The sequence below is a fragment of the Bryobacter aggregatus MPL3 genome (assembly GCF_000702445.1).
Taxonomy (GTDB): domain Bacteria; phylum Acidobacteriota; class Terriglobia; order Bryobacterales; family Bryobacteraceae; genus Bryobacter; species Bryobacter aggregatus.
This window is the reverse complement of the sequence record NZ_JNIF01000003.1, coordinates 2,817,586-2,932,032: the sequence shown is the minus strand read 5'-3', so window position 1 is coordinate 2,932,032 and position 114,447 is coordinate 2,817,586. Positions and strand designations below refer to the sequence as shown.

110 protein-coding genes and 1 tRNA gene (1 of these 111 only partly in view) are annotated in these 114,447 nt (G+C 57.9%); 40 read left to right on the top strand and 71 right to left on the bottom strand.

Annotated features, from left to right (window positions below):
- Positions 1-156: 156 nt before the first annotated feature.
- Together M017_RS0113720 and M017_RS0113715 are read right to left on the bottom strand one after the other, a co-directional pair.
- Positions 157-1,092, bottom strand: coding sequence for an aldo/keto reductase (locus M017_RS0113720; protein WP_031498613.1), 936 nt, complete (start codon positions 1,090-1,092; stop codon positions 157-159).
- Between the two features lie 2 nt (positions 1,093-1,094).
- Positions 1,095-1,514 (bottom strand): secondary thiamine-phosphate synthase enzyme YjbQ, encoded by a 420-nt coding sequence (locus M017_RS0113715; RefSeq protein ID WP_031498612.1) that lies wholly within the window; start codon positions 1,512-1,514, stop codon positions 1,095-1,097.
- A 22-nt stretch (positions 1,515-1,536) separates the two neighbouring features.
- Here M017_RS0113715 and M017_RS0113710 point away from each other — a divergent pair, with 22 nt between their 5' ends.
- Entirely contained in the window at positions 1,537-2,955 is a 1,419-nt protein-coding gene (locus tag M017_RS0113710) for a M28 family peptidase (protein ID WP_051670055.1), read from the top strand.
- Here M017_RS0113710 and M017_RS0113705 read toward each other — a convergent pair.
- From M017_RS0113705 to uvrC, 3 genes are read right to left on the bottom strand one after another with little or no spacing between them, the layout of a single operon-like run.
- Positions 2,916-4,127 carry a hypothetical protein gene (locus M017_RS0113705; protein WP_051670053.1) on the bottom strand — a complete coding sequence of 404 codons (1,212 nt, stop codon included), beginning with the start codon at positions 4,125-4,127 and terminating at the stop codon, positions 2,916-2,918. The two genes, M017_RS0113710 and M017_RS0113705, sit on opposite strands and share 40 nt — an antisense overlap.
- A 44-nt stretch (positions 4,128-4,171) precedes the next feature.
- Positions 4,172-4,756, bottom strand: coding sequence for a tetratricopeptide repeat protein (locus M017_RS0113700; RefSeq protein ID WP_031498608.1), 585 nt, complete (start codon positions 4,754-4,756; stop codon positions 4,172-4,174).
- 30 nt (positions 4,757-4,786) lie between these two features.
- A complete protein-coding gene (uvrC, locus tag M017_RS0113695) occupies positions 4,787-6,598 on the bottom strand; it encodes an excinuclease ABC subunit UvrC (RefSeq protein ID WP_051670051.1) in 1,812 nt (603 codons plus the stop codon).
- Positions 6,599-6,617: 19 nt separating this feature from the next.
- Between uvrC and M017_RS0113690 the strand changes: the two genes are divergently transcribed.
- Positions 6,618-7,013 carry an outer membrane protein assembly factor BamD gene (locus M017_RS0113690; protein WP_155121406.1) on the top strand — a complete coding sequence of 132 codons (396 nt, stop codon included), beginning with the start codon at positions 6,618-6,620 and terminating at the stop codon, positions 7,011-7,013.
- Positions 7,014-7,144: 131 nt separating this feature from the next.
- Positions 7,145-7,294, top strand: coding sequence for a hypothetical protein (locus M017_RS29345; protein ID WP_155121405.1), 150 nt, complete (start codon positions 7,145-7,147; stop codon positions 7,292-7,294).
- Between the two features lie 75 nt (positions 7,295-7,369).
- Here the strand turns inward: M017_RS29345 and M017_RS0113680 are convergent, their stop codons facing one another.
- From M017_RS0113680 to ffh, 12 genes are read right to left on the bottom strand one after another with little or no spacing between them, the layout of a single operon-like run.
- Positions 7,370-8,389 (bottom strand): oxidoreductase, encoded by a 1,020-nt coding sequence (locus tag M017_RS0113680; protein WP_031498604.1) that lies wholly within the window; start codon positions 8,387-8,389, stop codon positions 7,370-7,372.
- A 5-nt stretch (positions 8,390-8,394) separates the two neighbouring features.
- Positions 8,395-9,486: a mannose-1-phosphate guanylyltransferase gene (locus M017_RS0113675; RefSeq protein WP_031498603.1), complete on the bottom strand. Its 1,092-nt coding sequence runs from the start codon at positions 9,484-9,486 to the stop codon at positions 8,395-8,397.
- 8 nt (positions 9,487-9,494) lie between these two features.
- Positions 9,495-10,307, bottom strand: a complete 813-nt coding sequence (gene lepB, locus M017_RS0113670; RefSeq protein ID WP_238325886.1) for a signal peptidase I — start codon at positions 10,305-10,307, stop codon at positions 9,495-9,497.
- A 33-nt stretch (positions 10,308-10,340) separates the two neighbouring features.
- Entirely contained in the window at positions 10,341-11,132 is a 792-nt protein-coding gene (lepB, locus tag M017_RS0113665) for a signal peptidase I (protein ID WP_080507741.1), read from the bottom strand.
- On the bottom strand, positions 11,129-11,416 hold the full coding sequence (locus M017_RS0113660; RefSeq protein ID WP_031498600.1) for a hypothetical protein: 288 nt from the start codon (positions 11,414-11,416) through the stop codon (positions 11,129-11,131). Before M017_RS0113660 ends, lepB (M017_RS0113665) begins: the two co-directional genes overlap by 4 nt.
- Positions 11,416-12,048, bottom strand: coding sequence for a ribonuclease HII (locus M017_RS0113655; RefSeq protein WP_080507740.1), 633 nt, complete (start codon positions 12,046-12,048; stop codon positions 11,416-11,418). Before M017_RS0113655 ends, M017_RS0113660 begins: the two co-directional genes overlap by 1 nt.
- Before the next feature lie 12 nt (positions 12,049-12,060).
- Complete coding sequence (gene rplS / locus M017_RS0113650) at positions 12,061-12,411, bottom strand: 50S ribosomal protein L19 (protein ID WP_031498598.1); 351 nt, start codon at positions 12,409-12,411, stop codon at positions 12,061-12,063.
- A gap of 1 nt (position 12,412) precedes the next feature.
- Entirely contained in the window at positions 12,413-13,156 is a 744-nt protein-coding gene (trmD, locus tag M017_RS0113645; protein ID WP_031498597.1) for a tRNA (guanosine(37)-N1)-methyltransferase TrmD, read from the bottom strand.
- Positions 13,153-13,677: a ribosome maturation factor RimM gene (gene rimM, locus M017_RS0113640; protein WP_031498596.1), complete on the bottom strand. Its 525-nt coding sequence runs from the start codon at positions 13,675-13,677 to the stop codon at positions 13,153-13,155. Before rimM ends, trmD begins: the two co-directional genes overlap by 4 nt.
- 13 nt (positions 13,678-13,690) lie before the next feature.
- Positions 13,691-13,921: a KH domain-containing protein gene (locus M017_RS0113635; RefSeq protein WP_031498595.1), complete on the bottom strand. Its 231-nt coding sequence runs from the start codon at positions 13,919-13,921 to the stop codon at positions 13,691-13,693.
- 27 nt (positions 13,922-13,948) lie between these two features.
- Complete coding sequence (rpsP, locus tag M017_RS0113630; protein WP_031498594.1) at positions 13,949-14,206, bottom strand: 30S ribosomal protein S16; 258 nt, start codon at positions 14,204-14,206, stop codon at positions 13,949-13,951.
- Positions 14,207-14,261: 55 nt separating this feature from the next.
- A complete protein-coding gene (gene ffh / locus M017_RS0113625) occupies positions 14,262-15,653 on the bottom strand; it encodes a signal recognition particle protein (RefSeq protein ID WP_031498592.1) in 1,392 nt (463 codons plus the stop codon).
- A gap of 230 nt (positions 15,654-15,883) precedes the next feature.
- Here ffh and M017_RS0113620 point away from each other — a divergent pair, with 230 nt between their 5' ends.
- Positions 15,884-17,407, top strand: a complete 1,524-nt coding sequence (locus tag M017_RS0113620) for a Gfo/Idh/MocA family protein (protein ID WP_238325885.1) — start codon at positions 15,884-15,886, stop codon at positions 17,405-17,407.
- Between the two features lie 519 nt (positions 17,408-17,926).
- Here M017_RS0113620 and M017_RS0113610 read toward each other — a convergent pair.
- The 14 genes from M017_RS0113610 to M017_RS0113545 all read right to left on the bottom strand — a co-directional run bounded on the left by M017_RS0113610 (position 17,927) and on the right by M017_RS0113545 (position 32,027).
- The gene (locus tag M017_RS0113610) at positions 17,927-19,090 is read right to left on the bottom strand and encodes a M24 family metallopeptidase (protein WP_031498588.1); all 1,164 of its coding nucleotides are present in this window, start codon (positions 19,088-19,090) and stop codon (positions 17,927-17,929) included.
- Positions 19,087-20,247: an ABC transporter ATP-binding protein gene (locus M017_RS0113605; protein WP_051670048.1), complete on the bottom strand. Its 1,161-nt coding sequence runs from the start codon at positions 20,245-20,247 to the stop codon at positions 19,087-19,089. Before M017_RS0113605 ends, M017_RS0113610 begins: the two co-directional genes overlap by 4 nt.
- A 15-nt stretch (positions 20,248-20,262) precedes the next feature.
- Positions 20,263-24,174, bottom strand: coding sequence for a phage tail protein (locus M017_RS0113600; protein WP_031498584.1), 3,912 nt, complete (start codon positions 24,172-24,174; stop codon positions 20,263-20,265).
- Positions 24,171-24,971 carry a hypothetical protein gene (locus M017_RS0113595; protein WP_031498582.1) on the bottom strand — a complete coding sequence of 267 codons (801 nt, stop codon included), beginning with the start codon at positions 24,969-24,971 and terminating at the stop codon, positions 24,171-24,173. The genes M017_RS0113600 and M017_RS0113595 overlap by 4 nt, the downstream gene beginning before the upstream one ends.
- Positions 24,961-25,311 (bottom strand): hypothetical protein, encoded by a 351-nt coding sequence (locus M017_RS0113590; RefSeq protein ID WP_031498581.1) that lies wholly within the window; start codon positions 25,309-25,311, stop codon positions 24,961-24,963. The genes M017_RS0113595 and M017_RS0113590 overlap by 11 nt, the downstream gene beginning before the upstream one ends.
- A 2-nt stretch (positions 25,312-25,313) precedes the next feature.
- Complete coding sequence (locus M017_RS0113585; protein WP_031498580.1) at positions 25,314-25,916, bottom strand: hypothetical protein; 603 nt, start codon at positions 25,914-25,916, stop codon at positions 25,314-25,316.
- Positions 25,906-26,223: a hypothetical protein gene (locus M017_RS29340; RefSeq protein WP_155121404.1), complete on the bottom strand. Its 318-nt coding sequence runs from the start codon at positions 26,221-26,223 to the stop codon at positions 25,906-25,908. The genes M017_RS0113585 and M017_RS29340 overlap by 11 nt, the downstream gene beginning before the upstream one ends.
- Positions 26,220-26,597: a hypothetical protein gene (locus M017_RS0113575; protein WP_031498578.1), complete on the bottom strand. Its 378-nt coding sequence runs from the start codon at positions 26,595-26,597 to the stop codon at positions 26,220-26,222. Before M017_RS0113575 ends, M017_RS29340 begins: the two co-directional genes overlap by 4 nt.
- A gap of 3 nt (positions 26,598-26,600) precedes the next feature.
- Positions 26,601-27,764, bottom strand: coding sequence for a phage tail tube protein (locus tag M017_RS0113570; protein ID WP_031498577.1), 1,164 nt, complete (start codon positions 27,762-27,764; stop codon positions 26,601-26,603).
- Between the two features lie 2 nt (positions 27,765-27,766).
- Entirely contained in the window at positions 27,767-28,258 is a 492-nt protein-coding gene (locus M017_RS0113565) for a hypothetical protein (protein ID WP_031498575.1), read from the bottom strand.
- Between the two features lie 3 nt (positions 28,259-28,261).
- Positions 28,262-29,017 (bottom strand): hypothetical protein, encoded by a 756-nt coding sequence (locus M017_RS0113560; RefSeq protein ID WP_031498574.1) that lies wholly within the window; start codon positions 29,015-29,017, stop codon positions 28,262-28,264.
- Between the two features lie 90 nt (positions 29,018-29,107).
- A complete protein-coding gene (locus M017_RS0113555; protein WP_031498573.1) occupies positions 29,108-30,016 on the bottom strand; it encodes a major capsid protein in 909 nt (302 codons plus the stop codon).
- A gap of 28 nt (positions 30,017-30,044) precedes the next feature.
- On the bottom strand, positions 30,045-30,620 hold the full coding sequence (locus M017_RS0113550; protein ID WP_051670045.1) for a hypothetical protein: 576 nt from the start codon (positions 30,618-30,620) through the stop codon (positions 30,045-30,047).
- A gap of 9 nt (positions 30,621-30,629) precedes the next feature.
- Positions 30,630-32,027: a hypothetical protein gene (locus M017_RS0113545; protein ID WP_051670043.1), complete on the bottom strand. Its 1,398-nt coding sequence runs from the start codon at positions 32,025-32,027 to the stop codon at positions 30,630-30,632.
- 215 nt (positions 32,028-32,242) lie between these two features.
- Between M017_RS0113545 and ribB the strand changes: the two genes are divergently transcribed.
- Positions 32,243-33,367: a 3,4-dihydroxy-2-butanone-4-phosphate synthase gene (ribB, locus tag M017_RS0113540; protein WP_031498570.1), complete on the top strand. Its 1,125-nt coding sequence runs from the start codon at positions 32,243-32,245 to the stop codon at positions 33,365-33,367.
- Between the two features lie 14 nt (positions 33,368-33,381).
- On the opposite strand, the gene M017_RS0113535 is transcribed toward ribB, so the two are convergent.
- The 8 genes from M017_RS0113535 to M017_RS0113495 all read right to left on the bottom strand — a co-directional run bounded on the left by M017_RS0113535 (position 33,382) and on the right by M017_RS0113495 (position 43,134).
- Positions 33,382-33,471: transfer RNA gene (locus M017_RS0113535), tRNA-Ser, on the bottom strand.
- Positions 33,472-33,507: 36 nt separating this feature from the next.
- Complete coding sequence (locus tag M017_RS0113530) at positions 33,508-34,269, bottom strand: hypothetical protein (protein WP_031498569.1); 762 nt, start codon at positions 34,267-34,269, stop codon at positions 33,508-33,510.
- Positions 34,270-34,279: 10 nt separating this feature from the next.
- Positions 34,280-37,078: an Rne/Rng family ribonuclease gene (locus M017_RS0113525; RefSeq protein ID WP_031498568.1), complete on the bottom strand. Its 2,799-nt coding sequence runs from the start codon at positions 37,076-37,078 to the stop codon at positions 34,280-34,282.
- A 273-nt stretch (positions 37,079-37,351) separates the two neighbouring features.
- A complete protein-coding gene (rodA, locus tag M017_RS0113515; RefSeq protein WP_031498565.1) occupies positions 37,352-38,443 on the bottom strand; it encodes a rod shape-determining protein RodA in 1,092 nt (363 codons plus the stop codon).
- A complete protein-coding gene (mrdA, locus tag M017_RS0113510; protein WP_051670042.1) occupies positions 38,443-40,299 on the bottom strand; it encodes a penicillin-binding protein 2 in 1,857 nt (618 codons plus the stop codon). Before mrdA ends, rodA begins: the two co-directional genes overlap by 1 nt.
- A 72-nt stretch (positions 40,300-40,371) precedes the next feature.
- Positions 40,372-40,917 (bottom strand): rod shape-determining protein MreD, encoded by a 546-nt coding sequence (gene mreD / locus M017_RS0113505; RefSeq protein ID WP_031498563.1) that lies wholly within the window; start codon positions 40,915-40,917, stop codon positions 40,372-40,374.
- Positions 40,918-40,920: 3 nt separating this feature from the next.
- Entirely contained in the window at positions 40,921-42,084 is a 1,164-nt protein-coding gene (gene mreC / locus M017_RS0113500) for a rod shape-determining protein MreC (RefSeq protein WP_031498562.1), read from the bottom strand.
- Between the two features lie 24 nt (positions 42,085-42,108).
- On the bottom strand, positions 42,109-43,134 hold the full coding sequence (locus tag M017_RS0113495) for a rod shape-determining protein (RefSeq protein WP_031498561.1): 1,026 nt from the start codon (positions 43,132-43,134) through the stop codon (positions 42,109-42,111).
- Positions 43,135-43,414: 280 nt separating this feature from the next.
- Between M017_RS0113495 and M017_RS0113490 the strand changes: the two genes are divergently transcribed.
- Complete coding sequence (locus M017_RS0113490) at positions 43,415-43,681, top strand: hypothetical protein (RefSeq protein ID WP_031498560.1); 267 nt, start codon at positions 43,415-43,417, stop codon at positions 43,679-43,681.
- Here the strand turns inward: M017_RS0113490 and M017_RS0113485 are convergent.
- The 4 genes from M017_RS0113485 to M017_RS0113470 are packed head-to-tail and all read right to left on the bottom strand — an operon-like array spanning position 43,678 to position 48,203.
- Positions 43,678-44,988 (bottom strand): M24 family metallopeptidase, encoded by a 1,311-nt coding sequence (locus tag M017_RS0113485; RefSeq protein WP_155121403.1) that lies wholly within the window; start codon positions 44,986-44,988, stop codon positions 43,678-43,680. The two genes, M017_RS0113490 and M017_RS0113485, sit on opposite strands and share 4 nt — an antisense overlap.
- A 1-nt stretch (position 44,989) precedes the next feature.
- Entirely contained in the window at positions 44,990-47,071 is a 2,082-nt protein-coding gene (locus M017_RS0113480) for a carbon starvation CstA family protein (protein WP_031498557.1), read from the bottom strand.
- 15 nt (positions 47,072-47,086) lie between these two features.
- Entirely contained in the window at positions 47,087-47,863 is a 777-nt protein-coding gene (locus M017_RS0113475) for a hypothetical protein (RefSeq protein WP_031498556.1), read from the bottom strand.
- Position 47,864: 1 nt separating this feature from the next.
- On the bottom strand, positions 47,865-48,203 hold the full coding sequence (locus tag M017_RS0113470) for a hypothetical protein (RefSeq protein ID WP_031498555.1): 339 nt from the start codon (positions 48,201-48,203) through the stop codon (positions 47,865-47,867).
- Positions 48,204-48,232: 29 nt separating this feature from the next.
- On the opposite strand from M017_RS0113470, the gene M017_RS0113465 reads away from it, so the two are divergent.
- Complete coding sequence (locus tag M017_RS0113465; RefSeq protein ID WP_031498554.1) at positions 48,233-49,003, top strand: WD40/YVTN/BNR-like repeat-containing protein; 771 nt, start codon at positions 48,233-48,235, stop codon at positions 49,001-49,003.
- Here the strand turns inward: M017_RS0113465 and M017_RS27715 are convergent.
- Together M017_RS27715 and M017_RS0113455 are read right to left on the bottom strand one after the other, a co-directional pair.
- Positions 48,963-50,249: a tRNA nucleotidyltransferase/poly(A) polymerase family protein gene (locus M017_RS27715; protein ID WP_051670040.1), complete on the bottom strand. Its 1,287-nt coding sequence runs from the start codon at positions 50,247-50,249 to the stop codon at positions 48,963-48,965. The two genes, M017_RS0113465 and M017_RS27715, sit on opposite strands and share 41 nt — an antisense overlap.
- Positions 50,246-51,157, bottom strand: coding sequence for a tyrosine recombinase (locus tag M017_RS0113455; protein WP_031498552.1), 912 nt, complete (start codon positions 51,155-51,157; stop codon positions 50,246-50,248). The genes M017_RS27715 and M017_RS0113455 overlap by 4 nt, the downstream gene beginning before the upstream one ends.
- 116 nt (positions 51,158-51,273) lie before the next feature.
- Here M017_RS0113455 and M017_RS0113450 point away from each other — a divergent pair, with 116 nt between their 5' ends.
- Positions 51,274-51,720, top strand: a complete 447-nt coding sequence (locus tag M017_RS0113450; RefSeq protein ID WP_155121401.1) for a DUF6982 domain-containing protein — start codon at positions 51,274-51,276, stop codon at positions 51,718-51,720.
- On the opposite strand, the gene M017_RS0113445 is transcribed toward M017_RS0113450, so the two are convergent.
- Both M017_RS0113445 and M017_RS0113440 read right to left on the bottom strand, forming a co-directional pair.
- Positions 51,704-52,303, bottom strand: a complete 600-nt coding sequence (locus M017_RS0113445) for a 2'-5' RNA ligase family protein (RefSeq protein WP_080507737.1) — start codon at positions 52,301-52,303, stop codon at positions 51,704-51,706. The genes M017_RS0113450 and M017_RS0113445 overlap by 17 nt on opposite strands.
- Positions 52,304-52,376: 73 nt before the next feature.
- A complete protein-coding gene (locus M017_RS0113440; RefSeq protein WP_031498547.1) occupies positions 52,377-52,691 on the bottom strand; it encodes a hypothetical protein in 315 nt (104 codons plus the stop codon).
- 74 nt (positions 52,692-52,765) lie between these two features.
- On the opposite strand from M017_RS0113440, the gene M017_RS28740 reads away from it, so the two are divergent.
- The 3 genes from M017_RS28740 to M017_RS0113425 are packed head-to-tail and all read left to right on the top strand — an operon-like array spanning position 52,766 to position 54,634.
- Positions 52,766-52,939: a YgiT-type zinc finger protein gene (locus M017_RS28740; protein ID WP_162179919.1), complete on the top strand. Its 174-nt coding sequence runs from the start codon at positions 52,766-52,768 to the stop codon at positions 52,937-52,939.
- A complete protein-coding gene (locus tag M017_RS0113430) occupies positions 52,911-53,435 on the top strand; it encodes a hypothetical protein (protein ID WP_051670037.1) in 525 nt (174 codons plus the stop codon). The genes M017_RS28740 and M017_RS0113430 overlap by 29 nt, the downstream gene beginning before the upstream one ends.
- Positions 53,432-54,634, top strand: coding sequence for an efflux RND transporter periplasmic adaptor subunit (locus M017_RS0113425; protein WP_031498544.1), 1,203 nt, complete (start codon positions 53,432-53,434; stop codon positions 54,632-54,634). Before M017_RS0113430 ends, M017_RS0113425 begins: the two co-directional genes overlap by 4 nt.
- A gap of 18 nt (positions 54,635-54,652) precedes the next feature.
- Here the strand turns inward: M017_RS0113425 and M017_RS0113420 are convergent, their stop codons facing one another.
- Positions 54,653-55,351, bottom strand: a complete 699-nt coding sequence (locus M017_RS0113420) for a pirin family protein (RefSeq protein WP_031498543.1) — start codon at positions 55,349-55,351, stop codon at positions 54,653-54,655.
- A 104-nt stretch (positions 55,352-55,455) separates the two neighbouring features.
- On the opposite strand from M017_RS0113420, the gene M017_RS0113415 reads away from it, so the two are divergent.
- From M017_RS0113415 to M017_RS0113405, 3 genes are read left to right on the top strand one after another with little or no spacing between them, the layout of a single operon-like run.
- Complete coding sequence (locus M017_RS0113415; protein WP_031498542.1) at positions 55,456-58,710, top strand: S8 family serine peptidase; 3,255 nt, start codon at positions 55,456-55,458, stop codon at positions 58,708-58,710.
- Positions 58,711-58,742: 32 nt separating this feature from the next.
- Entirely contained in the window at positions 58,743-59,219 is a 477-nt protein-coding gene (locus tag M017_RS0113410) for a GreA/GreB family elongation factor (protein ID WP_031498541.1), read from the top strand.
- Between the two features lie 22 nt (positions 59,220-59,241).
- The gene (locus M017_RS0113405) at positions 59,242-59,898 is read left to right on the top strand and encodes a CDP-alcohol phosphatidyltransferase family protein (protein ID WP_051670035.1); all 657 of its coding nucleotides are present in this window, start codon (positions 59,242-59,244) and stop codon (positions 59,896-59,898) included.
- Here M017_RS0113405 and acpS read toward each other — a convergent pair.
- A complete protein-coding gene (acpS, locus tag M017_RS0113400) occupies positions 59,887-60,384 on the bottom strand; it encodes a holo-ACP synthase (protein ID WP_202901652.1) in 498 nt (165 codons plus the stop codon). The genes M017_RS0113405 and acpS overlap by 12 nt on opposite strands.
- Between acpS and M017_RS0113395 the strand changes: the two genes are divergently transcribed.
- From M017_RS0113395 to M017_RS0113375, 5 genes are read left to right on the top strand one after another with little or no spacing between them, the layout of a single operon-like run.
- Positions 60,383-61,573 (top strand): molybdopterin molybdotransferase MoeA, encoded by a 1,191-nt coding sequence (locus tag M017_RS0113395; protein WP_031498537.1) that lies wholly within the window; start codon positions 60,383-60,385, stop codon positions 61,571-61,573. The genes acpS and M017_RS0113395 overlap by 2 nt on opposite strands.
- On the top strand, positions 61,570-62,043 hold the full coding sequence (gene moaC, locus M017_RS0113390; RefSeq protein WP_031498536.1) for a cyclic pyranopterin monophosphate synthase MoaC: 474 nt from the start codon (positions 61,570-61,572) through the stop codon (positions 62,041-62,043). The genes M017_RS0113395 and moaC overlap by 4 nt, the downstream gene beginning before the upstream one ends.
- Positions 62,036-63,103 (top strand): VWA domain-containing protein, encoded by a 1,068-nt coding sequence (locus M017_RS0113385; protein ID WP_031498535.1) that lies wholly within the window; start codon positions 62,036-62,038, stop codon positions 63,101-63,103. Before moaC ends, M017_RS0113385 begins: the two co-directional genes overlap by 8 nt.
- Positions 63,104-63,116: 13 nt before the next feature.
- A complete protein-coding gene (locus M017_RS0113380; protein ID WP_031498534.1) occupies positions 63,117-64,433 on the top strand; it encodes a bifunctional metallophosphatase/5'-nucleotidase in 1,317 nt (438 codons plus the stop codon).
- On the top strand, positions 64,403-65,575 hold the full coding sequence (locus M017_RS0113375; protein ID WP_051670033.1) for a pyridoxal phosphate-dependent aminotransferase: 1,173 nt from the start codon (positions 64,403-64,405) through the stop codon (positions 65,573-65,575). Before M017_RS0113380 ends, M017_RS0113375 begins: the two co-directional genes overlap by 31 nt.
- On the opposite strand, the gene M017_RS0113370 is transcribed toward M017_RS0113375, so the two are convergent.
- Positions 65,559-66,119, bottom strand: a complete 561-nt coding sequence (locus M017_RS0113370; RefSeq protein WP_238325884.1) for a class I SAM-dependent methyltransferase — start codon at positions 66,117-66,119, stop codon at positions 65,559-65,561. The genes M017_RS0113375 and M017_RS0113370 overlap by 17 nt on opposite strands.
- A 157-nt stretch (positions 66,120-66,276) precedes the next feature.
- Here M017_RS0113370 and M017_RS0113365 point away from each other — a divergent pair, with 157 nt between their 5' ends.
- Positions 66,277-66,867 carry a DUF4352 domain-containing protein gene (locus M017_RS0113365; protein WP_031498530.1) on the top strand — a complete coding sequence of 197 codons (591 nt, stop codon included), beginning with the start codon at positions 66,277-66,279 and terminating at the stop codon, positions 66,865-66,867.
- Here the strand turns inward: M017_RS0113365 and rsmD are convergent.
- Entirely contained in the window at positions 66,831-67,379 is a 549-nt protein-coding gene (gene rsmD, locus M017_RS0113360; RefSeq protein WP_031498529.1) for a 16S rRNA (guanine(966)-N(2))-methyltransferase RsmD, read from the bottom strand. The genes M017_RS0113365 and rsmD overlap by 37 nt on opposite strands.
- Positions 67,380-67,385: 6 nt before the next feature.
- Positions 67,386-69,488 (bottom strand): ATP-dependent DNA helicase RecG, encoded by a 2,103-nt coding sequence (gene recG, locus M017_RS0113355; RefSeq protein ID WP_035958332.1) that lies wholly within the window; start codon positions 69,486-69,488, stop codon positions 67,386-67,388.
- Between the two features lie 23 nt (positions 69,489-69,511).
- Between recG and M017_RS0113350 the strand changes: the two genes are divergently transcribed.
- Positions 69,512-70,465 (top strand): Gfo/Idh/MocA family protein, encoded by a 954-nt coding sequence (locus M017_RS0113350; RefSeq protein ID WP_031498527.1) that lies wholly within the window; start codon positions 69,512-69,514, stop codon positions 70,463-70,465.
- Positions 70,466-70,474: 9 nt separating this feature from the next.
- On the opposite strand, the gene gatA is transcribed toward M017_RS0113350, so the two are convergent.
- From gatA to M017_RS0113330, 4 genes are read right to left on the bottom strand one after another with little or no spacing between them, the layout of a single operon-like run.
- Positions 70,475-71,914 (bottom strand): Asp-tRNA(Asn)/Glu-tRNA(Gln) amidotransferase subunit GatA, encoded by a 1,440-nt coding sequence (gene gatA / locus M017_RS0113345; protein ID WP_031498526.1) that lies wholly within the window; start codon positions 71,912-71,914, stop codon positions 70,475-70,477.
- Positions 71,915-71,926: 12 nt separating this feature from the next.
- The gene (gatC, locus tag M017_RS0113340; protein ID WP_031498524.1) at positions 71,927-72,232 is read right to left on the bottom strand and encodes an Asp-tRNA(Asn)/Glu-tRNA(Gln) amidotransferase subunit GatC; all 306 of its coding nucleotides are present in this window, start codon (positions 72,230-72,232) and stop codon (positions 71,927-71,929) included.
- A gap of 42 nt (positions 72,233-72,274) precedes the next feature.
- Positions 72,275-72,691 (bottom strand): DciA family protein, encoded by a 417-nt coding sequence (locus M017_RS0113335; protein WP_155121399.1) that lies wholly within the window; start codon positions 72,689-72,691, stop codon positions 72,275-72,277.
- A gap of 3 nt (positions 72,692-72,694) precedes the next feature.
- Positions 72,695-73,726, bottom strand: coding sequence for a trypsin-like serine protease (locus tag M017_RS0113330; protein WP_162179918.1), 1,032 nt, complete (start codon positions 73,724-73,726; stop codon positions 72,695-72,697).
- 49 nt (positions 73,727-73,775) lie between these two features.
- On the opposite strand from M017_RS0113330, the gene M017_RS0113325 reads away from it, so the two are divergent.
- Positions 73,776-74,390, top strand: a complete 615-nt coding sequence (locus M017_RS0113325) for a Maf family protein (RefSeq protein WP_051670030.1) — start codon at positions 73,776-73,778, stop codon at positions 74,388-74,390.
- On the opposite strand, the gene M017_RS0113320 is transcribed toward M017_RS0113325, so the two are convergent.
- Entirely contained in the window at positions 74,380-74,790 is a 411-nt protein-coding gene (locus tag M017_RS0113320) for an EVE domain-containing protein (RefSeq protein ID WP_031498518.1), read from the bottom strand. The two genes, M017_RS0113325 and M017_RS0113320, sit on opposite strands and share 11 nt — an antisense overlap.
- Before the next feature lie 228 nt (positions 74,791-75,018).
- Here M017_RS0113320 and M017_RS0113315 point away from each other — a divergent pair, with 228 nt between their 5' ends.
- The 3 genes from M017_RS0113315 to M017_RS0113305 are packed head-to-tail and all read left to right on the top strand — an operon-like array spanning position 75,019 to position 78,191.
- Positions 75,019-75,597 (top strand): polysaccharide biosynthesis/export family protein, encoded by a 579-nt coding sequence (locus M017_RS0113315; RefSeq protein WP_162179917.1) that lies wholly within the window; start codon positions 75,019-75,021, stop codon positions 75,595-75,597.
- A 26-nt stretch (positions 75,598-75,623) separates the two neighbouring features.
- On the top strand, positions 75,624-77,291 hold the full coding sequence (locus M017_RS0113310) for a GumC family protein (protein WP_031498516.1): 1,668 nt from the start codon (positions 75,624-75,626) through the stop codon (positions 77,289-77,291).
- Between the two features lie 36 nt (positions 77,292-77,327).
- On the top strand, positions 77,328-78,191 hold the full coding sequence (locus tag M017_RS0113305; RefSeq protein WP_155121398.1) for a CpsD/CapB family tyrosine-protein kinase: 864 nt from the start codon (positions 77,328-77,330) through the stop codon (positions 78,189-78,191).
- Here the strand turns inward: M017_RS0113305 and M017_RS0113300 are convergent.
- Positions 78,188-79,453, bottom strand: a complete 1,266-nt coding sequence (locus M017_RS0113300; RefSeq protein ID WP_035957796.1) for a beta-ketoacyl-[acyl-carrier-protein] synthase family protein — start codon at positions 79,451-79,453, stop codon at positions 78,188-78,190. The genes M017_RS0113305 and M017_RS0113300 overlap by 4 nt on opposite strands.
- A gap of 20 nt (positions 79,454-79,473) precedes the next feature.
- Here M017_RS0113300 and M017_RS0113295 point away from each other — a divergent pair, with 20 nt between their 5' ends.
- The 3 genes from M017_RS0113295 (at position 79,474) to M017_RS0113285 (ending at position 83,736) form a co-directional block, all read left to right on the top strand.
- The gene (locus M017_RS0113295; protein WP_238325882.1) at positions 79,474-79,986 is read left to right on the top strand and encodes a hypothetical protein; all 513 of its coding nucleotides are present in this window, start codon (positions 79,474-79,476) and stop codon (positions 79,984-79,986) included.
- A gap of 111 nt (positions 79,987-80,097) precedes the next feature.
- Positions 80,098-83,085: an outer membrane protein assembly factor BamA gene (bamA, locus tag M017_RS0113290; RefSeq protein ID WP_238325881.1), complete on the top strand. Its 2,988-nt coding sequence runs from the start codon at positions 80,098-80,100 to the stop codon at positions 83,083-83,085.
- A 42-nt stretch (positions 83,086-83,127) separates the two neighbouring features.
- A complete protein-coding gene (locus tag M017_RS0113285) occupies positions 83,128-83,736 on the top strand; it encodes an OmpH/Skp family outer membrane protein (RefSeq protein ID WP_031498510.1) in 609 nt (202 codons plus the stop codon).
- A gap of 12 nt (positions 83,737-83,748) precedes the next feature.
- Here the strand turns inward: M017_RS0113285 and M017_RS0113280 are convergent, their stop codons facing one another.
- A complete protein-coding gene (locus tag M017_RS0113280) occupies positions 83,749-84,666 on the bottom strand; it encodes an aldose 1-epimerase (RefSeq protein WP_162179916.1) in 918 nt (305 codons plus the stop codon).
- Between the two features lie 159 nt (positions 84,667-84,825).
- Between M017_RS0113280 and M017_RS0113275 the strand changes: the two genes are divergently transcribed.
- On the top strand, positions 84,826-86,418 hold the full coding sequence (locus M017_RS0113275; protein ID WP_031498508.1) for a hypothetical protein: 1,593 nt from the start codon (positions 84,826-84,828) through the stop codon (positions 86,416-86,418).
- Here the strand turns inward: M017_RS0113275 and M017_RS0113270 are convergent.
- Positions 86,415-88,067: a GMC family oxidoreductase gene (locus M017_RS0113270; RefSeq protein ID WP_031498507.1), complete on the bottom strand. Its 1,653-nt coding sequence runs from the start codon at positions 88,065-88,067 to the stop codon at positions 86,415-86,417. The two genes, M017_RS0113275 and M017_RS0113270, sit on opposite strands and share 4 nt — an antisense overlap.
- Before the next feature lie 25 nt (positions 88,068-88,092).
- Between M017_RS0113270 and M017_RS0113265 the strand changes: the two genes are divergently transcribed.
- From M017_RS0113265 to M017_RS0113240, 6 genes are all read left to right on the top strand, one after another.
- A complete protein-coding gene (locus tag M017_RS0113265) occupies positions 88,093-88,293 on the top strand; it encodes an AtpZ/AtpI family protein (protein WP_031498506.1) in 201 nt (66 codons plus the stop codon).
- Positions 88,286-88,654, top strand: a complete 369-nt coding sequence (locus M017_RS0113260) for an ATP synthase subunit I (RefSeq protein ID WP_031498505.1) — start codon at positions 88,286-88,288, stop codon at positions 88,652-88,654. The genes M017_RS0113265 and M017_RS0113260 overlap by 8 nt, the downstream gene beginning before the upstream one ends.
- Positions 88,641-89,381 carry a F0F1 ATP synthase subunit A gene (gene atpB / locus M017_RS0113255; RefSeq protein WP_031498504.1) on the top strand — a complete coding sequence of 247 codons (741 nt, stop codon included), beginning with the start codon at positions 88,641-88,643 and terminating at the stop codon, positions 89,379-89,381. Before M017_RS0113260 ends, atpB begins: the two co-directional genes overlap by 14 nt.
- 101 nt (positions 89,382-89,482) lie before the next feature.
- Complete coding sequence (locus tag M017_RS0113250; protein WP_031498503.1) at positions 89,483-89,770, top strand: ATP synthase F0 subunit C; 288 nt, start codon at positions 89,483-89,485, stop codon at positions 89,768-89,770.
- 23 nt (positions 89,771-89,793) lie between these two features.
- A complete protein-coding gene (locus tag M017_RS0113245; RefSeq protein ID WP_031498502.1) occupies positions 89,794-90,630 on the top strand; it encodes a dihydrodipicolinate synthase family protein in 837 nt (278 codons plus the stop codon).
- A 3-nt stretch (positions 90,631-90,633) separates the two neighbouring features.
- Entirely contained in the window at positions 90,634-91,260 is a 627-nt protein-coding gene (locus tag M017_RS0113240; protein WP_031498501.1) for a YceH family protein, read from the top strand.
- Here M017_RS0113240 and rseP read toward each other — a convergent pair.
- From rseP to M017_RS0113210, 6 genes are all read right to left on the bottom strand, one after another.
- On the bottom strand, positions 91,257-92,579 hold the full coding sequence (gene rseP, locus M017_RS0113235) for an RIP metalloprotease RseP (protein ID WP_031498500.1): 1,323 nt from the start codon (positions 92,577-92,579) through the stop codon (positions 91,257-91,259). The genes M017_RS0113240 and rseP overlap by 4 nt on opposite strands.
- Positions 92,580-92,605: 26 nt before the next feature.
- Positions 92,606-93,790, bottom strand: coding sequence for a 1-deoxy-D-xylulose-5-phosphate reductoisomerase (gene dxr / locus M017_RS0113230; protein ID WP_031498499.1), 1,185 nt, complete (start codon positions 93,788-93,790; stop codon positions 92,606-92,608).
- A 24-nt stretch (positions 93,791-93,814) separates the two neighbouring features.
- A complete protein-coding gene (locus M017_RS0113225; RefSeq protein ID WP_051670023.1) occupies positions 93,815-94,663 on the bottom strand; it encodes an alkaline phosphatase family protein in 849 nt (282 codons plus the stop codon).
- A 217-nt stretch (positions 94,664-94,880) separates the two neighbouring features.
- A complete protein-coding gene (locus M017_RS0113220) occupies positions 94,881-95,828 on the bottom strand; it encodes an NAD(P)-dependent oxidoreductase (protein ID WP_272945403.1) in 948 nt (315 codons plus the stop codon).
- Complete coding sequence (locus tag M017_RS0113215) at positions 95,825-96,040, bottom strand: MerR family transcriptional regulator (RefSeq protein WP_031498496.1); 216 nt, start codon at positions 96,038-96,040, stop codon at positions 95,825-95,827. The genes M017_RS0113220 and M017_RS0113215 overlap by 4 nt, the downstream gene beginning before the upstream one ends.
- A gap of 109 nt (positions 96,041-96,149) precedes the next feature.
- Entirely contained in the window at positions 96,150-97,166 is a 1,017-nt protein-coding gene (locus tag M017_RS0113210; RefSeq protein ID WP_155121394.1) for a ThiF family adenylyltransferase, read from the bottom strand.
- 50 nt (positions 97,167-97,216) lie between these two features.
- On the opposite strand from M017_RS0113210, the gene M017_RS0113205 reads away from it, so the two are divergent.
- The 4 genes from M017_RS0113205 to M017_RS0113190 are packed head-to-tail and all read left to right on the top strand — an operon-like array spanning position 97,217 to position 105,289.
- Positions 97,217-100,168: a BamA/OMP85 family outer membrane protein gene (locus M017_RS0113205; protein ID WP_337588910.1), complete on the top strand. Its 2,952-nt coding sequence runs from the start codon at positions 97,217-97,219 to the stop codon at positions 100,166-100,168.
- Positions 100,168-100,818, top strand: a complete 651-nt coding sequence (locus M017_RS0113200) for a peptidylprolyl isomerase (protein WP_031498493.1) — start codon at positions 100,168-100,170, stop codon at positions 100,816-100,818. The genes M017_RS0113205 and M017_RS0113200 overlap by 1 nt, the downstream gene beginning before the upstream one ends.
- Positions 100,815-104,804, top strand: a complete 3,990-nt coding sequence (locus M017_RS0113195) for a translocation/assembly module TamB domain-containing protein (RefSeq protein WP_031498492.1) — start codon at positions 100,815-100,817, stop codon at positions 104,802-104,804. Before M017_RS0113200 ends, M017_RS0113195 begins: the two co-directional genes overlap by 4 nt.
- A complete protein-coding gene (locus tag M017_RS0113190; RefSeq protein WP_031498490.1) occupies positions 104,801-105,289 on the top strand; it encodes a hypothetical protein in 489 nt (162 codons plus the stop codon). The genes M017_RS0113195 and M017_RS0113190 overlap by 4 nt, the downstream gene beginning before the upstream one ends.
- A gap of 718 nt (positions 105,290-106,007) precedes the next feature.
- On the opposite strand, the gene M017_RS0113180 is transcribed toward M017_RS0113190, so the two are convergent.
- Complete coding sequence (locus M017_RS0113180; protein ID WP_202901651.1) at positions 106,008-106,322, bottom strand: cupin domain-containing protein; 315 nt, start codon at positions 106,320-106,322, stop codon at positions 106,008-106,010.
- Positions 106,323-106,416: 94 nt separating this feature from the next.
- Here M017_RS0113180 and M017_RS0113175 point away from each other — a divergent pair, with 94 nt between their 5' ends.
- Positions 106,417-106,722 (top strand): DUF2103 domain-containing protein, encoded by a 306-nt coding sequence (locus M017_RS0113175; protein ID WP_031498485.1) that lies wholly within the window; start codon positions 106,417-106,419, stop codon positions 106,720-106,722.
- Positions 106,723-106,736: 14 nt separating this feature from the next.
- Here M017_RS0113175 and M017_RS0113170 read toward each other — a convergent pair whose 3' ends face one another.
- The 4 genes from M017_RS0113170 to M017_RS0113155 all read right to left on the bottom strand — a co-directional run.
- Complete coding sequence (locus M017_RS0113170) at positions 106,737-108,362, bottom strand: tetratricopeptide repeat protein (RefSeq protein WP_031498484.1); 1,626 nt, start codon at positions 108,360-108,362, stop codon at positions 106,737-106,739.
- Positions 108,359-110,809 carry a hypothetical protein gene (locus M017_RS0113165; protein WP_031498483.1) on the bottom strand — a complete coding sequence of 817 codons (2,451 nt, stop codon included), beginning with the start codon at positions 110,807-110,809 and terminating at the stop codon, positions 108,359-108,361. The genes M017_RS0113170 and M017_RS0113165 overlap by 4 nt, the downstream gene beginning before the upstream one ends.
- A gap of 117 nt (positions 110,810-110,926) precedes the next feature.
- On the bottom strand, positions 110,927-111,436 hold the full coding sequence (locus M017_RS0113160; protein WP_031498482.1) for a CarD family transcriptional regulator: 510 nt from the start codon (positions 111,434-111,436) through the stop codon (positions 110,927-110,929).
- Between the two features lie 330 nt (positions 111,437-111,766).
- Positions 111,767-114,447 carry the 3' portion of a TonB-dependent receptor gene (locus M017_RS0113155; protein ID WP_031498481.1) on the bottom strand. The gene runs 898 nt beyond the window's last position, so the window shows 2,681 of its 3,579 coding nt (coding positions 899-3,579); its start codon lies beyond the right edge, outside the window; it ends in the stop codon at positions 111,767-111,769.

Genomic DNA, 114,447 nt, shown 5'->3' with positions numbered 1-114,447 from the left:
TGTCCTTTTCGCAAGTTGGCCCCAGCTGGCTTGGTGGATCGCAGTTCTCGCCCGCGCCGATGGCCAATCCGAACACTTTATTCAGCCAGCGCCACCAATACAACAGGCCCAGACTACATTCGAGTCTGGGCCCCAGCAGTAGAAGAACCGATGAAGCTAGGCGTCGACGTGATCGTGGAAATAGTGATCGATCGATGCCTTGTACTGAGAGAGCTGCCCGTTCAGATCGCCCATCTCCTCGTGTGACATCGGCGAGTAGGTCTTGGCTATCGTGGCATTCTGCTCCAGCATCTCGATGGTAGGCATGCCCACCACCACTGCGCTCACCGGCAGCGACAGCGAATACTGGATGAGCTTCGCGGCCGGCGCCTTGCCTTTCAGCTTGTCCTGCGCAAAGATCTTCATCGCCGTAACGCCCATCTTCTTGCGTACCGCTACCGGCAGCGCCAGTGCTTCAAAGCTATCCCGCGACGGGTCGCCATCATTGAGTGCCTGGCCGACGCGCGCGGCATTCAACGCAAACTGTGTGACATTGAAGTCGTTGCGCTCGAGCGCCGTCTTCAACACATGCGGGTCTGTGTGGCAGGTGATCCCAATGTTGCGTGCCACCTTCTGGTCGCGCATCTTGTACATCACGTTCAGCACGCCGTCCTTCGCCTCAATCGCGGCCAGATCCTCTTTCGTGGTCAGAGAGTGGATATGGAGCGTATCGAAGTGATCCGTCTGGCAGCGCTTCAGCGAGCCTTCGATGATCCGCATCGCCGCATCGCCATTCCGGGCTGGAATCTTAGTGACCAGATACACATCCTTGCGCCGCGCGCCCAAAGCCTTGCCCACCCGGGTCTCGCTCAAGCCGGCGCCGTAATCATAGGCTGTATCAAAGTAATTGATCCCAAGGTCCAATGCCTTATGGATGACTGCCGTTGCTTCGTCCTCATCCTTGTAGGACAAAAAGCGGCTGCCGCACCCGAAAGCAAGGATCGAGATCTTCTGGCCCGTGTGGCTAAAGGACCGCGTCGGCATGGCCGGAGCAGCATGCAGAGCGGCAAGAGCAGCAGAACTTCCAAGAAAGGCGCGACGAGTTTGGCTCATATTTAGTCTTCTGCGAGCAAGTGTATCACCACGTTTCTTTGGTGGGCAGCGCGCCGGTGCTCAAACAAATAGATGCCTTGCCAGGTGCCGAGAGTCAGCTTGCCGCGATCCACCGGAATGCTCAGATTCACACCCGTGAGCACCGTGCGAATGTGCGCCGGCATGTCGTCCGGACCTTCCAGCGTATGCGTATAGAGGCGCGGATTCTCAGGCACCAGATGCTCAAAGAAAGTCTGGATGTCGGCAATCACATCCGGATCGTAGTTCTCCTGAACCGTGAGCGACGCCGAGGTATGACGGCAAAACAGAGTCAGGAGCGCCGTTCCATCTGTTCGCTCCGCCACCCAGCGCGCCACCTGCGCGGTGATATCGTAAAGTCCCTTGCCTCGAGTCGGGACATTCAGTTGACCAATGTGCTGCAAGGCATCAGAATACACTGTTGAAATGAGTTCTAAGTGGTTCCTTGGCCTGCTCTGTCTGAGCTTGGGCGCAGCAGAAGTCGTAAAAGAAGCAGACCCCAAGGCCTTGGCAGCCATCGTCTCATTTTTAGCGAGCGATGCCCTCGAAGGCCGCGACACTCCGTCCCCCGGACTCACCATCGCCGGCGAGTTCATCGCCAGTGAATTCCGGCGCATTGGCATCAAGCCCGGCGCCAACGGCTTCTACTTCCAGGACGCCAAGGCGATCGCCAGGCACGTCCAGCGTCATGGCTTCGAGCTCAGCTTCAGTGACGGCAGCAAGACCGTGAAGGTGCCGCTCGAGACGGCGCAATGGAATGTCGGCTCGAAGCTCGACTTGAGCGATGCCTCCGTGCAGAAGCTCTCCTATAGCGAACTCAAAGACCTCAGCGCGGAAACCGTTGCTCCCGTTATTGTCCTCTCCGGCCCCGTCACCGGACCGGGCGCGATGATGGCCATGAACCGCCTTGCCACCAAGGGCGCCAAGCTGATCGTACTGCTCGGCATCCCTGCCCCGCTCCCGCAAGTCAGCCTGGAGTTCGATGGCAGAAGCAATGCAGGCGCCGTACTGCTGCGCAGCACCGACGCCGCCACCGAGGACTTCCTCAAGGCATCCACACAGTTAACGGCCACCGTAAAGCTCAGTGAGGCCAGCCGCAAGCCGGAACTCGTCCGCAATGTCGTCGGCCTGCTGCCCGGCAGCGATGCCAGCCTGAAGGACGAGTACCTCGTCATCAGCGCTCACTACGACCACATCGGCATCCGTCCCAATCAGCCCGGCGACAACATCTATAACGGCGCCAACGACGATGCCAGCGGCACAGCCAGCATGCTCGAAAGCGCCAGGCTTCTAGTGGACAGGAAGCCCAAGCGCAGTATTCTCTTTGTGGCCTTCTTCGGCGAAGAAAAGGGACTCCTCGGCAGCCGTTACTTTGCTGACCATCCGATTGTGCCGCTCCGGCAGATCGTTGCCGATCTGAATCTCGAGCAGACCGGCCGCACGGATTCCAGTGAAGGCCCCAATGTCGGCATGGCCAACCTCACCGGCTACCACTTCACCAACATCCACACCTTTCTCGAAGAGGCCGGCCAGGAAACCGGGGTGAAACTCGTCAAGCACGAGAAGTTCAACGAGCCTTACTTCATGGCCAGCGACAATGCGGCGCTGGCAGCCGCCGGAATCCCCTCCACCACCCTCAGCGTTACCTATGCCTTCCCCGACTATCACGAGCGTGGCGACCACTGGGATAAGCTCGACTACGACAACATGGCCAAGATCACCCGCACCATCGCGCAAGGCGCGCTGCTGATGGCAAACGCGCCGGAGCGAGTCCGTTGGAACGCCGATGAGGTCAAGGTAAAGGCTTATCGTGACGCGGCAGAGAAGCTGCGCCAGATGAAATAGCCGCCAATCAGAATCGGCAAGAAGCCGAGCGCGAGCCAGGGTGAAAAGCCACGCGGAGCCACATCCGGCGCGCTGCGCACAATCAGCAGGTCAGACCGCAAACTCGCGATCGGAATTTGCTTCAGGTCATCCACCGGCATCGAGGCGATCACGCGCGCCTTGTCAGTGGACACTTCATCCTGCGGCAGTTGGTTCACAATCTCGGTCACCTCGCCCTGTCCGGCAAAGTACTTGCGGTCCAGCGTCAGCGGGTAAAGCGTCGTCTTGCCGGTCATCTTCATCTCGACAATCGCCCCCGGGTCGTTGCAAACACCAAGCACGTAATACCCGCCGAAAGGCAGATCGGGATTCGCCTTCTGGATCGCAGCATAGACGCGGATCACTTCCCCGATCATCCGCATCGCCTCCAAGGCCTGCGCGCCCTGGTAGACATGCGCCACATGTCCCATCACCCAACCCTGGTCCTTCGTATCGATCGGCCGGACGATGGCGCGTCCATCGATCCCAAAATAGAAACAGAGTGCCGCCTGGTACTTGGGGCCATTCACTAGAATGGCGTGTTGCGAGTGCGGCGCGGGCACCAGAAGATTCCGCTTCTGCCCCGGAATCGGAATCCCGGTATCGAGCCAGAAGGGCGTCAGCACATCCCTGCCCTTGTACTTCAGATCGCCAAAATTCGAAAAATAGCGGGCATCGCGAATCTCCACGGTATGGCCGCTCTGCTGTAACTCTGCCAGCAGTTTTTCAGGATGCGGCTCATTCAGCCGCGTGGCAAGCTCCACGCTGTCTTTGTGCAGCGGCGCCAGCTTGGGGTCCACTTCATCGCCAAAGGCCAAGCCATAACCGAGGTCTTTCAGCGGCGGCACGGTAAAGTCGATCGTCTCGGAGTGCTCCGGCTTCGGCTTCGGCAGAAGCTTCCCCGCCAGGCGAATGCTGCGGCCCAACTCTTTCACGGTTAGGCCAGGAAAAGAGTCCACCATCTTCCATTGCTTGTCTCGAATGTAGCCTCGAAGCTTCGTCACCTGCTCCGCATCGAGCACTCCAAACCGGTCCACCAAAGTATTGATGAACTCGGGCTTGTCCGAAACCTCCTTCAGGACATCGGAGAGGAGGAGATAATCTTGCGCGCTGGCGAGAAGACTGAAGCTAACAAGGCAGAAGAGGAGTTTCATGAGAGATGTAAGAACCAATCCATTCCCCTTCATTGTCGCCTTGATCAGCCCAGCCCCAGCTTCTTCATGAGGGCGAGGAAGTCCGCATCCCGAAGGTAGCGCTGAAACGAAGAATCTTTCAGTGGCTCTGGCATCTGCTCTCCCTTCAGAATGTTCTTCTTCCGGGCAAACGCGAGTTCGAGGTTCGTCAAAGCTTTCTGCTTCTCCCCGGCTTCGGCAAACGCACAGGCGCGATTGTAGTAGTTCAGAGGGTACTCAGGGTCCCGTTGGATTGCCTCGTCGAGCAGTCGATGCACCTTGGCCAGATTCCCGGTGAGTCCATAAGACATGACCAGTTGATCGATCAGAATCCGATGCTCCTGCATCACCAGCTTCTTCGTCTTGCCCTCCAGGGCAAGCGCCTTCTCGTAAGGTGCAATGGCCTCTTGATACTTCTCCTGACGAAACAGCGCATGCCCCAGATAACTCTGCGCATCAAAATTAGAGGGCTCCATCTGCACCACAGCGCGTAAGTCCCGCTCGGCCGCAACAAAATCGTCAGCAGCGAAGGCTTTCCCAGCCCTTGTCATGAGTTCGCTTGACGTAGGGTTCTGGGCGACAAGAAGTAACACCAGAATCGCAGGAAACATAAGCCCGAGACTAACAGAAGGAACTCACTTCTATCCCGGCTGCGACTGATAGAAGTCCAGCACCCGCCGCGCCGCCGCAGGCCCAATCGCCGCCGACAGCGCCTCGAGCGAAGTCCCCTTCACCTGCTCCGGCGACCCAAACTGCGTCAGCAGCTTGCGCATTGTAATTTTCCCAATGCCCGGAATCGCTTCCAGCTCGCTCGTCAGGCGGCTCGCATTGCGGCGGGTGCGGTGGAAGGTGACTGCAAAGCGATGTGCCTCATCGCGAATCGTCTGGATCAGATGCAGCACCGGATTGTGCCGGTCGAGCATCGCCGGATCATCCTCCTGTCCAAAGACATAGATGATCTCCTCGCGCTTGGCGATCGAGGCGAGCGGCTGATTGATAATCCCAATCGCCTCCAGCGCCTCAGCCGCAGCATGCAACTGTCCCAGGCCACCATCGATCAACACCAGCCCCGGCATCGGCAACCCTTCGTCCTTCAAACGGCTATAGCGCCGCGTCACCACCTCGCGCATCGAGGCGAAGTCATCGTTGCCGATCACCGTCTTGATGATGAACTTGCGGTAGTCCGCCTTCTTCATCTTGCCGTCTTCCCACACCACCATCGAAGCCACCTTGTCGGTGCCCTGGATGTGCGAGATGTCAAAGCACTCAATGCGCCGTGGTGCGTCTTCGAGATTCAAGGCATCCTTCAGCGCTTCTTTGATCGCATCCGACGAAGGCCGCAGCACCCGGAATCGCTGCTCGAAACTATGCCGCGCATTCGTCTCCACCAGCCCCAGCATCGCCTTCTTGCCGCCTCGCTGCGGCGTGTGGATCTCGCACTTGCGCCCGCGCTTCTCCGTCAGCAATTCCTCCAGGACATCGCGATCCTCAAAGTCGATCGGCACATGGATAGAGCCGGGGATGTGCTGCTGGTTCAGATAGACCTGGACGAGTAACTGTTGAAAGAAGTCGCTCGGATCGAAGTGGGGAATGTCTTCCCAGAAGAACTCGCGGCGATCGACGATCCGCCCCCGGCGCAGGTGGAACAGGTTCACCGCCACCAGCGGAGGCTCGGCGTAGAACGCAAAGATATCCGTGTCGTCCCCTTCGGCCGCAGCCACCTTCTGGCGCTGCTCCATCTCCTCCACCGTCGTAATCAGATCGCGTAGCGAAGCCGCCCGTTCAAACTCCAGATTCTCCGCAGCCTCGTCCCGGCGCGCCTCCAGATTCTTCGTCAGATCTTTCAACTTGCCTTCGAGAAAGCGCCGGACATCGTTCACCGAAGCCTGATACGCGCCGTCATCGGCCAGCCCTTTCACACACGGACCATGGCAGCGATGGATGTGGAACTCGAGGCAAGGGTGCGTATGATTCCGGTTGAGATCCACCTTGCAACTCGGAATTTTGAAGTGACGATGAATGAAGTTCACCAGGCGATACGCGAGGTTCGCCGGAAAGTAAGGCCCGTAGTAAGTGCCGTCCTTGCGCACCCGGCGCGTGACATAAACCCGCGGATACTTCTCGTTTGTGATCTTGATGTACGGGTACGTTTTGTCGTCGCGCAACAGGATGTTGAAACGCGGCTTGTGCTGCTTGATGAGATTGTTCTCAAGACCAAGCGCTTCCTTCTCGTTGTCCACCAGGATGTAGCTGACGTCGCGGGCCTCGTGAACCAGCGTGCCGGTCTTCGCTTCGATCAGCCGGTCGTCGTTGAAGTAACTGCGCACGCGGGCCCGCAGATTCTTCGCCTTGCCAACGTAGAGGACCGTCTGCTTTGCGTCGGTCCAAAGGTACACGCCAGGCCCAGTTGGGAATTGGGTGACTTTTTCCTTGAGGATATCGATCCAATTCATGGGGGACTACAATTTAATTGTGGCACGACGTTTGAAATTCGCTTCGTTCTGTCTCTTCGCGGGACTTCTTTCCGGTCAGCAACAGCCGCCCGCACCAGTCGAACCGCCCGAAGAAGACGAAACGCTCATGAAGGAAAAGAAAGAATACGAATTCAACCCGCTGCAGGCGCAGAAAGAGATCAAGATCGGGCTTTACTACATGAAAAAAGGGAGTTACCGGGCAGCCTCGGGCCGCTTCCTCGAAGCCACCTATTGGGACCCCACCAGCGCCGACGCTCTCTATGAATTAGGCAAGGCCCGCGAGCGCGCCGGCAACCAAAAAGGCAAGAAAGAGGCCTGGACCAAGTTCCTCGAACTCGCGCCCGACGACAAGCGGGCTGCAGAAGTCCGCAAGAAACTGGACCCCACAAAGTAGGGCGCTCACAGCAAAATCAACTCACGTGTTGAAAAACTTTAATTGAAACTTAAGGACAAACGGCTCAGGGACTGGGTAATATTCGTACAGCGAGTTCACAACCGCTGATTCAAGTAGGAGAAAAAGTACCAATGAAGAAGTTTGCGTCTGTTCTGCTGGCTATGTCCCTGATGTTGGGTGTCGCGACCGTGTCGTTTGGCAAGGACGAACCCAAGAAGGAAGAAAAGAAGAAGAAGAAGAAGGGCGAAGGCAAGATGGAAGAGAAGAAGAAGCCTGCTTAGTCTGGGCTTTTCGCTCTCCCTTTCGCTTTTTTGAAATGACAAAGCCGTCCGCAGGGATTCCCGCGGACGGCTTTGTTAGTTTTCGGGGATCTCTGGCCGGCCTGTCACCAGCGACCGGGCGCCCGCCTCGAGCACAGCCATATTCGTGACCGCGCGGGAAGGCGGTACCGGATTAGCCGCTCCATGCACAAGCGCGTCACGAACCGCGCGATAGTAGCCCGCATGATCGCCCGTGGGAACAGGAATCGGCTCGGCAACGCGGGTCGAGGACGGCGTAAAGAATCCTGGCCGCGGATCTACGCCAAAAGCAGCATCGGAACGAAGCATGCCCGCCTTCGCCTGATCCTCCTGAACATCAGCACCGTACTTGATCCAGGAACCCTCGATGCCATGGACCGCAAAGCGCGGCGTATCGCCAGGCACCAGCGCACTGGCATGAAGGCTGACACAAACCTTTGGGTAGTGCAGGATCGCATGGAACCAGTCCTCGACGGAGGCAGTGGGACGCACAGTCGCGGTGAAGAGGCTGACGGCCTCGGGCACGCCGAATAACTCGATCGCCTGATCGGCCAGATGGGCTCCAAGATCGAACCAGAAGGCAGGTGCGTCGGGGTTTCCCTCCCGCCAAGTCCCCTGGCGGACCTCCGGACGATAACGATCGATGCGCGATTCAAACTGGGTGATCTGCCCCAGCCGTCCACTGGCAACAATCTCCTGCAGCCCGAGGAAGTCGCTATCCCAGCGGCGATTCTGGTAGACCGAGAGCAATCGTCCTTGCTCTTCTGCGAGCCGTGCCAGGCGCTTTGCTTCGTCGAGATTCAGGGTGAAGGGTTTGTCCACCACGACGTGTTGGCCAGCTTCCAGTGCGGCGGCGGCCAGCGGGTAATGAGTGGCATCGGGGGTGCTGATGACCACCAGGTCTGCGCCCTCCGTGCGATCGCCCATCACACGGCCCGGAAAATCGGCAGCGATCTGCTCCCTGCGGGAGGAGACAATGGCGGTCAGTTCAAATTCCGGAATAGAAGCAATCAGCGGGGCATGGAAAACTTTCCCACCCAGGCCATAGCCAACGAGGGCAACGCGAATTCGATTCATCGCAACTAGAGTAAGCTGTCGCGGCGTTGTTTTTCGAGCAGTTTCACAATCTGGCCCACATTTTGGGCCTGGCTGCGATCGAGCACAAGCAGCGCATCGGGGGTATCGACCACAACGAGATTCTCGCAGCCAAGCAGCGCCACCAGTTTGCCAGGGGCATCCACATAATTGCCCTTGCTCGCCTCAAAAATCGCTTCGCCACGGCTCGCATTGCCTTCTGCATCATGCTTCTGCAAGTCGTAAACAGCGCTCCAGCTTCCGACGTCGTTCCAGCCGAATTCGGGCGCCGGAACCCCAAGGATGCCAGGCTCTTTCTCAAGCACTGCGTAGTCGATCGAGATGTTCTCGCATAACGGGAAAACGCGACTCAGTTCCGGAAAGAAGTCCGGGCTCAGGAAGGGCGGCAGGCTCTTGATCAGCTTTGCCGTCTTGGGCAGATGCGTCTCCAGTGCTTCGAGCAGCCGCGAAGCCTGCCAGAAGAACATGCCCGCATTCCAGTAATAGTTACCGCTCTTGAAGAACTTCTTGGCCGTCGGCAGATCGGGCTTCTCGCGGAAGCGGGAGATCGCCACCGGCTCGAGGTTGCCGAAGCTCGTCTTCTTGGGAAATTCGATGTAGCCGAACCCGGTTTCGGGATAACGTGGCTTGATACCCAGCACCACCATCTCGCCCTGCGAGGCAGCGCGGAAGGCGGGCCTGACAGCGCGCAGATAGACCGCCGGACGGGAGATGATCTGATCGGCCGGGAAAATGCCCAGCACGGCCCCAGGATCGAGGCTCTGCAGCATCTGACAGGCGAGCGCGATGGCAGGCGCCGTATTGCGCGCCGCGGGCTCCGCGATGATCTGGCGCTTCGGCACTTCGGGCAACTGCCGCGCAATCTCATCCTTCAAATGCTCATTGGTCAGGATCCAGATGCGCTCTGGAGGAAGCAGCGGCCGCAGCCGGTCCACGGTCTGCTGGATGAGGCTGCGCTCGCCAAAGAAATTGAGCACCTGCTTCGCTTTCGCCTTGCGGCTGCGGGGCCAGAAACGGGTGCCCCGGCCTCCGGCCAGGATCAAGCCGTAGTAGTTAGTTCGCGGAGTGGAAATGGCCATGTCGATTGTTATTGGAGGGGGTAGCCGCGCACCAGTTGGAAGGTGCGCTTCCAGCGGGTCTTCGAGAAGAAGTTCAAAGCCAGATCTTTCAGATGTTCCGGATTGAGCGGGCTGCCCGCCAGACGGTCGGTCGAGGACTCGTAGGACCAGTAAATGATCAGTGGCTTGCCAATGATGTTCTCGCGCGGGACAAAGCCCCAGTAACGGCTATCCAGCGACGAATCGCGATTGTCTCCCATGGCAAAGATGCAGTTCTCGGGAACGATGATCTCGTTGTTCTTGACGTGCTTGTTCAGCATCTCCTCGGCGCCAGGATATACACGCATGTTCGGCTCGGAGGGGAAGTTGTCGCGATAGGAATCAAAGTAATCCGTCTTATGGAACTTGTAGGGCTCCTGCACCGGACGGCCATTGAGGATGAGTTGCTTGTTCTCGATGCGAATGCGGTCGCCAGCCACGCCAATGGCGCGCTTGACGAAGGTCTGCTTGATGTCCTCGGGGTAACGGAAGACAATGATGTCACCGCGCTTCACGTCCTGGTAGGGGAGCAAATACTTGGAGATGCTGCCCTTCGGGGAATAGGTCAGCTTGTCCACCAGCAGATGGTCGCCAATCAGCAGAGTATCTTCCATCGAACCGGTGGGAATGACAAAGGCCTGCACCAGCGTTGTGGTGGCGAAGAGGAGCAGGAGAATCGTCACCGTCCACTCTCCGATGGTGCCGCGTTGGGTCTCTGCCAGTTGGAGCCGCGCGGCGTTCCAACGCTCGAATGCGCTACGCTGCGGGACGGGTTGCGAAGGGGACGTAGTTGTAGTGCTCACTGAATCTGCTCTCTTGTCATTATCGTGGATCCCCTATTGAAGTGGATAGCCGCGCACCAGTTGGAAGCTACGATCCCAGCGGGTTTTCGTGAAGAAATTCAGCGCCAGATCTTTCAGATGGTCGGGATTGATGGGACTGCCCGAAAGATTCTCCCGGGTGGATTCATAGGACCAGTAAATGATCAGCGGCTTACCAACGATGTTTTCGCGCGGGACAAAACCCCAATAGCGGCTGTCTTCGGATTCGTCGCGATTGTCCCCCAACGCAAAAATGGCCCCGGCAGGAACGACAAGTTCACCACCTTGCACATTCTCGCGCAGCATCCGTCTGCCACCTGGGAAAAGCGGCATCAGCGGCTCGGAGGGGAAATTGTCGCGATACGAATCGATGTAGCCAGTCTTGTGCACCTTATAGGGCTCGGCGACTTGCTTGCCGTTTAAAACGAGTTGCTTGTTTTCAATGCGAATGTGATCCCCGGGCAGGCCGATCGCACGCTTCACATAGGTCTGTTTGATGTCTTCAGGGTAACGGAAGACGATGATATCGCCGCGCTGCACATCCTGATACGGCAGCAAGTGCTTGGTGAAAGAACCAGCGGGTGAATAGCTGAGCTTGTCCACGAGCAGATGGTCACCCACCAGCAGCGTGTCTTCCATCGAACCGGTAGGAATCACGAAGGCCTGAGCCAGCGTGGTGGTGGCAAAGAGCAGGATCAGCACTGTGACGGTCCACTCGGCAATCATGCCGCGCTGCGTCTCAGCAAGCTGCAGCCTGGCGCGATTCCAACGCTCGAGCATGCCAATTTGTAAGTTCGGCTGTTTCATTCCGGTCTCCTCTCAATCTCATCGTCTGACTCCGGCAAAACCGCAAAGCGCCGCAGGCGAAACGCCTCGACAACGCTGAAATAGATGTTGATCAGTCCAATGCCGCTGACCGCGCCACGGAAGAAGGGATTCATCCAGAACATGCCCCATTCCGGGCTGAAATTAGAAAGCATGTTCGGCTTCCAGTATTCGCTCCAGGGGAAAAAGATGAGAAAGATCCCGATCTCAAAGCAGAGCACGACGTAGAGCACGCCGGATAGCTTGTGGTACCAGCGGTACTCCATCACAGCTCCAGTTCCTGCTGCTGCAGCAGATACATCACTTCGCGAACCGGCGCAAAATCATGACGATGTTCGGGCGTGGGCCCATACTTTCTTAACGCGGCCAGATGATCGGGTGTTCCATAGCCTTTGTTGGAGGCTAGTCCGTAATGCGGAAAGCGCTGGTGAAGCTCCTCGAGCAACAGATCCCGTTCCACCTTGGCCAGGATGGAGGCTGCGGCAATCGATTTGGAAATCGAATCGCCTTTGACGATGTTGTCCTGGGGGATGTGCGTGTCGAGCGTGACGAAATCGACGAGGAGGAAATCGGGCTGGGGCTGGAGGGCTTGTACGGCCCGGAGCATGGCGAGGCGGCTGGCCTGGAGAATGTTGATCTCGCGGATCTCCTCAACACTGGCAAAAGCGACGCTGTAGGCGATGGCTTCGGCGCGGATCTGTTGGGCTAGGGTCAGACGTTCCTCGTAGGGGACGGTTTTCGAATCGCGAATGCCGGCAATGCGGCAACGCTGGGGAAGAATGACTGCGGCTGCGGAAACGGGTCCAAATAAACAACCCCGGCCGGCTTCATCGACGCCGGCCGGAGAGACATATCCGTTCGCCCGCAAGCGGGCTTCTTTGCGCAAAGAGCAGAGCAAAGAATTCGGCTTTTATTTTCTGCGTTCCTTGAGACGGGCAGCCTTGCCCTTGAGTGCGCGCAAGTAGTACAGCTTGCTCTTGCGAACCTGGCCGGTGCGGACGATTTCGATGCGGTCGACAACAGGAGCGTGGATCGGGAAGATACGCTCGACGCCGGTGCCGAAGGTCATCTTGCGCACGACGATATTCTCGCCCATGCCGGTGTTCTTGCGGGCGATCAGCACGCCTTCAAACAGCTGGGTACGTTCCTTGTCGCCTTCTTTGATGCGGACAAAAACTTTGATGGTGTCACCGATGCGGAAGTTCGGGTGATCGGTGCGTTTGTATTTTTCTAAGACCTTGGCCAGAGCCGGGTGTTGCATTTCAATTGCCTCTTTCCTTTGCGCCGACGCTTAAGTCGGGCCGATTTTTTTCGCGCTTGGCGAGCGATGCTTCATGCCGCCACCGCTTGATTGCGGCGTGATTGCCACCGAGGAGCACCTCGGGAACACGCCAACTGTTGAAGTCCGCCGGTCTTGTATAGTGCGGACAATCCAGTAGAAGAGAACCGTCCCGGTCTGTCTCCGAGAACGATTCGAATTGCGAGCTTGCCTGATTGCCGAGAACCCCCGGAACCAGTCTCGCGACCGCGTCGACAATCAAGGCAGCGCCCAGTTCCCCGCCCGACAACACAAAGTCGCCGATTGAGAACTCGTCGTCCACCAGATGGTCGGTGATCCGCTCGTCAACGCCTTCATAGCGTCCACAGAGGAGCAGGATCTCATCGTACCGTCGGCAATCGCGGGCAGCAGCTTGATCAAAGCGCTTGCCCTGCGCCGAGAGCAGCACGACACGTGAGGAGAAACTTTTGCCTTCTTCGTTCGCGGCGGCAAAACGCTGGGGAAGAATCGACTGGATCGCCCGGTAGACCGGTTCGACCTTCAGCACCATGCCCTCGCCGCCGCCAAAGGGACGGTCGTCAACGGTCTGGTGCCGGTCCGTGGTCCAATCGCGAAGATTGTGCACCCGGACATCGATCAATCCCGCCTGGATTGCATTCGCGACCACGCCATACTTCAGCGTGCTTTCGAAGAAAGACGGAAAAATCGTCAAGATGTGAAAGATCATTGCTGATTCACTTCGAGCAGCCCATCGGGCAACTCGGCGACCAGCCTTTTCTTCGGAATATCCTGTACCGGGAAGAAAGCAGGAATCCACGGAATCAGCACCTCGTCCGGCCCCATCGAGAGCCAAACTTGAGAGCCTTCCTCGTAGACATCTGCCACAGTCCCAAGCAAGACATCCGCCCGATCAAAGATCTGGCAACCAATGAGGTCGCTCAAAAACACTTCCCCTTCGCGCAGCTCCCGCCGCTCGCCGAGTGGAATGCAGAGATCGAGTCCGCGTAAGGTATCGGCATCGTTGATCGAATCGATTCCGGCCAACTTGACGATCGCCTTATCCTGGTGCATCCAGGCTTCTTCCACTTCAAAGACTTTCGGCTCTTTGCCGTTGCCTTCAAAGCAGCTCACAGACTCCACCTCGAGCAATCGCTCAATGTCATCCGTCAGCAGATTGACCAGCACTTCCCCCTTGTTGCCTCGCGGCTTCAGGATGGTGGCGAGTGTTAACCAGCCTTCGGGAATCATTGTCCGCTCAAATCTATTCCTGGATGGAAAGATCGTAGCGACGATCGAGCTTTGCTCCACCCGCACTCAAAAGAGTGCGAATGCAACGAGCCGTGCGGCCTTGCTTTCCGATGATCTTTCCAATGTCCTCAGGAGCCACGTGCAATTCCAGCACTGTGCCGCGATCGCTTTCCACTTCTTTGACAACTACCGCAGCGGGAGTATCGACAAGCGCCTTAGCAATCTCTTCCACAAGTTCTTTCATGCGGTGGGTCTCCTTTAGGGAACAAGCTTAAGCAGCAGCTACAACTTCCGGAACCGGGTACTTGCGGATCAGGCGAGCCACAGTGTCCGAAGGCTGTGCGCCATTCTTCACCCAATGATTGATACGGTCGAGCTTCAGGACCACTTCCTGGGGCTGCGAGACCGGATTGTAGTGGCCAACAATTTCAACGGCGCGGCCATTGCGGGCGCGTTCTTTTTCGATCACAACGACGCGGTAGGTCGGCTTCTTCTTTGAGCCAAAACGCGCCAAACGAATCATCAACATCCTTCTATTCTCCTCTACAAAAGCTTTTCGTGTGCGGGGATGATTGCGGAGCAGACTAGCGCCGCATCAGGTCGTCCATTCCAGGCAAGCCCATCTTGGCGAGGCGCTTTGCCATCGAGCCTCCAAGCTTGCCGCCCATCCCGCCGAATGAATCCGTTAAGGACTTCATCATCTTCCGGGCCTGGGTGTACTGCTTCAAAAGATTGTTCACATCCTGGACTTCCGTACCGCTGCCCTTGGCAATGCGGCGACGGCGAGCTCCATTGATGATCATGTGATTGGTCCGCTCGAGCGGCGTCATCGAATCGATGATGGCGACGATTTTGGTGAGCTCGCTCTCGTCCATCTTCGCTTCCTTCAGTTGCTTGGACATCTGGCCCATGCCAGGAATCATGCCCATGAGGGAATCGAGAGGACCGAGCTTGCGGAGCTGCTTGAGCTGGTCGCGGAAGTCTTCGAGCGAGAAATCGTTCTCGATGAGCTTGCGCTGCATCTTCTCGGCTTCCTTCACATCGATGGCGGATTCGACCTTCTCAATCAGGCTGAGAACATCGCCCATGCCGAGGATGCGTTGCGCGACGCGGTCGGGGTGAAAGGCTTCAAAGGCGTCCGGCTTTTCGCCGACGCCGACAAACTTGAGCGGCTGGCCAGTGATCTGGCGCACCGAAAGCGCAGCGCCGCCGCGGGCGTCGCCATCCATCTTGGTGAGGATGATGCCCGTGATGCCGAGGCGCTTATTGAATTCGTCGGCGGAACGCACGGCGTCCTGACCGGTCATCGCGTCGGCGACGAAGAGGATTTCAGTGGGGTTGAGGTATTCCTTCAACTCCTGCAGTTCCTGCATCAGCGCGTCGTCGATATGCAGACGGCCGGCGGTATCGACGAGGATGACATCGCGCCCTTCGCGCACGGCAGCCATCTTGGCGCCACGCACGAGTTCGAGCGGCTTGTCGTCGACGTTGCCGTCGTAGATCGGAATATTCAGTTGCTTCGCCAATACGCCGAGCTGCTGGCGCGCCGCGGGACGATAGACGTCGACCGAGACGAGCTGCGGGCGCTTGTTTTCCTTGTGGATCAGGTACTTGGCGAGCTTGGAGGTGGAGGTGGTCTTACCGGAGCCCTGCAGCCCAACGATCATGATGACGGTGGGAGGCTCGTTCGCAAATCGCAAGCGCGACTGATGCGTGCCGAGCAGGCGAACCAGCTCATCCTTGATGATCTTGACGACCTGCTGCGAAGGAGAGAGGGAACTCAGCACTTCTTCGCCGAGCGCCTTCACCTTCACCGACTCAATCAGCTCTTTGACGACCTTGAAGTGAACGTCCGCTTCGAGCAAAGCGACACGGATCTCCTTCAGGGCCATTTCCATGTTGGCCTCGGTGAGTTTTCCTTCTCCGCGCAGGTTTTTGAAGACGCGCTGGAGTTTGTCGCTTAAGCTATCGAACATTTAACATCTGACTGTATCGGGATTCTGGGCAGGAATCGACCAAAACTGTGATTTTAGCAGAGATTGGTATGTACCGCAGCTCCTGGTATCGAAATCGATAAATACCGCAACTCTCGGTACAGAGAGCGAAAAATATCACATTTTTCGGGGCTAGGGTCTTTCGATACCACTGTCTTGTGGTATCGAGGTACCTCGATACCACATCTTCGCTGGTATATGGGTATAGACTGATGGGCGGAAACCCTATGTCCTCCTCCATCTCCCGTCGCTACTTCTTCTATGGCAGCGTCCTTGCGGGTGCCGTCCCTGCTGCTGGCTTTGGCTCCATCGCCTCGCTCAAGGCGCTGGGCTACAAACCCTACTACAACAAGTTGAACATTGCCGCGGTAGGCTGTGGCGGCCAAGGCGGCGTGATCCTGAACGAGGCAGCCAAGACCGAAAACATTGTTGCGATGGTGGACGTTGACGAGGCGCGCTCGGCGGCGAATTTCGCCAAGTACCCGAAGGCGAACAAGTACAAGGACTTCCGCGTGATGCTGGAAAAGGAAGGCTCCAACATCGACGCCTGCACAATTGGGATTCCCGATCACATGCACGCGACCGTCGCCCTGGCGGCGATGCAGCGCGGCAAGCATGTCTATGTCGAAAAGCCGCTGACGCGCACGCCCTGGGAGGCGCGGCTGCTAGCCGATGCCGCCGTCAAGTACAAGGTGGCGACGCAGATGGGCAATCAGGGCTATTCGCATGAGAGCATCCGGGTGGCCTCCGAGATTCTGTGGTCGGGCGAGATCGGCGATGTGAAGGAAGTGCATGTGTCCTGCACGCCAGGGACACATCCGACCGGCCTGCAAGCGCCGCTGCCCGAGAAGAGCGTGCCCGACACCTTGAACTACGATCTTTGGCTGGGCGGCGCGCCGATGCAAAGTTTTCATGAGGCGCTGGCGCCTTACAACTGGCGCGGTTTCTTTGATTTTGGGACTGGACAGATCGGCAACTGGGGCATCCATTCGATGGGGCCGGTGAACATGGCGTTGATGCTGGGCGCGCCGGAGAGTGTCGAGTGCATCCAGATCGAGAAGAGCAGCAAGTATGGCTTCCCAGTGCGCGCGGTGCTGCGCTTCAACTTCCCGGCTCGCGGCGAGATGCCGCCGGTTTCGATCTTCTGGCATGATTCGACGCAGCCGACCGATCCTGAGGCTTATCATGTGCCAGGAATGCAGAGCGAGATGATCCTGCCGCCGAGCGACAATCTTGGCAACAAAGGCCGCGGGCGCGTGGCGGCAGCAGCCGGGCCGCCGCGTCCTCGCGATCCGAATGCGCCGCGCATGGGAGCGGGAGGGCCGGGAGTGAAAGTTTATGGGGAGCCCTCGGCGCCCATGCAGCCGGGAATCCTCACCGGCAATGGCGCCGTGTTTGTGGGCAGCAAAGGCATGATGGCGACCGTCAGCCGTGGTGAGGGCGTCCATCTGCTTCCGGCCGATCGCTGGAAGGATTACACGCTTCCGGCTCCACTGCTGACGCGTTCGCCTGGCCACATGACCGACTGGGCTCGCGCTTGCAAGGGCGGAGACCCGAGTTGCTCAAACTTCAGTGTTTCCGGGCCTTACGCCGAATGGATGCTGCTCGGCGTGATCGCTTTCCGCGTCCCCGGCAAGCTCGACTGGGACAGCAAAAATCTGCGCTTCACCAATAGCGCCGAGGCCAACAAGTACGTGAAGCCGAACTTCCGCAAAGGCTGGGAGTTGAAGCTCTAGCGTGGATCAGGCATCAAGGCGCTTTCGACAGGATCATTTGCAGCTCGGACTTCACCTGCTCTAAAGTCTGACCTTGATAGCGAAGACGAAAGGGGTCCGGTTGCCGCGCCTTCACTTGAATTTTGTCATTCTCGACGCAGAGCATTCCCGACCACGCTCCGGTGACAAAAAACCTTTTCCGCTCTCCCATCGGAGGGTGCATCCGTCCGCTGATCTTCTGTCAAAAACCACAGGCATCTTGTCCCACTCTCTACGAGAGAATACTGAACCGGGCTGACGGTAACGCCATCATTAGTTCCTCCACGCTGAGAGATCACAATCTCCTCTGAGAGGTTTGATCCCTTGAGTACTTTTGAGATGCCAATCACTGCGTCCGTCTCGAAGGCGCGAGGACTTGTCTCTCGTGAGGGGTAGGTCTTCCGGACTGTGCCTTCCACAATCAGGATCGAGCGACCCACCAGATCAGCCAGCGTTTTCGGGATATCCAGCGGATTCGGCGTAACGAATGCGCCGTCTCTCTTAGATTCGCAAGAGCGCCTGCTGGATCGCGCCGGTGACGCGCGCGCTGCGCTCCTCGGCCAGCACGTCGAACTCGGAACGGATGCCGAAGTGGTCGAGATAGATTCCGGGTTCGATCGAGAAGATGGTATGCGGCAGAATGAGCCGCGTGTCGTGCGTTTCGAGGTTGTCCATGTTCGCCCCGGTGCCGTGGATGTCGGTGGTGATCGAGTGTCCGGTGCGATGGACGAACTGATTGCCGTAACCGGCTTGGGTGATGGATTCGCGAGCCGCATCGTCGACTTCAAAGCCGTGCAGCTTGCCGTTGTTTGCACGCGCGCGCTTCACACGCTCGAAGGCGGCATCGCGGGCGGTTTTTACGATCTCGAACACGTTGTCGATCTCGCTCGGAACATTCGTGCCGCAATAGCCGGTCCAGGTGATGTCGTAGTAGACCGAGCCCGGCGCATTGAGCTTGGCCCACATGTCGATCAGTAGAAAATCATTGGGCTGGATGAGCGAGGCCGTGGTGGCCGAGGGGCTGTAGTGCGGATCGGCCGCATGAGCATTGACCGCAACGATGGGGCCGTGATCGGCGAAGAGGCCTTCGCGCTCGAAGCTTTCGAGCAGCCAGCCTTGGAGCTCGTACTCATTGAGCGGCCGGCGATTGCGATGGGATTCCGTCACTTGTGCAAAAGCAGCCGCGCGGATGAGGTCCATCTTCTGGCCCGCCTCAAGGTGCGATTCAATCTGCTGCGCGCTAAGCGTCGCATGGAAGGTCTGCACCAGATCGGCGGAAGAAACCACTTCGACACCCAGGCTGCGCACCAGTTCGAGAGTGCCGCCATCGACCATCGAGACATAGGGGATGGCACAATTTGGCGAGTATTGCATCGCGATGCGCTTGCTGCCTGCGAGCAACTTGGCTAGACCTTCTGCGTGTTCGCGCCAGCCGGAATAAACTTGCTTGTCACCATCCAGAGTGTCGAGAATCTTCGACTCGATACGGTGCACCAGCTTCTGCGGTGTGCCTTGGCGGGGGATCAGGTAATACCAGCGGCGGCTGGCCATTTGAGTCGTGGGGAGACCCAGGATCTGATAGGCGATGAGGTCACGCTGGTGGTGATCAAAGAAGAGCCAGGCGTCGAGGTCCAGTTCTTCGAGGGCTTGCTGGATGCTGCTCATAGGATTGTGTATTCAAACTTAGCATCGAGCCAGAGGTTGCCGGCGTAGTCGCGACGGTCGTGGACTTGGAACTCGAGGAAGTCATCGCGCCAATCGTGGCGGGCTCCGTCCGGAGATTGTGTGGCGAGAGTGACGGTGTAGTCGCCTCGCGTCAGGTGGCAGGGGAAGCTCACCCGAACCTGAACACGGGCCGGTCCATCGACACGGAGCGGCGTGTTTTCAATTTGCGTATTGGTGCCTGCGATGTCGATGCCCTGGCGGTTGCGGATGAGAATGCCGAGCTGGAATTCGGTACCAGGCTGGGCGACGGCAACCTCGGTCTCGAGAACGATGGTGTCGCCGATTTCAAACTGGGTGCGAGGTTCGGAACCTGGCAGGTGCAGCGAGGCGGATAGGATGCGCGTACCCGTAGCGCTTATCGGATCGCTCGCCGAAACGGGCAACAGCCCTTGTTGGACGCGGCGCGAGTACTCATCGGCGATTTCTTTCGGGGTGCCCAGGATCGCGATCTCACCATGCCACAGTAGCGCGGCACTGGTGCAGAGCCGCTTGACGATACCGAGATCGTGCGAGACAAACAGGATCGTCGCGCCGCTCTGCTTGAGTTCATCGAGACGGCGAATGCACTTGTTCGCAAAGCGGGCGTCACCGACGGCCAGTGCTTCATCAACGATCAGCGTTTCCGGCTGTTGGTGGATTGCGGCGGAGAAAGCGAGGCGGACGTACATGCCGGTGGAGTATTCGCGAACGGGCCGATCAAAGAAGTGGCCGAGTTCAGCAAAGTCTTCGACGGCGGGGAGTGCGGCTTCGATTTCGCGGCGGGAGAGGCCAAGCAGTTCAGCATTGAGACGGACGTTTTCGCGGCCCGTGAATTCGAGATTGAAACCAGCGCCGAGTTCGAGCAGCGCGCTGATGCGTCCTTGCGTGAGGACGCGGCCTTCAGTGGGCTGCAGGATGCCGGCCACCACCTGGAGCAGGGTCGACTTCCCTGCTCCATTCGGTCCCACCAGGCCAAAGACTTCGCCTTTCGGCACGTCGAAAGACACGTGGCGCAGGGCCCAGAATTCATTCCGGGCCTCCGCCTTATGCGCCTTGCGGCCGCGCCAAAATCCAGGCTGAGTGATGTATCGCTTCGATACATTCTGAACAGAGATCACGTTCTCTAGTATCAGTTAGGTTTGCAGGATTACCGTCAGATCCTTGCCTGGGGTGCCGCTTTCGGCAGGCGGAACGTTCACGATATCGAAGGAAATGGTCGCACCCGAACGCAGCGCCGGGTAGTTGAAGCGATTAACTGCATCGGACACGCGGACACCAGCGCCAATCGTCAGTTCGCAGTAGGCTTCGCCATCGACAAGAACCACAATCTCAATCGGCGCGCCCACCGGCGGCTCCTGCACATAGGCATAGACATCGCGAACCACGGTGTCGCGATCGATGACATAGGACGGCCCGGCGTTTGCTTCAATCGCCAGGTAGCCTTGGGTGCTCATCGCGATCTGCCCGCCAGCCATCGTGCGGACGCCGTTGTCTGAAAGGATCGTATAGCTCTCCTCATCCCTTTCGCTGCCGCCGACGCGATTGAAGAGCGTGAGATCGGCGCCGGCAACACGGACATTCGGCAAACGGAAGTTGTAGCGGAAGCCCACCGCCGAAGTCGAGTTGAAATAGCCCGGCACAAAGGGGATCGTCATGTCGCGGCGTGTCAGCACAAAGACCGGCGGCGCGCTCTCGTGCGCAACTGCGGTTGTCTGGTAGCGGCCACGAATCACGGGATAGGTGCTGTCCTCATCCGGGTCGTCTGAGATCTCGATCAGTTCCTTTGCAATCTGAATCATTGTCCCTTTGGGCAGAGTACTGTCCAGACCCGCGATGGTCAGGAGCTCTGAATCGGCATCGATGTCCGCCCCAAGGCTGAAGGGCGTCGGAGCGGTCAGCTCATCCCAGAACAGAAGGCCGAGTTGGCCAATGTAGACCGAGCTCAGATTGTCGAGCGAATCAAAACCAATGCCGCCAATCGAAATCGTTCCCTCTTCAATCATCGCGAAGCCGAAGGCCGGCTTGGGCGGCACATCGGCATCGATACCGCCCGTCAACCCCACACCAATCTGCCAGCGCAGCGAGGGCGACTCGAGCGCATCCAGCTCCGAGCCGTCCTTGCCTACCGAGCGCAGGCTTATCTCAAAGCTGGCCGCCGTAAAAAGCGGCAGCATGACCGTGACAAGATCCGTATCGCTCTCCGCTGCCAACACCCATCCCGGCTCGACAATCACAAACTTAGTGGTGGCATCCGGCAATACATCCCAGCGCCCCGCCAGTTGGATCACCTCTTCCGTGTTCGAAAGAATCGCCCGTTCCTGCCCCTTGCCGGCACCGGCAAGGAGGACCACCTTCTTGCCGATCCAGCGGTCCACGCGCAAGTTCATTCCGGTACGGCCAATGGTATCGGCTGTCCAGGAGGTCGCGTTCTGATCGAGCAGATAGATCTGCCGAAACCAGGCGCGGAGGCTACTGTAGTTGGGGTCGGGAGGCAAATCGTTGCTGGGTTCCGCACCCGCGTCCCAGATGGTATCGGAGACAGCGAGGCCGCTCGCGATGCGCAGCATGTGATACGGCGAATCGCCACGATAGAGATTCATCGTCTCGGTAGCGGCGGCGGAGCTGATGCCTTTGAGCTGGATCTTGTTGGTGGCCGAGAGTCCGGAGATGGTAACCGGAATCAGGCTCGACAGTCCGCTCTCCTCGCCCTCGCTATCCACCGTAGTCACACCGTAAAAGTACGAGCCCTGCGCGAGCGTCCCGCCGGTGGATTGCACCTCGTAATCAAAGCTCACCAGCGGAATGCCACTGGCCGCTCCACTCTCCGGCTTTGGCCTGCGAAACGGGATGCGCAGCGCACACTTTTGCACGCCATCGGAATCGACAGCCAAGCTCTCGGACGCATCGAACCCATACTTGCCGTCCACCAGCTTGGTACCGGAGACCGCGCGCGCAGCCCCGATGCGCCAGGCATAGCGGCGGGAGCTGTCATAGCGAATCTGCGCGTTGTCGGAATACCAATGATCCTGATGCAACTGGCAGATCACCTTCATCACGGCGAGAGCCGGCGACAGTTGGAACTCGAGCACGCGAAACAAGGTGCGCTCAAAACCATAGCGCTCGTAGGTCATCGCGATGAGATCGCCAGGACGAATGTGAAAGCCGCGGATCGAGGTTCGGAACTCGAGATAGACATTGCCAGCAATCGACTTGTTCAACCAGGTCTGGCAGATGCGCTGCGCCTGCGGAAAGTTGGGAACCCCAGTGACAGGCAGCGACTGCGTGATGTCCTGACGGCGCATCTGGATGTCGTCCGTATCGGCAATCGAAACGCTGTCCTGCTGGTACTCGTTCAGCGCATCCTGAATCTCAAAGTTGACGCGATTCGGCGAGTCCTGACTGAGTTTCGAATAGACCCGGAACTCGGGCTCCCGCTTGGCGTTCAACAGAATTCCCGTGGTGCCATTCAGCCCATCGCCAAATTCATAAGTGGGCCACCCACCCGCCACAGAACTGACCGCATTGCTGCCGAGCGACTTGGTGGGCTGTTGCCCAGCGATCGTTGTCTCCGGACGAATCGCCAAACGCCCATCGGGTTGGAAGTACAAAAAGAGCAGCGACGACAGGCGAACAGATCGCAACAGTTCGCCAACGCTGTAGCGGCGCTTGAGGACAAGATTGGTTTCAAATCGCGGGACGATGCGCAGCACGCCGTTGGCGTCATGCGCCTCCACCGTCTCCGCACAAAAGGCAGCCGCGCTACCAAAGCTTGCCAAATCTAGCTCGTCCAATTTCCAGCCCGTGCGGCGTAGGATGTCGCAGATGATCCAGGCGGGGTTCGCCGAGAACTCGTAAGAGACAAGAGTGCCTTCGGCATCCAGCACCGGCACCTTCATGCCCTTGATCAGGATGTCGACCTTAGGGCTGCTCTTACCGTCACTGATTCGATTTGGCACCACCAGATTCAGATAGGCCATGCTCCCGTAAGGGTCGCCAACCGGGTTCTGATTCGAGTCCGTCAGGCCCATATTGAGAACACCGGTGCGATTGCCCTTGCTCACAAAGTTGTACCAGCCGGTGCCGGTCATGTTCTGGCCGGTGATGCCCTCGGGAATCTCGTAGCCGTTGGCGATCACCTTGACCACGCCTTCAATCTCGCCCAGCCCCAACAGCACTTCGCAGCGTGTCAGATTGCCATCGTTACGCGAGAACACCACCGGCGCTTGAAGCCAGCCGGTGCCATACACGGCCGGCACCACATCGTTGAAGCGAGTGTCGAGTGAGGTCAGGTTTGAGATGCGCCCGGTCGACTCCCCGTGTCCGCGCACGATGATGCTGGGAGGAACAAACTCGATGCCGCTGAAGCGCTGCGTCGTGCGGCCCGAGGCGTCCTTCGCAAACATGCCGCGCTGCTCGCAACTCGTCCGCGAGTAGTCACAAGTGGTGAAGGCTTCGCTCCCGTTCATCGTCCCAACGCCGCCAGGAAGATCGGGCGAATACCCACAGCGAAAGAGCGGCGAATAGCGGCCATCTTCGCCAGAACTCAGCGCTGCCCCACGCTCGTCCGCATTTGCAGGAAACATCCACGAACATTGCTTCTGGATGCGCATTGGCGGGAAGCTGCTGCGAATGGAACTCAGCCGGCTCAGCACATTGATGCGTGCCGACTGGCCATCGAGATCAGACACAGAATCGAGCATGCCGCTCAACATCACGGTTGACGATTCGACATCGCGCTCATTCAGAACAGCAGCGCGGAACACAACCCGGGCGCCGCGCAAACGTCCGGCCTTGAAGAGCTGTGCGACGGTTCCATCGGCATCGGCAATCGTCAGGGAGATGAAGCTGGCGCTTTCGCTAGTAACATCGCTCGTCAGCTTCCAGCTTCCGGCCTGATCGGGATGAATCCGGGCCTGATAAGTCTGGCCACCATCCTGGCAACGGGCCGTAGCCCAGTAGAGCCGTGTTCCTTCCACCAGACTTAGTTCGCAAAGCAGCGCCGTCGCCGGAACCGCATTCTGTTCTTTTGCTTCGTAGAGGCTCATGATTGGCGCAGGCTTTCTATCTGGAGAGTGATGGAGTGCCCACCGGGCGTGGGGCTTTGCAGCTCAAGTTTCTTCTGCCCGATCCATGCTTGCGGAAAGACGCCGCCGTGCCCTCCCGTTTCGGAATAAGCGTTGGGAGCAGCGGCAATCTCCAACTGCGGCGCGGCGATGATCAGTTGGGTTGTGGGCAGCACGACAATCTCTGCGCTGCGGCTGGCTGAAGAAGTAACGCCCTTCATCGCAACAAAATGGCGCGTCCATCCGGTGGCCTGGAAGTGCTGCTCCAAGCGCTGTGCACCATCCGATTGGGCCAGCGCAAAGGGCATGCCGCCAGCCCAGCGCACCAGCAGACTGAAGCTGGTCTGGAACCCGCCAGCCACATTGACTGCCTGCGACAGCACCAGCGGCGCGCTGGTCGGGTTGGTCACGATGTAGGCCTTGTCTACGTCAGGATCGGAGAAAGACTGGAGGGCCAGGCCCGCGGGCCGAATCCATGAGGAAGACTCCAAGTTGCCCGTGTCTGCCAGGAGGTTGCCGAGCGGATCGTAGAAGGTGAAGGCTTCGCTCCCTGTGGCGATTGCCGCAAAGAAGTCCGTGAAGCGCTGCCACTCGGCTTCACTTAGATCGTCGTAGCGCAAGGTCCAGTTGTATTGCAACTTGGCGTCCGAGGCCGCATACAGAATACTGCCATCGAGAAAGCGATTGGCGGGCGCAATGCGATTCAGTTCCAGACGAACCGGCATCTGCGACAACATCCCGTTGTCGAGATAGGGGAAGTGGATGGGATCAGTCGGCATTCTCAATCTCCAGGTCAACGGTGTAGCGCCCATGCGCATCGCAACTCATCACCATGCGCCCATCGCGGATCCGGCAGTGCGGATAGTCTGTGCCGGTCCAAGGGTCCTGAAAGTGAAACAGGCCTTGGAGAGGAATCGATTCGTAGAAGGCGCGGAGGCGCATCGCCTCGTCGCCGTTCAAGGCCCTGTAGCTGAGCCGCCAGGAGCGGCGGTCGGAATTGGTCCAGCGCTGGGTCTGGCGTCCAAGGCCCGCAAAGAGGTGTTCCCAATGTTGGATCGGCTGGGAACGCACGGTGCTCGATTGCACCAACTGTCCGGAAATCAGCGTTGGGAATGTCATCGTTAGAACTCGCTCAAGCTGTCATTGACTTCGTGATTGGAGAGCATGGCCTGCCGCAGCGCGTTTGCGATGTCATCACTCCGGTCGAGAATCGACCGCGCATCAAGAGCCTGGATGGAGACCTGAATCGAGGCAGGGCTATTGGGCGCCGATCGCGTCACACCAAAGGCATCGCTACGCGTGAGAGCAGGGCTGCCGTCCGGTGCACTGGCCGCAACGTTGGTGGCCGTCGCGTCTGGAAACTGATACTTCGTCAGCACGGGAGCAGGATCGTCGCCGCCTCCGGTGAAGAGGCCGAACAGACCCTTCCAGATCGGGCCGAGAAAGAGGCTAGTTAGGACGTTGGTCATCGTCGATCCCCCGTTGTTCATCGGATTGACGAGATTGACGATCTCTTTCCCCATGGAACCCACTGCGCCCGTCTGTGCCGCAATGGTAGTGCCCTGGGTCACCGCGCTGATGGCCGTGGAGGCTGCGTTCGTGATGCTTTGCAACTGTCCGCTCACGCCTGCATTGCCAGAATCGAGCCGTGCGATCAGATTATTGAGGACATCGCTCAGACTGCGGTCCCCGGTATTGCTGCTGTTCGTGTTGCTATCGCTCATGTCGTCTTTCTCTTTCCATTGCCTGAATGGCAGTCATCGCATCGCAATCGATCGCCGGAAACTCCAGCACCTTGGCGGCTTCCATCACACGGCACCAACGCTCCAGCGCAATCCAGTAACTGACGCTTCCATCGAGCACGCTTTCGGGACACTGAAAATAAACCGCGCTGGTCCCGGCCCACACCGGTGTCTGCGACGGCTGGCATTGCAAGAAGGCACAAGCACGAGATTGCTCCAGCTTCCGTTCCCTGCATTGGCCGCACTCCCACCGGACTCCACCGGACAGGTATTGGAAGGCGGCAATCAATTTTTTCGTCTAGGGTCGCTCAGCACCATCTCGTCGCCGATGTGCGCAAGCACCTCGACGCTCAGCTCCGTCGGAGCCTCCTCCAACAACCACTGGATGAGGCTCTCGTCGGCGGGCCTGGTGCACCCGGCTTCGGTTGTCGAGATCAGAGCAGCTTCAAGCAGCCGGCGGCTCAAATCGATCTCGAGTTCAGCCGCCGCACTTCGCTCTTGCGGCTCCTGGCCGACGCCCGCGTTGAGGAACTTCAGCCGTTGCATCAGGCCATAGTTCTCCGCCAGAAAACGCAGGCGTTGGGCCAGGGAGATGCGGCGAATCTGAAAAGCAATTCCTGGCATCGCCGCCGAAGCAATGTTCTTTTCGTATTGGAGTTTCACGGCCTACCTCATCGCCAGAAAGACTTCGTCATTCTGCATCCCCAGCGCCACCGCATTGCGGAACTGCCAGAGCAATCGCGATTGCCCGTCGTTGAAAGCAGGCACTGGAAACAGCACCGCGGGCAGATAGATTGCAAACATCGATCCGGGCTGGTTGCCAATCTGCAACATCACTGACACGGGCTCGTTGTTCACCGCTCTCGTATAGAGCGCCTGGCTCAGTTCGTCATTCCGTTCAAAGACAGTCAGATCGAGACTGACCTTCCGGCGTCCCAGCACAAAACCCTTCGTGCTGAAACAGCCGAACTCGTCCGTACGCGGCTGGATGTCGTTATCGATATGAATCGTCGCCTGGGTGAGGGTGCAAAGGCGAGCAGTGGCAACGCCAAGGAAAGCCTGTCCAAGATAGCCTGCAATTGGAGTACTCGTCAAAGCGGCAGGCGGAGCAGCCGGGAAAGTGGAATCGGCACCCACTGAACCGCTCACACTATCCACCAGGTTCCGAGCAAAGCCCTTGGTCGAGATCTCGAGAAAATCGTTGTTGATCTTCAAGCTGAGCTTGTCGGAGATCGCCCCCGTCAAAAAACGCTGCACGGCCTGATTGGGCGCCCAGGTGTCGAGAACCGACATTGTACTCGGCGTATCGCCGAGCGAGAGATTCACGCAGCCTGCCAGTTCTGCGCCCGCCGTCAGGTCCACACTGAAGGCAGTATTCAAAGTGAAATCGCGCGGCCCGGAGATCGATTCGACAAAGCGAAGCTCCGAACCAAAGGCAAGCCCCATCCCGACACTCAACATCCCGTCGGCGGCAAGTGTAACAGACTTACCAGAGCTAGACTGCACTATATAGGATGTACCAAGAGAAGCGCTTTGGCAAAGAGCACTTTCGAGAAGAGGAGCAATCGCCGGCTTCTCCGTGCCTCCGGTCCAGCCGGTACCATAGGCGTCCATGCTGAACTCGATCAGTTCTCGCTGCGGCCCCACCACAGGATTGTCCGATCGATAACCCGTCTTGTCCCGGCGGAAGATGCGCTTGCGATTGCTATTCACCTGGAAGGCAGTGACTGGGGCCAGTTGCGCTGCTTCCATGTTGCCGACCTCGGGGTCATCGACCTCCGATTTGATGAAGATGCGATTCGAGAGTGTCGCGATGTATTCGTTTGCCATGATTAGTCCTGCCAGAGATGAATTTCAAAGGTGATGGTTGCGTTTTGCACATAGTTGAGACCGCCTTTGGAGACGGGCTGGATTTCGACGGTGAAGCCTCCGGCGTAGAACACGCCCTGGCTCCAAAGCCCTGAGTTGCGATTGAGAACGTCACAGATCGCATCAACAAAGTCGCTGAGTTGCGATTGCAGTAAATCCGCCCTCTCGAGCGTATTGATCACTTCGATTTGCAAGGTCGCCAGCGCGCTGCTGTCGGTCAGTTTTTCCTGTTGGCCGCGCTTGAGTTTCACCAGCGACACCGAGATTTTCGGGAAACGATTGGCAGGAACTCGCTCCGTGACCTTGCTGTGCCAATAGTCGGTATTCACCTCGAATCGTGTTTCCGCCTCGAGATTGCCACGAAGCTCCTGGATCGCCTCTACACTGACCTTCAGCCCTGCCTCCCCGCTCAGCATGCTCTTTGCGGCTTCCACCGCTCGACTGGAAAGGTTCATCGCTTATCTCCAGAGTTCCGTGGAGTAACGGATGAAACGGTCCGCGGCTTGCGAGGCAAGATCGAGACGCTCCGTCTGCTGGTTCAGCATTTCTGCGGTAAGCGTCACCGAGCTGGTCACAGGCGATGCCGTCGCCAGATAAAACAGATTCGATTCGTCTCCCACATAGAGGAGCCAACCAATCACCCGGTCCGGCAAGGAATCCAGAGCAAGCGTGAGTTGCTGCCCATTCGACATGTCCAGAAGAAAGTCCGAGCTCGGCGCCCCCATCGCCCCATTGCCGTCGAGATAGCGAATCCGTCCCCGCAAAATGCGAAGTGGATTGGTCCCTGGCTGCGACGTGATCAAGGGCACAGGAGCCTTGGAGATTGGAAAGTTCACAATGCCCAGTCCTGTATCGAACAACTGATCCTGAGCCGCATCGGCCTTTGTTTCGTAATAGCGGGATTGTTCTCGATGCAGGGCGCTGTTCTGCAGCGAGGCCAGATCTGCGTAGAACAGGCTCAGTGTCAGCATGCTATGCCAGCGATGGAGCGCTTCTGTCACCGTCACCTTCGAGAGCAGTTGGCGCGCAGCAAGCTCACCAAGTCCGCTATGGCGCAGCAGGAAGCTGGTCACCTGTGTTTCAATTTCATTTTGCGCAAGGCACGACTTTGCCTCGATCGAAGTCGTTTCTTGCGCGGAGAGAATGGAAAGCTTGGAGTCATAAGCCATCCATTCGGTCAGACAACTGATGGGTTGATCTTTCAGTAAGGCCATGGGATTCACGCTTTCTGAGCTTTTCCTGGAAAAGAAAAGGCCGGTTCTTCTTGTGAAGAACCGGCCCATACCTTAGGTCGTTCGGTGCAGTTAGCTGCGCACCTGCACGCCGTGGTTGTTGCGAAGGATCCCGGTACCGTAGAGGATGTCGACCGTAAACTGCTGCGACAGCGTATCGGGTTGATAGCTCATCACAACACGTACGCCGAAGTTGCCCAGTTCAGCATACTCAGCGATGGCGCCCGTCCCCGGAAGCGGCTGCGGCAGGCGGCGAATCGCCAGCCCCAGTGCATTTTTCGCAAAGGCGAGATTGTAGGTCGTCGCCGGACTGCCACTCTTCTTGATGAATTGCGAACGGAAGACATAGAAGTCCTTCAAGCGGCCGATGTGGCCATCGATCAAGGCCTGCAATCCAGCGTCGCCCGCCTTTGAATACTCGCTGAAGCGCGGGTTGGTGCGCAGCGCCGAGTACCCTGCAGCATCGACCACCATGTACTTCTGCATGCTGGCAGCCACTTTTGCATTGAACAACGCCGTTTCCGCGTCATCCACCACCTGTTCGGTGAGCGGCGTGCCGGTGGTCCCGAGAGGAGTGTTCGTGGTGAAGCTCGTGGCCAAACCCAACAGATCGGTCTCCACCCGCTCGGCCAACGCGATGATCGCCGGTTCCATATACAGCTTGAGAAGATCAGGAACCGCCACCACCTTAGTGACATCGGGGATCTGGAAGGTCGCTTCCGCATGCGTATTCAGGACAATCTGCGCATTGCCGAGGCTCGGATTCTGCGGCGTAACAGTACCGCCTTCCGCAATATTGTTGGCCACCAGCGACGGAGGCACCGGAACGTTCACCGTGTCGCCGGCTTTGGCCAGTGTCGGTTCAAAGTCACGATTGACCAGATTGCCCATGACCAAGTTGCCCATCAGGGCCGGCAGCGCATCAGCGGCAACCAGCTTGACGATGGCGTTCGCGAGATTGGAAGAAGTGATAGAAGGCATGTTTTGTTTTCCTTAGAAGTAATTTGAGTTAGTCCACCAGCAGGCCAGCAACGCGCGCAATTTCTCTGCGTACGCGGGCCAGATCATCTTTGTTCATCCCGGGCCGAATCGAGTCGATATCGATCCCAGGTGCGTTTTGGGAGCCACGGCCACTGGTTAACGTGCCGCTGCCTCCCAGATTCCGGGCCGGAAGCAGTTCCGGATTCTCATCCACAAACTTCCGCAGAAACTCTGGCACAGGCACTGGCCCCTCTGAGCTGCGCGCGTGCAGAGTTCCATCCGTCTCCCGTTGGATTTCGTCTTTGACAGCTTTGAAGGCCAGGTCGATTTTCGCGACGCCGAGCCGCTGGAGTTCGCTCTTGATCAGAGTTTCGCGTTCCATCGTTTCGGCCCGGACCTTCGTGCGTCGGTTCTCCTCAACCAACTCGTTCAGCCGCTTCTCCATGGATTCGCGCTTGCGGCGCTCTTCCTCGAGTTCGGCCTTATAAGCTGGTTCCGTCCGCTTCGTCTGGACGTTGTGATATTCCTCGAACACCTCGTGAACCAACTTTTTCAGGTCATTCACGGTGGGTTCTTGCGAATTCGATTCTTCGCTGGAATCCATTGCAGTCTCCTAACTGGTTTTGTCGATTTGCTCCTCGATCTCCGACGCAATCCTCTCTTTGGTGGTCTCGTTGATATCCGCCAGGAACTTGAAGGCAAGCTTCTTGTACGCCTGTTTGCGGAAGGTCTTGGAATTGAGCCCCATGTTGAAAAGCTTCTGCGCTTCATCGAGTTCTTCGTTAAACTCTCCGACCTCGAATTCGTCCAATCCGGACACTGAGATTCGGAGATCATCCTTGCGCACCCGGATGAGAGTTTGGAGCAGGCGCTTCAGCATGTCCTTGACGGAATCGCCATAAGCACGAAGCACTTCCTGCGTGATCTGATAGTCAGCACGCTTGCTGCTTCCGCTCACTTGCGCCGCTCCGGAGAGCCAACTCCGGGACTGCCCCATCACATAACAGGTGCGGTAGATTTCTTCCTGCAGACGGTTCAGGTTCTCGATCGCAATGCGGTAGACATTTCCTTCCGGCTCCGTCCAGCCGAATTTGTCTTCGGGATCGAGATGAATGTAATAGGACTCGCCGAGTGTCTCGCGCCAATCGCGCTTGCTATAGATCACCGGCGTCGCATACAACGCCATCCCGAGCGACCAAGCCAGCGAGTTTGACTTGTTGTAGTGCTCCAACTGCAGATGCGCAGCCTTGTTCATTAGCCAGAGGCCATCGCTCAGCGTGATGTCAAAGACAGGCAACCGCTCTTCAGAGGCGCAGGCGTGTGGCCCACGCTCTTTTACCTGGAGCTTCTCGTCTGTCCCATCCAGTTCAACGATGATGTACTCGGTCTCGGTATAGATGAGGTAACGGGAAGACTCATTGGTGGGCTGAAAGATGCTTGCATAGCTGGGTCCCTGCAAGCGCACCGTCAGCAGCGTCAACTTGCCTTCTGTGTTGTAACTCCAGTTCACGACGTCCGAAGGATGGATGGCGGTCAGATAGCCACGATCCGCTCCAATGGCCTCTTCTTCCAGCCGCGAGCTGAAGCTGGTCTCCCTTTTGGGAAATTCAAGCGCCGTAAAGGAGCGCCCGAAGATCAAAGCATCCGTAAAACGCCGACGAAGAAAATCCGTAATACCAACGCCATTCCGATCGCAATCTTCAAAAAATTCAAAATAGTATTTACTGGATCTCCGGCTCGTATCTTCCACCGTAAGAATGGGTTCGTGACGAAACAGAGTCGAGGCATACCAGTCAATGATCGAACCGAGGTAGTTTTCATAAAAGGCGCGGCTCACTCTCTCGTGGTAGATTTCGGCAGGCTCCCGATGCCGTCGATACAGGTAGTTCGAAGCCTTAGCCTTCATTTGAGCGCCGCCCGAGTAGAGATCTTTGTACATCTCCAAGCTGGTCTGCCAGCTTCTGTAGTGAGGATGCATCTGGATCGCATCCGCGATTTCCGTGTAAGTCATTTCACCTCGAATACGAAACAGATCTTTCGTAACTTTCAATATGTGGCTTTCGCTCGGGACCCACGCCCCACAAAAATCCTACCCATTGACTTTCACGCAATTTCATGAAAATCAAAATTCATATTGAAAACAAACAAGATATAAATTTCAAAATCATGTGACCGGCTTTTTCGCATCCCCGTCAGACTCCGCTCTCAGCGACAATGAAAGGACACATGTCGTTCGATTCCATTGAGTCCGCAATCGAAGATTTCCGGGCTGGCAGGATGGTCGTCATCGTTGACGACGAAGACCGCGAGAATGAGGGCGACCTGGCATTGCCCGCCGACGCGGTCACCCCAGACCTGATTAATTTCATGGCGGTCCATGGCCGCGGTTTGATTTGCCTCGCCCTATCTGGAGAAAGTTGCGACCGTCTGCATCTGCCACTGATGTCCCGGATCAACACCTCCAATTTCGGCACTGCGTTTACCGAATCGATCGACGCGAAGCTAGGCGTCACCACCGGGATCAGCGCCGCCGACCGCGCCCACACCATTCAACTCGCGGTCACCGACGATTGCCGTCCGGAAGATCTTGCTCGCCCCGGCCACGTCTTTCCGCTCCGGGCACAGGAAGGCGGTGTGCTCGTGCGCGCCGGCCAAACCGAAGCCTCCGTCGATTTGTCACGGCTCGCCGGGCGCAAGCCCGCCGGCGTCATTTGCGAAATCATGAATGAAGACGGCACGATGGCCCGCGTGCCGGAGCTCCGCGAATACTGCCGCACCCACGATCTCAAGCTGATCTCAGTCGCCGACCTCATCCGCTATCGCCTGAAGAATGAGAGCTATGTGCGGCGCTTTAGCCAAGGCCCACTTGAAACGGCGCATGGCCCCATGCAGCTCTATGTTTACGAGAATTCGCTCGATCAGGACATGCACACCGCACTGGTCTGCGGCGACATCAGCGGCCAGGATCCGGTGCTCGTTCGCATGCATTCTCACTGTCCCTTCGGTGACCTGTTCGGAAGTCGAGCTTGCGATTGCCGTGCCCTACTCGATGAGTCGATGCGTGTCATTGCGGCCCAAGGCCGCGGCGTGCTTGTCTACCTGCACCACGGCAATGAGGATCGCTTGCGGAACCGCGAAGAGGGCACAGGAAAGCTTTTGCCGCATACACGGCAAATACAAAGCCACGATGGCGGTAAAAAGATGCAGCACCAGGTCGGCATTGGTGCACAGATCCTGCGCGATTTGAACTTACAGAGGATTGAGTTGCTGACGAATTCGCCGTTACGGGCGGTAGGGCTGGAAGGTTTTGGGCTGGAGATTACGGGGAGACGGGAGCTTCGGATCTCTTAGCATTCTGGGAAGAATGGCGGAGAAGGTGGGATTCGAACCCACGGTACGATTTCTCGTACACACGCTTTCCAAGCGTGCGCCTTAAACCGCTCGGCCACCTCTCCGAAAGCTCCTCTAAGAGGATACCAAAGGATCGGCGATTATTGGCTTCGATCCCGTCTTCTTCGTAGAGAAAGTATTTTTTCTACCGGGACACTCCCCGGATTCCCAGTCCCACAAGATTCCTTCGCCGGCACGCGGGAGAGGTCTTGCATCAGGTTCCGGGCCGCAAGCGACTCCAGACTGTCGATCGCACCAGCGCTACAGAGCGCTGCAATGGGGCGGCAAGCCATCGCAACCGCATGGACAAGGCTTGGCAGCCGTCCCGCAATTCCGTCCTCACAGCGAAGCAGTGTGGGCGCAACCTCCGGCAAGACCCGCACCTCCATCGGATGGCGCTGCCAGTATTGTTCCGTCTCCAGCCACAAAGCAGGCTCCAACTTCACACGTTCCGGACTCAGATCCCCGCGCACCCAGGCATCCAGCAGAAAGATCGCGCAACTCTGCCCCTCCGCCACCCGGCCCCGGAACGCCAGCGGCGTCTCCACCAACCCGCGCGCCGGTTCCACGTCAGGAAAGTAACGGTACAACCGCAAAGCGAAGGCATCGCGCGGATTCTGTCCGGCATCGAGCGAAAACATCTCACCCGGTTTTTGCTTCACGATCAACAAGAGCGAGAAGAATGCATTCCGGTCCACGGCCGGAGAAATCGCCTCCAATCCCTGCATGGCCGCCATCGACGCACAACCCAGCTTGCTCCAGTCCCTTTCCGTGAACAGTGCGGCGTCCGGAAATACGAAAAGCTCCTGAGCGGAGCTTTTCGTATGCAACATCAACATCACCAGAAGTGCGGTGAGTTTCATGAGGCGGTCTCTAGGCCAAGTCGAACTTTTCCTGATGGATCAGCCCGTCGGAAACAACCATCACAGGACGTCCCACAATCTCCTCGAGTTCTTCGAGATATTGATTGTCGGCAGACTTGAACACCTTCGCCACTTCCGGATTCACCCGCAGCATGACATCCTTGGCATCCGCAAGCGCCTTCGCCAGCTTCTTCGCTTCGTTCAGTATCTCGCCCACCACCGTCTGGACGCTCTTCACATAAGCAGAGCCTTCGCAATACGGGCAAGGGGCACACAGAGTCCGTTCCAGCGACTGCTTGACACGCTTGCGAGTGATCGCAACCAGGCCAAAGTCATTGAACTGAAGAATCTTGTACGGCGCCCGATCGGCACGCATCGCCTCTTCCAAGGCCTGCATGACACGCATCCGGTTCTTGCGCTCATCCATATCGATAAAGTCGATCACGATGATGCCGCCCAGATCGCGCAGGCGCACCTGGCGCACAATCTCGCGAATCGCCTCGATGTTCGTCTTGACGATCGTGTCTTCCAACCGGTTCGACTTGCCGACAAACTTGCCGGTATTGATGTCGATGGCGACCAGAGCCTCGGTCTGGTTGATCACGATGTAGCCGCCGGACTTCAGCCAAACCTTCGGCCGCAGCGCCTTCTCAAGTTCCTGCGTAATGCCGAAATTGTCGAAGATTGAAGCCTGGCGCGTGTACATCTTCACACGGGAAACCATCGCCGGCTGGAAGCGCTCGAGGAAGCGCAGAATGCTCTCGTAGATCTCCTCGTTGTCCACCCAGATTGACTTGAAGTCCGGTCCGAGTTGGTCGCGCAGCACGCGCTCCACAATTTCGAGATCGTGATAGATCAGCGCCGGAGCCGGCTTGCTCTCGGCCTTCCGTTTGATGTCATTCCACAGGTTATGGAGGAAGTTGATATCGTTCTGAATCTCTTCTTCCGTCCGGCCTTCCCCGGCGGTACGGATGATGAAGCCGCCAGGCATTCCTTCCTTGCCGGCCTGGAGAATCTTCTTCAGGCGCATGCGTTCTTCGTCGGAAGCGATCTTGCGGGACACGCCCGTGTGATCCACCGTCGGCATGTAGACGCAATAGCGGCCCGGGAGCGCAATATGCGAAGTGATGCGCGCGCCCTTCTGCCCCAGCGGCTCCTTCGCGATCTGGACCAGAATCTCCTGACCCTCTTTCAGCAACTCGGTAATCGAAGGCTGCGGGCGGCGTTCCCCGCGCTCCGGACGCTCGGTCCGTTCGCTCGTTTCACTGGTCCGCTCACTACGTTCACCGCGTTCTCCATTGCGCTCGCCACCCCGCTCCCGGCGGCCACGGCCTTCGCGACGCGACTCCTCGCGCGGCGTCTGCTCCGTGCGCGCCGATTGGTCGGTGCGGACAACAGCCGCCGACTCGGGCGGACGCAATTCGCCGGCTTCGATCAATAATTCAGGAACGGCCTCTCCCGTAGGAGCCGCCGATGCGGCGGCACGGTCCGCGCGATCACGCCCGCGGCCACGACGGCGGCGGCGGCCACTGCGCTCGCCCCCTTCTTGCGGCGCACGCTGCTGCAAAAAGCGCTGGTCGTTCTGCCGCAAGTGCGCAGAATAACCCATGGAAGGCAGTGCGCCCTCCTCATCCCCATCCACCATATCGGCGCTGTCCGTCGCTGTCTCTTCCGTGGTCAGGTCATTGGCAGCTTCGGACGATTCATCGATCGCCCCATCCTCTGATTCGTCGTCTTCGTCAGAGTCGGCAGCATCCTGAGCATCCTGCGCTTCCAGTTCCGAGGCACTAGCGGTCGCTTCCTGGTCTTCGTAAACCAGTCGCTCGGCTTCTTCGAAGTCGCGCTGTTCTTCGTTCTCTTTCGCGATCTCCGCCAGGTGTTCCTTCACTTCTTCGAGAACTTCTTCTTCGAGCTGAGCAGCAAGCACTTCCTGCGTGGCTGGCTTCAGCGGCGTGATCGTGCCGGTTGCTTCTTCTTCCTGCGTCTCGGCGGCAACGGACGACACTTCGTCGACATCATCAAAGTCTCCGCTACGATCCTCTTCGACAACCGCAGCGACCAGTTCTGGAGCGCGTCCCCGATACTTCGAAAGCGTTTCGCCAGGAAGAAGGATGGGAGCACTGAACTCCTCCACAACCTCCACTTCTTCCTCTTCAACTTCCACTTCCGGCTCAACCGCGGCGGCTACGATTTCCTGTTCTTCGTTTGGCCCCGCATACTTGGAATCAGGGAAGTTGCCTCCCCGGTTTCCACGTCCCCGGCGACGGCGATTGCCACGGCGCACTTCACCGCCCTCAGCACTCTCTCCGGCAGCAACAGGCGCCGCAACTGGAGCCTCTCCCGTTTCAATCGGCACCTCAATGGCGCTCGTCTGCACCGGCGGTCTGCCCTCGCGGCGGTCCCGTCCACGGCCTCGGCCACCATCGCGCCCACCACTCTCGCGCCCACCGCCCTCGCGGGGAGCAGCTTCACGATTGGCAGTCTCACGCGCACCAGCCTCGCGATTACCTTCCCGGCTCCGTCCGCCACGATCCCGATCGTTGCGCTCACGGCCTTCCGGCATCTTCTCGAACTCTTCGTTTTCCTCGAAGAAGTCCGAAACATACAGGAAGGTATCCCGTTCCAGGCCCAAATCGACGAAGGCGGACTGCATGCCCGGTAGGACGCGGGTCACTCGTCCTTTGTGAATCGACCCGGCAAGCGAATACTCATTCGCCCGTTGAAAATAAATCTCGACCAACTGGTCGTCTTCCAGAATCGCGACACGCGTTTCGTGCCGCCCTGTGGAAATTACTAGCTCTTTTGCCATCAGGCATCTCCTTGGAGACACTGCGGAGAACCTTGGGCTCGTTGTACATGATCGGAGTTCAGTTCGGCTCGAAACAAGACGCGAATGGCACGGCGCCCTCGGCGCCATGCGTAGTAAGAAGCGTTTGGTGACTGGAGCATGCGACGGCAAGATCGTACATCATGATCTCGATGCGGCGAGGCATTCCAGCGGTAGCGTCCCGGCAAATTATTCCCAAATCAGTGTAGGCCCAAGCAACCATAGGTTCGGCCCCGGCAGTTATCTCAATCTTTGTCATTGCAGGAATCGGCGGAGGCGGACATTATTGACCAGCCCCAGCATGAGGAAAAACGAGAGAATGCTCGATCCACCGTAGCTCATCAGCGGTAAAGGGATCCCGGCCACTGGCATCAGCCCGGCGACCATTCCGGCATTCTCCAAAACATGGAAAAGCAGCAACGCTCCAACTCCCATACAGATGGCGGTTCCAGCCCTGTCGGAAGCGGTCTGAGCGTTCTGCAAAATTTGCATCAATAGAAGGAAATATAACCCAAGTACGGTGACCACGCCGACGAAGCCATGTTCTTCGGCAAATGCGGCAAAGATAAAGTCCGTATGGGCAAAGGGTAGAAAGCGAAGTTGAATCTGCATTCCACGCGTCACGCCGAGGCCCCACATCCCTCCGGAGCCGACAGCGATCTTGGATTGCATCACCTGGTAGCCAGACCCCTGCGGGTCCAACGCCGGGTCCATAAAGCTCGTCAGGCGAGCCTTCTGATAGTCCTTGAGCGCAAACCACCCGATCGGCACTACCAGTGCAAGAATCATCACAATTGCGAGGGCCTGCTGCCGGCTCAAACCGGCAAGCAGAATTCCCACCGCAAGAATTGGCAAATAGCACAACGAAGTGCCCAGATCCGGCTGGAGGCAGACCAGACCAAAAGGAAAAAGTACCAGCAAACACAACTTCAAGAGCTCTCGCAAGCTCAACGAGTCCGACTTCAACTCAGAAATGTAGCGCGCGACAAATAGAATCAGCACAAGCTTCATGAATTCACTCGGCTGCAACTTGAAACCTGCCCCGAGCGAGACCCATCGCTTGGCCCCCAGCACCACGCGGCTGAGAATCAACAGACCAAACAAAATCACCGTAAAGATGATGTACATCACCGGCGATTGCCCCACCAGCGTGTGATAGTCAATCTGGCTGATGAGATAAAACACCACCAACCCGGCGCCGATATAGAGCACCTGCTTCCACCAGTGGTTCGACTGCTCGCTCGCCTGGGTTGCCGAGTAGATCTGCAGCACGCCGACGGCGCAGATGATCAAGGTAAGAATCAACAGGGTCCAATCGAGATCGCGGAACGAACGAAGCGTAAACATCAGTTCGCCACTCTCGCGGGTGCATTGGCAGCGTCTGCCGGAGCACTCGCCGTCACAGCCGGGACACCGGTCTGCGAAACTTCTTTGCGCACCTTCTTATCGAAGTAGGCCTTCACAATATCGCGAGCGATCGTGCCCGCTTGCGGTCCGTGTTCGCCCTCTTCAAACAACACTGCGACGACAATCTCAGGGTTCACCCGCGGGGCAAATGCGATAAACCAGGCGTTGTCCTTGAGGTGAATTCCCTTTGCCTTCTGATACTCATTTGAGGCGGTCTGCGCCGTACCGGTCTTGCCGCACATCTCGCCTCCGGGCAAACGTGCACTTCCCGCCGTACCGCCTCCGTTCACCACATCGCACATCCCGTCCATCACGGTACGAACATGATCGAGATTCAATTCGGCCTGATGGGCTGGCTTCTTCGGAGCATCTCCATTGCGCAACAGATGCGGCGTATGCCAGACTCCCCCCATGACAATGCCACCAATGCCATAAGCCAGTTGGATCGGCGTCATAGTCAGATAGCCCTGCCCGATCGCGACGTTCACTGTATCGCCTTCATGCCACTTCTCGCGCAGATTCCGGATCTTCCACCGGCTCGAAGGCAGCATCGCCTCGGCCTCGGCGGGTAAATCAATGCCTGTTTTCTGGCCAAGACCCGCAATCTCGCCCAACGCGGAAATCCGATCAATCCCCAATCGCGCTCCAACGTTATAAAAGTACACGTCGCAAGACTGCGCCAACGCCTTCTTCAAACTCGTCGGCCCGTGACCATGCCGGTTATGGCAACGGAAGTAGCGTCCGGCGAAGGTCATGCCGCCGGTACAAGTAAAGGATGTATGCTCGTCAACCGTTCCGGCTTCAAGTGCAGCCAGAGCCACAAAGGGCTTGAAGGTCGACCCCGGAGACAACTGCGCCTGAATCGCCCGGTTCAGCAGCGGCTTATCAGGATTTGAAAAAATATCGCGCCACTCCTTGGTCCGCTCTCGGGAGGAGAGTTTCGACAAATCAAAGCTCGGCTTGGACGTCATTGCCAGCACTTCCCCATTTCTGGGGTCCAATGCGATTGCGCCGCCCCGGCGCCCGTCCATTGCCAATTCCATGACCGTCTGGACATCCAGATCCACCGTCAACTCGATGTTCTGCCCTGCCACCGCAGGCTTCATGCCCAGAATGCGGCGTTCATTCCCGATGTTGTCCACCAGCACTTGCCGCTGCCCATCCACGCCCGTCAAGAGATCGTTGTACTGCCGTTCGAGCCCGGTCTTGCCCACCATGTCGCCTTGCTGGTACTTCGCAAAATCGGCTTGATTCAATTCCGCTTCCGAGACTTCGCCAACATAGCCGATCATGTGCGCCGCAAAGCCACTGGCCGGGTACACACGTTTCTCGGTGTGAATGAGTTCCATTTCCGGATAGGTATCCGGGTCGCGGTGCGATTCGACAAAAGCAATGTCAGACGGGGTCAGTTCTTCCTTAATAATTACGGCTTGGTATTTGGGCCGTGCGCGAAAACGTTTCAGTCGCGCCACCAGTTCTTCGTAGTCCAGCCCCAATCCCTCGGCAATCGGCTGGAGGTGTTCGTCACGCAAAGTTTCGCGAGAGAGCAAAACCGAGAAACTCGAGTGGTTGTCCACAATCACCCGCTTGTCCCGGTCGAGAATCTTCCCCCGGGGTGCAGGCATCGGCAGAGACTTGATCCGGTTTCGCTCCGCCTTGGAGCTGTAGAGTTCTTCGTTGCGGATTTGCAGATTCCAGTAACCGCCGAGAATGAACACGAAAACGGCAACGGTAAAGTACTGCAGAACGGCGATTTTCCCCTGGGCAAACTTCGATTCGTCGCGCAGGAAGCGCATCCGATCTTGGAAGTCTTCTTGTCGCGCTCGTCCAGGGATAAGAAACACGAAATGCTGTACCGCCGAGAGACGCTAGCTCTCGTCCTCTCTCAGTTTATCCAACAGGAGAAAGAGCGGTAGGGCAATCGCAGAATTTAGGATGGCCTTCACCACCTCGTCCAGCACATTAATACTCGGCACCTGCCCCAGCAGCGCTCGCACCATCACCCAGTAGAAGAACTGGTGAAACCCAAAGAAGAAGGCCACCAGCATGAAGCGCAACGCTGGATTGTTCACATCAAAACGCAGACTGACCGAAGCCGCAAAGTAGCCCACCAGCGTCTTCACAATGCCAAACATTCCCAGCGGCTGCTGCGCCAGGGAATCCTGCATCAGGCCAATCGTCGCGCCAATGATCACACCGGCAATCGGCTGCCGCTTCATCAGCGAAAAGTAAATCGTCACCAGTAGCGGAAACTCCAGCGCCCGGGCCGACTCGATAAAGCGAGGCAGAAAGATATCGAGCAACACCGAAAACAACGGAACGAGGAAGAAAACGATCGGCCGGAACGTCGACGACGAACTTTTCCGCCGCCGGCCCTCGACGAAATTCGCTTCGCTATATTCTGGAGACGCCATGGCCTAGAACTCCCCTGGCGGCACGGTTGGTGCAGGTGTCTGTGGCTGCGTCGGAGGCACCGTCACGGGTTCTTCCCCGGGCGGGGTGGTCGGCGCCGTCTTTGGCGCCACGCGAGGGGCGACAGGCGCATTGAAATTCGGCACCCGCCCTCCGTTTCCATAACTGAGTCCCTGTTGCTCTCCAATCGCCTTATAACGATCGAGGATGCGATCGGCATCCGTCGAGAACTTCTGATTCGAACCCTGCGGAGCGATGCCGTTCACCGGATGCGGCGCCGCGTCTGGTGGGGGCGGCGGCAGCTGCTTTGCCTCCGGGCCTACATTCGTCATCTGGGCGGGATCGGGAATCTGCTGGTGCACGCTCTCTAGTACCACTAGTACTTCTTCGAGCCCTTTTTCAAAAGCGGTTGGAGCCACATAGATTTCTTTAAATAACTTGCCCTGCCGGGCTACGCGCACCGGCCCAACCGGCAAACCTTTCGGAAAAATACGATCGTCGCCCGAGGTGAAAAAGATCTCTCCCACTTCCACCAATTGTTCATTCTGGATGTAATCCACCAGCAACTGATTGTTCCCCTGGCCGCGCGCCGTTCCATGGATGCGGGTCTTATCCGAAACCACACCGCAGGCAAAGGTAGGATCCGTGATGAGCATCACTTGAGAGCCGGTCGGATAAGACGCCGTCACCTTGCCGACAATGCCATCCGGAGTAATCACCGGCATCCCCTTCAACACGCCTGCGGTCGAACCCCGATCGATAAACACAACTTTCGAGTTCATCCCCGCGCCGGCGCCGATAATGCGCGCACCGATGGTTTTATTGGGGTTACGCTGCACGAAGGAGGCCATGGCCTCCACACGCTTCGCCGTCGCCAGCTCTTCTTTCAGAAATTGATTCTCGAGCTTCAGCCGGTCCAGATCGGCCTTCAACTCGCTATTCTGCGAGCGGATACGAATCAATTGCCAATACTCGCCGGCCAAACCAAAGGTATTCGCCCGAACCCCTTCGAGCACGCGCGCCAGCGGCGTAATCGCCGTCACCGCCCACACGCGAATGAGGCGGACGTCCTGGTTGTTCTTCACCTGTACGGCAAGCAACACCAGTTGAGCCATGATGACAATCACCAGGACCGATAAGTTGCGGTATCTGCCAAGAAAGCCATCCATATCGGCCGGAAAAACGCTCCTTGCCTACTCGATAGCAATCCGGCGCAGGAGCTTGAAATCCGATAGCATCTTACCGATTCCCAACGCAACGCACGCCAGCGGCTCTTCCGCGATCGACACCGGAAGTCCGGTTTCCTGCCGGATCCGCTTATCGAGATTCTTGATCAGCCCGCCGCCGCCGGTCAGCACAATGCCCCGGTCCGAAATGTCCGCCGAGAGTTCAGGAGGAGTCCGTTCGAGCGCCACACGGATTGCGTTCATGATGGTGGAAATTCCTTCCGCCAGCGCATCGCGAATCTCTTCGTCTCCAATGGTCAAAGTCTTCGGCACACCCTCGATCAGGTTCCGGCCCTTGATCTCCATCGTCAGCGGCTTATCGAGTTCCGAGGCCGAACCCACCGTCATCTTGATCTGTTCCGCCGTGCGCTCGCCCACCAGCAGGTTGTACTTGCGCTTCAGGTACTGAATAATGGCCTCATCCAACTCGTTGCCCGCCACTCGCACCGAGCGCGAATAGACGATACCGGCCAACGAGATCACCGCAACATCGGTCGTACCACCGCCGATGTCCACCACCATGTTGCCGCCCGGTTCCGTGATCGGCAGCCCCGCGCCGATTGCGGCCACCATCGCCTGCTCCACTAAGTGCACTTCGCTCGCCTTCGCCCGGTAGGCGGAGTCAATCACCGCACGCTTTTCCACCTGAGTAATTTCAGAAGGAACGCCAATCACAATGCGAGGATGCACGAGCATCTTGCGGCCATGAGCTTTCTGAATAAAGTAATTCAGCATCCGCTCTGTTACCTTGAAGTCCGCGATCACCCCGTCTTTCATGGGGCGAATCGCCACGATATTGCCCGGCGTGCGGCCGAGCATCTCTTTGGCTTCTTTCCCAACGGCCTCTACTTCACCGTTATTTTTATTGATCGCAACGATCGACGGTTCGTTCACGACGATGCCTTTTCCTTTGGCATAGACGAGTGTGTTGGCCGTACCTAAATCGATGGCAAGGTCTGAGGAGAAAAGGCTAAACAGCGAGCGGATATTCATGAATGCGGAAGACGATTGTCTCTCTCGGATTTTTGGGGCGAGTACTGTGTTTCAAAAAAAATCCACAGGACTCTCTTTGAGCGTAGCAATAGCGTTTGTCTTTTGCACCTGTTTGCCTCTCCCCAGATCAGAAAACTAAAATTGCAATCCCCTCAGGTGCGGGTATCCCGCGTGGGCATTCCTACCCTCACAGAAGTTTGAGAAAGTCCGCCTTCGCTGACTAGGTACGGGGTCGGGTTAGGGGGTACTAATAGGAAGCACCCGAGGAGGGGAGTCCCAAATGTTGGTCGAAGTGGAAGACAACCTAAGCAGCGCCATCAGTTCCGAGCTTTGCAAATCCCTCGGCAAGGATTGCCGCGAGTGCGTCTGTTCCAGTGCAAACGTTGTCGCCAGCTTGTGTCCCACCCTGGATGCCGCCGGAGCACAAGTGGCATTCTTCCAGATGTACCGCCACCAGAGCTGCGTTGGCATGGCCCGCCGCTTCGTACGCGACTACCTCAGCGCCGTCGAACCCCAATTGGAACTCTTCGATACCGCCGCAGCCTAACGAATCAGGTGGAATTTCTCCTGGCGGCGCAACACCCAGCGAATTTTGCCGTCCGGGCCCACCATCGCATCCTCTTCCATTCCCACAAAGAGCTCGGCATTCTCCCAATCCGGAATCTTCGTCCGGCTCGAAAGCTCGATCGAGAACCAGGTGTTCGGCACCACTTTCACATCGCCTCGCCCCGGCACGCCCTGTTGACGATCCCATAACCCAATCAGCGGTCCCGCTCCGTGCCCATGATCTCCAATCGGATGCGAATACACGGTTCCGTTGATCCCCAGCGCCCGAATCTCCTGCAAAGCTGCCGCCAACACTTCATTACCGGTCTTTCCCACCTGCATATGGGCCATGACGATGTCCTGCATCTTTTTCGAGTTCTCGAGTGCCTTTTGAATCGCCACCGGGGCGACATCTTCGCCCTCTCGCAGAACATAACCCATATGTTGGGTATCGGTGGCCAGACGCATTGCCGTCAAGCCGTAATCCACCCACAACACATCTCCCCGCTCAATCACCGTAGGCTGATCTTCCTGCAGCAACTGTAAAGAACGGCCATTCTTGCGCTGGATCCGGAGCGACGGCTGGAACCAGGTTCCAAATCCATGCTTCTGATTCTCTTGCCGCAGCCACCAGATCACATCCTGATCGGTCGTCTTGCCTGGCTCGATCACCTCTCTTGAAAACGCGCGGCTGAGGATCGAATGGACGTTCTCCATCAGCCGCTGGTAATGCGGCACCATCTCAGGCGGTCGGAGCGCGACATACTCGAGCGGCAATTCTTCGGCCCGCACCAGCTTCTTGCGGTTCTCCTCCCCGATCGCCTCCTCCAGTTGCTCGCGCTCGCCAGCCGACAGACCGTCCGAAAAAGCGTGGGTCTGTGAGACATCGATCGCGATTTTCTTCGGTTTCCGCGCGTCGATCAGCTTTTTCAGCAGCATCCACTGCTGGTCGCCCCAGAGTTCAATCCCTGAATCCGGGTCACGGTAGACCTCGTAGAGTCCGCCTTGCGATCCGCCTCCCAGCGCCAGCCGCTCGACGCCCTTCTCCGGACCTCGATCGAAAAAGACGTAGATTGTACGCCGCCGCGCGGCAAACATCGTTGGAGAAACGAGCGAAAAAAAGACCGGATCCTCGTTGTACTCCCGGCTCGAAACTACCCACATATCGACGCCATGCTTCCGCAGCAGTGCAGGCAGATTCTTTTCCAGCCGGTACTGCAGCCAGGATTGTTGGATGCTCGCCTGCTCCCGCAGCGAAGGCAACGGTTCTGCGCCGAACGCCAGCAACGGCAACAGGAGCCACCACATCTTAGATTTCGCCCGGATTCAATTGCGTCGCGACAAAAGGAGTTTCATGGAGGAGAGCCGAACTGGTGCCCCGCAAAACGCTATACCAGCGCCGTGCCGACTCCAGGAAAATCACCGTCGTCAGAATCAGGAAGATCGAGCAGATCGCGGCGTCCATCCGTTCATTGAAAATCAGTTGTTGCAATTGAGAAACCTTGGCCGCCGTCAGATTTCCGGCGGCAATCTGCCCCTCCAACTGCTCGGCGCGCGACAGAAAGCCCAACCGTGGATTGGCGGAAAAGATCTTCTCCAGCCCGGCGGTAAAGGTAACGCTGAGCATCCAGGCGAGCGGAAGCCCGGTGACCCACATATACTTCGCCCGGAACATCTTCACCAGAATCGTGGTAGCCAGACAAAGCGCGATGGTCCCCAGCAACTGATTCGCAATTCCAAACAGCGGCCACAGCGAATTGATGCCGCCAAGCGGGTCCAGAACGCCCTGGTAGAGAAACCAGCCCCAGCCCGACACCACCAAGGCACTGGCGATCACCACACCCGGCAGCCAGCTTGTCCGGCCAAAGGGCTTGTAAACCTGGCCCAGCAGATCCTGCAACAGGAAGCGGCCCACGCGGGTGCCGGCATCGATGGTGGTGAGAATGAACAGTGCCTCGAACATGATCGCGAAGTGATACCAGAAGCTGAGAATCGTCTTGCCGCCATCGGAGGTCAGCGACAGTGCTTGCGAGAAGATATGCGACATTCCGAGCGCCAGCGACGGCGCACCTCCAGTGCGGGCAAACAGAGTGCTTTCGCCGACACTCTTCGCCAACTCTTCCATATGAGCGACCGTCACCGGATAGCCCCAGCTGCTGATCGTCTCCACCGCGGCAGCCGGCAAGGTGCCCACCACTCCGCCAGGAGAATTGATCGCAAAATAAACGCCCGGCTCCATAGCGCAGGCGGCAATCAGAGCCATGATCGCCACCATTCCCTCCACCAGCATGCCGCCATAGGCCACCGGCAGGGCATGGCTTTCCCGGGCCAGCAGCTTCGAGGTGGTTCCTGAAGAGATCAGTGAGTGGAAGCCCGACAGCGCCCCGCAACCAATCGTGATGAAACAGAAGGGGAAGACGCTGCCCGCGAAAATCGGGCCGGAGCCATCCACAAAGCGGGTCATCGCGGGCAGATTCAACTCAGGCCGCACCAGCAAAACCCCTACGCCCAACATCGCAGCCACGCCCAGCTTCACGAAAGTGCTGAGGTAGTCACGCGGAGCAAGCAAAAGCCAGACAGGAAGCGCACTGGCGAAGAAGCCATAGGCCACTAGCATCAGCGCCAGCGTCGTCGCGCTGTAGGTAAACCAGGGAGCGAGCGTTGCCGACTCAGCAATCCACTTGCCTCCGAAAATACTCAGCACCACCAGGCCAAAGCCCAGGATCGAGATCTCCACCACTTTCCCGGGACGCAGGAACCGGAGATACAGGCCCATGAAAATCGCGATCGGCATGGTCGCGGCGATGGTGAACGTGCCCCAGGGGCTACCCTTCAGGGCATTCACGATGACCAACCCGATCACCGCCATCAGGATGATCATGATCAGCAGCACAGTAACCATCGCGGTAAAACCACCCAGATTGCTGATCTCTTCCTTCACCATCTGGCCAAGGCTCTTGCCGTCGCGGCGGATCGAGAAGGCAAGAATCATCAGGTCATGTACAGATCCGGCCAGCGCCGCGCCCAGGATGATCCAGAGGGTGCCGGGAAGATATCCAAACTGCGCCGCAAGTGTGGGCCCCACCAGCGGCCCCGGACCGGCAATCGCCGCAAAATGATGGCCGAAGACGATCCATTTGTTAGTGGGCTCAAAATCGTGACCATTGCGCAGCAGTTCGGCCGGAGTCGCCCGGTCTGCTTTCATCGAGAGAATCTTGGTGGCAATGAATTTGCCGTAGAAACGATAGGAAACCAGGTAAACGCAGGCTGCTGCCACCACAATCCACATCGAGTTGATCGGCTCACCGCGATGGAAGGCAACTGTTGCGAGACACCCCGCTCCCAGAAGGGAAATCACAATCCAAAGCAGGGTACGGCCAGCAGCATGCATATGCGGCAATTGTATCTAGAAGCGGGGTAGTCTAGCCAGAACGTCGTAGGTATTCGACCCGCCACGCTGCGTGACGCTATCGACCACCTTCCACTCGCGATCCATGGCTCCCACATAGTGGATGTCGTTTGGCTCCCGCCCGGCGAGAATCACGTTCAGGTTGCGTTTGGGGTAAGCCAGCAGCCGGTAGCGAATGCTTTCCCCATCTGCCTTCCAACGATCGGCTTCCGGCTCACCCAGTTTGCGCACCACGGCAAAGTAGTCGTCATCCGCGCCCAGACCCAGACTCTCCTGCACCACCGCCTTATAGGCGATGAGATCTCCTGACTTTGCGCCGCGGAAGGTGGCGACAACGATGGCCACCAGCGCCAAGGCCCCAACCAGCACCCCGAGAATTAACTTGCCAAGCTGCTTTTCGGACGCATCCAGGCGCAGCGGAAGCGGTTCGGACTGCACCGGAATGGCTTCGTTCTGTTCCCCCGCCGGCACTCGCGGCATCTCGATGACGCGTTTCATCACCGGCCACACTTGCCCGGCCTTATACTCGAGCACCTTGTTCAGGCCAACAATCATGACGGGTTGGTCCGATTCAGAAAGCTCCCCGAGAAAGCGCCGGGGAATCCAGACTTGGGTCTGATCGGCAACATTTTCCACCAGAAACTCCGACCAATTGGCTTCGTTCAGACGCCACAGATTGGTCGCCACATTCCCGATCGAGGGGTGGAACGAGAATTCGCGCCCGGCGAGCTGGTCGAGAGGCGGTGCGTATTCGGAATTGGGTTCGATTGTCACACTAGCCCAGGTTCAATGCAGTCATGTGCAGGAGTAACTCTTCACTGTCCGGACGAATCTCTTTCACCAGAACTTCGCGATCAAAGGCAGCAAAGAGGCAGAGTTTTGCCAGAGCATACTCCTCATTCCAGCGCAGCGCGGACCCCATCCGTTCGGCACAAGGAGCGAGCGCTTCCGGTGTCAGATCCACAGCAACCTGAAAGGGGGATTGCCGGTCAGCGGTGACATCGAACACATGTTTCCGTCCGGCGAGACCGGCAAAGATGTATTGATAAACGACACCCGTCTCAGCCGAGTAAGATTTCTCTCGCTGTGAGAGCGGCAACGATTTCAGCATCATGAAGCAGACTCCAGTCTAGTATGAGGGTAGTGAATCTCTTTCTTGCCATCTGGCTTCTCGCCCAGACGCCGCCGGAACTTCCAACGGTATACCAGAATACTGAAGGATCCATCCGGCTCCCGAACCGTTGCGCGGAGTTAGACCTGGCCGTTCTTGGACTCACTTGCAGTGAAAGCGAACCCTGCCCCACTTATCTGGAGATCTCGAGCGTCGAGTCCACCGGACAACTGATTCTAATTGCCGGCAATTTACATACTCAGTCCTCGACCTTGCAATCGATCCTGCTCCTCAGCGACGACGGAGGCAGCACCTGGCGCGAGGCGCATCCCCGGCTGAAGGCCAGCACGCTCGAATCGATGCAGTTCAGCGATTTCTCCAATGGGTGGGCCGTAGGGCACGTTTCGCTGGCATTGCCGCGAGACCCCTTCGTGCTCGTAACCTCAGATGGCGGACGCAGTTGGCGCAAAGTCGATCTCTATGCCGACAGCAGAGTGGGCGTCATCGAAGACTTTGCCTTTCAAAATGCCAAGCGGGGATGGCTGCTGATCGACAACAAAGGCAGCGGCGAGGGTGGCCGATATGAATTCTATGAATCGCAGACCGGCGGCACCAGTTGGGAGCTGCGCGAGATCGCGAGCAAAATCCCCAAAACAACACCACACAGCCCTTCCAACTCCGCGCGCGTCAAGGCCGATGAGAAAAAAGGACTGCTGCGCATCGAGGTGCGCAGTGGGAACACCTGGCGGGAAGTGAGCGCCTTTAAGTTGAAGCTTGAGGACTGTAAGCCGCCTCAACAGTAGGCACCTTGCGTGGCCGGGCATCGAGCTTTGCCGCAATAAACTTACTGCGCTGGAGCAGCCCTTTCGGGGTTGACGTGTCGATCCCCGCTTCCACCAGATCTTCCTCAGTCACCTCAAGCGCCATCGGCAGATACTTCTGCAGATAATTCTTGATCCGGTCCTGCACAATCCGCAATGGCGATTTACTGAGCAGGACAAAGATATGTTCGGCCGGAGCATCGATCAGCGCGGCGTAGATCAAGGAGGGCCGTTGGAGTTTCGCCGACTTCAGCGCATTCTGCAAGGTCTTGGACTTCGCATCCAGATTCTTCCAGGCATCCACCTGGAGCTTTGAAAGTTTGCAGTTTTGAATGAAAGTGGCCTTCTCTTTCGGCGTCCATTTCTCACTGATGGTGTACAGAAAGAGCGAGAAGCGATCTTCCTTCATCTGCGCACCAAACGGAACCATGCCGCGCAGCTTCAACATCTTTCCAAAACCGACGGCGTTCAGCTTGGCGCCGGAGAAGCCGGGAAAATAGAGTTCGAGAAAGCCTTCCTTCTCGAGAGTTTCGAGAATCGGGAGCGGATGAAACTCTTCGCCAATCTTCATAATCTCGCGGCGCAAGGCCTCGGGGCTGATGTACTTCTCCAGCTTCGCTTCCCGGGCCGCCGCATACTGCGCTTTCGTACGCTCGTCGAGCTGAAAGCCGAGCCGGGCCTGCAAGGTGACCAGCTTCAAAATCCGCGAGGGATCATCCATCAAGGTATGGCTCGATACGGTGCGTAGTTCACGCAGAGAAAAGTCGGAGAGGCCATTGGTGGGATCAAGCAATAACCCGCGAGACCCTTTGGCCAGAGAGATCGCCAGACAGTTGATCGAGAAATCGCGGCCGCGGAGATCTTCGTGGATCGTCGCCGGCACCACCTTCGGCTTCGCTCCCGGCTTGGCGTAGCGTTCCGTCCGGGCCATGGAGATCTCGGCGAGAACCCCATTGGGGAAAATCAATTCGTAACTCTTGCGCACATCATCGGCGTTGAGGACGCGAATGCCTGCATCCTTCTCCAAGGCTTTGACAAGCTTCTGGGGAGAACCCTCCAGCGTAAAGTTCAGGTCACGGACAGGCAACCCGGCAAGCATGTCGCGCAGCGCTCCGCCTGTCAAGAAAACGTTGATCTGGAGCTTCGTCATCATGCGCTGCACTTCCGCAATGACGAGATTTTGCGCCTGGCTCAAATGGCTCTCCAGCATGAACATGTAATCGCTCATTCTTTGTTCGCGTCCCTTGGATGAAATTGGTCAATGATCCCCCGCAAGCGGTCCCGCTCCACATGGGTGTAGATCTGGGTGGTGGATATGTCAGCATGCCCAAGCATCGCCTGTACGCTGCGCAAATCTGCCCCACCTTCCAAAAGATGAGTGGCAAAGGAATGTCGCAACATATGGGGGTGGAGAGGCTTGGTGCTACCGGCGGCGAGACGGAGCTGGCGCAGGACGAGCCAGTAAGAACGCCGATCGAGCTTGGGGCCTCGGGAACTGACAAAGAGATAAGGTGAAACTCGGGAGCCCAACAACCTGGGCCTCGATTCCGCTAAGTAAAGAGCGATTGCCTGAGAAGCTTCTGAACCCACAGGGAGCAGTCTTTGCCGGCTCCCTTTCCCATTGACCCGCAGACGCTCGCCCATGGCATTGTAATCGGACAATTGAACGCCCACCAATTCACTGGCGCGCAACCCGGAGGAGTAACAAAGTTCAAACATCGCCCAGTCCCGAATTCCTTTGGGCGTTGTCCGGTCGAAAGCGGCGGTGCACTCTGCAATACTCGCGCCGGTCATCGCCTTGGGGAGCTTACGCGGGAGGTTCGGGCTTTTCAGAAACTCGGAAGGATCTTCCTCCAACTTTCCTTCCGCAGCCAGATAGTGCAGGAGACCTCGAAGAGAGGAAAGTTTTCGCGCAATGGAGCGGGAACTGAGCTTGAGTTCGACCAGATAAGACTGGAAAGCCTGCAGCGTTGCGACGCGCGAGAATGCGGCTTCCCGTGACCGCTCAAGCCAACGCGAGTAAGCACTGAAGTCACTCTCGTAAGCGGCTAGCGTCGATGCGGAAAGACCTTTTTCGACTCTGCAGTAAGTCAAATACGACCTTACGGCAGCCCCAAAGGATGCCTGGCCGAACATTGTGTCAATGATACAATATTGTAATTCTGTTTGAACCGAATTCCATCGAATTCGGGAATTTGGATGCCAGGAAGGCGGAAATTCAGTCCTTGACCAGCGGCCCAACGAAAAAAGCGATGGTTTACCGTTTTGATCGCGAAGCCGTGCCCGGTTTCGTTGATTCAAACAGTCCCTTCCAGGGAAGCGAGGTCCAGCTCCTCAATCGGGACGGCTCGGTCCAGAGTTTTCCGATGAAGCAAATCAAGTCACTCTGCTTCGTCCGCGACTGGATTGACGGCCCTCCCTGGACCCGCAGCCAATATGCCGTGCGGCCAAGGCAGCAGGGGCTCTGGATCCGGCTTCAGTTCCGGGACGGCGACTGGCTGGAGGCCATCATGCAGAATAACGTAAGTGTTCTTGACCCCAATGCGCTGCTCATCACACCGCCCGACCCCTCGGCCGGCGTGCAACGAGTGCTTATCCCGCGAATGGCGATCGAAGGGTTTGAAGTATTGGGAGTCATTGGCAGCCCTCTCAAGAAGAAGCCAACTCCCGTCGTTCAACAACTCAAAATGTTTGAATAAACTGAGGCTGGAGTGCCTGCCCCGGCGTCACCGGAAGTCCCTTCAAATCGAAAGAACGCAAGTCTGTCCAGCAATTGGTTGAGGAGTTCTGCACAAACACCACACGGTCCAGGAGGAACTCCCGCGATCCGGTATAAGCCTTCCAACGCTCTCTTGCCGCTTCCAATCGCTCCGCCACCGTACACAGCTCAAAATTTTGCGCCAAAGTGACGTGAGGGTGAAACGGATAGGGCTCGTCAAACTCCAAAGCTTCACACGACAATTTGTGATGCAGCTGCTCCAGCTGTGCCTGCCCGGCTTCCAGTTCCAAGTAAATAACCGAAGTACGCCGGAATACCGAAACGTCGCCGATTTTCACAACGAAGGGTTGAGAAGACAAGCTCATCTGTTGGATCTGAGCCTCAGCGACAGCAGCAGGTACACGAAGCGCACGAGGCGGAAGCAGAGAGATGTGGGACCGGGCTTTACAATCCGGAACCAAGTCTCTTCTCATCTGATCCAGAAACATACCTAGCTCATCGGGGAGATAGGTAACCAATGCATATTGATTAATCGCTTCGCGAGGAGGCGAACAACTGCCCATGTCCGGGAGTGTAGCGCAATTGAAACGGCTTTGCTTGGGTCAGGAGTACCAGAGACTGGCCCGCAGTACGCCCTTAGGCCCCTGCAGAGCTGCTAACTTCTAGATTCTGTTCGGGACGGACGGGAGGAATGAACCAAGCGGCCTCCTCTAAGCCCACGTACTTAAAGATACGAAGGGAGCCATCGGGAAGCTCCAGGAGATCCCCGACCCGAAGCTCTTCGGGCGTACCACGAAGTTCGTTGAACAGAGCATAGGCACTGAGAGCTTCCCTCTCATCGCCCGGCTCATAATCCTTCTGCTTGACGGAAGCAGAGCCTGAAGTATGGGGCGCCCAGCGAAAACTGGCAGCGGCGGAATCTTTCAGGCGATGGATCTTGAAGCTAGCCATGTCGTTTCAAGTTAGCATGGGTTTGTGCGGTTCTGATGCGTCCAACACACTGTTCCAAATGCGGCACTGCCTTGATGGAAGCCCCGATTGTTTACGAGGTGATCATCAATGAAGAGCTCATACAAATCGAAGATGTCCCGGCCCTGGTCTGCCGGAATTGTGGCGAAGAATGGCTCGAAGCAGAAGTGCGGGAGACCATCGAAAGGATTGTGAAGGAAGGTGTTCAAGCCAGCCAGCATCCCTCCTAGCCTGCGAGGCCTGCTTGCGCAGGCCGGACATGGAGAGCTTCTCTTTCCGCTCGATGCGGGAAACGAATGCCGCTTCCCTGCCCTTCCGCCCCTGGAACCCGGGCAATTTGCAGATTGCCGGCTGCCCGAAGAGGCACGGGCCGGACTGCTCCTCTATCTGGGATGGGGTGGCCAAAGCCATAGCGTGTCCCAGGATCTCGGCAGTAAGGAAGGATCCTACTGGCACGGCATCTACCATCGCATGGAGCCAGACGACTGGAATGCAAAGTATTGGCTGCGCCGCGTCGGGCCGCACCAGATTGGCCCGAGTTTGGCCGAGTGGGCCCGGCAGGCGGGTTGGGATCCAGGAAAAAACTGGGATCACGAGCGCTTTGTTGACTATGTGAGCGATGCGCGCGCATCGAAAAACCAAAAGAAGTTGGAAATCGCAGAACGAGTGCAACTCGCCGAATGGCAGTTGTTGTTTGGATACTGCGCAAAGGAAAAATCGGAATGAAGCGTTTTGGCGTGCCACTGCTTGGCCTCCTCGTCATCCTGGCCGCGGTTGTGGCGTGGCAATTGAATCGGGAAACCCCTCGGGTGCCCACCCAGCGTCTGGCCCGTGGGGTATTCGAAGATCAAGTCACCACCAATGGCCGTGTCGAACCCAGTGAATGGGCCAGCGCCCGCGCCGAGCGCGAGGGATTGATCATTCAGGTGCCAGTCACGAAGGGGCAGCGCGTATCCAAAGGAACACCGCTCGCCATCCTCGATAGCAAAGACGCGCAGGCAGATCTGGCCAGCGCGGTGGCACGCATTGAAGAGGCACGTTCCTCAATCCAGACCCTCGAGGACGGGGGACGCAAGCGCGATCTGGTGGAAATCGAAGAAGGCCTCAAGCAACGCCAGGCCGAAAAGTCGCAGGCAGAGAAAGACCTCGCCGTCGCCGAGCGGCTTGCCGCACGCAATGCCGGGACGCAGGAAGACGTCCGGAACTTAAAGGACAAGATCGAGTTAATCACGCTGCAGATTGCAGCTCTTAACGCCCGCCGCCCGGCACTGGTCGGGGCCTCCGACCTGGTTTCGGCAAAAGCACGGTTGCGAGAAGCGCAGTCGGCGGCAGAACTGGCACGGCGCAGGATTGAGCTGAGCACGGTTCGCTCTCCAGGCGACGGTGTGGTCTACCAACTGGATGCGAAGGTCGGCTCCTATGTGAACCCCGGGGCCTTGGTCGCCAATGTCGGCGAGGTGTCGACGCTGAAGGTGCTTGTATTTGTCGATGAACCCGAGCTCGGACGGGTGCACCAGAATATGCCCGTTAGCATCACCTGGGACGCCCTGGAGGGCAAGACCTGGAGAGGGCATGTCGATAAGGTGCCCACTCAGATTGTGCCGCTCGGAACCCGGCAGGTGGGCGAGGTGGAGTGCCGCATTGCCAATGCCAACGGCGACTTACTCCCTGGCACGAATGTGAACGTCACTGTCCAGACCCGCAAGCAGGAAGGCGTTCTCTTGGTTCCCAAAGAAGCAATCCGCAATCGCGACGGCGAGGCTGGGGTGTGGGTCGTGCAGAACGGAGCCCTGCACTGGAAAAAAGTGGAAACCGGCGCGGGCAACATCACCAACGCAATCGTGCTGCAAGGCCTGCAAGAAGGAGAAGTCGTTGTCCTGGGGCCCGAAACGAATCTCAAAGCCGGAGCGAAGGTGAAAACCTAGGCTCCGGCTTTTGCCGGTTTATTGCACGTCAAAGAGCAGGACCTGGGCGTCTCGAAGTGATTTCAACTGCAGTGCGGACTCATCCTCAATCGCCGCGCCATCACCGGCACTCAGCTTCCGGCCATTCAGATCCACTTCTCCGCTCGCCACTTGCACCCAGACTCCGCGGCCGGCAGCAACCGGGTAAGAAGCGCTTTGCCCATGGGCCAGATCGATCACCGAAAACTTCGCATCGGCATTGATCGGGATCGAGCCCGCTGCCCCATTCGGCGAGGCGAGCAGTTGAAAGCGGCCTTTGCGCTGCTCTGCGGCGAAAGTCTCTTGTGCGTAAACCGGAGCAATATTCTTGCGATCCGGTAGAATCCAGATCTGGAAGAAATGCACCGGGACCGTGATCGAAGGGTTGTACTCGCTATGAACAACCCCGGTCCCCGCACTCATCGCCTGCAATTCACCCGGCTGTAGCACTCGTTTATTCCCCAGATCGTCAGCGTGTTCGAGCGTGCCGGATTGGACCCAGGTGAGAATCTCCATATCCCGGTGAGGGTGCTTTCCAAAACCACGGCCCCCCGCCACTTTGTCCTCATTGAGGACGCGCAGACTCCGGAACTGCACGTGCTTCGGATCGAAATAATCGGCGAAGCTGAAAGTATGGTGACTATCGAGCCAACCATGGTTGGCGTGACCGCGTTCGGCGGCCGGACGGACTGTGATCATGGTCTTGATCTCCTTTACTTGACTAGTAAGATGTCGTTATCACGCAAAAGTTGCAGCGCATTTTCATTGCGAAACTGTTGTGCAGGAGTACGCGTCGACACATCATGAGGTTTTCTGCGTTGGTGGCTTTGTTTGCCGCATTGTGCCTGTTTCCCGGCATTGGGACTGCGCAACGGGGCTCGAATTACTACATCGTGGTTTTGAAGGATCCTCCGCTGGCACAAGCGGTTAGCGCCCGAAAAGACTTGGCGAAAGCCGCATCCGTTGAGATGCGCGCCGCCCTGCAGGCGAGACAAGCCGCCGTCATCGCCGACACCAGGCTTCATGGCACACAAGTTTTGGATTCCACTCAGATCCTCCTCAATGCAATCTATGTTGCAGCCAGTCCGGCGGAGGCCACCCGTCTGGCAAGCGTAGACGGAGTTGCCCGGGTCCAGCGGATGTATCCGATCAAACGGACGATCAACAAGGCCCTCGATCTGGTGACGGCGCGGAGCGCCTGGAGCCAGGTGGGAGGATCGGGCAATGCCGGAGCGGGCGTGAAGATCGCGATTCTCGATTCGGGAATCGATCTGAATCATCCGGCCTTCAAGAGTTTTTCCAGCGCGCCGCCGAGCGGCTACCCGAAGTGCCGCACGGACAACGGCGACTGCAGCTATACGAACAATAAGGTGATTGTGGCTCGCAGCTATGTGAGTTTGCTGAACTTTGCGTTCGGCGACGATCCCATCTACACCCGGCCCGATGACAACACCCCGCGCGACCGCGTCGGGCACGGCACGGCAACGGCGATGGTGGCGGCCGGGCAGGAGCACGATTCGCCGATCGGCAGAATTTCCGGTGTCGCACCGCGAGCCTATCTCGGCAACTACAAGATTTTTGGCAGCCCCGGCGTCAATGACACCACTTTTGCAAGCGTCGTCATTCGCGCGCTAGAAGATGTGGTGGCCGATGGAATGGACATTGCCAGTATGAGCCTCGGCGCACCGGCGGGCTTTGGCCCATTGGACGCCAACTGTGGCGCCAATGGGAATGAAGCCTGCGATGCGTTTGCCACGGCCATCCAGAACGCAGTCCAGTTGGGGCTGACCGTCACAACCTCCGCCGGAAATAATGGCGGACAGGGAGCAAACGCGCCCGCGCTGAACACGATTGGCACTCCAGGCACGGCTCCGGGAGCGATCACCGTGGGAGCGACCACAAACAGCCATATCTGGTACAACACGCTCAGCGTCCTCGGCACTGGGGTTCCGGCCGATCTGCAATCGATCAATGCACGATTCACCAATGGACCGCAGATCGCATCGACGCTGCAAGGAACCGTTGTCGATGCCGGCTCGATTGGTGTCAATCGACTGGCTTGCGCGCCCTTACCCGACAATTCCCTCAGCGGGAAACTGGCACTCATTGACCTTGGCTCCTGTACCGCAGAACAGAAGGTTCTCTACGCGCAGCAGGCCGGCGCGATCGGCGTGATCTTTGCGGGACCCCAGGGCTCGTCTGTCTATCAGATGTACGGCCTGGAGAATACCTCCATCCCGTCCTTGTTGATTTCTTATGCCGCCGGGGCGAGCATGCGCACCACGCTGAATGCGCAGAGCCGCGTCGCATCGATCGGAACGGGTTACCGGGAGGTCGCCGCAACGCCAGACCAGATTGCCGTTTTCTCCTCGCAAGGGCCGGCCATCGGCACCAATGGCGTGAAGCCGGAACTGGTGGCGGTGGGGACAGATCTCTATATGGCCACGCAGAGCTTCGACCCGGCGGGCGATATGTACAGCCCGACAGGATATGTCGTCGCGAATGGCACGAGTTTTTCGGCGCCGCTCGCTGCCGGAGCGGCCGCGCTGGTGAAGCAAAAGCGCCCGGGACTGAGTCCAGGGAGTGTGAAAAGTCTGCTCGTGAATTCGGCCAACGCCAGCATCGTCGATTTCGACAACAATGGCCGCCAGGTACAAGCGGCGGTGACCGCCATGGGCGCCGGCCGTCTGGATACGAATCAGGCCTTGCAAGGCAATCTGAGTTCTGAGCCGAGCACCATCAGCCTGGGGGACGTTTCTTCGGGTGGCCTCCCCTCGCAGGGAGTGGTGATCACGAATCTGAATTCCACCGGAACGCTGAATCTAACGGCGCGCGTGGAACAGCGCAATGCAGACACGCAGGGAACTCTCGTGATCTCGCCCAGCACCTTTGCCTTGGCGGCGGGCCGTCAAACCCAGGTGACCGTCAGGCTGACGGGGCTGCGGCCGCGCGCCGGCAAATACGACGGATTTATTGTCCTCAGCGGTGGAGCGGTGGACCTGCGCATTCCGTACACCTATTTCGTCGGTTCAGGAACGCCCTGGAATATGTACTCGCTGGCTGGCGAGTACTTTGACGCCATTCCGGGCACGGAGTATTCTGGCCTGCTCATGAAGGTGATCGATCAAAATGGATTGCCCATTCAGGGAGTTTCCGTGCGCGGCAGCGTCATCCGTGGCAACGGGTCGATTGTCTTTGGCAATGAGAAGACGGATCAGTTTGGAATCGTGGAAGCCACCTATCGGGTGGGCTCCAACCTGGGCGACCAGGTGGTGCGCTTTACCGCCGGAAATCTCTATACCGATTTTACGGCCAGCGTCTTTGCGCAGCCGGCAATCTCGGCCAATGGCATTGTCGATGCGGCCAGCGGAGAATCTTCTGATGGCTTTTCGGCCGGCCAATACATTAGTATCTATGGAAACGCGCTGAGTTCTGTTTTGAAGGCGTTCAGTGGCAATGAGCTGCCGCTGTCGCTGGCGCGCGTGAGTGTCAGTTTTGATAATCGGAGCCAGGGCATTAGCGTTCCTGGCCGATTGCAGTTTGTGAGCAATGGCCAGATCAATGTGCAGATCCCTTGGGAATGCCAGGGTCTGGCGACGGTGGACATGAAGGTCTCCATTGGAGACTTTTCGAGCGCCGTTCAGAGTTTAAAGTTGCGTACCGCGAACCCGGCTCCCTTCGAGTATTTCGAGAGTGGGAGCAACCGGCGTTTCGTGGCCGCACTTGACGGGGGGTATGGATTGATTTCCAGTAACAATCCGGCCAAGCGGGGCCAAGTCGCTCAGCTTTACGTGAATGGCCTGGGGCCGGTGAATGCCACACCTGGTTCCGGTCAGGTCAGCCCGTCAAATCCGCTCGCGACGACGACCGCGAGTCCGGATGTAAAGATTGGGGGGAAAATCGCTCAAGTACTCTTTAGCGGTCTCGCCCCAGGAATCGTTGGATTGTATCAAGTGAACGTAATCGTACCGCCTGACAGTCCGACGGGCACCGATGTGGAGCTCGTGATCACCCAAAACGGGGTGACTTCGCGAAGCAGCCGCATTCCGGTGCAATAGACGTCTAGAATGGGAGTTGTAGAACCTCTGTAATGATCGACATCAAGAAAAAGTTGCAAGACGAGATCGCGGCCCTCGAGCACGAGTTTCGGACCGAATTGCCGAAAGAGATTCTGCGTGCGCGGGAGCTTGGTGATCTGAGCGAGAACGCGGAGTACCACGCTGCGAAAGAGCGTCAGGGCTATGTCAATGCCCGGCTGGGCCAATTGAAGATGCGGCTCCAGACGGTATCGATGGCCGATATGACGAAGATTCCAAAAGATCGCGTGGGCCTGGGTTCAGAAGTCGTTGTCTTCGATGTGAAGAAGGAAGAAGAGGTTACCTACAAGATCGTCACAAGCGAGGAGACGGACGCTCCGAATGGGTTGGTTTCCACCAGTTCGCCCATTGGGAAGGGTCTGTTAAACAAGCAAGTGGGCGATGAGGTGAAAATCCCTATCCCAGGTGGAGAGAAAGAATTTGAGATTCTCCGTCTCAAGACCATCCACGATCTTGCGGAATTAAGTTAATCTGAGGCCAGCGGTAGCTTTTTTGGAACCGAAAACAACATGGACGGGAACGGTCGGACGAACTTGCAATAAGCTGCTCGTCCAGATCGTCAATGGTTTGGCGCTCGCCAAGATCCATCCGAATGTATTGACCTTCATTGGGCTGGTGATCAATATTGGCGCCGCATGGCTTTTGGCATTAGGAGCATTCTGGCAGGCTGGCCTCGTGATTATCGGGGCCGGCCTGTTTGACATGGTGGATGGGCGCGTGGCGCGCCAGACGGGCCAGGTAACGATGTTTGGCGGCTTTTTCGATAGCGTACTCGATCGCTATTCCGATCTGGCCCTGCTCATTGGCCTGCTCGTGTACTACGGCAACATCAACCGCCCTCTTTACGTGGTGTTGACTGCCATCGTTATGATGGCCAGCGTCATGATCAGCTATACGAGAGCCCGCGCGGAGAATACGATTCCGCAGTGTAAGGTGGGCTTCCTCGAACGGCCCGAGCGGGTTGTGCTGTTGATCATCGGCGCACTTTTCGATCGGATGGCTCCGGTGCTGTGGATCGCCGCGATTCTCGGCAACCTGACGGTTGTCCATCGCATGATTTTTACCTACCAGGAAGCAAAGCGTCTCGAAGACGCGCAAACCCGCGTACCGTCGGCCTCCAACGTCGCGGTCGGGCACTCATCCCTCTAAAACAACAATTGCCGTAACGTGCGTCCGGGTGTGACTGAACGAGACGTGGATGGAGTCCACCGCTCTGCTATTGGCCAGTTGCGCCGCGGAGCCATGGAGCACCATCCGCGGAGCGCCGCTCGGCGACACCGTAATCTCGAAATCACGCCAGGACATGCCCGTGGTCCAGGACGCTTGCAGTGCCTTGAATGCTGCTTCTTTGGCTGCAAATCGAGCCGCAAAACGCTCGATCGAATTTCCTTTCCCTTCGCAGAACGCGATCTCGCCCGCAGTAAAAACTCGATTGAGAAAACGTGGGCCAAACCGCTCAATCGAGTCGCCGATGCGCGCGCTTTCTTCCAGATCAATGCCGATGCCGAGAATCATAAAGTAAGTCGTTTCAGAGACAATCGAAAACTGCCCCGTACTTATCTTCGCAGGGCGCAGGAGCAACCATGCGCACAGACATTGTGCATTCATGCCGGCACGGTAGACTGAAGGCTTCATGGGGACTTTGAGTTTTGCCGCTGCCCGGCGCGCGGTGCTCGATCGCGTTGCAATTCCAGGAGCGATTGCGACCGAGTCGGTGTGGCTCACCGATGCGATGGGACGGGTTTGCGCAGAAGACATCGGATCGGATCGGGACATGCCGCCGCTACCGCGCAGTCTGCGGGACGGCTTTGCGGTACGTTCGAGCGATCTGCCCGGAAGGTTGACGGTCGCTGGGGAGATTCGCGCCGGCCAGATGCCCACAGAAACTCTCGTGGCGGGCACGGCGGTCTCCATCATGACGGGAGCCGTGATTCCAGACGGGGCGGATCAGGTTGTGATGAAAGAGCATGTGACGCGGGCAGCCGATCGCGTCGAAACCTCACGCCCCGGAGTGGCAGGCGAATGGATCAGCGCCGCCGGGAGCATGGCGCAGTGCGGCGAGGTGGTGCTGCCTCATGGGACCCGGATTGGCGCCGGAGCCATCGCGATGCTCGCCAGTGTCGGCAGAACCCAGGTGAGCGTCCTGCGGCAGCCCGTAGTGAGAATTCTCGCGACAGGTGACGAAGTGGTTGAGATCGCGCGGCAACCCAATGCGACCGAGGTGCGGAATTCCAATTCCTGGGCCCTCGCCGCCGATGTCAAACGCTTTGGCGGCAGACCGGAGATCTTGCCGATTGCTCCCGATGACGAGACGGTCACCCGGGATCTGATCGAGTACGGGTTGAAGGCAGATCTGTTGCTGATCAGCGGCGGGGTGTCGGCTGGGGATTATGACTTTGTCGAATCCGCATTGTCGCAGTTGGGGGCCGAATTCTACTTCACTGAAGTTGCCATCCAACCCGGCAAACCGACCGTATTCGGCAAGGCCAGGGGAACCTATTTTTTCGGGTTGCCTGGCAATCCATTGTCTACGCTTGTGACCTTTCGAGTCTTTGCCGAGGCGGCACTGGCCCGGCTCTGCGGTGTCGCGGAACCTGATTTTCAATTGAGCCGGGCGGCGCTCCGCTCGCCCTACCGCCATCGTCCCGGACTCACTCGCTTTCTCCCCGGCAAACTGAGCAACGAAGGGCGCAGTGTCGAAGTATTGCCCTGGCAGGGATCTGGCGACATTCCAGCGCTGGTGAGAGCCAATTGCCTGGTGGTGGTGGACTCCGAACAGGAGGAATGGGCCGCTGGAGACAGCATTGAGGTGATTCCCGCATGAGCAAGCTGAGCCATTACGACGAAGCCGGCAGCGCCAGGATGGTGGATATTTCCGGCAAGAGCAGCACGGTGCGCACGGCGCGCGGGCATGCGTTTGTCAAAATGCCGGCGGCAGTGCTCGCTGCGCTCCCCCACAATCCGAAGGGAGATCCGCTCGAGGTGGCCCGCGTAGCCGCCATTCTCGCGGCAAAACGGACCTGGGAGCTGATTCCCCTCTGTCACCAGATCCCGCTGGCGAAAGTAGATCTGGAATTTGGTATCGAAGACACAGGCATACGCGTCACTAGTGCAGTAGCATGTACTGCTGGGACCGGTGCCGAAATGGAAGCGTTAACCGCCGCAGCGATTGCCGCTCTGACCATCTACGACATGACCAAAGCCCTTGACAAAGGGATTGAGATTACGGACCTGTATTTGCTGAGCAAGAGCGGAGGGAAGAGTGGTGACTATGAGAGGCCAGGAAATGATTAGGAAATTTCGAGGTTGGATTGCGATTGCCGTGGTCGCTTCCGTCGCAGGTGTCGCCATCTGGGCACAGGATGATGTCATCCGAGTCACAACGCTGAATATCGTCGCCCCGACTGTAGTGAAAGACCGCGATGGAAATTTCATTAATGGTCTCGATGTGAAGGACTTTGTCCTGCGCGATAACGGCAAGGCCCAGGATCTGCGTCTGGACCAGTCCTATGTGCCGATCTCGCTCGTGCTGGTGATCCAGCGCAGCGCCTCCACCGAGCCCGTACTGCCCACCGTGCAGAAAATCGGCTCGATGATCACTCCGTTGATCATTGGAGATCGTGGCGAGGCGGCGATCGTCACCTACGATCACCGGATCGAGCTGAAACAGGATTTTACGAACGACACCGACAAATTCAAAGCGGCCCTCGACACGCTACGCCCTGGTTCCCAGACGCGGGCGATGTCCGATGCGGTGCTCTATGCCGCTCGCATGCTGAAGAAACGGCCCAAAGATCAGCGCCGCGTCATCGTTCTGGTGAGTGAGACGCAAGAGAGCGGCAGCACGGCACATGTGAAGGACGCACTGCTCGAAGTGGAGCTGAACAACATCCTCGTTTACTCAATCAACATGTCGCGCATCATGAACAAGATCATGGCCAAGCCCGGCTACCCGCGGCCCGATCCCGTACCGCCGAGTGCGCGGCCCCTGCCGGCAGGGATGGCGAACAATCCAACGACTCAGGCGCAGATGGGCGGGATGAGCGGCAGCTTCGGCAACATCATTCCTCTGTTCCAGGAAGTCTTCACCGCCTCGAAGGCAATCTTCATCAGCAACCCGCAGGAACTCTATACGCGGTATACGGGGGGCAGTGAGTATTCCTTCCTGAACCTGCGCGGATTTGAGACCGCCGTACAGAAATTAGGCGAGGAACTGCAAAGCCAGTACCTGTTGAGTTACAGTCCGTCCAACAAATTGGAAGGCGGCTGGCATGCAATCGAGGTGGAAGTGCGGCGCGGCGACGCGACGGTGAAGACGCGTGGCGGATATTGGATGGCGGCACGGGTCAACTAAAATACAGGAAGCCATGCGCTTTCTGCTTTATCTTGCCTGTCTGAGCTCTGCCTTTGCGCAGAGCTCTGTTGTTGATCTGACCATCCTGCATTACAACGATTTCCATGCCCGGTTGCTGCCTTCGGCACAGGGCGTCGGTGGTGCAGCTTACCTGGCCAGTGCGATCAAGCAGGAGCGCACCCATTGCCCGCGTTGCGTGTTGCTGAGCGCTGGCGATAGCGTGCAAGGCACTCCGGTTAGCACCATCTTTCGCGGCTTACCCGTCTTTGAGGTCCTACGGCCCCTGGGAGTCGATGCCTTTGCCTTGGGCAACCATGAGTTCGACTACGGCTACGAGCGCATCAACGACTTCATGGCTGCCTCCGGACCTCCAGTATTGGCGGCAAACTTCCTGACGCCGGAAGGCCGTCTTTTCACCGACCAGGCAAGCGTCATTCTCGAGCGCGACGGCCTACGCATCGGCATCGTCGGCGCACTGATGCAGGATCTGGTTCCGAGCCTGGAGCCCCCCTCCAAGCTGGGCGCAAACCGCATGACGCCCACCCTTGAGGCCCTGCGTGCGGAAGCGGCGCGGTTGCAGGGCAAGACCGATATTCTAATTGCGCTGGTGCATCTGTGGAAAGAGGGCTGCGATCAGATCGTACGGGAGTTGCCGGAATATGCGATTACCGTCTCCGGCCACGATCATGGCGGGCTGCAGCAGATGTATCGCGCCGACGACCGGGTTGGCGTTCGCGTCCGGAGCTATGGCTCGGAGTTGGGACGGCTGGATCTTCGTTATGACAAGGCAACCCGCAAAGTAGTCAGCGCCGAGTGGAAGCGGATTCCGATCACGACAGCAGCTTACCAACCGGACCCCGAAGTCGCCAAGCTCGTGCAGAAGTGGGAAGACAAGGTGAAGGCCGTTGTCGATACGCCGATCGGGAACAGCGCCGCGAAGAAGAACAAGGAAGAGACACGCCTGTGGATCCAACAGGTGATGCGCGACAAGACTGGGGCTCAGTTCGCATTGATGAATAGCGGCGGGGTACGCGATCTTTTCCCTGCCGGCCGCATCCATGCACGCGATGTCTGGAATATCATGCCCTTCGATAACATGCTGGTGACCGCCCGGGTGCCGGGACGGCTGCTTCCGGATTCGATCCGGGGGGACCAGCAGATCGATCCTGCCAAGCTCTACAGCTTCACCACGATTGATTTCCTGGTGGAAGGCTGGCGAGTGGGTGCCGATTCCAAGATGAAGGAACTCGGCTCGCTGATGCCGCTGGAAGGGCCCTTTCTCCGCGACGCCATGATCGAATGGGTCCAGTCGAAGCAGACCGTGGAATAGAAGAGAGCACCACCCTGCCTCCCTTCTCCAATCGATTTCCCTGGCGAGCTTCGCCGAACCGCATTGCGCAGCAACTCGCGGCCAAAAGCCGGCCCCGGATCGATCTGTCCATTTCGAATCCCACCCAAGCCAGGCTCGCACTCCCCGATCCCTTCTCGATGAGCGCTCTGGGCAGCGAGGGCTATGCACCAAGCGCCACCGGGGCCGCCCACATGCGCGAAGCCGTGAGCCGCTATTACGCAGAAGAGTTTGGTAGCAGCGTCCGAGCCGAGGACGTGCTGCTCACCACAAGCACAAGTGAGGCCTACAGCTACTGTTTCAAGATGATCGCCGAGCCCGGAGCGACCGTCCTGCTCCCGGAGCCATCCTACCCGCTGCTGCGCTTTCTGGTGGAAGCCGAAGGCCTGGTGGCAGCCAGCTATCCGCTGCACGAAGCACATGGCCAATGGATTCTCGATCGCGAACGCTTGCTTGCCGCCTGCGATACCTCGACACGCGCCGTGGTGGTGGTGAACCCGAACAATCCCACCGGGCATTTTCTATCGAGTGAGGATGCCGCCTGGCTCAGCGAAGTGGCAGGCGAGCAGTTCTGGGTGGTCTGCGATGAGGTGTTTGCCGACTATGCCTGGGGCAGGCAGCCCAGCCAGTCGCTGACGCAGTTGCCGGTGACCAATGTGCTCTGTCTCAGCGGACTCTCGAAGATCTGCGCGTTGCCGCAGATGAAGCTGGGGTGGATCGTGATGCCCCCGGACGAAGCGGTACGAAAGAACCTCGAGTTGGTGGCCGACACCTATCTTTCTGTGTCCAGCCCCATCCAGGAGGCGGCGGTCCGCTGGCTGGAGCGGAGAGCCGAGTTCCAGTTGCCCATCCGGGAGCGGTGCCAGGCCAATCTGGCCACGATTCAGGCGAGTGTCCAGGATACGGCTTGGGCCCTGCTGCCCGTCGAGGCGGGATGGGCCGCGATTCTCCGGGGCCCGGCCAGCATGGATGAAGAGGATCTGGTGCTGTCGCTCTTGGAGCAAGGCATCATCGTCCAGCCGGGCTTCTACTACGATCTTCCCTTCCCTTGCAGCCTCGTTCTCAGCCTCCTGACGCCACCTGAGGACCTTGTGACCGGGCTGGCCACTATGAAGTCTTCTTGAAGATCAGGATGTGCTGCCAGGGTAAGTCTTCATTGACCGTATCCAGCACAAAGCCCTCATCCTCCACTTCCAGCTTTGCTTCCTTGACGCTCATCTTGTGCTCCGGGCGAATCGGAACATAAGGATCTTCCTTGCGGTATTCAAGCAGGATCAAACGCCCGTCATCTTTCAACGCGGCTCGCAAGTTCGAGAGCATCACCTGGGGATGTGAGAACTCATGATAGACGTCCACCATGAGAATGACATCGCAACTCTTGGCAGGGAGCTTGGGATCTTTTTCATTCCCAAGCACAGGCTCCACATTGGAGATCTTCTGCTGGCGCATTCTCTTCTTGAGAAGCGACAACATTTCGGGCTGAATGTCGGTCGCAAATACCTTGCCCGTGGGCCCCACAACAGGCGCAATCCGGAGCGTGTAATATCCGCTTCCTGCCCCGATATCGGCAACCACCATGCCCTTTTCCAACTGCAGCAATTGAATCGCCCGGCTAGGATTTTCTTCGGCCTCCCGCTCATCTCTTTCGAGCCAATTCGCGCCGCCCATCCCCATGACTTGCGCAAGGCGTCTGCCCGATTTCGGATGCTGAATCTGAGCGAAAAGAGAGGTGCTAAAAACACAAAGGAGAAGAATTGGAGCGAGAATCTGTCGTCTAGGCAATTGCCAACACCCCCCAAAGTGAATTACGCTCATACCGAGTAAGATGACACAAGTTGAACCACAGTTCCATTCCCGACGATTCTTTCTGACAGCGACGAGTGTGGCTGCGGTCCTGCAATTTGGCTGCGCAAAAGATGCACTCGAGACCGATGCCAACATCCAGCGGGCGTCCAAGACATTTAAGATGGGCGAACGCGCCAGCGTTGGCTTGCTCACCTATAGCGTTCTTGAGTCTACTTACTTCACGCAATTGGGCGATCAGGGAAAAGTACGGCTGGCGGAAAAGAGATTTCTCGTCATTCGCCTTTCCATTACGAATGGCGGCGGGAAGGAAGCAGAGATCCCACTCTTCCGGCTGGTTGATAACCAGGGAGTGGAGACTCCCGAGTTGCAGGAAGCGGAATTTCTCTCCGGATGGTTTGGCATCATTCGCAAAGTTGGTCCGACGATGACAGAAGAAGGACGCATCCTTTTCGATGTCACACCCAAGAACTACAAATTGGAAGTGAGCGACGGCGGCGAAACCGGCAAGGAGCAACTCGCATTTATTGAAATCCCGATGGACTTCGATACGGCCGAACCCATCCCCGCCGCAGGTCAAGGCATTCCGTCTGCACCAGCCGCGCAGAAATAAAAACTGATCCAGTTGTCGGCTTGCTTGAGTTGCCGCTTCAACTCGAGCTTACCTGATTTCTCCGGCAGCACCAGCCGCCGGTCATGCTGCATCAGAAGTAAATCGGGCGGGTTCTCGCCGAAATATTGGAGGCAGTTGAGATACTCGGCCTCTGCCTCATACGGCGGATCGACAAAAACGATTCCCGGAAAAGGCCGGGAGAGCGCCGCCCGTACTTTCTTGGCGATCACGTTGGTGCGCTTCTCGATGCCGAGACTTTTCAAGTTGGCCCGCAGCGCTTCGAGCGCGAGGCGGTCGTGCTCGACAAACGTCACCGAGGACGCGCCCCGGCTGAGTGCTTCAATACCAACGGCGCCTGAGCCCGCATAGAAATCGGCAAAGGGCACGCCTTCCAGTTGGGGCGCGATGGAGCTGAAGAGCGATTCCCGCAACCGGTCAGGTGTGGGTCTCGTGGCCTCGCCCTTGGGCGCCATCAATTTTCTACTGCGGAATTCTCCCGCGATCACTCTCATCGTGTTCTAACCCACCTGCCCCAGGCCGTAACGGCGCTGCCAATTCTGTTCGAGATACTGCAATGCATTGCGGTATCCCTCTGTCCCATTTTCCCGTTCGATGAAGGCGCGTGCCTCTTCGCGGGCCATTTCGAGGATTTCGCGGTCTTTGAGGATGTGTGCAAAGCGCAATTGCGGGAGTCCGGACTGCCGCGTGCCAAAGAATTCCCCGGGCCCGCGGATCTCAAGGTCGGTCTCCGCCAGCCGGAAGCCATCGCTGGTTTGCACCATCGCGCGAATCCGTTGCTCACTCACTTCATTCAGCTTTCCCGTCACCAGGTGGCAGAAGCTCGCATGCGCCCCCCGCCCCACCCGGCCGCGCAATTGGTGCAACTGGGCGAGGCCAAACTTCTCCGCATTCTCGATCACCATCACCGTTGCGTTGGGAACATCCAAACCGACTTCGACAACGGTTGTCGCCACCAGAACATCCACCTCATGATTTTTGAACTGCTGCATCACCGCATCCTTGTCCCCGGAGCTCAACTGGCCATGCAAGAGCGCGACACGGAACCCGGAGAAGATCTTCCCGGAGTGCATCTCAAACATCTTTTGCGCGCTCTTGAGATCGGGCGAGTGCTCCGAATCGTCCACGAGCGGATAGACGATGTAGGCCTGCCGGCCTTGCACCAGTTCTTTGCGAACCGCCTCCCAGACACTCTTCGCCGCAGTCGCCGGAGAATGCTTCGTGATGACCGGCTTGCGGCCAGGCGGCATCTCGTCGATCACACTGACGTCCAGATCGCCGTAAATGGTCAATGCGAGCGTGCGAGGGATCGGCGTTGCCGTCATCACCAGCACGTCAGGGGCGAGGCCTTTCTGGCGCAGGAAGAGGCGCTGCAGCACGCCAAAGCGATGTTGCTCATCGATGATCGCAAGCCCTAATTTTGCGAACTCAACGCTCTTCTCGAGAATGGCATGCGTGCCCACCACAATCTGCACATGCCCCTCGGCGATCAGCTTCTTCACCTGCTGCTTCTCGCGCGCCGTTTGTGAGCCCACCATCATCGCGACGTTGTAGCCGAGGCGGCGGAAGAACTTCTGCATCGACAAGTAGTGCTGCGTCGCCAGGATCTCCGTCGGAGCAAGCAACGCCACCTGGTAGCCATTTTCCACCGCAATCACCGCAGCCTCGGCAGCCACCAGCGTCTTGCCGCTGCCCACGTCCCCTTGCAGCATGCGGTTCATCGGGTGAGGCTGCGACATGTCTGTCGCGATCTCCTTCAAGGCCCGCAACTGCGCCGCTGTCGGCTTGAAGGGCAGCATCTGCTTCACCCGCTCGCGGATCTTGTCAGTGAGTTGGAAGGCGATTCCCGGACTGCGCTTCACCTCGCGCTGCTTGCGCAACAGCCCAAACTCCAACCAAAAGAACTCTTCAAAGATCAGGCGCATGTGGCCCGGAGAGCGGCGGCTATTCAGCGCATCGAGATTCAGCTCCGTCGGCGGCTCGTGCACCTCGTGCAGGGCTTTGCCAATGCGCGGCAAACGGAAGCGCGTGAGGATGTCAGCGGGCAAGGCATCATTCAGTTCTCCGGTCGCCTCCATTGCCCGGCTGACAAAGCGCCGGATCTGCTTGGTGGAGATCTTGCCGATGGATTCATAGATGGGGACGATGCGGCCCATGTGGAGCGCGAGTTCCGGATCGCCCTCCTCGGGAAGCACTTCGAACTCGGGATGGGCAAGAAAGACGCGGCCCCCCTGGAAGTCGAACTCCGCCTTCCCAAAGAGCGCCAGACGGAGGCCAGGGACAATCTCGCTCGCCAGATACTTCGCGTTGTACCAGCGCGCCTGGAGACGATTGCCCTGCTCGTCCTGAAGCTCGGCTTCAAAGAGGACTTGCGATCCTTTGCGCCAGGTGCGCGTACGCGTCGAGGCGACAATCGCAAGCAAGGCCCCGCTCTGCCCTTCCCGGAAGTGTTTGAGCGGCAGAAAGCGGCTCCGGTCCTCATAACGGAATGGGGGGCAGAATAAAAGATCCTCAACGGTTTCGAGCCCCTTGGCCCTCAACTTTTCAGCGAGGGCGGGGCCTACTCCCTTGAGGAATTGCAATGGGGCAGAGAGTCGAACCAAAGCCGTAGTGTACAATGCCGGGCATGCGTTTTCCCGCTTCTCTTCTTCTTTTCTTCGCCACACTGCTTTCCGCAGCCGAGATCCGTATCGGAATTATCGGCACCGACACGTCTCATGTCGGCGCGTTCACCAAAATTTTGAATGACCCCAAGAACCCGGATTATGTTCCCGGTGTGCGCGTGGTGGCTGCGTATAAAGGCGGAAGCAAGGACATTGAATCGAGTGCAAAGCGCATCGATCAATACGCGAACGAGTTGGCCCAGAACTGGAATGTCGAAATCGTACCTGACATCGCGACACTGCTCAGCAAAGTGGATGTGGTACTGCTCGAGAGCGTCGACGGCCGCACGCATCTGGAACAAGCAAAGCCAATCATCGCCGCCGGGAAACCCTTTTTTATCGACAAGCCGCTCGCTTCGCGTCTTGAGGATGCTGTTGAGATCGCCCGCCTGGCCCGCTCGCGCAACGTGAAGTGGTTTACCTCATCGAGCCTCCGCTGGGCCAAGAGCCTTGCACCGCTGCAGCAACAGCCGTTGAAGGGCGCACTCATCTGGGGCCCGGGACCGCTCGAAGAACATCACTATCTCGACCTGAGCTGGTACGGCATCCACGCCGCAGAGATGCTGTTTACAGTGATGGGAAGGGGCTGCGAGACGGTGACGCGCATCTACACGCCGGACCAGGACGAAGTAAGCTGCGTATGGAGCGATGGCCGGGTAGGAACCGTGCGGACGCTGCGTCCTTATGCCGATTTCGGCGCAGTGGGCTTCCAGAAGGACAACAAGGTCCTCCAGACTCCCACGAAGTTTGAGTATTCCTATGTTCCGCTCGTCAGGGAAATCGTTCAGTTCTTCAAGACCGGCCAGGCTCCGGTGGATCCGGCGGAAAGCATCGAAATCTTTGCCTTCCTGGACGCGGCCCAGAAGAGCCGCGAACAGGGTGGCAAACCAGTCAAAATGACCAAGCCGAAGTTCTAAAAACCAGGCTTAAGCAACTCCGCCCGCCTGCTCGAAAGCGTAGGCGAGGCGGAACATCGTACTCTCCTGGAAGTGTCCGGCAAAGATCTGCATGCCGACAGGCAGGCCTTCTGGAGTAACGCCACAAGGAACGCTCATGCAGGGGATACCGGCCAGATCTCCCGTGATCGTGTAAATATCCGAGAGATACATCTGCATCGGGTCAGCGATCTTCTCGCCCAGCTTGAAGGCCGGGAAGGGGCTGACCGGCGCCACCAGCGCATCCACTTCCTTCAAGGCATTGGAATAGTCGGCGGCAATGAGCGAGCGCACCTTCTGCGCCTTCAGATAATATGCATCGTAGTAGCCATGGCTCAGCACATAGGTGCCGAGCATGATGCGGCGCTTGCACTCCATGCCAAAGAAAGAGTCCCGCGTCCGCGCATACATTTCGCCAAGAGTGGAAGCCTCGGCCCGCGCCGTGTAGCGCACGCCGTCGTAGCGGGCCAGGTTGGAGCTCGCCTCAGCCGTACAGATGATGTAGTAGGTGCTGATGGCATAAGGCGTGTGCGGCAAGCTCACTTCCTTCACCTCACAGCCCAGCTTGCGCAGCACGTCCAGACCGGCATGGATCTTGTCGCCCGTCTCCGCAGCCAGCCCTTCGAAGTATTCCTTCGGGATGCCGATCTTCATGCCCTTCACCGGCTTGCGCATCTCCGTCTGGTAATCGTCGACCGGAGCAAAAGCGCTGGTCGCATCCAATTCGTCACGGCCGGCAATCGCTTCCAGAACAGTTGCGGCATCAGAGACATTGCGCGCAAAAGGACCGATGTGATCGAGGCTGCTGGCAAATGCAACCAGGCCATAGCGGCTGATCCGGCCATAGGTGGGCGTCACACCCACCACGCCACAGAACGAGGCGGGCTGGCGGATGGAACCACCGGTATCAGAACCCAGCGAAGCAACCGCCGTACCTTGAGCGACCACCGCCGCCGAACCACCACTGGACCCACCAGGGACACGATCGAGCGCCACCGGATTGCGCACCGGACCAAAGGCCGAGTTCTCGTTAGAAGAACCCATCGCGAATTCATCGCAGTTCGCCTTACCGATGATCAAGGCGCCAGCGGCCTTCAGGCGTTCTACCGCAGTGGCATCGTAGGGAGGAATGTAGTGCTCCAGCATCCGCGAGGCGCAGGTGGTGCGCACGCCTTTGGTGGAGATGACGTCCTTGACGCCGATGGGAACGCCGGCTAGCAGGCCTGGATCCTCGCCGCGCGCAATCTTTTCGTCGACAACTTTGGCAGTAGCCGTGGCGAGTTCGGGGCTGAAGGTCAGGTAGCCATTGGTTTTTGAATTCTCAGCTTCGGCAAAACGAAGGGCCTGTCCGGCCAACTCCGTCGCGCTGAACTTCTTTTCGCGCAAACCATCGCGCACCTGGGCAATCGTGAGAGAAGAAATGTTTTCCATGGGGCGCTCCTGTTAGCGTTCGATGACTCTTGGGACCTTGAAGTGTCCCGCGCCACTCAAGGCGGAATTCCGAAGGGCGTCCGCGGTGCCAAGGATCGTCCGGTCGCGCACAACGTCGGCGCGCAAGGAAGCCGTGGGGGAGGCCTCAAAGAGAACCTGCGCCATCGGCTCCACATTGCTCGTGTCGAGCCCGGCCAGTTGTTCCATGTGAGTCAGCACCTCGGCCATGTCGTGCGCCATGCGCGACACCTCATCGTCGTTCAGTTCGAGGTTCGCCAGCTTGGCAATTTTGCGCACGTCGTCTTTGCTAAATTCCATCTCTCAAGATTTTCTCATTGGAGACGGCACCTTGACCAGCACTCAACCCGCGATTGCGCGTCTCTTCGACTTCAAGTACATCCGCCGCAAGCCGGGATCGCTAATCCGTCTGGCCTCCGGGTGGGTGAGTTCCAACTGGAACTGCGCATTCGTGTCCGAGGTGGCAGCAGACTGCGGCATCCGCCGGGGGATCGCAATCCGATACTCAATCTGCCGCGCAATCTGCCGGCCTAAGAGCTTTTCCAGCTTGGTCAGAATCTGACGCTCGAGGGTCATCAGTTGCGACTGCCAAACACGGTCTCCCACTTCGATGACCATCCGGTCGCGAATCAGTTCCCGGAAGTGCGCATGGGCTTCGATCTTTTCGCCCACAGCAACACGCCAGGCCGCGCGCACGAGTTCTTCGTCGCCCACCAATCGATTCTTCAATTTCGCGATATGCCGGAGTGCTTGATCCATCAACTAGCGAATTCTCTTGCGCCGCATCTGATCCAAAACCAGGAAACCACCAATCGCCAAGGCCCAGGTGCCTGGCTCTGGAACATTCTCGCCCGTCTGGATGAAATGGGAGAGCGCGTAGAGATACGTATCACCAGCATACTCACCAAAGGTCCCGTTCGGACCAATCGAGCCATCAATATCTGGCGGATTCACGCAGGCAAACAAACCCATCCCCGTATCGCAGCCAATGAAGCTGTGCAATCCGACCGAGTAGTAGACCCCATTGAGATTGATCAGCGAGGGCCCTCCGCTGTCGCCAAACACGGCAATCCCCTGCTTGCCGCCGAGTGAATCCTTTTCTCCGTAAGCAAAATGAGTGACATAGCAGAGCGCACTCGTGGCCGGGCAATCGACGGCAGGATTCGTTAAATGGTTCGTAGGCGTGTCGCTCTGTGTGAAATCGTAGAGCAGGATGTTCGAGCCCAGGAGTTGGTCATAGCGATTGGTGGCACGATGCAGATCCACCCCATCGGCGCAAGCACCATTGGGCTCCGAAACCACACTCCCCGTTAAGGGCGAACCACAGCGGCCCCGGCCAAAGAGTTCGAACTCGGTCGGCCCAGTGATGGGGAAGTCGTAAACCGGGTAAGTGTGGATTGAATCCGGCAAGATGCCGTCATCAAAGCGAAGCAGCGCGATGTCGTACCCGTTTACAAGATTTGAAGAGTTGAAGAGGGGATTCACCAGCACGGAAGTTGGGGTAAATGTCTGAGTACCAACGCCGCCCGGATTGGCATCCGGAAGCCAGAAGGTGACCTGCGGCGTTCCTCCTCCGGAAACGCAGTGCGCCGCGGTCAGAACCACATTGAGTGAAATGGCAAATCCGGTACAGGAATTTCCATTGATACCAGCGATGCCGTTAAAAATATTGTTCGCGGCATCGGGAATCCCATAGTAAGCAGATTCATTCCCCGCGTCCTTGATGATGACGCCAAATCCTGGAATTACACCCAGGAACAATACGGCCAGCAACCGCTTCCAGTGCGCTTTCAAATTGTCCCTCCGATGCAGGATAGCAGACGCCGCTAAAATTGGGACTACGATGTCCGCATTGGGAAGAACCGTATTTCAAAAGGGATTTGAGCTAATTTTAGCGAGTGCGTCACCGCGCAGGAAGGACCTGCTCCGCATGGCTGGCGTCGATTGTATTGTGCGTCCTTCGGACCTCGAAGAAGTCCGAGCCCAGGGGGAATCCGCACGGGATTATGTCGGCCGTTTGTCGATCGAGAAGGCCGCCGCCCAAAAGGCGGAAGCCCACCAGGGAATCCTGGCGGCGGACACGACCGTGGTGGTTCTGGACGGAACAAATGAAATCGTACTGGAGAAACCAGACGATGCGCGTCATGCCCAGGAAATGCTGCGGCTCCTGGCCGGAAGAGCACATTCCGTCTTCACCGGAGTTTGTTTTCAGTACGGGGAGCGGCGCTTCCACTGCGTCGAAGAAACCCGGGTCCATTTTGCCCCCATGACCGAGGCCGAGATTGCAAGCTATGTCGCAAGCGGCGAGGCCTTCGGGAAGGCGGGCGCCTACGCCATCCAGGGACAAGCCTCGCGCTACATCGAGCGTGTTGAGGGCTGCTACTTCAATGTCGTGGGCCTGCCGGTGCATCGCAGCTTTGCGCTTTTCGGCGCAGCAGGCGTACTCGCTAAGGCTTAAAGCTCGTTGCCGTCTTGCGCAGCCAGGCGACAAAGTCAGGAGGCAAGGCCATTGTCGACAGGCGACTGTTGCGCACCAGTTGAAAGTCAGGAAAAAGACCGGTGGCCTTGATCTGGTGCAGGGTCACCGGAGCCGCCAGACGGCCTCCGAATCGATAGGTAAACACGGCAAGCTTCGGATCGTTGGGGTCTGGACGAGCATCCCCTTCGACATAGCCCCAGCCGACGATCGCAGCTTGGCCCTGGGAATGGTAACAAACGACGCAATCCCCATCCTTCATGAGCCGGATCGCCTGCAAGGCCTGATGATTCTTGACGCCATCCCAGACCGTTTTTCCGTCCCGCTCCAGATCATCGAAGGAATAGGTAAGTGGGTCCGATTTTGCTAAATAAAATTTCATTGGCACTTCATCTCCGATTATCCCCGCACTTTCGAACTACATCTAAGACATTTCGATTGGGCCCTAGGTACTAGAGTTCTGGGCTTTTGCTTGTTGTAAACTTGAGGCTGACGTACGAGTCATATGTCTTTCGGCAAACAATTGCCGAAGCTCGTCAAGTGGAGGGAAGACGTGTTTTGTAAATGGTATCGTACCGTGCTATGCACAGTACTCTTGGGCTCGCAGCTCATGCTTTTGGGTCAGACGGCACCGAATCAAACCGAAACGAAACCAGCTCCCGCAGCGGAGGAAAAGCCAGAAGTCTCTCCAACCTCCGGCGGAGCAGCGGTAGACCCAAGATCTTATCGAATTGGAGCCGAGGATGTTCTCCTGCTCCGCATCTGGCGGGAGCCTGATCTCTCTGGATTATTTACAGTCCGGCCCGACGGCAAGATCAATCTGATGCTCGTTGGCGAGTTGGACGCCGCCGAGCGGACTCCCGTAGAACTGGAAGCGCAGATTGCAAAAGCCTATGAGAAGGTGTTGAAGAATCCTCTCGTGACGCTGCAAGTGCAGCGCGTCGAAAGCAAGCGCTACTACATTTCGGGAGAAGTAAACCGCACCGGCGCGTTTCCGTTGATCCGCCCCATTACCGTTCTTGAAGCGCTGACCATGGCTGGCGGCATCCGGGAGTTTGGCAATGCCAAAAAAATTGTGATTATGCGCGGGAAAGAACGAATCAAATTCAACTACGCCGAAGTCATCAAGGGCAAGAAATTAGAACAGAATATTGCGCTTGAGCCCGGCGATCACGTCGTCGTTCCCTAGACTCCAGGCACCCAAGGACCAGACTCATGCAACCGACATACGATCCACTCGCCATTCAATCTCGCAGTCTAGATATCGAAGACTATATCGATGTCGTGCGCCGTCACCGCTCCTGGATCCTCGGCCCGATTCTCGCAGGGCTGGTGATCAGCGTAGTCGTCGCGTTTCTATGGCCCGATACCTACATCTCGAGCGCGAAGATTCGCGTCCTGCCGCCGCAGGTACCAGAGGGACTGCTGGCGATGCCGATGAATGTCGACATGAGCCAGCGCGTCAACCAGATGACGCAGAGCATTCTCAGCCGCGCCAATCTGACCAACATCATCAACACCTACCAGTTGTACCCGAGAGAACGCCGCCGCCTTCCGATGGAGGACATCATCGAAGACATGCGCACCTCGGCGATCAAGGTGGACGTGGTGAATGGCGGTGGTCTCAATGCGAACAAGACCATGGCCTTCGGCGTAATGTTCAAGTACGAGAATCGCTTCACCGCACAGCGCGTCTGCGCCGACCTCGTCTCCAAGTTCATTGATGAGAACGTCCGTGAGCGCACCAGTTCGTCCACCCAAATGAAGGACTTCGTTGAAGATCAGTGGACCAGCCGCAAACGGGAACTGGATGCGATTGAAGAGCAGATGGCAAAGTTCAAGTCGGCCAATGTGGGCCGGACCCCCGAACAGCAAGGCGCGACATTTAGTGCGATCAACGGCATTGAATCCCGCATGACGAATATCAATGCCGCCTTGGGACGTGTCAATCAGGACCGGCTGATCATCGAAAACCAGATCAGCATCTCCAAAGATCAGTTGCGCCAGATTACGACGCCAACCTCCGAAAATATTACGACGATCATCCCGAAGAATGAGCGTCTGGTTACGCTCGAACGCGATGTCGCCAACTTCGAGAACCGCTTACAGAGCCTGCGCGAGCAATACCAGGAAACGCACCCGGATATCAAAGCGTTGGTGGCCAATCTACAGTTGATGCGTAAGGAACGGGACCGCTTACAGAAGGCCCAGGACGATCTTGAAGCGCAGGCCAAGAAAGGTACGAACGTTATTTCCGGCCTTCGTCCCGAAACAGCGCGGGAAGCCCGCATGCTCGAGGCGCAGATCCAGCAGTTGCAGGGTCGCATCGAGGCCTCAAAGATGGAAGAGGAAACCTACAAGAAGGCGCTTGTCGATGCAGATCGTGCCGCGCGCCAGTTGCAGGGTACTCTCGCCACCATGCCTTCGAGCGAGAAGGAATACGAGCAGCTACGCTTGCAAGCCATGTTGGCCCGCCGCGACTTTGAAGAAATCGACCGGATGCGGCAACGCGCAGGCGCAGCGGTTGAACTTGAAAACAGAAAGCAGACCGAGAAGCTCGAAATTCTCGATCAGGCTTCGCTTCCCTTGAACCCCGCAGAACCCAAGCGATGGCAGATCATCCTCGGTGGAGCCATCGGTGGTTTGATTCTCGGCATCTGTCTCGCCGGCGCGAGGGAGATGAAAGATTCCACGCTGAAGAATTTGAAGGATGTTCGGGCGTACACGCAATTGACCATCCTGGGTTGTATTCCGCTCCTCGAGAATGACCTCGTCGTGCGGCGCCGGAGACGCCTCGCCTGGCTAGGATGGTCGACCGCCTGCTTGGCGAGCATCGCCATCATGGTGGGCTCTGTCATTTTCTACATATCGAGCAAGTCCTAGGCGACGACACGTGATTCAACTGGAGGGGAAAAATCTATGAGCCGAGTACACGACGCCTTGCGGCGCTCCGGAGTCTCTACACCGGACTTTCAATCGAACGCACCGCGAACTGCGATTCCATCAAGTCCACGCTATGCCGAAGTGAAGGGTCCGCAGCTCGATGAAGCATTCATCAACCTGCTCGACCGCATTGAAGAAGTACCATTCAACCCTGCACCGGATGCCCATCTGATTGATGCAACGCGTCCCCATGAGGCCCCCAGTGAGGAGTTCCGCACCTTGCGGACACGGCTCAACCATTTGCAGGGACTGCAGCCGATTCATACAGTCGTGGTCACCAGCCCTTCACCCGCAGAGGGCAAGTCGATGGGCGCAGTCAATCTCGCACTCGCCGAGTCCCACTTGGCGGGCAATCACACCATCCTTTGCGACTTCGACTTCCGCCGTCCAATCGTGCACAACATGTTTCAGGTGGAGCGCTCTCCCGGCATCACCGACTACCTGCTCGGCAAAGCAAGCATCGAACAGATTGTCAAGAAGGTGGCAGGAACCAATCTCAGCATTCTGCCAGCCGGAGAAGCGGTCATCAATCCGCTTGAGTTGCTGAATCTTCCGCAGGTCAAAGATCTCCTGTCCAATCTGCAGAAGGTTTACAACTGGGTGGTGCTCGATACCCCGCCCCTCTTGTTTGCAGCGGATGCGAATCTACTCTCCACCATGTCCGATGGAACGGTGCTGGTGGTGCGCCTGGGCGTCACCACAGTCGACTCCGTCACCCGCGCCATCCAGTCACTGTGCGAGAACAATGTGCTTGGAACGATCGTCAACGGCGCCCGCCGCGGAGAGCTCTACTCCAAATACACCTACTACCACAGCTACTACTATTCAAAGCCCGACTAGGCTTTCACTGCTTCGACAACGAGCGCGGCGTTTTTACTTCCAAAGGCGATGGTGTTTACCATCGCCTTTTCGATTTGCATGGCCCTGCCCTGATTGGGAATGTAGTCCAAATCGCATTCCGGGGCCGCTTGCTCCAGGTTGATCGTCGGGGGCGCAAAGGAATCCCGCATCGCCAGCAGCGTCGCCGCCAGACTGGCAGCACCGCAGGCACCTTGCGGATGCCCAATCATGCTCTTCACACTCGAGCCAGGAAGAGATGCCGCAGCGTCTCCAAAGGCAAGCTTCACAGCCGTTGTCTCGACACGGTCATTCAACTGCGTCGCGGTGCCGTGGTAGTGGAGATAATGAATCTGCTCCGGCAACACACGGCTCTCCTCCATCGCCAGTTGCATCGCGCGCGCCGGCTCGATGCCAACCTCCTCCAGCCGTACCCGGTGAAACGCTTCGCAGGTGGCGCCATAGCCGCTGATCTCGCCATAGATCGTCGCACCGCGACGACGGGCACTCTCTTCGCTTTCGAGGACAAAGAACCAGGCGCCCTCTGCCAGAACGAATCCATCGCGATTAGCGCTGAAGGGCCGCGAAGCCTGGCTGGGGTTCTCATTGTGAGCTGTGCTCATGATCCGCAGCAATTGGAAGCCGCGCAGGGTCAGTGGAGCGATGGGAGCATCGACACCGCCGCATACGGTCACTTCAGCATCGCCATGCTTGATTGCTCGAAAAGCGTAACCGATCGCGTCTGTCGAGCTCGTACATCCGTTTGAGAACATATGGCTGAGTCCGCGAAATCCATATTGCATGGAAATTTCGCTCGCCAGCGTTCCAAGTGTGCTCGATGGCACAACATAGACGCTGCACTTTTTTTGCTCGCCGCTGTAGTAGTAGGAGTATTGCCGTTCGGTAAACTCCTGATTGCCGCCCCCACTGCCGACATAAACGCTGACACGGCGTAGCGCGTCCAGATCCATTCCACGCCATTCGATTCCGGCATCTTCGAGCGCTTCACCGGCGGCCGCGATGGCGTAGGGAGTCGCTAATCCAGTGCCATCCAGCTCTCGCGCCGTCAGATATTGCAAGGGGTCAAAGCCGGTAATTTCGCCGGCAATCTGGACCGGTTGTTGCCCGCAGTCGAAGCGGGAAATCCGGCGAACGCCGCTCACGCCAGCACGCGTATTTTGCCAGAACTTCTCGCGCCCAATCCCGTTTGGACTGATCGCGCCCACGCCAGTCACAAAGACTCTCCGCCCTAGATTCTGCGCCAAGCTAGCTCCCAAGAACTCCAATGCTACCATTGAGTTGCGGCATGACAGACTCGCCTACGTCCTCCGGCCTATTGGAGCGCTCCTTCGCCGCAACACAGGCCGCAACACTCGCGGCAATCCTCACTCTCTTTTGGGATGGCATTGCAGCCAGCTCCAGTGCTCACTCGTTCTGGACCGTACCGAATCTGATGGCCGGGCTCTTGTATGGCCCAGCGAGTTTAAGACCCGATTTCGGCTATTACACCTTGGCTGGCATGGCGATCCACTTGTTGCTCTGCAATGTGTTTGCAATCCTCTTTGCGCTGCTGGTTCCTCCAGCCTTACGGGCCCTGACTGCGGTGCTCCTGGGCATCGTCGCCGCCACCACCTGGTTCTACTTATTGGACGGTTTCTTCTGGAGGAAGGCCTTCCCTCCCTTTGCGATCTATTCGAGACGGCCGGGCATCTTCTTCTCCTTCGTACTACTTGGCATTTGCGTTGGTTTATACTCAGTGTTTGTGCGATCAAGCCCGGAACGTCAGATCTCGGTTTGATCCCAACTTGATCGCCTCGAAATCCTTCGCTACAGTGCTTCAATTCAAGAAACCCATACTGCAAAGGCCGCGTCTCCGTAGAGGCGCAGAGTGGAAAGGAACCAGCTTTAGATGATGTCTTACAGGCGAGGAAGCCTGGGTGCGCCATTACTGTGTCTATTCGTTCTAAGTCTGGCGTTCCCATTAGATTCCGTTCTCGCGCAGCAAGCTGGCCAACAACCCCCGGCCCCACAGCCGGCTAAGCCGAAACCCGCGAATCCATTCGAAACAGTCCCCAATCCTACGACGCAGGAGCCGACCGCTCCAGCGCCGAAACCAGTCACCCCCGCCACACCTGGTAAGCCCCAACTGGAAACCCCAGCTGAGCCGAAGCCAGAAGCGGCGCCTGCTGACGCTCCTTCCGAGGACGTCATTGAGGCGATTGAATTCCGTGGATCCCGCCGCGTCCCTCAGGACACACTTCGTGCCCTGATCATCACCAAGAAGGGCGACCGCTATAGCGAAGATGCGCTGAACCGCGACTTCATGGCCCTTTGGAATACCGCTCGCTTTGACGACATCCGTCTCGAACGGGAAGCAGGCCGCACCGGCTGGATCATTCGCTTTGTCGTTACCGAGCGGCGCGTGGTCCGCTCGATTAAGTACGACGGGATGAAGTCGATCACCGTATCGGAAATTCTCGACCGTTTCAAGGAGCGCAAGGTCGGCCTCCAGGTGGAACAGCAGTACGATCCCAACAAGGTGCAACGCGCCGCCAATACGCTCAAAGAATATCTGTCCGAGCGTGGCCGCCAGTTCGCTACCGTCACCCCTGAAATTCGCCAGATTCCGCCCTCCTCGCTCGAAGTCAACTTCCGCGTGTCCGAAGGCCCCAAGGTGAAGGTCGGCCTCATTGATGTCCACGGCAACAAAGCCTTCAATGCTGCGGCTGTCCGTCGCGCTATGAAGAATCTGCGCCCGATCGGCATTCCCTACTCCATCCTCTTTGAAGAGATCTTCCCGAAAACTTACGATGCCACCAAGCTCGAAGAAGACATGAGCCGCGTACAAAGCGCTTATCAGGACAAGGGTTACTTCACTGCTCGCGCCACGGCCGAGGATCCTGTGATCAAGGACTACGGCGGCTCCGGCTTCCGCATCCCTCTTTTCTACCCGAACAAGCCCGGCAAACGAGCTGACTTGCGCGTCAACATTGATGAAGGTCCGAAGTATCACCTCCAGAAGCTCAATCTGGTCGGCGTCAAGTTCTTCCGCGCACCGGAAGAAATCTTCAGCCGCGTTCTCGGCATGGGAGAGGGCGACGTCTTCTCCACCGCCAAGCTTCGCAAGGGCATGGAGGATATGCGCAAACTGTACGGACAGTTTGGCTTCCTCGACTTCGTTCCTGAGCCGAGCTTTGATCCAGATCCCAAGACGGGCAAGATCGAGCTCACTCTCACCGTTGATGAAGGCAAGCAGTTCTTCGTCCGCCGCATCGACTTCGCAGGCAACACCACCACGCGCGACAAGGTCATCCGTCGTGAAATTCTTCTCGACGAAGGCGACCTCTTCAATTCGCGTCTTTGGGAAGTCAGCCTGCTCCGCTTGAACCAGCTCGGCTACTTTGAAGTGCTGAAGGAAAACGAAGCCGCCAACATCACACGCGACACCAAGAACAACACCGTCGACATCACCCTCAAAGTGAAGGAACGCGGCAAGAACTCCGTGCAGATGTCAGGTGGCGTATCGGGTATCGCCGGTAGCTTTATCAGCTTTGGCTACTCGACCAACAACTTCCTCGGCCTTGGCGAAACGCTCTCGATCGAAACCCAGTTGGGTGATCGTATTCGTTCGGCGACCTTCGGCTTTACCGAGCCCTACTTCATGGATAAACCCATCCAGGTGGGCGCCACGGTGTTCTATCAGCGCTTCAACTACGATCAGGGCCGCGAAGTCTCGCTGTTCTCTGGCCGCGACTACAGCCAGTATTACAACCAACTCGGCCGCGACAACCTGCTGAACTATTCGTCGAACGGCTACGGCTTCACCGCATATGCCTCGACGCTGCTGCGCCGCAGCTTCGCTCGCGTCGGCATCACCTACAGCTACTCGAACTCCAAGTACAAGCCCCAGACAACCGCGGCCAACACCTACTTTGAGGCGGTCAACTTCCAGAATCTCGATGGTCCGAACCAGCTCTCCGGCGTTCGACAGTCTTCGATCATTCCGAACTATTCCTACAACACCGTCGATCATCCGATCACGCCTTCGCGCGGCAAGTCGATCTACATCTCAAGCACCTTCGCGGGCTCTTTCATGGGCGGCAACGTCAACATGATCGAACCGCAGATTGACGTGAAGTACTTCCGAGCTGGTCTCAAGAAGGGTCATGTCATCGGCATGCACGGCTTGGGTCGTTTCATCACCGGCTATGGCGGCAAGACGGCTCCCCCGTTCAACCGCTTCTACATGGGTGGCGAAAACGACATCCGTGGTTTTCAGATCTGGCAGATCAGCCCAATTGCCTACATTCCTACAAGAGCAACCGTGCCTGTATATAATGAGGATGGATCTCCCCGTATCCAACGGACGATCGGTGAGAATGGGCAATTGGTCAACTCGCCTGTCAGCCAGAACATCCCTGTTTATCAAGTCATTCAGCCCGGCGGCGATACGCAAGGTGTTGGCAACTTCGAGTACCGTATCCCCATTTTCGGACCAGTCGTATTGGCCGCCTTCGCCGATATCGGTGTCAACCGGATCAGCCGCTCCAACGGCCTCAATCTGAACCCGAGAAATATCGACGTGCTAAATGCTACATTCCCCCAGGCTGGCTTTGACAATAAGGCCGTCCTCATCGAGGCGACGCAGAAGCCGCGTATGTCAACTGGCCTCGAATTGCAGATCATGATGCCTGTGGTGAACGCGCCTTTCCGCTTCTACTACGCTTATAATCCGCTCCGCATCGACGAGGTGATTCAGCCCCCGATCGCAGCGGATCGTTCATACTTCCCAAACCAGACCACTTTCTTCGAGGCAGTGAGGGCCACGGGTGGCGGAGCAGTCCGATTCCAGGAACAGCGGAAGACCTTCCGCTTCACAATCAGTCGCACCTTCTGATTTTTCCTCAGTGATACGATTTTGAAAGAGAACACGAAAACAATGAGCTTTTCCTTGAAGAATTTGATGGCCGGCGCCATTGCGCTTGGTCTTACCATCATCCCGGCGCTGGCACAGAGTAAGGTCGGCACGATCAACATCCAGCAGGCGATCATCTCCACCAAGGACGGCCAGAAGGCAGCAGCTGAGCTGCAGAACCGCTTCGACCCCAAGCGCAAGGAAATCGAAAAGAACCAGGCCGCTCTCCAGTCCAAGCAGCAACAATTGCAGAAGATGGGAACCGTGGGCAGTGAGGATGCCAAGCGCAAGCTCAGCGCCGACATTGAGGCCGATACCAAGCGCCTGCAGCGCGACACCGAAGACGCGCAAGCCGAGTGGGATCAGGAACAGCAAAAGACGCTCAACGAACTCGGTGGGCGCATCATGCAGGTAATCAACAAGTACGCCACCGACAACGGCTACTCAATGATTCTCGACATCAGCTCGCAGCAGACGCCCGTCATCTGGGCTTCGAATACGGTCGACATCACCAACGAAGTGATCAAGCTCTATGACTCGAACGCTCCGTCGACAGTCACCACGCCGAAGCCGGCCGCAGCAGCTCCCGCCACCACCCCGGCGAAGACTCCGGCAGCCCCCGCCAAGAAGTAGTTTCGGGCTTCCTTAGAAGCCCGAAGTTTGAATCCAATAGCTCTCGCGCCAGGTCATCCCTGGCGCGATTGTTTTAGCGGCGCCCGGAGTGTTGAACGCATTGGTCGGAGCCGTCATCGGCTCGAAACAGATAAAACCCTGGCCAGCCGGAGCATAGACCACCCCAATCGTGTAGTCCTTCCCATAGACGACATCGATCGTCTGAGTCTTGCCCTTCACACGGAAGGTCGCCCTTTCTTCCAGCCCCCCAAACACATCATCGAGAACCACTCCCGCCAGCTTCATTCCGGCAGCATAGGGGTTGGGCTTTCTCTCTCCAGTCGGAATCAATTTCGGCGAAAGAACCAGCAGATCCTTCGCCGGAATCGTCACCTGCCACTCGTCACGGGGTGCATCGCTCAGTTGGAAGTAGGGATGATACCCAATCGCCAGCGGCATCGGCTCAGTCGCCAGATTCTCCACCGACGTGATCACTTCGAGCGAATTCGCAACGAGCTTGTAGGTGATCTCAAGGCGATGCGGAAACGGGAACTGCGCAAGCCAATCCGGTTGCTTCGAGCAATCGAGACTCAGCCGCACCAGCGCGTGATCCTTCTGTGCCGAAACCTCGCGCACCTGCCAGAGCTTGGTGAAGGTCACCAGTCCGTGGATCGGATTCTTGTTCTGGTCCAGGCGAAGATTCCCAAGATCCGGATTCAGATGATACTTCTTCCCGTTGGCCTCGTAGCTCAGCCCTTCGATCCGATTCGCCCAAGGAGAGAGCAACGGGTTGCCCCCCATCCGCTGCTTGGCGATCAACTCCCCGAGAGAAGCGTTCGGCGTTGTCCAAAAGACTCTCTTGCCGTTGACATGGTAGTCGTAGGAGTTAGCGCCGAAAGCGGGCGATACAGCCACTTCACTCCCACTCTCCACCTCAGTAAGCCGCACCACAGGGTGCCCATCTTCTTGAACCTGAACTGCACGATATTGAGCCATCGCACCCATTATCGGTGAATCCACTCTGTCTCTCGTGAAAGGATAGGCAGAGGAAATCAATTTCAGTTGAACTCTCAATCCTTGCGACGGCTTTTCCGGCGGCGATCCCCCCTCGTGCTGCTGCTTCTCTCGCTGCTCGCACTCAATGTCGTGGCAAGCCTGGTGGCAGGAGAGCATCCCATCGTTCTGGGGTCCTTCTCCTTTCCCGCACGCACTCCTTTTAAGCCACTCCTGCTGTTCCATGCGTTTCTCGCTGTGCTCTTGCTGTCCTCCATCCGCCGCGATCGGGAGCCTCTCGCCGCCAACAGCACTTCCAGTAAAAATCTGCTCCGGATCGGCGTCTCAATCGGCGCACTCACTGCGCTCGCTTACCTTCCCTCTTTCTGGGTGAACTTCCACGAGCTCGACTGGACGCACCGGCACAACGGAGCGGGCATCAATTCCTGGAACGCGTTCTGGAATCTGTTCTCGAAGGCTCAGCCCGATGGCATGTATCGTCCCCTCGCCTTCCTCTCCTTCTGGCTGGATTATCAGGTCTTCGGCGATACCCTCTGGGGCTACCATCTGCAGAGCGTTGCCATCCATAGCGCGAATGCAGTACTGCTCCTCCTGCTCGCACAGAAACTCAAGCTCAGCACCTGGACCGCGAGCTTTGCAGCGATCCTCTTCGGCTGGGCCGCGATTCACTTTGAAGCCGTGCTGTGGCCAGCCGCCCGATTCGACCTGCTTGCCACCACCTTCCTATTGCTCTCCATCCTGCTGTGGTTGCAGCATCGCCAGAGCGAGAAAGCTTACTCCTGGGCCGGAGCCGGATCTCTGGGCCTTTATGTACTCGCCACCCTCTGCAAAGAGACCGCGTATTCGCTGGTTGTGCTCATTCCCATCCTGTACTGGGTTCTGAACCGGTCGGACCGGCCCCGGGAACAGGCGGATCCCCGTCCCTACCTGCTGGCTCTCGCCCTATGCACCGTCGCGATGCTGGGCGTTCGCTATTCGATCTATCACGGGATCGGCGGCTATGCCTATGGAACTGCAGCGGCCTCTGCCTCGTTTTCGTTCCGCTCGCTGTATCATCTCCTGCTCTATCCGTTGACCTACGGCGGCTTTGGCATCAATAACGTCTTCTTGCATTGGAGCGGCGCAGCCGTGCTGTTCCTCTATGTTGCGGGAGTGCTCCTGTGGTACTGGCGAGCAGACAGCAGGCCCGCGAGAAACCTTGGTTTCTTTCTGGGAATGGCTGTCGTTGCGGCCATCCCGGTCTTCCCGGTGATCGGCTGGCTGCAGCCCACCCTGCAACATAGCAGGCATCTCTATTGGCCCTCCGCCTGGATTGCACTCGGCCTGGCGGTGGCGCTTGAAAGATCGCGACTACGCCTGCCCATCGCCGCGCTGTTTCTGGGCGCCCAGTTGCTCGGGGTTTTCTATAACCAGTCCGTGTATCTGCGAGCGCTCGCCGAGATCGAAGGCCAAACGACGCGAATCGGCGCACAATTCCCCCATCCTCCCCAGCGTCTCAATCTGGTTCGAGAGGCTGGGGAAGAAAATGGGATCTTCTATTACGAGTCCGAGTTGGCCCACCGTTTGTCACAAGAATTGCCGCACACAGAGCTTCGCATCTGCTCTGCAGAGCAGCACTGCGAGGGGCAGACGCTGGCATGGAAGGTGGATCGCAGCGGCTTGCAGCTCACCAGGAGGAGTGGCGATTAGACCATCCGCTTGGCATACTCGCGCGTGATGTAGTCGCAAGCCCGCACTGTGATCGCCATCATCGTCAGGGTCGGGTTCTGGCAACCAGAGCTCACCCAGGCCGCGCCATCAGTGACAAAGATGTTCTCGACATCGTGCGTCTGGCAGTACTTGTTCAGCACGCCCTTCTTGCGGTCATTGCTCATGCGCGCGGTTCCGATCTCATGAATGCAGAAGCCCGGAACGCTGTAAGTGCCGGTCTTTTGCACGTTCTGCGCACCGGCGGCCTCGAGCATTTCCGCCGCCTGCACGCGGCCATCTTCCCAGAGCTTCTTCTCGTTATCGCCCCACTCCGCATTGATCTTCAGCGTCGGCACTCCCCAGGCATCGGGCTTACTCTTTTCGAGTTGCACCCGGTTCTCCGGACGCGCCAGGCACTCGCCCCAAAGCCCGAGCGACATATTGTAGAAGCCATTGCGCACTCCGTCCTTGTACGCCTTACCAAAGCCCGGCGCATTGAAACTGAACGCAGGCGTCGAGCCGCCCTGATACCCATAGCCTCGAATGAAGCCATTCGTCATCTTCTCTTTTACATTGCGGAAGCGCGGCACATAGATGCCCGTCGGACGGCGGGGAGCGCCAGCCCAGGGCTTCGCCTCAAACATCGGCATCAGACCCGATGCCCCGCCCTGGTAGATGTGATCCATCAGATTGCGGCCCAGCATGTCGGAGGAATTGCACAGGTCAGAATTCAGCAACAGGCGCGTCGATTCTAGGGTCGAGGCACACAGCACCATCACCTTGGCGCGCACCTTCTTTGCCTCGCGGGTCAGGCGATCGATGTATTCAATGCCGTCCGCCTTGCCGTTGTCGCCCATTAGAATCCGAGCCGCAACCGCGTCGGTGATCATCGTCAGCCGCCCGGTCTTCAACGCATCGGCGATGGTCGTAAACGGCGATGAGAAATAGCTGTTTGTCGTGCAGCCACGTTCGCACGGACCGCAATAATGACAGGCCTGCCGCCCATTCAATGGCTTGGTCAGAATCGCGGTGCGCCCCATCGTCACCACACGGCCCATCTTTGCCTTCACCTGGTCACGCAGATGCTGTTCCGTACAAGTGAACTGCATCGCCGGTTGGAAGATCGAATCCGGCAATTGCTCAAGGCCCTCAGCGAGTCCCGAGATGCCGACATACTTCTCAACCTCTTCGTAGTAAGGCACCAGGTCGGAATACTGGATCGGCCAGTCTTCGCCATAGCCATCGCGCGAGGCGGCTTTGAAATCGATATCGCCCATGCGATAGCTTTGCCGCCCCCAGCTCAAGCTGCGCCCACCGACCACGCGCATGCGAATCCACTTGAAGGGTTTCTCCTGCGTATAGGGGTTCTCAAGGTCATTGACGAACCATTTGCTGTTGTATTCGGTGCAGGCATAACAGGTGCCCTGGATCGGACGATCCTTCAGCACTTTCGGCGACATGCCAAGATAAGGCAGTTGCCATGGCATCGTGTGCTCGCTGTAATCCCTCTTCGAGACGTTGGCGCCCGCTTCGAGCAACGCGACGCGCATCCCGTTTTCTGTAAGCTTCTTCGCCGCCCAGCCGCCTGTGGCGCCACTGCCGACAACGATCGCGTCGTAGCGTTCGTTTTGCGTTGCCTGAAATGCCATGTAGACAATATATAGGAGGATCGAGATGGGGAAAGCTGCCGCTTACATGAGTTTGCCGTTTCTGCTACTCGCCGCCATCGGCGGCGGCTATTACGCCGGCGAATGGCTCGATCAGCACTTCGGCACCAAGTACTGGAACGTGGCTGGACTGATTCTCGGCTTTGGCCTCGGCCTTTATGAACTCATGCGACAACTCAAAATTCTGGAGCGGCGGAACCGTGATTGAATATCGAAGCAAATCGAACCGGATCCTGCGTTGCGCGCTCATCCTGATGGCCATCGGCACGGCTGTCTTTCTGATCTGGCGCGGCCAGCAGAGCGGACTCGCCTTTGTCGCATCCGCCACCGTGAGCCTCGCCAGCCTCTACATGCTGGCTCGCGGCATCGACATCCTGTCGTCGGGACGCAAAACCTGGCTGAAGGGTTTCGGCTTCGTCATCCGCTTCGCTGTATATGCGGTTGCCCTGTCTGCTATTCTTAAGGTTTATCCGAAGCAGCCGCTGGAAGTGTTTTTCGGCATCTTCCTCTCGGTTCTCGCCATCGGATTCGAAGCCCTCATCGAGTCTTACAAGAATGCACGAACATGAACTGTGGTTCACTGCGCTGTTGAACCAATACCTCGCTGGCCCCGCCAATGCCCTCATTGGACTATTTGGTCAGCACGCCCACGATCACGACAAGCCCTGGACCAATTACAATGCCATGCTCGTCTTCGTCGTGCTTTTCCTGCTGGTTCTCCCCTGGATTGTCCGCATGGGTTTGAGTCTGGCTCGCCCCGGCTATCTCCAGCAAACCTTTGAACTCCTCGTCACCTTCATCAAGGGTCAGGCCGAAGAAGTCATCGGCCACGACGGCCCGAAGTACGCCAACTGGTTCCTCACCTGCTTCGTCTTCATCCTCTTTGCCAATCTCCTCGGCGTCATCCCCACCTTTGAAAGCCCCACGATGAACGCAGCCGTGCCGCTCGGTATTGCCATTGCCACCTTCATCTACTACAACGCCATGGGCGTCAAGGAGCAAGGCGCCGTCGGTCACTTGAAGCACTTCATGGGCCCGGTCTGGTGGCTGGCTCCCTTCATGTTTGCGATCGAAATCATTTCGCACCTCATCCGTCCGGTCAGCTTGACCATCCGTTTGTTTGCCAACATGCTGGCAGGCGAGCAGGTGACGGTCAGCTTCTCGCAACTGATTCCGATCGGTGTCCCGGCAGCCCTGATGGGCTTGCATACCTTCGTGAGCTTCCTCCAGGCCTTTATCTTTACGATCCTGACCATGGCCTATGTCGGTATGGCTGTCGCTCACGACGAGCACTAAAAAGTTTCGCCCGCCAGTGTGAGCCCTGGGCGTCCCAACGCACCAACGGCACCACCTCCTGACAGGCAATTTCACAAGTCTACAAAAGGAGACTTCTTACAATGCGTAACAAAGCAATGATGATTCTGTTCCTCCTCGCCTTCGCCGCTCCGATCTTCGCCCAGGGCACCGCCCAGTCGGCTGTCGGAGAGCACGGCCTTCTTCTTCCTGCCTTCGCCATGGCGATCGCTGCCGGTCTTTGCGGCCGCGCCCAGGGCCAGGCCATCGCCAGCGCTGCTGAGGGCATCGCTCGCAACCCCGGCGCAGCCGGCAAGATCCAGACCCTGCTCCTCATCGGTCTGGCCTTCATCGAGTCGCTCGCCCTCTTCACCTTCGTGAAGGTTGGCTAGTCGAGTTTATTGACCGGACGGGAATGACGCCTCCACTCAAACTGAACGGCATCTTCCCGTCCATTCCTACCCCTTTCACCCACTCCGGCGAGATCTATGCGGCCAAGATCCGCCACAACATCGAAAAGTGGAATCTCACCACCCTGGCCGGCTACCTGGTCACCTGCGAATCTCCCTATCTCTCCGAATCGGAAAAGCTTTTTCTCTGGGAAGAAGTCGCCAGGTTCACGCCCTCCACTAAAATCCTCATCGTGGACACCGGCGTCGAAAGCGTGCGCGAAAGCATCCGCCTCACGAATCTGGCTGCGGCTCTGGGCTATCGCTGCGCGCTGATCCGCACCCCAGCGTTGCCCCACGATGCGCTCTACTACCGCGCCATTGCCGACCAGGCGCAGATCCCGCTGATTCTCGAAAGCAACGCTAGTATCGAGACGATTGCCGCACTCAGCCAACACCCGAATCTCATCGCGCTGCTAAACCAGGATTCTCAGCAAGTGAGCCCACTGATTGAGCGCGCACGGCCCGGCTTTCAGATTCTCCATAGCAACGCGCTGAGCCTTGCGCCCGCCCTGCGCGCTGGTGCTATTGGCGGCATTCTCAGCTACGCAAGCGCCGCGCCGTTCTCATGCCTCACCATTGCCGAAGCCGTGCAGCGCCGTGAGTACGAAGCTGCCGAGGATTGGCAAACACGCATCACCCAGGCGGCAACGCTAGTCTCCACCCACGACGGCATTCCCGCGCTCAAGTACGCCATGGACTTCAATGGCTACTATGGCGGCGTGCCCCGCCTTCCCCTGATTCCCGTTTCCCGCGCAGTACAACTCAAGATCGAAACCGCATTCCACGGCCTGAGAGGCTAAGCCATGTCATTTCAACTGAACCCTGTCGAACAACGAGTCCTCGGAGCGCTGATCGAAAAAGAGATGGCGACTCCGGAATACTATCCGCTCAGTCTCAATGCGCTGGTCAACGCCTGCAATCAGAAAAACAATCGCGAGCCGGTGATGCAACTGGCCGAAGCCGACGTGCTGAACGCGATCGAGGTCATGCGCCACCAGAACCTCGCCTTTGAACATTCCGGACGCGAGCATCGTGTGCCGAAGTATTCCGAAGGGATCGGGCAGAAGCTGAACCTGGGCAATAAGGATCTGGCGATTCTGTGCGTGCTGCTCTGCCGCGGCCCACAAACCCCCGGAGAACTACGCGGCCATACCAACAGCCTCTATGCCTTTGAAGATCTCGATGCCGTGCTGTCGGCGCTCTCGCGCCTCGCCCATCGGGAAGAGCCGTTGGTGAAGGAATTGCCGCGCGCCCCAGGCACCAAGGAAGCTCGCTGGGCCCATCTCCTCGGGGACGTCATCCCTGAAGTGGCAGAAGCTCCTGCGGCGCCCCGGAGCGCTCCCTCAAATAGCCGGATTGACGAACTCGAAGAGCGCGTCCGCGCGCTCGAAGCATTTGCCGAGCAGTTGAAATCGCAACTGGGCCTCTAGCTCTTCATGACTGCTTTTGAGATGTCGTTGTAGAGCACAAACACCACCATCATTAGCAGGAAAGCCAGGCCCACCTGCAACACCCGTTCCTTGAGCTGTAAGGACAGATCGCGCCGCCGGATCATCTCGATCAGCAACACCAGAATCATGCCGCCATCGAGCACAGGAATGGGGAGCAGGTTGAAGATGGCCAGGTTCAGACTCACCATCGCCATGAGCGAGACAAAGTCTGCGGCTCCTTCCTTCGCCGCAGCCGCAGCCATCCGCGCAATGCCCACCGGGCCTTCAAACTGCTTCGGTGACAGGCGCATCTGTACGACGCCCTTCAGGTAATCGACAATCCTCGTCGCGTCGCGCAGGTTGTACTTCACACTCTGCTCCAGAGCCTCGATCGGCCCCAGAGCCACCACGACGAACTTCGGCTCGAGTTGGATGCCGATCATCCAGCGCTTTTCCGATTCACTGTACTTCGGCTGTACGCTCACCTTGTTGCGGATATGATCCCGTTCGTAGATCACATCCACCGGCTTGCCGCCGCTCTCCTTCACAATCTCAACCAGCTTCGTCAGACTGCGCACCGGAATGTTGTTGACGCTGATGACCACATCGTTTGGCATCAGGCCCACCTTCTCCGCGTCATAGCCCTTCAGGATGAACTTGATGCGGATCTCGCTTTGCTCGCGCCATCCGATAAAGCCCGCCTGCGTCTTCTCATCGGTTTTCGGGGTGACGTGCAGAGCCAGCACCTGGTCATTGCGCTTAACGCTGAAGGCAATATTCTTGCCGGACCCGGTCAACTCGGTCACCAGCACATCTTCCCAGGTGGGGTTCTTCTTGCCGTCAAACTCGACGATCGTATCGCCTTCATGCACACCCGCCAGCGCAGCCGGAGAAGCCTTCTCGACATGCCCCACCACCGCAGGCCCATCCGCATTCAGCACCTTGGGGAACTGGTACATGAAGAGGCCCGCCAGCAAACCAACCGCAAGCAGAATATTCATGGCCGGCCCGGCAGCAGCAATAAAGAGCCGCTGGTAGCGCGGCTTATTCATGAAACTGCGGGGATCGACGCTGGTGCCATCATCGACCTTCATATCGTCCTGGCCCAGCATCTTGACATAACCGCCAAAGAGAATAGCGGAGAAACGGAAATCAGTCTCACCGATCTTGAAGCCAAACAGCCGGGGTCCAAAGCCAAGCGAGAACTGCTCCACCTTGACATCGCAAATAAGAGCCGCCCAGTAATGCCCCAATTCGTGGATGATGATCATCACCCCAAGCAAAACCAGCAACCAGAAAAGGCTGTTCAAAAATTCCATAGATCTCTCTTCTCAGTGTAGGCCCCTCAGGCCCGCACTGCCCGTTCCGCCACTAGCTCGCGTGCCATACGCCGGCTGCGCAAATCCACATCCAACAACTCGCCAATCGACTGCGGATGACTCACGCCCATCCGGTCCAGCGTCTCCGCCACAATATCTGAGACGTAAGGAAAAGGGATCTGTTCCTCCAAAAAGGCTTCCACCGCGATCTCATCGGCAGCATTCAAAGTACACCCGGCACTCCCCCCGGCGCGAATCGCCTGGTAGGCCAACCCAAGCAGCGGAAACTTCTCCCAATCCGGCGGATGGAATTCCCAACTGTGCGTTTCGTCCCATCGGAGCTTCGGCACCGGGGCATCGGCCCGTTCGGGATAGGTCAGCGCATACTGGATCGGCATCCGCATATCCGTCGCACAAACTTGCGTGATCACACTGCCATCGTTGAACTCCACCATGGCATGGACCTTTGATTGCGGATGCACCACCACTTCTACCTCATCGGCCGTAAAATCAAACAGCCAACAGGCTTCGATCACCTCAAAGCCCTTGTTCATGAGCGTCGCCGAATCAATCGTGATGCGCGGCCCCATCTTCCAGGTGGGATGATTTAGGGCCTGGGCCGGCGTGACACGCGCGAATTCTTCCTTCGGTGTCTTCCGGAAAGGCCCGCCTGAGGCAGTCAGAATCAGCTTGACGGCCTCGGCACGCTTCCCCGCCCTGAGACACTGGTGCGCGCCATTATGCTCGCTATCGACTGGCAGCAACTCCGACCCGAACTCCCGCACCGCCGCCATCACCAGTTCTCCGCCCGAGACGAGAACTTCCTTATTCGCCAATCCGATGCGCTTCCCCAGCCGGATCGCCTCAAAGGTGGCTTCCAATCCCGCCACCCCAACAATCGCCGATAGGACAAACTCCACTTCCGGCGCAATCGCCGCCTGCACACGGGCCGCTGCACCGTGTTCCAGTTGCGGCCACTTTCCCGCAGGCAAGGCAAGGCGTTTGAGTTCTGCAACCAGACGCTGCCGTGTTTCTTCGTCCTTTACTACGGCCAGCTTCGGTTCAAACTCGGCAATCTGCCCGGCCAGAAGCGACACATTTGTCCCCGCCACCAAGGCATAAATGCCGTAGCGGTGCTTCCACCGCCGGACGACATCCAATGTATTTACCCCAATTGATCCCGTCGATCCCAATACCGTCAACATCTGCATGGCTGCTTCATCTTAGCAAGCAGCTCATCGCCACCGAATCAGCGGCTTCCCCACCCAGCAGGCGTGCGGCTTCACACCAAATAGAGGAGTCAGAGTTGGAGCGAGGTCGAAGTTATTGACACCTGCCGGGAGTTCGCCGGCCTTCACCCCAGGCCCGGCAAAGATCATTGGAATCTGCAGCTCATTCATCCGCAGATTGCCATGCTTGGTCCCTGTGCCACCGTGATCCGCCACGAGTACAACGAGCGATTTAGGACCCGCTGCAGCCGCCAGACGCCCCACCAGCGCATCCACCCGGTGCAGTTCGGCCAGATAGTGTTCGCCCTCCCAACCCTTGCCATGCCCCGCATGGTCGACATCGTCCAGATGCACAAACAACAGATCCGGCTTCTGCTCGTTCCAATAGGCGATCGCGGCGTCCGTTGTCTCTTTGCTATGAAGCACATGCGCCAGATGGCGGGGGGCGGAGGGTTCGATCAAGCGGCCAAAATCCTTCCAGTCATAGATTGCCGCCAAGTGGAGCTTTGGCTTCGCTTCGTGAATTACCCCGAAGAGCGTCGGAAAGATCTGATCGCTTCCCACGCAGACCGGATCAATCTCATGCTTGTCGCGCTGCCACTCATTGGAGGTGACACCATGCTGTTCCGGTCCCGCACCGGACAACAGACTCGCCCAGTTCGGAGAGGATACGGTCGGCATCACGCCCCTGCCCCGTAAAGTGAAGGCTCCGCGCGCCATCAGCGCTTTGAGATTCGGAATCTCAGCCAGCTCCAGCCCTTTCACCGACAAGCCGTCGATTCCTATGATCAAAACACGACTTGGCCGCTCCGCAAACAGCGAAGCAGCAAAAAGCAAACAGCCAATCCAGCGCATAGGCAAATGCTATCGCGAAATGGAATTCAAGTTGAGAGAAGGAAAAGAAAGAAGGAAGACCCAAAGGGCGCCGGGGAGCTAAAGTTGCTTCAGGGGTCTTTCTGAGGTTAGTCTCGCTTTGGTGGGAGTTGTGAGCTCCCCGGCTTAATTCCAATACTAGAATACTGTTTTTGGAATTGCAAGTGTTTTCTACAAAAAATTGTATGAGAAGATTTCTTCACTCACCCTTGGACTTGACTTCGACGCCCGCAATATCCTCTAAGACCTTGATTGTAGAGCAGATATCGGATTCTCCATCGCCCTTGCTGATGGCCGCCTGGAACATCTGGCGAGTGAGCGCAGTGAGCGGAAGAGGCACATCGAGCTCCGCCCCGGACTCCAGCATCAGCCCAATATCCTTGTGCATCCACTTTACGGAGAAGTTAGTGGTGAAATCGCGCCGAAAGACATAGGGAGCCTTGAAGGAGATCAACCCGGACTTCGCCGCCGAGTTATCGAGTACTTCGAGCATCAGATTTGGGTCAACGCCGGCTTTGGTCGAAAGGACGAGGCCCTCATTGAAAGCGTTCAGGAGATTGGAGAGGACGAGATTCTGCGTCAGTTTTGCCTGCAATCCAAGACCGGGCCCGCCACAGTAGAACAGCTTCTTCCCCATCGGTTCAAAATACGGCTTGACGCGCTCGAAAACTTCCTTGTCGCCACCCACCATAAAGGTGAGATTGCCCGATTCCGCTCCGGGCCGCGACCCCGTGCAGGGAGCGTCAAGGAAATGGATTCCCTTGGCGGCCAGCGCCTCGCCAATCTTCCGCGACTCTGAGGGAGATACGGTGGAAGCATCGACGATCACCGTACCGGGCTTTGCGCCTTCGATCAGACCATCTTTCCCAAGGCAAAGCTCCCGGCTCATCTCGGAGTCGCCGACGCAATAGAAAATACAGTCTGCATGCGCTGCCACTTCAGCCGGCGTCTTGCAGAAGATGCCGCCTTTTTCCGCTGCCAGCTTTTCCGCCTTTGCAGGAGAGTGGGACCAGAGAGCTACTTTGTGGCCCGCTTCCATCAGGTGCCGGGCCATGTGATGCCCCATGATGCCGAGGCCAAGAAATCCAAGATTCGCCATAGTCCTTCGATTGTATTCTGGCGTGGGCGTTTTTTGGAGATCTGTCAGGCGACTTGAGAGAGCGAACTCTTCGAGAGCAGACGCAGCACCAATAGGTCGGAAGGCTGGAAGGTCGTCATCGGCACATTCGTCGCATCCACCTCGTCCACCACGATGTGGCGGCGAATCAGGTTTCTGAGATCATCGACGGAGACGCCGAGTTGCGCCGCCGCTTCTGCTTCGGTATATTGCGCCTTGTTCACAACTGGCTTAGGAATCATTTAGGGGAGCCTAGCTCGATTCTAGAGAGCAGCAGCGAGTGAAAAAATAAGGGTGACCCTTAGTTCTGGCCCTTGTGAAACCTGACTCTGACGCCAAACAACCGTAAGACTATCGCCCAATGAACTTTGCATACAGACTGCGCGCGATCCCAATCTCCTGCGTGCCTTTGATGATCGCCCGTCCGTCGGCAAAGATCGTCAGTTCGTACTGCTCACTCGGCGAGAAGCGCAGCGCGAACTCGTTGCGGCGCAAGCTGCCCAGTCCGGTCAGTTGCTGTTCGAGCGCAGCCAAGTCTACGGCCACTTGCCGGTCGTGAATCTGCACCGCATTGCGGCCGCAGAGACTGATGGGAGCCCGCACACGCCCATCAAGATGGTCAAAGCGCCGCTGCTGGCAACAGACGCAGTTGGAATCGATTGCAATCGGAACCTGGCGGGTCTGGAACTCCCAGGTGTCAAACGTCGCGATCCGTTGCGGAACGGCAGATGGCCCTTTGGCAATCAGCTTTGTGGCCAGCGCCGCCTGCCATCCCGCCACCGTACTCGGAATCGTGTTGAGCACGCCCGCGGTCTCACAGGTCGGCTGCGCACCCTGAGGCGCCTCTGGATACACACAGCGGAGACAAGGACCAATTCCAGGCAGAATCGGAAAGACCAGTCCGTAAGACCCCACCGCCGCACCATAGATCCAGGGAATACCGCGCTCGATCGCAAAATCGTTGAGCAAAAAGCGGGTCTCGAAGTTGTCGGTGGCATCCAGAATCAGATCGACATCTTCCAGCAGATCTTCGACATTCGACGCGTTAAGATCCACAGTGAGCGCTTCCACCCGGATCGAACTATTGACCGTAAGCAACTTTGCCGCCGCCGCGGTTGCCTTTAAGCTCTGATCGCGCGCATCCGTTTCGTCAAACAGCCACTGGCGCTGCAAATTGGACCATTCGACCACATCCCGGTCAAGCAGCTTCAGCCGTCCCACCCCAGCGCGCGCCAAGGCTGCCGCCTGAAAAGTACCAAGAGCACCACATCCGACAATCGCCACCGAGGCGGCTGCCAATCGGGCCTGGCCTTCCGCTCCGAGCGGCACAAATCGGATCTGCCGCGAATAGCGGTCGGGTAGCAACACTAAGCCTATGTTAACAATCAGGATTCTTGCGGTTGCTAAGATTTACATTGGTGGCTTTGCGGAAGCAGCGACTGGTACTGGGCCTGTTGTCCCTTTTCGCCTTGACGACGTCTGCGGCATTCGCGCAGTCTTACGAAGGGCGAAGGATTGCCGCGATCCGATTTTTGCCTGAGCAGCAGCCCCTTCCAGACTCCGAACTCCGGCAGATCTTGCCCCTCAAAACAGGTGATATTTACACCGCCGCCAAGCTGCGCGCGGCCCTGGCAGCGTTGTTTCGCACGGGCCGGTTTATCAATCTGACGGCAGACGCCAGCCTCGAAGGCGATGAGCTCATTCTCAGCTTCGCCACCCAGAAGAATGAGTTTGTGGGCAGTGTGAATGTGGATGGCACACCAGGGGTGATGCCACGCGGAGCCTTGATCAATGCAGCCAAACTTCCCCTTGGCACTCCTTTTGACGAAAGTGTCCTCACCCAGTCTGTCGAAGCGATTGAAACGGACCTGCGCCTCGAAGGATTTTATGAATCCCAGGTCCGCTACGAACTCGAACGGGATCCTGTCGACCAGCAGGTCAACATCCGCTTCTATGTCGAACCGGGAACTCGCGCGAAATTCGGCCCGCCAAACTTTAAGGGTCACGCGTTGCTCACCGAGGATGCCCTGATCAAGGCGACCAAATGGAAGCGGCTCCGCGGACTCCTGGGCTGGCAGTACATCAGTGAGCAGAAGGTGCAAGGCGGCATTCGAGGCATTCTGCAGGCTTACCGGCAAAAAGAACATCTGATGGCGAAGGTCTCTCTCGAACGTCTGGACTACCAGCCCACCCAGCAGGTCGCAATCCCCAGTCTGCGTCTCGATGCCGGTCCGCAGGTGCAAGTACGCGCGATCGGAACCAAGATTTCGCAGGCCAACCTCCGCAAGCTGGTTCCCATCTACGAAGAGCAAAGCGTCGACAAGGATCTGCTCATCGAGGGTAGCCGCAAGGTGAGCGCATTCCTGCGCGGCAAAGGTTATTTCGATGCCCAAGTGGAGTATGCAGTCGAGCAGGAGAACGCACCTGTTGAAGAGATCGACCCCAAGAAGGACGCCTACATCGACTTCTATATTGAGAAGGGCTTGAAGTATAAAGTCGCCGCGTTGAACTTGCAGGGCAACCACTATTTCGATAACGCGACCCTGCTGGAGCGCATGGCCGTCCGGCCAGCCACGATCCTGCGCTACCGTCAGGGCCGCTATAGCGACGAATTGCTCGCCGGAGACCGGCAAGCCATCGAAGGACTCTATCGCGCCAACGGCTTTCTCAATGTGAAAGTGACCACCACCGTCACGCGCCAACACAACGGCAAGACCCAACAGGTGGGGATCAATGTCGACGTCAACGAAGGTCCGCAGACGCGCATTGAGGCCTTACGCATTGAAGGAGTGGGCGACTCCGACCGAAGCGTCCTCGAGGGCTATGTCAATGCAACCATCGGACAGCCTTATTCCGTCCTTACGCTCAATAGCGACCGGGAGCGCATCCTGAACCTGCTCTACAGCAACGGGTACTCAGAGGCGAATCTCGACACCTCGGTCGAGCGTGGCAGCAAGCCGGACACCATCCAGGTCATCTACCGGATCCAGTCCGGCGCCCAGCATTTTGTCCGCAAGGTGATCATCACCGGGCTCAATGAAACAGACGCTTCGCTCGTGGACAAGCGGATCAGCCTTAAGCCGGGCGACCCGCTCAGCAACAACGAAATCTTCGCCTCCCAGCGCCGTCTCTATGACCTGGGAATCTTTGCTCGCGTCGACACGGCACTGCAGAATCCGGATGGAGAAGAGATCTCCAAGACGGTTCTCTTCAATCTCGAAGAAGCCTCGCGCTGGAGCTTCAATGGCGGTCTCGGCGCCGAGATCGCACGCATTGGCGGTGGGGTCACCACCCTCGACTCGCCGGCCGGTGGCGCCGGCTTCTCTCCGCGCATCAGCCTCGGCGTCAATCGAAGCAACTTCTTTGGCCTCGGCCACACCATCGGGGCGCAGACACGGCTGTCCACCATCCAGCGCCGCGTCCTGCTTAGCTATCTGGCGCCCCAATTCCGGGGCAGTGACCACTTCGGGCTCACCGCCACAGCGCTCTATGACGACTCCCGGAACGTACTCACCTATAGTGCAAAACGCCTCGAAGGCAGTTTACAGTTAGCACAACGGCTGAATCGGGCCGACGCAATGCAGTATCGCTTAACCTTCCGCAAAGTAACCGTGGACCCGGACTCGATTAAAGTCGCCCCCGCACTAATTCCGATCCTGGCACAACCAGTACGCGTGGGAAGCTTCTCCACCACCTTCATTCAGGACCGGCGCGACGATCCTGTCGATGCCAAACGGGGCCGCTATACGACGATCGATTTCGGAATCGCCACCAAGGCCTTTGCCTCTTCCGAAAACTTCACCCGTCTGCTCGCCAAGAACTCCACTTACTACCGCATCGGGAAAGACATGGTCTTCGCCCGCAGCATCAACTTCGGCATTCTCACTCCCTACACGCATGGTTCCACCGTGCCGCTCCCGGAACGTTTCTTTGGCGGCGGGGCTTACTCGCATCGCGGCTTCGCCGAGAATCAGGCCGGCCCGCGAGACCTGATCACAGGCTTCCCGCTGGGCGGCAAAGCGATCCTGGTCAACAACCTGGAACTTCGCTTTCCGCTGATCGGCGATAATCTGGGTGGCGTCTTATTCCACGACGCAGGCAATGTCTACAGCGAGCTGAAACACATTAGCCTCAAGTGGCGGCAAGGCAGTATTCGTGATTTCGATTACATGGTGCACGCGGTAGGCTTTGGCATTCGCTACCGCACTCCGATCGGTCCGGTTCGTATCGATCTTGCCTTCTCTCCCAATTCCCCGCGCTTCAATGGATTCGAAGGCAGCCGCGAAGATCTGCTTTTTGGCCGCGGCAAAGAGGCGCTGCTCCGCGTGAACCAGTTCCAATTCCACATCTCCCTCGGGCAGGCATTCTAATGCGAATCCTGCTCCTTCTCCTCACCCTCGTTGCCTCGGCGGAAATCGTCGATCGTCTGGCGGTCAGCGTGGGAGACGAGATCATCACCGAGCAACAAGTGTTTCTCCATTTGAAAACAGCAGCCTTCCTGAACGGAGAGCCGGTCAAGACCGACCCCACCGATAAAAAGCGGGCGGCACAGAAGCTGATCGAGATCGCACTCATCCGGATCGAATTGGAGAACAATCGCTACCCGATGCCCAATGAATCGGAGATTGCCGAATACTTCGATTCCATCTTGAAGCAGCGCTTCAACGGAGACGCGGCCAAGTACAAGGCAGCGCTTGCGCAATACGGCATCACCGATGCGGAGTTTCGCGAATCGCTCATGCAACAGTTGGCGACGCTGGCCTTCATCGACTTCCGTTTCCGGCCTGGCGTCCAGATTCCCGAGGATGAGATTCGCGAGTATTACGACTACGACTATGACCGCGAGTTGAAAGGCAAGAAGAAGCCAAGCTACAACCAGGCAAGAGCGGCCATCCTCGAAGGACTGACCCAGCAGCGCATCGACAACCTGCTGGACCGCTGGCTGAATCAGACCGAGGCCGCCACCAAAGTCCGCTGGATCGACGCTGTTTTCGCCGCCCCGCAGAAGGAGGAAAAGTGAGCCGCCGCCGCAAAGTCCTGCTTGCCTTCCTTTGCCTGCTGCTGATGGCTGGCGCGGGCGCTTACTGGTTCCTCAACTCCGGCTGGCTCGACCGCTACATCGTCGAACGCGCAAAGGCAGAGGTGGAGAAGGCCCTGGGCGCAAAGCTCGAGATCCAATCCCTGCGCATCGATTTGTGGCGCGGGCGGGCGGTTGCCGCAGGAGTCACCCTACACGGAATGGAGAAGCCCGGCGACCCACCAATGTTCCATGCCGATGAAGCCGACATCGAAATTGGACTCGCCACCTTCAGCCGCACCAAGGTCGATCTCCGCGGTCTGGTTCTCAAGCAGCCCACTTTCCGGCTGATCACTTACCCGGACGGAACCACCAATTGGCCGAAAATCCAGGCCCGCACCGGCGCACAACAAAACGGATTGGAAAGCATCCTGAACCTGCGCCTGGGCCATCTGGATGTCGAAAATGGCGAATTCTCCTGGGATGAACAACGAACCAAGTTCGACATCAACGCCAAAAACTTCGCGGCCACCATGGACTATCTGCCTGCATCGCGGATCTACCGCGGCAAGGTACTGGCCGCCAATGTCCTTTACCAACAGAGCGGCTTCGGCAAACTGGAGGGCGACTCGAATGTCGAATTCAGCATGGACAACAGCAGGATCACGATCGACAAGGCCAGCTTCCAATCCCCGATGGGCACCAATCTCAACGCGCACGGTGAGATTCACAATATCGACGGTACGGATTCCCCCCTCAAGCTGTTGCTCGATATCGATGGCGTCGTTGCCCTGAAGCAGGTTCACCCCTTCCTCCGCGCTCCCATTGACCCCTCCGGGCTGGTGAACTACACCGGCAAGTTCCTCTACGAAGCCAGGCGCGGAGTAGAACTCCATGGCGATCTTCGAGCACGGGACGTCTTTTACCGGGACGCCACTTCGCGCATTGGCCCCATGGGCGCAAAGAGCAAGATCGACCTCCTGCCCGGCCGGCTCACCCTCACGGGGCTCCACGCCGATGGCTTCGGCGGCACCCTGGACGGCAGGTTCCGGTGGGACCAGCAGGAAGGCTGGAACTTTGATGGAGACCTCACCAATCTCGATCTTGAAACCGGCCTGCAGCAGTTGAATGTCCGCAATACCCCCTGGAGTGGCAAGATCGGTGGCCCAATCACAGCCAGTGGAGGAAAGGCGCCCATTCGCCTCGAAGCCGATCTCGAGATTGCTTCCACGCGCGGCCCCAGCCCGATGAGCGGATTGCTGGCCTTTACCTATCACGAAAACGGCAATCAACTGCTAGCTCGTTCCAGCTTTCTTGCATTGCCACATTCGCGTCTAGTTTTCTCGGGGGAGTTGTCCAAAGGCATTGCCGTTGAGTTCCGCACCACCGATCTGACAGAGCTGACGCCCGTCGCACAGCTTGCCGGCTGGCAGGAGGAACAGCTTCCCGTCGAGTTGCGCAGCGGGGAAGCATCGATCCAAGGCACCCTGCGAGGCACGCTCAAAGCCCCGCGGTTCCAGGGTTCCATTGCAGCTGACGCCTTCACGGCACGCGGCCTGGACTTCAGCGCTTTCAAGAGCCGGGTGGATTACGGCCAGGACTTAGTGGCGCTCGACGATCTACAACTGACCCACGCGGCGACACGGATCAAGGGCAATTTCCGCGCTGTGCTGGATGAAGGAAAGCTGGGACAAGATAGCTTGCTCAGCGGCAACGCCGACGCGCAAATTGGCGACCTCCAAACTCAGCTCAACGAGCTGGGACTCAAGGAATCCTTGTCGGGCACGGCGCAATTGGCGGTGGCTCTGCATGGCACCTTAAGCCAGCCTTCCGCCGATGGCAACATCAAATCCCCTTCGCTGCGCTTCCGCGACTTCCAGTTCGACCAGATTTCAGCAGCCTTCAGCGCTTCCCGCCGCGAGCTGCGTGTTCCCGAATGGGAAGCGAGACTGGGCCGTCAGCCCGCCCGCGGCCTGCTCAATCTGAAGGCAGGCGGCGACGATTGGAAGATCGGCACAGGAAACGCAACCGTGAAGCTGGATTCGCTGATTCTCAATGCGATCCCGCAATATCGGGACAAGAATCTCGACCTCAATGCACAAGTGACCGCCGATACGCAGTTGGACTTTGCCTGGTCTCCAGAAGGAATCTCCGCCTCCAAAATCGATGGCCGCCTCCTACTCGCCAATATTACGCGCTTTGGCCGTCCGGTCGGCCAGTTGGAGTTCACATCCAGAACGGCGGCCGGCAAGGCCTCGCTCACCGCAACCGGAAACATTCGCAAGCAGACAGTGAAGGGCGACGCCACCATCCAGCTCGGCACCAAGCTCGACACGGAACTGCGGCTGCAACTGCCCAAACTCGACTTCCCCACCATCGCGCAACTACTGAGTAAGGAGCAGTTGCCGAGTCCACTCCCCTATGAGGGCGGCGCCGAGGCCAGCTTCTACTTCAAAGGCCCGCTGCTCGATCCCGCCGGATGGGATGGACGGTTGACCATCCCGCAGCTCCAATTGGCGCCCAACAAGGACTACGTCAAAGAAACGCTACCACAAGTGGCAGATGTCGTCCTCAAGAACGACGGCCCGATCGTCGTTGAGTTCCGCCGCGGATTCATTGGAGCACGAGACGTCAAGCTGGTTGCAAAAGACACGAATTTCACAACCTCGATTTTGTATCGCGCCAACAGTGGTGGCCTGAGTGGCCAGGCCAAGGGCAATATCAATCTGGCGATCCTCTCCACCCTGCAACCGGACTTGATCGCCACCGGTGTCGCCGCTCTCGACACCAGCATCCAGGGGACTTCCGCCGATCCGCAGATCAACGGAAAGCTCGACTTCAAGAACGCCTCCTTCTATTTGCGCGATGTCATCACGGGCCTAGACAAGGTCAATGGCACCATCCTTTTCGATAAGAACCGCGCCACCATCGACAACCTGAAGGCGCAGACCGGGGGAGGCGAACTCCAGCTCACCGGCTTCATTGGCTTCGGCCGGACTTTGAGCTATCGCATGCAGGCGCAGGCAACACAGGTACGCCTCCGCTACCCCGAGGGCGTCTCCACGAGTGCCAACGGCACACTCGCGCTCTCCGGCACCACAGCGCAAAGTATTCTCACCGGCAACATCACCATCCTGCGCAGTAACATTGGCCAGATCGACACCGCGCAATTGATTGCCGGCAACAGCGTCATCAGCGATGTCTCCGAGCCGATCCGGAATGAGTTCCTCAAGAATCTCCAGTTCGACGTGAAGATCGACGCCGCGCAGAATGCGGAGTTCTCAACCTCCCTGACCAGAGACATCAAAGGCGAAGTCGCGCTCCGTCTGCGGGGCACCCCGGGCCGCCCCATCCTGCTGGGCCAGTTCACTGTCACCCAAGGAGAGATCGACTTCTTCGGCTCCCGCTACGACATCAGCCGTGGGGAGGTGCAGTTCAACAATCCCCTGCGGATCGAGCCGGTCATCAGTCTTGACCTGGAAACGCGAGTCCGCGGCGTCACCATTTCGATGAACTTCTCTGGCCCGGCCAACAAGCTGAACATGAGCTATCGCAGCGATCCACCGCTCCAGTCAAGCGAGATCCTGGCGCTGCTGACCGTGGGCCGCAATCCCGGAACCTCTGGCTCGCTCACGCAAACGCCCGTGGGGCAAAGTCCTGGCGGCGTCTTCGGCAACGACTCAAGCGTGATCCTGGGCGCAGCAGTCACAGCCGGAATCAACGGGCGGCTGCAACGCTTCTTCGGCATCTCGCGCGTGCGCATCGATCCGCAGCTCACCGGAATCGACAACGTGCCGCAAGCGCGCCTGACCCTGGAGCAGCAGGTGAGCCGCGACGTTACGCTCACCTACATCACCAATCTCAATCGCACCCAGCAACAGATTGTCCGGATCGATTGGGACATCTCAAAAGCGTGGAGCGTGGTCGCCGTGCGGGACGAGAATGGCATTTTTGGTGTCGATCTTTTCTTCCGCAAGAGGTTGAAATGAAGACGCTCTGTAGCGTTCTTCTGTTCTTGGCCAGTTGCGGCTTCCAGTATTTCGGCGAAGCCAAGTACTTCTCTCCGCGCAATGCGGTGATCGTTGCACAGTCGCCCGTCGTACTCCGTTTCCCACTGAGCCGTTGGGCAAGACAAAAGGACGGGAGTTATCATTTCGATCTGGCTGGCGAATGGGTCGGCGAACATTTTGAGGTGGAAATCGACTGGGGCCCCCAGGATGTCGAATGGAAAACCAAAGGCCGTTGGACAAGCAATTGGTTGGCTTCATTGACCAAGCTGTATGGCGTAACGGGAGTTGGGGGTGAGCTCAAGGAGAGCGTCCTGTTGTTGGCCAGTCCTCCACCAGCAAAGCCGGAGCGCCTCGATCTCCCCAACCTGCGGCTCGAGTTTGATCTGGCAGAAGGCTGGGTCACCTGGACGGAGAAGGACCCCATGCTTCGCGCAGCAACCATTGCCGCATTCTTCGAGCCATAAGGGGAGAATTCCGGCGACCGCTGGCCACAATCATTGAGGGTCCGCGATTCGATCGAACCCTGAAACACGTGCATGCCAAGGAGAGCAGGCGAAAACGTAACAAGACCGAGAGGCGATCTAGACCTTTTCTCATCGTGCGGTGCCCGGGTCAGCTAAGCGCGTCAGGGTCACCAGACCTTCTTCCGGAGCCAAAGCGAAGGATCTGCCAAGTTCTATACTTCACGACCTGCGGAAGTTACTCCACGTGAAGGCGGAGCGAAAAGCGAAACCGGCAGATCTCAATCGCCGAGGCCGCAGATCTCAACGGCGATATGGACCTTCGTTCCTTTTCGTCGTTTTGCCCGTCGTAGCTGGCTCGGGCCCCGCTTTCCAGTGTCAATTGAAAGGTACGGCTGTCCAGAATGGCCGCCTCAGTTGCGCCTACTGTTCTTCCCCCAATCGCAGTACCTCTCGAAGATCAGGAACCATGGCTTCAAGCACTTGCGCTGGCATCCAGCGTTGTATTTGTTGATAGACCACGTACCGCGGCGGCAAGTCGTGCGGCATCAAGTGCCAGGGCGCTCCACACTTCACCAGATACCGCAGCCATTGAAGAAGCAGCAAACTCCACTCTTCGTCACTGAGGTCGGTCTGCTATCGCTTTCGGGCCGGAGGCGGCCATCTCTTCAGCTTCTCATCCGTGAATGACAGCCTCTAGAGTCAGGCAGCGTAGCTCACGCTAGAGGTAGACCGGATCTTCCACCGTCAACTCGCTGGTCACGGCACTGCCCGTATTGCGAGTCGAGGCCGGCTCAAACAACACTACGCTCACTTCCCCATCTGCAACTGGCCGGTGCTCTACACCACGCGGCACAACCAGCATTTCCCCCACGCCCATTGGAATGGCCCGCTCCACCCCAGCAGTATCCCGCCACTCCATGACAAACGATCCTGCCACCACCAGGAAGAGTTCGTCCTCCTCATCATGGTGATGCCAGACGAACTCACCGGCAAACTTGACCAGCTTCACATGCTGGCCATTGAGCTCAGCCACGATCTTCGGGGACCAATGATCCTGAAACTCTCCAAATTTTTCTGAAAGATTGATTTTGCGCACAAGAGCCCCCAGGCCTCATCATATCGATAGGATGAGACTTCGCAGCACAAACGACCGGTTGAAGATCGAGCACTCGATTGTGAGCGGCGTCCGCAAGATGCTCGCACGGCTTCTCGAGGACAACGAAGGAATTCGGAGCGTGGTACCAGGACGGATTGCGAAGGTGCGCGATGCCAAAGGCAAGGTGAGTGTACGGATCACCGTCCCCACCACCAACGGCTTCAAGGCGATTGCCCTGAGCGATGGCGCACGGCAAGAACTGTTTATCTCCACCACAATGAGTGAAATGGAACTGGCGGCTGCACTGGAACAGGCAGCCGCCAGAGTCAATGAATAGCTGGGCGGAGCGGTCTAAGCCTCGAAATAGCCCTTCGCCAGTTCCGGCCGGGCTTCGAGCGCCTTTCTCCAGTACAACCGCGCCTCGTCCTGCTGACCCTGGGTCTTGAGCGCATGACCGAGATTCAGCAGCGCTTCGGCAAATCCGGGACGCTCGCTCAACGCTTCTTTATAGAGGCGAATCGCATCCTCCACCTGGCCACTCTTCTGCAGCAGCAAACCGGTGTTGTAGAACAATTCGGGAGAACGCTCCCCAAGATCGATCAATCTCGCCTGCAGTTCGAGAGCCTGCTCCTGATCGCCCTTCTCGACAGCAAGAGCCGCCAGCCCACGGAGCGCGTCCATCGAACCGGGTTCTGCCTGCAACACATTCGAGAAAGCCAGGGAGGCCGCATCCCGATCGCCGATCCGCCAATACGCAAGTCCCAGATTCAACTGGGCTTCAGGCCAGTTCGGACGCTTTTCGAGGCAAGTCTCATATGCCTGCACCGCACCCTGCAACTCGCCTCGCTCCAGACGCAGGAAGCCCAGGCGGAACCAGATCTCTTCCGATTCGGAGTTCTCTTTCAGCAAGGCCTCGAGAATCTGCTCCGCATCTTCCCGCGAACCCGTTGATTCGAGCAGCACGGCCAGGTTATAGCGAACTTCGGTCAGCGTCGGATTCTTCTTCAGCACCAGTTCATAGGATTCGCGTGCGCCCTTGAGATCCCCAAGCTGCTGCCGGACAATCCCCAGATTGACCAGCGCCTGTTCGCTGTCAGGACGAATCCGCGTTGCTTCCTGATAGGCCTGCAGGGCCTGCTCCATCCGCTGGAGCTTCTGATAGGCCACCCCCAGATTGAACCAGCGCTCAAAATGATCGGGCGTGTACTCCACCAGTTTCTGGCAGAAGCGCGCGGCCGCTTCGTAGTCTGCCGTTGTAAAGGCACAAGTCGCCAGCCCTTCGAGGGCAGGCTGGGAGAAGGGACGAATCTCAAGCAGCTTCTCGGAGTGCACGCGAATGATATTGACATCCTTCAACGCAATCCCGATGGTAATGAGATTGACCAGCGCCTCTTCGCTACTCGGATTCCGCTCCAGCATCGTATTGTAGAGAGCAAGAGCCTCCTCCAGCCGGTTGAGCAGTTGCAACGAAACAGCCTTGCCGAACAGCGCGGTTTCATGATCGGGATCGACGGCCAAGACCTGCTCAAACAGATCCAGCGCCTGGGGCGCCCGGTCCGTATGGAGATAGGCCACGCCCAGTCCAAGACGCGTCTGCGCGCCGGCACTGGGCAATTCCAAGGCTTTATGGAAGTGATCCGCCGCCTCAGCCCAGCGCCCCAGCTTCTCGCAGCAGACCGCGAGATTGAAGTGCGCTGAAGGATGTTTCGCATTGAGATCTAACAACTTCTGGTAGCTGCGCGCAGCTTCTTCAAATTGCTCGAGTTCGAAGTGAAGATGCCCTCGAGCGGAAAACAGCTCGGGGTCTTGCTGGCCGGAATCAAGCGCGTCGTGAATTTCCTTCAGCGCCTCCTTCCGTTTGCCCTCAAGATGGAGTGCGACAGCTCTCGCAAGAGCCGATTGGCCCTCGCTATGGAGTCCAGCGGTTAAGGGTCCGTTGGATTTCAGTGCCGAATTTTCCTTTCGCCGGAATGTCATGGCGCAGACCTCACAGTTGAATTCGAAATGTTATAAGGGACGAGGAAGGCGCAAAGCCTGCCTAAAAAATCATATTGGTGAGAGACCTCAACCCATCGCAAGCGGGCATCTTCTCCTGCATCCGCGTAGAAACCGATTCCGCCTCGAGCCAGCCTGGCATCCGTAAACACGTCCACCACCTGGCCCTGGACGGTCGTCACAAAATCAGATCCATTCACATCGAGCCGCACGCGATAGATCGTGTCCATCCGCCCCTGGAAAGGAAGCGGAATCACCTTGCGAGGCCCCGCTTTCCCGTCAAGGACCGCATAGCGAACCAGCTCCACCGTTGGAATCGGCCCAGGCCGGGTGAGTTCAAGGCGTGACACGTAGTAATTCCTAAGATCGGCAGCACGAAACACCCACGATAGGGCTTTTTGTTCAATTGCACCCAGGAATTCAAAGCGGTAGTCTTCCAGCCCCAGGCTCGGCGTGTATAGCGCAAGCTGCCGAGGCCGCAGGAAGCCAGCCGGATCATAGCGCCAACCGCGCGCCCAATCGCCCTTCCCACTCCACTCCCCGAGTCCCTGCCGGAAGTCATCACTGAGTTCGATCGCCGCGCGACGTTGGATTCCCTGCCGGAAGCTCGCCAATGAGTCCTCCTTCAAGGCAGACTGCACCAGTTCCCCGACATTTGGAGCCAGAGAACTCAATTGATTCCGCACGCTGAGCTTCAAATTCCCTTTGGCGCCAGGACTATTCGCCAACCAGATCAGACCGATCACGATCGGGATCACGACCGCAATCCAGCGCAAATCGTTGGGAGCCTCTTGCCAACTCTTCTTCAGCCGGCTCCAGGACAGGTCGGAAGTACCACCAGCAAGCTGACTCAATGCGGCAAAGGGCGAATGGATCTCTTTGCTTTGCTGAATGGAGAGGGAGAGCCGGGGGAGGAGGATCGTGAAATTCTCCAACCGGACTGCCTCATGCAATCGCGGCCGCAGTGGGCGCAACAGCGGAGCCACAGGAACGGGAACCAGTTTGGCCCTCGCAAGCACCGGAGGAAGCACACAAAGACTGGAGCGACGCAAGCCCACAATCCGGCCCTTGGTCGGCAACGCGGAGCACGAAGCTTCCAACCCAATCGGCGGTAGCCCCCTGGGCGCCAAAACGACGGACGGCAAGGGCAATAGTTCTGTTTCGAATCGGCCCCCAAGCGTCCCCCAATCCAAGCCCCTGGCGTTCGTCTCCCTCGCCGCGGCAATCGCCACGGGAGGCGCGGCAAAGGGAACGGATTCCGCAGAGAGCAAATTCGCTTCCCGGGGAGCAACCGCCTTCGGCCGGGAGAAGAAACGGGGGACAGCGCCCCCCAAGCTCACCGCCCTCGCCAACGGCGCCGAAGTCCGCACCGGGTGAACAGGCGCTCCGGAAACAGCCGCGTTTTGCGAGGCTGGCGGGGCGAAGGGACTTCGTTTCGCCTCGATCGGAAGCGCCAGATCCTCCGCAAGCGCGTTCCACTCAAGCGAAGCCAATGCCAGAAACCCAGAATCAATCTGCACCGGAGCCTCGGCACGCAGGGGCCCTGTGGAGCAATCCCGTACCTCCGCCAGCCCCGCCGCCCCAACCAACGCCTGCGGCTCAAGAACCGACGCAAAGGCAGGCCGAGTCTGGCTCAGGCACTGTCCGTTGCCAACCGGCAGGAGTATCGCGCCCAAACGCTGTAGCCCCTTTGCAGACGCCACCGGCAACCGGTCCGGAGGCCGCACCGCGCAACCCGGCAGCAGGGCAAGACAAGCACTCTCCCCAAGATCCATGTCGAAATCAACTTCTTCCGGCACAGCCGGGGACTCCGGGTGCAAGTCCAGATGAGGCAAAGCCATCACCCCGGGCATCGGCAACTCCGGCAAGCTAGCCTGCCCCGACGCAGTCTTCAGGAAGCGAGCCGCGATGGAGACAGAAGTAAACTCCTCCAGCGCGGCAGGCATCCAACACTTGTCCGCCTGTTCCGTAGGCACGGGGAGCGGCGATGGGGGCAGAAGCATCTGCGACAGAGAAAGCGCCTGCATTGCCTCCTCCACCCCAACACATCCGCGAGGCTCGAAGAGTTGAACGCCAGATTGGGGCGCGGCCAAGCCATTTCTCACCGGGGCCGGAGAAAGATTCGTAGTGGGCTCGAGGGGAAGGATGGCAGCGGCTAAAGGAGCAGCGCCCTGCCAGATGGATTCCGCACCGCCCCGCGAGGAGAGCACCGAAGTCTTGGGGGAAAGGGGAGTCTCCTGCACCGCTGGAGGCTCGAGCGCGGACTGGGAGCGATAGGGCCGCATCCGTTGCTGCTGTTCCAGCAGACTGGCAACCGCAAGTTGTTCCTGCTCCGCATGGAAAGCCCGCCGGTGCGCCACCGAACAAAACTCCTCAGCCGTCAGCTTTTTGACGATCGGGAGTTTTTTGCCGCAGTACAGACAAACCATGAGAGACACTTCCGTCCTCTCATTTATCGGCAGACTCCCGCAACTTCCTTAGCCCTCACTCCAAAAAGCAAAAGCGCCAGCTTCCGCCGGCGCTTTTTGTTTGGAATAGAAAAGGTCTTAAATCGGTTCTGGAAAATGCAGCTTCGACTTTTGGAGCGAACGATCCAACATCTCAATTGCTTCTTTTTCGGCCAATGCACGAGAAATAGCAACTTCAGCCAACAACATCTGACGGCTGCGCTCCAGCATCTTCTTCTCACGGAAGCTGAGCGGCTTATCGCCTTGGATCAACAAAAGCGTTTTAAAAACTTCTGCGATCTCGTAAAGGGAACCCTTACCCATCTTCTCGGTATTTTCCTTGAAGCGGTGTTTCCAGTCAGGATTCCAGCGAGGAGTTCCGGAGGCGAGAAAGTTCAGAACTTTCGCGACTTCGGTGTTCCGGGTGACTTTACGGAGGCCGACTTCTTCCGCGTGGGAGAAGGGCACCATAACGGTCATGGAACTATAAGCTAAACGGAGCAAATAGAAACGTTCGTTCTGACTTCCGAAAGATCGAACGCTGATGTTTTCAATCGTACCGACTCCATGATTTGGGTAAACCACTTTTTCGCCGATTTGAAAGGTCATTCCTGGACCCCCCGTACACTTTGGATTCGTTGTCACACCGATGAAACCGCGATGACTATATGAAGGGTAGATCGCGCCCGACGGATTGTCAACGCAAGCGGTTGCATTATTTGCGATTTTTGTGAATCTTTGAGCCTTCTGGCCCAGATTTTCACGCGTGAGGCGACTCCCTCCAGGATATGAAATTTGGGATCAGAAGAGCAAGGGATACACCACGCCGAAGTGTATACTTCACGGCTTTTTCACACCTCTGAAATTGAGGCGTAACAATAGCGAAGACCCACGGCTTTCACCGTGGGCCCGCTGTTCCAATTAAGAAATGGATCTCGCTTAAAAGCGGTAATACAGACTGAACTGCACGATCCGGCGATCGGACTGTGTCGTTGTGATCCGTCCGAAATTCGTATTGTTGATGTTGTAGTTCGGCACATCGAAGCTCACCGAATTGGTTGCGTTAAACGCTTCCATGCGCAGATCGAAGTATTGACTCTCGGTCAGATACGTCCGCTTCTGGATCGCTGCGTCCACATTCTTGAAAATCGGACCGTAGAAGACACGGCGGCCGAGGCTACCCACGTCCCCAGGGCCCGGGTTGAAGAAAACCTGGCCCGCAAAGGGCGCGCTCCCGTCGGAGGCAACGGCGCGCGTATCGGGACCAATCATCGAAGCGGCGTAATAGTAAGGCCCATTGCCCGTCATCCGGACGCCCGACAGCGCATTGATCTGGTCATAGCTCAGCGTGCTCACCGCCGTGTTGGTCGTCGTCGACCGTCCCTGCCGGTTCAGCGTCCCGCGGCCGCTCAAGATGGTGAAGGGAGACCCGGAACTCACGGTGATAAAGGTGGACAGCGTCCAGCCTCCAATCACCTGGTTCAGTCCCTTGCCACCCGAAAGCCGATGTCCATGGCCAAACGGAAGTTCATAGGCACTGTTCAGCTTGAACTGATGGCGCAGATCAAACAAGGTGGGCGAGTACTCGAGCTTCGCATTATTGATGTCGAGGAAAGGATCAAAGCGCGTCTGCGAATCGCCGGTGGTATCGCTCAGGGTCTTGGACCACACATAGTTCGCCTGGAAGTAAAAGCCGCGTTGGTAGCGGCGGGTGAAGTCGATCTGCATCGAGTTGTAGTTCGAGTTCGAATAGTTGGTCATCATGTTGACGCCCACCGCATTCGAATTGCGATAGAAGTTGAACGGTGCATTCAGCAAGTTGCTCTGATAGGTGTTCGCCAGCTCACCGATCTCGCCGCGCTGGATCAAACCGCTGATCGTGCCATTCGTCAGCAGCGCGCCCGGCATCTGATCGAAGAACGGCAGCGGCGTGCTGCCCGCGATGGCCGGGTTGTATTCCGGGTTGAAGGCTCGGCCGGCGGCCTGAGCTAGCTGTCCGTTCCGGCGGGCATTCACGAAGTCTGTCTTGTAGCCGGGAACATCGATCAGCACTTGGTTATAGTCAAAGGCGCGGAACTGCTTCGTCGCGCGATTGCCCACATAACGCACCTCCAAAACGCCACGGGCGATCTCCCGCTGAATTCCAGCCGACCACTGCTGCACATAAGGCGTCACCAGATTCGGATCGGGAAGACCAATTGCCGAAGTCGGGTCGAGCGCATAGTTGTCCGCATAAGTACGAGGCACCTTATAAGCAGGCGTCACGACAGCCGGCAGCGCAGAAGCGCGGGCTACCAAATTCGTCGTCGTAACCGTCGAGGTCAACCCTGTATTGGTGATCACGCTGTTCTCCAGCGCACGAATGAATTCGTCGTTTGCGAAATTGACACTGTAACCGGCGCGAAAGCTGGTCTTCCCATCACCGAAGATGTCATAGGCCAGCCCCACGTTCGGCGCAAAATTGTTGAGGTCCTTCTTGTACCAGGAGCGGCCCACCGAATTCCCGGCGAAGTCGAGGGTCCCGAGCGGATTCATCATCGCCTGAATCGGAGTCTGTCCGTTCAATACCGGCAGGAGAGCGAGCGAATTCTCTTCGGTCACCGGGGCGAAATAATCCCAGCGGACTCCTCCCGTCAAGGTGAGCCGGCGATGGGCACGCCATTTGTCCTGGAAATATCCAGCGTAATTATCACTTGTATATTTCCGGACATTGCTCTGTCCAGGAACAAATCCACTCGTCCGGTCTTTCACCTGAAAGTTCTGCGTCACCGAGGTGACAAAGCCAGCGTGCAGCGCAAGCAGTGCATCGGCAACGTTCTTGTTTGCCGAACTGATCGCAGGAAGCGAAGAGGCAATATTTACGGGGTTCGATGCGCTGATGCCAAGGGTATAAGTTGGCGTGATGCCAGTATCGTTGTAGCTCCGCACGCGGATCCATTGGCTTTGGTAGCCGAACTGGAAGGAGTGGCGCCCTTTCACCCACGTTGCGTTGTTCTGCATGTTGTAGGTATTCGTATCTCTTCCGTTCGCGCGAAAAGCATTGACCGGGTTATTGAAAAGATTCACCCCACTCACTTGTGGCGGCGCGATAATCTCGTTATCAAATTTCTGGCTCGTCAAGAAAGGCGCCGAAGTTAAATTGAAGCCACCACGCAGCTCATTCGTAAAAGTTGCACTGGGACTCCAGCGATACGTGACCGAAACGAGCTTCGGCGAGGAATCATTGGTCACCACAGGAACCGTATCGAAGTTCGTCATGATGGTTGTGTCGGTACGGTCAAGAACATCGCGATTCCAGGTGAAGGTACCCGCAAACGAATGCTTCGTCGAAAGTACATAGTCCATCTTTCCGAGAACATTGTCCCGGTTCCGATTGCTCCGGAGATTGAAGCCATAACCACCGGTATTCAGCCCATCGCCAATGTCATTGCGATTGATCACGCTCGACGAAGGGATGGCCTTGATCATTGCCGCAGTGCGGGGATCCGCGGACAGTCCCGCCGCCGCCAGAAGATTCACCTTCCGCAAATTGCCGGCCGTATCCTGATACGTGAAAATGCCATTGCGCGCATCCTCGCGCAGCACCGTCCGCGTGACCGCCGTCTGCTGCCGCAGGCGAA

Bases quoted from the DNA above. Each gene is read 5' to 3' on its own strand.
- M017_RS0113720 (WP_031498613.1), bottom strand. From the start codon at position 1,092: ATGAGCCAAACTCGTCGCGCCTTTCTTGGAAGTTCTGCTGCTCTTGCC.
- M017_RS0113710 (WP_051670055.1), top strand. From the start codon at position 1,537: ATGAGTTCTAAGTGGTTCCTTGGCCTGCTCTGTCTGAGCTTGGGCGCA.
- M017_RS0113705 (WP_051670053.1), bottom strand. From the start codon at position 4,127: ATGAAACTCCTCTTCTGCCTTGTTAGCTTCAGTCTTCTCGCCAGCGCG.
- M017_RS0113700 (WP_031498608.1), bottom strand. From the start codon at position 4,756: ATGTTTCCTGCGATTCTGGTGTTACTTCTTGTCGCCCAGAACCCTACG.
- uvrC (WP_051670051.1), bottom strand. From the start codon at position 6,598: ATGAATTGGATCGATATCCTCAAGGAAAAAGTCACCCAATTCCCAACT.
- M017_RS29345 (WP_155121405.1), top strand. From the start codon at position 7,145: ATGAAGAAGTTTGCGTCTGTTCTGCTGGCTATGTCCCTGATGTTGGGT.
- M017_RS0113680 (WP_031498604.1), bottom strand. From the start codon at position 8,389: ATGAATCGAATTCGCGTTGCCCTCGTTGGCTATGGCCTGGGTGGGAAA.
- M017_RS0113675 (WP_031498603.1), bottom strand. From the start codon at position 9,486: ATGGCCATTTCCACTCCGCGAACTAACTACTACGGCTTGATCCTGGCC.
- lepB (WP_080507741.1), bottom strand. From the start codon at position 11,132: ATGAAACAGCCGAACTTACAAATTGGCATGCTCGAGCGTTGGAATCGC.
- M017_RS0113660 (WP_031498600.1), bottom strand. From the start codon at position 11,416: ATGGAGTACCGCTGGTACCACAAGCTATCCGGCGTGCTCTACGTCGTG.
- rplS (WP_031498598.1), bottom strand. From the start codon at position 12,411: ATGCAACACCCGGCTCTGGCCAAGGTCTTAGAAAAATACAAACGCACC.
- trmD (WP_031498597.1), bottom strand. From the start codon at position 13,156: ATGATCTTTCACATCTTGACGATTTTTCCGTCTTTCTTCGAAAGCACG.
- rimM (WP_031498596.1), bottom strand. From the start codon at position 13,677: ATGATTCCCGAAGGCTGGTTAACACTCGCCACCATCCTGAAGCCGCGA.
- M017_RS0113635 (WP_031498595.1), bottom strand. From the start codon at position 13,921: ATGAAAGAACTTGTGGAAGAGATTGCTAAGGCGCTTGTCGATACTCCC.
- rpsP (WP_031498594.1), bottom strand. From the start codon at position 14,206: ATGTTGATGATTCGTTTGGCGCGTTTTGGCTCAAAGAAGAAGCCGACC.
- ffh (WP_031498592.1), bottom strand. From the start codon at position 15,653: ATGTTCGATAGCTTAAGCGACAAACTCCAGCGCGTCTTCAAAAACCTG.
- M017_RS0113620 (WP_238325885.1), top strand. From the start codon at position 15,884: ATGGGCGGAAACCCTATGTCCTCCTCCATCTCCCGTCGCTACTTCTTC.
- M017_RS0113610 (WP_031498588.1), bottom strand. From the start codon at position 19,090: ATGAGCAGCATCCAGCAAGCCCTCGAAGAACTGGACCTCGACGCCTGG.
- M017_RS0113600 (WP_031498584.1), bottom strand. From the start codon at position 24,174: ATGAGCCTCTACGAAGCAAAAGAACAGAATGCGGTTCCGGCGACGGCG.
- M017_RS0113595 (WP_031498582.1), bottom strand. From the start codon at position 24,971: ATGCCGACTGATCCCATCCACTTCCCCTATCTCGACAACGGGATGTTG.
- M017_RS0113590 (WP_031498581.1), bottom strand. From the start codon at position 25,311: ATGACATTCCCAACGCTGATTTCCGGACAGTTGGTGCAATCGAGCACC.
- M017_RS0113585 (WP_031498580.1), bottom strand. From the start codon at position 25,916: ATGAGCGATAGCAACACGAACAGCAGCAATACCGGGGACCGCAGTCTG.
- M017_RS0113570 (WP_031498577.1), bottom strand. From the start codon at position 27,764: ATGGCAAACGAATACATCGCGACACTCTCGAATCGCATCTTCATCAAA.
- M017_RS0113565 (WP_031498575.1), bottom strand. From the start codon at position 28,258: ATGAACCTTTCCAGTCGAGCGGTGGAAGCCGCAAAGAGCATGCTGAGC.
- M017_RS0113560 (WP_031498574.1), bottom strand. From the start codon at position 29,017: ATGGCCTTACTGAAAGATCAACCCATCAGTTGTCTGACCGAATGGATG.
- M017_RS0113555 (WP_031498573.1), bottom strand. From the start codon at position 30,016: ATGCCTTCTATCACTTCTTCCAATCTCGCGAACGCCATCGTCAAGCTG.
- M017_RS0113550 (WP_051670045.1), bottom strand. From the start codon at position 30,620: ATGGATTCCAGCGAAGAATCGAATTCGCAAGAACCCACCGTGAATGAC.
- M017_RS0113545 (WP_051670043.1), bottom strand. From the start codon at position 32,027: ATGACTTACACGGAAATCGCGGATGCGATCCAGATGCATCCTCACTAC.
- ribB (WP_031498570.1), top strand. From the start codon at position 32,243: ATGTCGTTCGATTCCATTGAGTCCGCAATCGAAGATTTCCGGGCTGGC.
- M017_RS0113530 (WP_031498569.1), bottom strand. From the start codon at position 34,269: ATGAAACTCACCGCACTTCTGGTGATGTTGATGTTGCATACGAAAAGC.
- M017_RS0113525 (WP_031498568.1), bottom strand. From the start codon at position 37,078: ATGGCAAAAGAGCTAGTAATTTCCACAGGGCGGCACGAAACGCGTGTC.
- rodA (WP_031498565.1), bottom strand. From the start codon at position 38,443: ATGTTTACGCTTCGTTCGTTCCGCGATCTCGATTGGACCCTGTTGATT.
- mrdA (WP_051670042.1), bottom strand. From the start codon at position 40,299: ATGCGCTTCCTGCGCGACGAATCGAAGTTTGCCCAGGGGAAAATCGCC.
- mreD (WP_031498563.1), bottom strand. From the start codon at position 40,917: ATGGCGTCTCCAGAATATAGCGAAGCGAATTTCGTCGAGGGCCGGCGG.
- mreC (WP_031498562.1), bottom strand. From the start codon at position 42,084: ATGGATGGCTTTCTTGGCAGATACCGCAACTTATCGGTCCTGGTGATT.
- M017_RS0113495 (WP_031498561.1), bottom strand. From the start codon at position 43,134: ATGAATATCCGCTCGCTGTTTAGCCTTTTCTCCTCAGACCTTGCCATC.
- M017_RS0113490 (WP_031498560.1), top strand. From the start codon at position 43,415: ATGTTGGTCGAAGTGGAAGACAACCTAAGCAGCGCCATCAGTTCCGAG.
- M017_RS0113485 (WP_155121403.1), bottom strand. From the start codon at position 44,988: ATGTGGTGGCTCCTGTTGCCGTTGCTGGCGTTCGGCGCAGAACCGTTG.
- M017_RS0113480 (WP_031498557.1), bottom strand. From the start codon at position 47,071: ATGCATGCTGCTGGCCGTACCCTGCTTTGGATTGTGATTTCCCTTCTG.
- M017_RS0113470 (WP_031498555.1), bottom strand. From the start codon at position 48,203: ATGATGCTGAAATCGTTGCCGCTCTCACAGCGAGAGAAATCTTACTCG.
- M017_RS27715 (WP_051670040.1), bottom strand. From the start codon at position 50,249: ATGAGCGATTACATGTTCATGCTGGAGAGCCATTTGAGCCAGGCGCAA.
- M017_RS0113455 (WP_031498552.1), bottom strand. From the start codon at position 51,157: ATGTTCGGCCAGGCATCCTTTGGGGCTGCCGTAAGGTCGTATTTGACT.
- M017_RS0113450 (WP_155121401.1), top strand. From the start codon at position 51,274: ATGGTTTACCGTTTTGATCGCGAAGCCGTGCCCGGTTTCGTTGATTCA.
- M017_RS0113445 (WP_080507737.1), bottom strand. From the start codon at position 52,303: ATGGGCAGTTGTTCGCCTCCTCGCGAAGCGATTAATCAATATGCATTG.
- M017_RS0113440 (WP_031498547.1), bottom strand. From the start codon at position 52,691: ATGGCTAGCTTCAAGATCCATCGCCTGAAAGATTCCGCCGCTGCCAGT.
- M017_RS28740 (WP_162179919.1), top strand. From the start codon at position 52,766: ATGGAAGCCCCGATTGTTTACGAGGTGATCATCAATGAAGAGCTCATA.
- M017_RS0113425 (WP_031498544.1), top strand. From the start codon at position 53,432: ATGAAGCGTTTTGGCGTGCCACTGCTTGGCCTCCTCGTCATCCTGGCC.
- M017_RS0113420 (WP_031498543.1), bottom strand. From the start codon at position 55,351: ATGATCACAGTCCGTCCGGCCGCCGAACGCGGTCACGCCAACCATGGT.
- M017_RS0113415 (WP_031498542.1), top strand. From the start codon at position 55,456: ATGAGGTTTTCTGCGTTGGTGGCTTTGTTTGCCGCATTGTGCCTGTTT.
- M017_RS0113410 (WP_031498541.1), top strand. From the start codon at position 58,743: ATGATCGACATCAAGAAAAAGTTGCAAGACGAGATCGCGGCCCTCGAG.
- M017_RS0113395 (WP_031498537.1), top strand. From the start codon at position 60,383: ATGGGGACTTTGAGTTTTGCCGCTGCCCGGCGCGCGGTGCTCGATCGC.
- acpS (WP_202901652.1), bottom strand. From the start codon at position 60,384: ATGAAGCCTTCAGTCTACCGTGCCGGCATGAATGCACAATGTCTGTGC.
- moaC (WP_031498536.1), top strand. From the start codon at position 61,570: ATGAGCAAGCTGAGCCATTACGACGAAGCCGGCAGCGCCAGGATGGTG.
- M017_RS0113385 (WP_031498535.1), top strand. From the start codon at position 62,036: ATGATTAGGAAATTTCGAGGTTGGATTGCGATTGCCGTGGTCGCTTCC.
- M017_RS0113380 (WP_031498534.1), top strand. From the start codon at position 63,117: ATGCGCTTTCTGCTTTATCTTGCCTGTCTGAGCTCTGCCTTTGCGCAG.
- M017_RS0113375 (WP_051670033.1), top strand. From the start codon at position 64,403: ATGGGTCCAGTCGAAGCAGACCGTGGAATAGAAGAGAGCACCACCCTG.
- M017_RS0113370 (WP_238325884.1), bottom strand. From the start codon at position 66,119: ATGGGCGGCGCGAATTGGCTCGAAAGAGATGAGCGGGAGGCCGAAGAA.
- M017_RS0113365 (WP_031498530.1), top strand. From the start codon at position 66,277: ATGACACAAGTTGAACCACAGTTCCATTCCCGACGATTCTTTCTGACA.
- rsmD (WP_031498529.1), bottom strand. From the start codon at position 67,379: ATGAGAGTGATCGCGGGAGAATTCCGCAGTAGAAAATTGATGGCGCCC.
- M017_RS0113350 (WP_031498527.1), top strand. From the start codon at position 69,512: ATGCGTTTTCCCGCTTCTCTTCTTCTTTTCTTCGCCACACTGCTTTCC.
- gatA (WP_031498526.1), bottom strand. From the start codon at position 71,914: ATGGAAAACATTTCTTCTCTCACGATTGCCCAGGTGCGCGATGGTTTG.
- gatC (WP_031498524.1), bottom strand. From the start codon at position 72,232: ATGGAATTTAGCAAAGACGACGTGCGCAAAATTGCCAAGCTGGCGAAC.
- M017_RS0113335 (WP_155121399.1), bottom strand. From the start codon at position 72,691: ATGGATCAAGCACTCCGGCATATCGCGAAATTGAAGAATCGATTGGTG.
- M017_RS0113325 (WP_051670030.1), top strand. From the start codon at position 73,776: ATGTCCGCATTGGGAAGAACCGTATTTCAAAAGGGATTTGAGCTAATT.
- M017_RS0113320 (WP_031498518.1), bottom strand. From the start codon at position 74,790: ATGAAATTTTATTTAGCAAAATCGGACCCACTTACCTATTCCTTCGAT.
- M017_RS0113315 (WP_162179917.1), top strand. From the start codon at position 75,019: ATGCTTTTGGGTCAGACGGCACCGAATCAAACCGAAACGAAACCAGCT.
- M017_RS0113310 (WP_031498516.1), top strand. From the start codon at position 75,624: ATGCAACCGACATACGATCCACTCGCCATTCAATCTCGCAGTCTAGAT.
- M017_RS0113305 (WP_155121398.1), top strand. From the start codon at position 77,328: ATGAGCCGAGTACACGACGCCTTGCGGCGCTCCGGAGTCTCTACACCG.
- M017_RS0113295 (WP_238325882.1), top strand. From the start codon at position 79,474: ATGCTACCATTGAGTTGCGGCATGACAGACTCGCCTACGTCCTCCGGC.
- bamA (WP_238325881.1), top strand. From the start codon at position 80,098: ATGATGTCTTACAGGCGAGGAAGCCTGGGTGCGCCATTACTGTGTCTA.
- M017_RS0113285 (WP_031498510.1), top strand. From the start codon at position 83,128: ATGAGCTTTTCCTTGAAGAATTTGATGGCCGGCGCCATTGCGCTTGGT.
- M017_RS0113270 (WP_031498507.1), bottom strand. From the start codon at position 88,067: ATGGCATTTCAGGCAACGCAAAACGAACGCTACGACGCGATCGTTGTC.
- M017_RS0113265 (WP_031498506.1), top strand. From the start codon at position 88,093: ATGGGGAAAGCTGCCGCTTACATGAGTTTGCCGTTTCTGCTACTCGCC.
- atpB (WP_031498504.1), top strand. From the start codon at position 88,641: ATGCACGAACATGAACTGTGGTTCACTGCGCTGTTGAACCAATACCTC.
- M017_RS0113250 (WP_031498503.1), top strand. From the start codon at position 89,483: ATGCGTAACAAAGCAATGATGATTCTGTTCCTCCTCGCCTTCGCCGCT.
- M017_RS0113245 (WP_031498502.1), top strand. From the start codon at position 89,794: ATGACGCCTCCACTCAAACTGAACGGCATCTTCCCGTCCATTCCTACC.
- M017_RS0113240 (WP_031498501.1), top strand. From the start codon at position 90,634: ATGTCATTTCAACTGAACCCTGTCGAACAACGAGTCCTCGGAGCGCTG.
- rseP (WP_031498500.1), bottom strand. From the start codon at position 92,579: ATGGAATTTTTGAACAGCCTTTTCTGGTTGCTGGTTTTGCTTGGGGTG.
- dxr (WP_031498499.1), bottom strand. From the start codon at position 93,790: ATGCAGATGTTGACGGTATTGGGATCGACGGGATCAATTGGGGTAAAT.
- M017_RS0113225 (WP_051670023.1), bottom strand. From the start codon at position 94,663: ATGCGCTGGATTGGCTGTTTGCTTTTTGCTGCTTCGCTGTTTGCGGAG.
- M017_RS0113215 (WP_031498496.1), bottom strand. From the start codon at position 96,040: ATGATTCCTAAGCCAGTTGTGAACAAGGCGCAATATACCGAAGCAGAA.
- M017_RS0113200 (WP_031498493.1), top strand. From the start codon at position 100,168: ATGCGAATCCTGCTCCTTCTCCTCACCCTCGTTGCCTCGGCGGAAATC.
- M017_RS0113190 (WP_031498490.1), top strand. From the start codon at position 104,801: ATGAAGACGCTCTGTAGCGTTCTTCTGTTCTTGGCCAGTTGCGGCTTC.
- M017_RS0113175 (WP_031498485.1), top strand. From the start codon at position 106,417: ATGAGACTTCGCAGCACAAACGACCGGTTGAAGATCGAGCACTCGATT.
- M017_RS0113170 (WP_031498484.1), bottom strand. From the start codon at position 108,362: ATGACATTCCGGCGAAAGGAAAATTCGGCACTGAAATCCAACGGACCC.
- M017_RS0113165 (WP_031498483.1), bottom strand. From the start codon at position 110,809: ATGGTTTGTCTGTACTGCGGCAAAAAACTCCCGATCGTCAAAAAGCTG.
- M017_RS0113160 (WP_031498482.1), bottom strand. From the start codon at position 111,436: ATGACCTTTCAAATCGGCGAAAAAGTGGTTTACCCAAATCATGGAGTC.